We start from the raw sequence: 102,057 nt of genomic DNA on the forward strand, positions 1-102,057 counted from the left end.
CGGTTTAAAATGATGAAATTTGCAGGAGGAAACTTAGATACTCCTTTTGTGAGGAAAATCCAAACAACTTCAATCTGAGATGAAACGACAGAGGCCATCTCAATTCATTTTGAGACGGCCTCTTTTTATTTTGTCTGCATTTATGGGTTAGGGTTAAATTTTCAATCCATCTAAGATTTGTACGTAAACGGAGATGGCTTCTTCAATTTCGCTGACCAGCACATATTCATCGGCTGTATGTGAGCGGGAGGATTTTCCCGGGCCGATTTTGACGGAAGTGAAAGGCATTAGTGCTTGGTCGGACAGCGTAGGAGAGCCAAACGGTGTTTTCCCCAGTTCGATGGCGCGTTTCACGAAAGGATGGTCCACTGAAATGCTGGAAGAGTTGAGGCGGAAGGAGCGGGCCTTCACTTCACTTTGTACATGTTTGCAGATTTCGGCGAACAGTTCTTCGTTGGAGTAGCATTCGTTGCTGCGGATATCGACCACCATGGTGCACAAGTCTGGAATCACGTTGTGCTGCGTGCCGGCATTAATCTGCGTCACACTCATTTTGACCGGTCCTAACAGCGGAGATTCTTTGGGGAACTGGTATGAACGGAACCATTCAATGTCCGGCAGGATTTTGTAGATGGCATTTTCTCCTTCGTTTCGGGCGGCATGTCCGGATTTGCCCCGGGCAGTGACATCGAGCACCATCAGTCCCTTTTCGGCGATGGCCGGATGCATCTCCGTAGGTTCTCCCACTACTCCCAAGGCAATGGGAGGAAGCTGGTGAAGTACGCTTTCAATGCCGTTTTTCCCGGACACCTCTTCTTCACACGAAGCCAGGTAAATCAGGTTGTAACTTTGTGTGGTCATGCTGAGGTAGCGATATACCTGAAAGAGAGATACCAGGCTGGCTCCCGCATCGTTGCTTCCCAGTCCGTACAGTTTTCCGTTCTCGTTTTTGGGAGTGAACGGCTGTTTTCTCCATCCGTTTACGGGTTTGACCGTATCGATGTGTGAATTAAGCAGGATGGTAGGCTTCTGAATATCAAACATGGGACTGATGCACCAGATATTATTGCCGGAACGTCCCGTCATAATGCCGGTCTCTTCTATGTAATTTTGCAGAAAGTCGGCTGCTGCGTCTTCTTCTCGGCTGATAGAGGGAATTCCAATCAGTGAATGCAGCAGAGTCAGTGCTTCAGATGTGTAGTAACCTATATCTATCATAAATATAACCTGTTTTTTAGATTCCTTGCAAAGATACTCTTTTTTAGGAGAAAAAGTTTAGATTGACAACACATTCCAAATAAAATCTTATATTTGCAAAAGAAACAATAAAACAAAGAAATATAGATGGTTAATTCATATTTGTCCCGGCTTGTGCGGCGACAAGCAGAAAAATATGGGGATAAAGTAGCCTTAAAATACCGTGATTACACGACATCTACATGGGTTCCTGTCACGTGGAACAAATTTGCGAATTTAGTGGACCAGGTGGCCAAGGCCTTGGTAGCCGCTGGGGTTGAGGCACAAGAGAATATAGGGGTTTTCTCACAAAACAAGCCAGAATGTTTTTATGTGGATTTCGGGGCTTTCAGAGACCGGATTGTGACCGTTCCTTTGTATGCCACGAGTTCCGAGGCTCAGGTGCATTACATTGTGGAAGATGCGGCCATCCGCTTCTTGTTTGTGGGAGAGCAGTACCAGTATGATGTGGCTTATCGGGTACAGAGTCTGGGACGTTCCTTGAAACAGATCATTATTTTTGACCCGACCGTCAAACGTGCTTCGGGAGACTGCAACTCAATTTATTTTTCTGATTTTCTGAAATTAGAGGAGGATGAAAAATGGCTGAATGAGGTGGAGGCACGTACTTCTGCTTCTTCGCCGGACGATCTGGCCAATATTTTGTATACTTCGGGTACTACCGGTGATTCCAAAGGGGTGATGCTGCATCATTCCAATTATGAAGCGGCGTTCAAGGGGCATGATGCCCGCCTGAAGGAACTGGGGGAGAATGACGTGGTGATGAACTTTTTGCCGTTTACGCATATCTTTGAGCGGGGATGGGCTTTTTATTGTTTGTACAAGGGCTGTATGCTGTGCATCAACCTGAAACCGCAGGACATTCAGAAAACCATCAAGGAAATCCGCCCAACTGCCATGTGCAGTGTACCGCGCTTTTGGGAAAAGGTATTTGCCGGTGTGCATGAAAAAATCAATGAGGCCACAGGGTTGAAGAAAGCCCTCATGCTGGATGCGTTGCGGGTAGGAAAGGAGCATAATATCACCTACCTGATGAACGGAAAGACTCCTCCGGCCGTACTTCGCATGAAATATAAATTTTATGAGCGAACGATTTACAGCCTTTTGAAGAAAACCATCGGGTTGGAAAACGGCAACTTCTTTCCGACAGCTGGAGCTGCCATTCCGGAAAAGGTGGAGGAATTTGTGCATTCCGTAGGCATTGATATGGTGGCCGGCTACGGGTTGACGGAAAGTACAGCTACGGTTTCCTGTGAATGGAAGGGGGATTTCCGGATTGGAGGCGTCGGACGGGTGTTGCCGGGAGTGGAAGTCCGCATCGGTGAAAATAATGAAATCCAGCTTCGGGGAGGAACGATTACCAAAGGATATTACAAGAAAGAGGCAATTACCAAACAGGCCTTTACGGACGACGGATGGTTCCGTACGGGAGATGCCGGTTACATGAAGGACGGTTTCTTGTATCTGACTGACCGTATCAAGGATCTTTTCAAGACCTCCAATGGCAAATACATCGCTCCGCAAGCCATTGAAACCAAGCTGGTGGTAGACCGTTACATTGACCAGGTGACTATCATTGCTGACCGCCGCAAGTTTGTGTCGGCATTGATTGTACCGGAGTATGCACAGGTGGAGAAATTTGCCCGTGAACACCATATTACATTTACGAGTCGCAAGGATTTGCTGGAAAATCCGAAGATCATCGAATTGTTCCAGTTGCGTATTGATACGCTCCAGCAGGAGTTTGCCCATTACGAGCAGGTGAAGCGTTTCACGTTACTGCCTGAACCTTTCAGCATGGAACGAGGGGAACTGACGAACACCTTGAAACTGAAGCGTGCGGTAGTGGCCCGAAATTACAAGGATATCATTGACAAGATGTATGAAGAAAATGTAGGCTAACCGACTGACTTTTATATACAGGCACTCTTTCAGGGGTGCCTGTTTTTTATCTCTTTGGAGAAGATAGGATACGCCTCGGCATAGTCAAATTTAGAAAACTGCGTTTTCTATTTGCCTCTGCGCTCGGCTTTCACTATCTTTGCACCGAGAAAATATTAACAGACTAATTTATCGTATTTTATGATTACCATAGAGCAACTGAAAGACATAAAGGAACGTACGGAAGCCCTGCATCGTTATTTGGATATTGACGGAAAGAAGATACAGGTGGAAGAAGAGCAGCTTCGTACACAGGCACCCGGCTTTTGGGATGACCAGAAGGCTGCCGAAGCGCAGATGAAGAAAGTAAAATCCTTGCAGCAATGGATTTCCGGCTACCAGGAAGTGAAGACGCTGGCAGATGAATTGCAGTTGTCTTTCGATTTCTATAAAGATGAACTGGTGACGGAAGAAGAAGTGGATGAGGCGTATGCAAAGGCACTCGCTGCGGTGGAAGCATTGGAGTTGAAGAACATGCTTCGTTCGGAAGCTGACCAGATGGACTGCGTGCTGAAAATCAATTCAGGGGCCGGAGGAACTGAAAGTCAGGACTGGGCTTCCATGCTGATGCGTATGTATATGCGCTGGGCGGAAAGCAACGGCTATAAATTGTCTATCGCCAATCTTCAGGAAGGAGATGAGGCCGGTATCAAGACCGTGACCATGAATATTGAAGGAGCCTATGCCTATGGTTATCTGAAAGGAGAGAACGGTGTGCACCGTCTGGTGCGTGTATCACCTTATAACGCACAGGGAAAACGAATGACTTCGTTTGCGTCCGTGTTTGTGACTCCGTTGGTGGACGACTCCATTGAGGTGACGGTAGAACCGGCCCGCTTGTCATGGGATACGTTCCGAAGCGGTGGTGCAGGAGGACAGAACGTGAACAAGGTAGAATCAGGTGTCCGCTTGCGTTATCAGTATAAAGACCCTTATACCGGTGAGGAAGAAGAAATCTTGATTGAAAATACCGAAACCCGTGACCAGCCGAAGAACAAGGAAAATGCCATGCGTCAATTGCGTTCTATCTTGTACGACAAGGAGCTGAAGCACCGTATGGAAGAACAGGCCAAAGTAGAGGCTGGCAAGAAGAAAATTGAATGGGGGTCGCAGATTCGAAGCTACGTATTTGATGACCGTCGGGTGAAAGACCACCGTACCAATTACCAGACTTCCGATGTGAATGGAGTGATGGACGGTAAGATTGACGGGTTTATCAAAGCTTACCTGATGGAGTTTTCGGATAGCGAAAACTGATAAACTTTGCGGAAAATTATCGCTTTTGTTTGTCTTTTTGCAGATAAGTTGTAATTTTAGGGGTGTAAATCTAAAAATGAAAACTTATGGGACACAACAGAACTGTAAAGAGACAGAATTTCGAAAAGCGTGAAGAGGAAAAAGCCAATAGATTGTTCAGGATGATTTGTATTGTCTTGATTCTATTGGCTATTTTGATGATTGTAGGCTATACGTTAGCTTCCTGATAGTTCAATAATAGAGGTATGTCGCAAGAAATAGAACGTAAGTTTTTGGTGCGCGGGGATTCTTATAAGGCGATGGCTTATGGGAAAAAGCGCATCAAGCAAGGATATATCTGTAGCGAGAGGGGACGTACGGTGAGGGTCCGTATCCAGAATGGGGAAGGATACCTTACCATTAAAGGCCCTTCGGATGTTGCAGGAATGAGCCGGTATGAGTGGGAACATCCGCTTTCCTTGCAGGAGGCAGAGGAGCTGATGAAACTGTGCGAGCCGGGGATGATTGACAAGACGCGCTACCTGGTGCGTTGTGGAACGCACGTGTTTGAAGTGGACGAATTTTATGGAGACAACGAGGGACTGGTAGTGGCAGAAGTAGAGCTCGGCAGTGAAGACGAACCGTTCGACCGTCCTTCGTTCTTAGGGGAAGAAGTAACCGGGCAAATCAAATACTATAATTCATTTTTAAAGAAGTCGCCCTATTGTAAATGGTCTGAAAACCTTCCTGAAAACTGTCAGAACAAGGGGTAAAAACTATCAACTGAGAGTTTTTACCCGTTTGATTATCAGTTTTTGTGAAGGGCTATCTTTCTTTTTCTGCTAATATTACAGTGTCAAAACGAAAAGCAGACATTATTTCAATTACAAAGAAAAGAAAGACTAAAGAATTATGAAAACGGCAACTTTTGCTCAGAATCTGTTGAGTATGCAGACAGAACTACTTCGTTTCGCTTATAAATTGACGGCCGACCGTGAAGAAGCGAATGATCTTCTTCAAGAGACTTCTTTGAAGGCCTTGGACAATGAGGAAAAGTATGTGGCTGAAACGAATTTCAAGGGATGGATTTATACCATCATGCGCAATATATTCATTAATAATTATCGCAAGACTTTGCGCGACCAGACGTATGTGGACAACACCGACAATCAGTTCTTTCTGAATTTAGGGGTGGATATCGAAGATGATTCCATGCAAGGTTCGTACGACCTGAAGGAAATGCGTCGCATCGTCAATGCCTTGCCGAAGGAATATCGTGTGCCTTTTGCCATGTATGTGTCAGGATTCAAATATCGGGAAATTGCCGACAAGCTGAACCTTCCGTTGGGCACCGTGAAAAGCCGGATTTATTTCACCCGGCAAAGACTGCAGGAAGACCTGAAGGACTTCCGTTGATGAAATGTGAAACTCTCTATCTTTAAAAATAATATATTTTAGTGGACGTCGGTTGCTGTGATAGCACCCGACGTCTGTGCTTTTATGGAGCAGATTTAGGACTTCGGGTGAGGAAATCTTTTTTGGATGAAAGGACGGTAAATGAAATGTCCGGCCAAGGAGGCGAGCAATACTCCGACGCTGTTGGCGGCAAAGTCCATCCAGTCTCCACTGCGGTTGTCTGTGCAATAGGCTTGTAGGATTTCAATGACTCCGCTCATCAAGATGGGAAACAGGATACAGAGGATAATCAGATTCCATTTTTTGATAATTGAATGATGGATCAGGTATTCTATCCATAACACGGAACTGAGTCCGCCGTACATGCAGAGGTGGACGAGTTTGTCGAAGTTTGTGATTTCTTCCAACCGGGTCTGGGGAGGGGTGAAGAAGGATAAATACCAAATTACCAAAATTGTGAGAATGGAAAATGGATAATGTCTTAAATTTTGCATTTCGCTTAAAACTTTAAATTTTCGTGCAAAAATAAGATATTTTTTTATACATTTGTCACCTGTTTTGAGGTATAATTATAATAAAATGATTTATGCAGCACAAAAGTGAACGAGCGAATTTTGGAAGTAAGTTAGGAGCTATTCTGGCAGCTGCTGGCTCGGCAGTAGGTTTAGGTAACATTTGGCGTTTTCCGTATGAGACAGGAAACCATGGGGGAGCTGCATTTATATTGATTTATCTGGGATGTGTGATTGTGTTCGGACTTCCCATCATGATTGCAGAGTTTACCATCGGGCGTCGGGCGAAAGCCTGTACGGGAGGAGCGTTTGAGGTATTGGCTCCAGGTTCGCATTGGAAATGGGTAGGATATGCCGGAGTGTTGACCGGTTTTCTGATTTTAGGATATTATTCGGTGGTGGCCGGATGGACCCTGGAATATGTCTGGCAGGCCGTGACGTTCGGCTTGTCTGGTAAGACTTCCTCAGAATATGTGACGATGTTCCAGGACTTCTCGCAACAGCCTTTCCGTCCGCTTCTCTGGTTGTTCATCTTCATGTTTGCCACCCATTTTGTCATTGTCAAAGGAGTGAAGGAGGGGATTGAAAAGTCTTCGAAGATCATGATGCCTATCTTGTTTATTTTGGTCATTCTGTTGGCTGTCTGTTCGGTGACGTTGCCGGGAGCGGAGAAAGGAGTGAAATTCCTTTTGCATCCGGACTTTAGCAAGGTCACCCCGGATGTCTTTTTAGGGGCCATGGGACAAGCCTTTTTCTCCCTCAGTTTGGGAATGGGTTGCTTGTCGACATACGCTTCTTATTTCGGGAAGGATACTCGCTTGGGACATACGGCCTTGAGCGTGGGAGTAATCGATACTTGTGTGGCGGTACTGGCCGGATTGATTATTTTCCCTGCTGCTTTTTCCGTAGGTATCCAGCCGGATGCAGGGCCTTCCTTGATTTTCATTACCTTGCCAAACGTGTTTCAACAGGCTTTTGCCAATGTTCCGGCTTTGGCTTATATCTGTGCGATAGCCTTCTATGTATTGTTGGCTTTGGCTGCTTTGACCTCTACCATCTCCTTGCATGAGGTGGCAACGGCGTTCTTGCACGAGAGGTTCCATTTTACACGGGGACGTGCCGCTTGTATTGTCACAGGATGTTGTCTGCTTATCGGTATTGTTTCTTCACTGGCGTTGGGAGTATGGAGCAATGTCAAGATTGGGGGGATGAATATGTTCGATGCACTGGATTATCTTACCGCCAAGATTATGCTGCCGGTATGTGGAATGTTTGCCGCCATCTTTGTAGGCTGGGTACTGGACAAGAAGATTGTGAAGGGAGAAGTCACGAATTATGGCTCCTTGAAAGCCCCTTATTATCCTGTCTACTTGTTGGCATTGAGAATTGTGGCTCCACTGGGTATTTTAGGTATTTTTATGAATGAACTGGGCTTGTTGAACTGGTAAATGTGGAAAGATTTCTTCTATTATTCTCGGTCGGAACGGAGAGTCATTCTGTTGTTGTTGGGGTTGCTGGTAATCTTGTGTATCTTGTGGGGAGTATGCTGGATTATGCAGCCTTCTGAACAGGTTTATCAGGAAGATAGTGCGGAAATTGATTCTTTTTTGGCTTCCGTAAGGCAACGTAAAACAGACGATACCAAACGGAAGTATGCAAAAAACAGATTCAAAGAAGTTCCGCAAGCCATTCTTTTTGATTTTAACCCGAATACAGCCGATTCTTCCCAGCTACGGAAGCTGGGGCTCTCTGCTTTTGTGGTTCGCAATATCCTCCGTTACCGGGAAAAGGGAGGCCGATTTCGTACGCCTGAGTCCTTTGCTAAGATTTATGGGCTGGAGGAGCAACAGTATCTTTTGCTAAAACCTTATATCCGCATTCCGGAAGAGGAGGGCATCCACCGTATTTCACCGGTAGAAAAGGACCGTCAGCAGACTGAGACAGAAATAAAACGAATAGAAAAGTATCCGGAGGGAACGCTTGTGTCGTTGAATGAGGCGGATACCACTGAGCTGAAGCGTATACCGGGTATCGGGAGCGGAATTGCGAAATTGATTGTAGCGTACCGGAACCGACTGGGGGGATTTACTTGTGTGGAACAGCTTCAGGAAGTTCCCCATGTAGATTCGGATCTGAATAAATGGTTTGTGGTCAAGGGGGGACCGTTCCGGAAAATCAGAGTGAACAAAGATGGGCTGGACAAATTGCGCAATCATCCTTATATGGATTTTTATAAGGCTAAAGCCATTTTGGAATATCGCCGTAAACGAGGAAACATTAAAGGTCTTTCTCGGCTCTCTTTGTTTGAAGAGTTTTCCGAAAAAGACCTTCAGCGTTTGTCTCCTTATTTATCTTTCGAATAATTATTTACGAGTATAACCGGCTGCTTCCGCAATCTTTACCGGAATTTCGGTGTTGTCAATGCGGTTCTGGAACTTATCTGCTCCTGCACCGATGGCAAATACTGGTACGTAACCGGCAGAATGTCCTCCGCTGGTCCATCCGGTCAAGGCAATCTCATCGATAATCCGTTTGGCCTCTGCAGCAATCGGTTCATCTTGTGCATATTCGCTCTTTTCCATCTTCATTTCCTGGTTCTGAAGACTTTGTTCGTATACGGCTTTCAGACGAGCTTCTTGTTTTTCGCTCAGTTCCACTTTATCCCAGAAACCAAAGTTATCTTTCAAAGCCTGCTGTACAGCCTCCCAAGACACTTTATTATTAGTCTTTGCACGTAACTGGTTGATGATTTTGGTAAATCCGCTTTCGCTGACCTTCTGGTTCTTCAGTACCTGCAGGTTCAGTTTGTACGGACCTTTTCCTAAGACAAAACCTCCCGTTTCATGGTCGGCAGTGACCACAATCAGGGTCTCGTCCGGATGTTGGGAATAGAATTCATAAGCCACTTTGATGGCATTGTCAAAATCTATGACTTCATGGAAGACAGTGGCAGCATCGTTGCTGTGGCATGCCCAGTCAATTTTTCCTCCTTCTACCATCAGGAAAAATCCTTTTGACAGGTCTTTGGAAAGAAAATTGATAGCTGAGCGAGTAATTTCCTGCAGGGTCATATCTCCTTTTTTACGGTCGATGGCATAAGGAATGGAAGTCTGGTCTGCTTGTGAAGAGGCTTCCGACTGGAACAGAATCATTTTATCAGACTTCTTGCATTTCTTGAGATAGTCTTTATAGCCTCTGGCAATGGTGTAACCATATTGGGAGGCCATGTCATACAGACTCTCAGACTGTGGATTATTTTTGTCTTTAGGTTGTAGAAAATCTGAACCTGCATAGAAGTCGAATCCTGTATTGTACAAGTCTTTTCCTATGGTATAATAGCTCCCTCTTCCAGCTGCGTGTGCATAGAAAGCAGCAGGAGTGGCATGGTCTACACTCACACTGGTAGCGACTCCTACGCGGCAGCCATGGTCTTTGGCCCATGTGGCTACACTGTAGACGGGTGTCTGTTGGTCTTTTAACACTCCAATGGCTCCATTTTTCGTTTTATTTCCAGTAGCCAGTGCGGTTCCGGCTGCTGCCGAATCCGTCACTCCGTTTGTGGCAGAGAAAGTGGTGGCTACCGTAGTATAGGGAAATTGGGTAAACTGCAAAGGAGTAATTCCGATCTTCCCTTCTAACTCACCAAGGTACAGTTCCGTACCCTGTACTTGATTCACTCCCATTCCATCTCCGATGAAATAGAACACATACTTGGCCTGTTGTGCATGGATTTGACAGAAGGCCAGTAGGATGAACATGACGGCGATTGATAATTTCTTCATAAAGTTCTGTGTTGAATAATTTTTTGCGAAAATACGGAAAATTGTGACGATTGCCTCCCTTTCTATGAAAAAAATATGGAAAATAGGTAAACGTTTTGGGGAGATTTCATTCTTATTGTTGTAACTATATTAATTCTTATTATGAAAAAGACAAATTTAGTAGGGGCATGTCTGGTTTTGTCCTTGTTGGCTTCCTGTCAGCAGAATGAATCGTTGTCAAACATGAGTGAAGATGCAGTCCTTCGTTTAAGGGCTTCGGTGTATGCAGCAGGTGCAGAGGCTCGAACTGTGACAGACGAAATGGGAGGCACCGAATTCTCGGAACTGGATGCATTGGGATTCTTTATGCCGGAAGAAAATAATCCTGTGAAATGGACACTGACCAGTGGTCAATGGATTTCAGAATCTCCGTTGACCTGGAAAGATAAAGTGAACACTTTTCAGTTTTGTGCATATTATCCTTATTCAGAAGAGGCCACCACACGTACCAGCATACCGATGCCGGATTTAAGCAAGCAATCGGGTTCGCTTTCCGAAGTGGGGGATTTTGATTTCCTGGCCGCTCGTTGTCAGACAAGTTATCAGGAGACGGATAATGGTACGGTTTCTTTTACCGGTTCTTCTTCTTTCAAGCATGTGTATAGCCTTCTGGCCATCACCCTCAAGAAAGATTTACCCGAAGAAAATGTATTGCTGAGTCAGGCTACACTGGAAGGAAAGAACTTATTTGGACGTAGCACCTATCATTTTGGAGAACAGGCTGATGCCGATGGCATGACGTATGAGGAAGGCTCAGAGAAAGATGCGTTGGCATTTGATTATGAGGAGCCGGTGGAAGTAGCAGAGGAGTCTGGATATACAATGTATTTCTTGTGTAATCCATCAGATTTGGAGGAAAATTCGAAATTCTCTATAGTCTATCAGCGTGATGGAGTGTCTTATACAGCTTCCACTGAGAAATTGGGTAAGCAGTTTCAAGCCGGTAAGTTTTATCGGTTTACACTGAAACTGACAAAAGAAGTCTTGCAACTGGTAGGATGCGAAGTGACAGGTTGGATTTCAGAAGAACTTCCAGAACTAGCCATTGATGAAATTCCAGTAGAGTAAACTTTTCTTAAAGAGCTTATTTTGTATAAGGCCCTTTTTTATGAAATCACCTCTGTTGCAGCCTTTTGTAGCGGAGGTGAAATTTTATCTGCATGCAAAATTGCCTTACATCTCGGAAAAAACATGTAACTTTGCACTTTCAAATAAAGAATAATCAATTCTTAGTTCATTATAAGCAATGAAAGCACTGAAGGAACGCATCATGCGTGATGGGAAATGCTTTGAAGGAGGAATCCTCAAGGTGGATAATTTTATCAATCATCAGATGGACCCGATTCTGATGAAGTCAATGGCTGTGGAATTTGTACGGAGATTTGCCAGTACAAAGATTAACAAAGTGATGACCATTGAGGCGAGCGGAATTGCGCCGGCCATCATGGTGGGCTATTTGTTGGAACTTCCGGTTGTTTTTGCCAAGAAGAAAAAGCCAAGTACAATGGAAAATATGTTGACTACCACAGTCTATTCCTTTACGAAGGATCGTACGTACGATGTGTGTGTAAGTAAAGATTATTTGTGCCCGGGCGATAAGGTTTTGTTCGTGGATGACTTTTTGGCCAATGGGAATGCGGCAAAAGGAATTATTGATTTGGTACAGAAGGCCGGTGCCGAACTGGTCGGCATGGGATTTTTGATAGAAAAATCATTCCAGCATGGAGGAGATTATCTTCGTGCCCAGGGGATTCATGTGGAATCTTTGGCAATCATAGAGAGTTTGGATAATTGTCAAATTAAAATAAAGGAGTAACAGTAAAGCAAATCTTTGATGGAAAAAGAACAACAAGTAGCCCAGAGTGCCGGGCTTATTTACGGTTTGAATGACCGTCCCCCTTTGAAAGATACTATTTTTGCCGCGTTGCAACATTTGTTGGCCATTTTCGTGGCTATTATTACGCCTCCGTTGATTATTGCGGGAGCATTGAAGCTGGATTTGGAAACAACCGGTTTCTTAGTTTCTATGGCCCTTTTTGCTTCAGGTATTTCAACTTTCATCCAATGTCGTCGTGTGGGGCCTATCGGTTGCGGTTTGTTGTGTATTCAGGGAACGAGTTTCTCTTTTATCGGGCCGATTATTTCGGCTGGTTTGACCGGAGGATTAAGTGCAATCTTTGGTGCATGTATTGTTTCTTCATCGGTAGAAATGCTGATTAGTAGAGTGTTGAAGTACACGCGCCGTGTCATTACTCCCCTGGTGTCGGGTATTGTCGTGACCTTGATTGGCATGAGTCTGATTAAAGTGGGAATCTCTGCATGTGGAGGAGGAGCTGCCGCACAAGCCGACGGCTCATTCGGGGCTTTCCACCATATTGGATTGGCTGCGCTGGTACTGGTACTGATTATTTTCTTCAACCGTAGTTCCAACCGTTACTTGCGCATGAGTTCGATTGTGATAGGTTTGGTAGTCGGTTATGTATTGGCCTGGGCTTTGGGCATGGTCGACTTCTCAGCAGTGCAAAGTTATGGAGGATTCAATATCCCAATTCCTTTCCGCTATGGCATTTCATTTGATATCTCTGCCATCATCGGATTGGCGTTGGTGTATCTGATTACGGCCATTGAGGCATACGGAGACATTACAGCCAACTCTTTGATTTCGGGTGAGCCGGTAGAAGGAGAAACCTTTGTGAAGCGTGCTTCTGGAGGTATTCTGGCAGATGGATTCAACTCCATGCTGGCTGGTTTCTTCAATTCATTCCCCAATTCTATTTTTGCACAGAATAACGGTATGATTCAGTTGACGGGAGTCGCCAGCCGTTATGTAGGGTATTTCATTGCTGGTTTTTTGATTTTGTTGGGCTTGTTCCCGGCGGTAGGTCTGGTGTTCTCGCTGATGCCGGAGCCCGTGTTGGGAGGAGCTACTTTGCTGATGTTTGGTACAGTGGCTGCGGCCGGCATTCGTATCATCTCTTCACAGAAAATTGACCGTAAAGCTACGCTTGTAATGGCGTTGAGTTTTTCTTTTGGTCTGAGTGTGGAGCTGGTACCCGATATCTTGTGTCAGTTGCCCGATACACTCCGTAACATTTTCTCTTCAGGTATCACTACCGGTGGATTGACCGCTATCTTGGCCAATCTGTTGATTCAGATAAAGGAATAATTTTCTTCCGGCATAAAAAAAGCCTCGTTCCTATGCAGGAGCGGGGCTTTCTTTTTAGGAGCTCTTTATTTATTTGACTTCAATAACTTTACGAGCCTGAACTTTTTCTTCGTTTGTCTTTTTCGGCAAATCGATTGTCAATACACCGTCATTGACAGCAGCATTGATTTTCTCTTTCTCCACGTCATCAGGGATAATCATGGATTGTTCGAATTTGCTGTAAGAGAATTCACGACGCAAATACTTCTTGTCGTTTTCCTCTTTGTTTTCGTTCTTCTTCTCCATTGAAATGGTCAGCGTATTGTCATCAGCCAGTTGAACGTGAAAGTCGTCTTTCGTCATGCCGGGAGCTGCCAATTCAACTTTATACTCTTTTTCGCTTTCAATTACATTGATTGCAGGAGCTGTAGAGTTGGCTTTTACCATCCAGTCGTTATCAAAGAAATCATTAAAGATACTCGGTAACCAGTTCTGATTGTAATTTTTTCTAGTCGGCATCATAGTTGTAATCTCCTATATTAAGTTGTTTTATTATCAATTTTCTTTCCGGAGGGCTTCGGCTTTCGCTTCCGCAATCCGCCTAAGAGATTGCAAAACGTATGCCTTTTATGGAAGGTATGCCAAAAGGGACATTGATTTTAAATCCCGTTTAACTATCCTCCTCGTTTTTAAACTTAGGCAAACATTGGTGGCCTTCCTGTTTGCCACTTGTCGACAGATTGACATAAAATTATCTGCCAAACTTTCACTTTGTGGATTAGATGAACTCAAAATGACAGAAAAAAAGCCATTACGATTCCGCAATGGCTTTTTCTTTATTATAAATAGGTTAGGTTTATCGTGCCACAAACAAAGACTGGCTGTTAGCCTGGCGTGCAGAAATGATTCCCTGCAAGTCCGGAGTAACGGTCATCGGAGTACCATCTTTCTGTGTGAAAGTGATGGTGCCGTCTTCATTCATTGTAAACAATTCATATGTCTGTCCGTCGGCTGATACATTCCATGTGTTCTTTTCCTGGTTGTAAACCAAATTCAACGGAGTATTTTCTTCTCCCTTTTTGGTGATGGTATATCCGTCTTCGTTTGTACGTACAAGATATTCTCCATTTTCACCTTTCACTGTTTTTACGGTTCCCACATTCTCAGCCAGTGGATTGGAACCTGACCAGAATTCAATAGAGTTCAATACGATGATGTCGGCAAAATAGGCAACTTGGTATACAGGAATGATATGGAAGGCAAAAAATACAATTTCATTGACAAACTTGTTTCCGATATTGCTGTTCCAATCTTTTAAACTGTTCCACAATCCGAAGGAGCCGATACATGATGAACAGATGATGCTGGCGCCGAGAATCAGGCACGCAGCTGAAAGTTTTAATTTTCTCATATCTGCTTTAGTTTTGGGTTAATATTTAAGTGAGTATTGTCTTTTGTTATTACAATTTGTTACAAAGTTAGAAGTTATTTTCGATTGTGAAAGAGAAATGTAAAAAAATCGTATCTTTGCGTCGTTTTTTGTGAGAAATTAATGATTAAATAGAACAATAGCATGAAAGAAAAGATTCAGAAGAAGTTGAGCGATTCGAAGGCGGCACGCTGGACGGCCTTGTTCATCGTCTCGTTTACAATGATGTGTGGGTATTTCCTGACCGATGTGATGTCACCTTTGGAAAACTTGTTAACCACGAAAGGAAAAGTAGTTTATTTTACGGACGACACCTCTATGCCTGCCGATACCTTGGTAGCGAAGGTACGTTTGTTCTCCGCAGCCAATATGCTTTCTGAACCCGATTTGACGGTCGAGAAGTTAGGAGCAGGCGCTAAGATGCAGTATCAGGAACAGGTAAACGGGCAGCAGGTCACGGTGGAAAAGACCATTAGTTCAGTGGCACGTGGTGAAGGTTGGTCGAGCACGGAATATGGATTCTTTTCAGGTGCTTATGGTCTGATCAATGTCTTTCTGCTGATGTTGTTCTTTGGAGGAGTGATATTGGACAAGATGGGTATTCGTTTTACCGGTACCATGTCGTCCGGATTGATGCTGGTCGGTGCGTTGATAAAGTGGTATGCCCTTTCTACTAATTTTGGCGATGCCCAGCTGTTTGGCATGAACATGCAGGTGGCATTGGCTTCTGTAGGGTTTGCCATCTTTGGTATGGGAGCTGAGATTACCGGTATCACCGTGTCGAAAGTTATCGTCAAATGGTTTGCAGGTAAGGAGCTTGCATTGGCCATGGGACTTCAGGTAGCAATGGCCCGTATCGGTACGGCCCTCGCGTTGGGGGTCAGTCTGCCGGTGGCCCGTATGATGGGTAACGTGTCCTATCCTGTATTGTTCGGTGCCATTGTGTTGTGCACCGGATTTGTATCCTACCTGGTATATTGTATGATGGACCGCAAGGAAGATGCATCGGCCGAAGCTGTACGCATGGAGAGTGGCCAGGAGAAGGAAGAAGGATTCAAGATGTCCGATTTGAAGCAGATTTTCTGTAGCCGGGGATTTTGGTTGATTAACTTGCTTTGTTTGATGTTCTATGCGGGTGTGTTCCCCTTCCTGAAATTTGCCACAAAGCTGATGATTTATAAATACGATGTACCCGAATCGTTTGCCGGTCTGATTCCGGCCCTTTTGCCGTTTGGTACCATCCTGCTTACCCCGGTGTTCGGTTCCTTGTACGACCGTATCGGTCGTGGTGCGACCTTGATGATTATCGGTTCTTTTATGCTGACTGCCGTACATGTGCTTTTTGCCCTTCCGGTGATGAACTATTGGTGGTTTGCCGTAGTGGTAATGATTGTGCTGGGAATCGCCTTCTCTTTGGTACCGAGTGCCATGTGGCCTTCCGTACCTAAGATTATTCCGATGAAACAGTTGGGTTCTGCATATGCCATTATCTTCTATATCCAGAACATCGGACTGACTACGGTTCCTTGGTTGATTGGTTGGGTGATTGAGCATTTTGCTACGCTGCGCAACGAAGCGGGAGTGATTACGGGTTACGACTACACCGCCCCGATGGTGATTTTTGCTATTTTTGGTGTGTGTGCCATTGTGATTTCCATGTTGCTCCGTGCAGAGGATGCCAAGAAACATTATGGTTTGGAAGAGGCCAATATGAAGAAATAATTGTTTTCTAAAATAAAAAAAGGAGTTGAAGCCTTGTATGACTTAGGCTTTAACTCCTTTTTTGTTTTTAGACCAATTGGCTGGGGATGAAGTCCTTGCTTTTGCTTTCTTTTAATCTTTTGTGAGTCTATAAGTGTGTATTTGTTTGTCTTATAGATTTTTTCGTGTATCTTTGATACATGTTTTTGTACGAGGCTGTGAGAAACAGCTGTTATACAAGTTTACCTATGAATCCTACAAGAAAAAAATCACCAATTACCTGGGTGCCTACCGCATATTTTGCCATGGGCCTGCCTTTTGTCGTGCTGAATATGGTCACTGTGCTGATGTTCAAGGGACTGGAAGTCGATGATAAGCTGATTACCTTCTGGACCTCATTAATTCTTCTTCCCTGGACGTTGAAACCTTTATGGAGTCCTTTCCTGGAATTGTTCCGGACCAAGAAATTCTTTGTCATTGCGACGCAGCTGATTACGGGAGCCACTTTCGGATTGGTAGCCTTTTCATTGAACCTTCCGCATTTCTTCAGTATTTCCATTGCCTTGCTGGCTATTGTTGCCTTTAGCGGGGCTACCCACGATATTGCCTGCGACGGCGTGTACATGAGTGAACTGTCTAATGAAGAACAGGCCAAGTTTATCGGATGGCAGGGAGCATTCTATAACATTGCCAAGATTCTGGCGACGGGAGGATTGGTGTATCTGGCGGGTTATTTGATTGAAATGAATGCCGAGGCCGGCATGCTGAGTGCTACCAAGCGGGCCTGGATGATTATTTTGTTGATACTCTCAGTCACGATGCTGCTTTTGGGGCTTTATCATTACTTTGCCTTACCCTCCACACAGGCAAAGCGAAAAAAGGAAGAAGCTATGACCAGCCGGGAGGTATGGAGAGAGTTGGGAGAGGTGTTGCTTGATTTCTTCCGCAAGACCCATATTGTATATTATATCTGCTTTATCATTTTGTATCGTTTTGCCGAAGGGTTTGTGATGAAGATTGTACCTTTGTTTCTGAAAGCCGGCCGGGAGGTAGGAGGACTGGGACTGAATGAAAAGGAAATTGGATTGTATTATGGGACGTATGGAGCGGCGGCCTTTGTATTGGGCTCATTGCTGGCCGGATACTATATCGCCAGGCGTGGACTGAAGAATACGTTGTTCACGTTGTGTTGCATCTTTAACTTTCCGTTTGTGGTGTATGCCTTGTTTGCCTATCTGCAACCGGAAAGCGGCTGGATTATTTGTAGCGGCATCGTCTTTGAATATTTCGGATACGGTTTCGGCTTTGTCGGCCTTTCCTTGTTTATGATGCAGCAAGTGGCTCCCGGCAAGCACCAGATGGCACATTATGCCTTTGCTTCGGGTATCATGAACTTAGGGGTGATGATTCCCGGCATGCTGAGCGGTTGGGTATGTGAAAGTCTGGGAGAATGGTTCAACAAACCGGGAGGCTATGAGCCTTTCTTTATCTTTGTGTTGATAGCCACGATTCCGGCTTTTCTGATTACGTATTTCATCCCGTTCAAATATGATAACGACGGAAAGCTGATAAAAGGTGAACGAGAATATATCTAATCTAAATAAAAACAGACTGAATATGAATGACAAATTTGTAATGCCGTGGGAAGAACGCCCGGCAGATTGTAAGGAGGTGATGTGGCGGTATTCCAAGAATCCCGTCATCGGGCGGTATCAGATACCTACGTCGAACAGTATCTTCAATAGTGCGGTGGTACCCTTCAAGGATGGGTTTGCCGGCGTGTTCCGTTGTGACAACCGGGCCGTGCAGATGAATATCTTTGCAGGCCTCAGTAAGGACGGCATTCACTGGGAAATCAATCACGAACCGATCAAGTTCCAACCCGGAAACACCGATATGATTGAGTCGGAATACAAATATGATCCTCGTGTCACGTGGATTGAAGACCGTTACTGGATTACGTGGTGCAACGGTTATCACGGCCCTACCATCGGCATTGGCTATACCTTCGATTTCAAGGAATTTTATCAGTGTGAGAATGCCTTCCTGCCTTTCAACCGCAACGGAGTGCTTTTCCCGCAAAAAATCAACGGCAAATATGCCATGTTGAGCCGCCCGAGCGACAACGGGCATACTCCTTTCGGGGATATCTATATCAGCTTCAGTCCCGACATGAAATACTGGGGCGAGCACCGCTGTGTGATGAAAGTGACTCCTTTCCCGGAAAGTGCCTGGCAGTGTACGAAAATTGGAGCCGGTTCCGTACCGTTCCTGACAGAAGAAGGTTGGCTGATGTTCTATCATGGCGTCATCACCACCTGCAACGGTTTCCGCTACTCCATGGGAGCCGCGATTCTGGATAAGGACCACCCGGAGAAGGTGCTCTATCGTACCCGCGATTATCTGTTGGCTCCTGCAGCACCTTATGAACTGCAGGGCGATGTACCCAACGTAGTGTTCCCGTGTGCCGCCCTTCAGGATGGGGAAAGAGTGGCAGTGTATTACGGGGCAGCCGATACCGTGGTCGGAATGGCTTTCGGTTACATTTCCGAAATCATTGATTTCGTGAAACGTACTTCCATTGTATAAGAATGAAAACTTTATAGGACCGTTCCCATGGTTGAGGCTATGGGAGGGGCCTTTTTTACTTTAAGCCTATGAAAAAACTAATTGCATGTCTGAATTTTTTGTTCGTTGGGATGTGTCTGCATGCCCAGGAACCAGTAGATTATGTCGACCCGTTCATCGGGACCACCAATTTCGGTACGTGTAATCCGGGAGCCGTATGCCCGAACGGCCTGATGTCGGTCGTTCCGTTCAATGTGATGGGGTCGGCAGACAACAAGTATGACAAGGATGCCCGCTGGTGGTCTACGCCCTACGACTATACGAACAGCTATTTTACGGGACTGTCTCATGTCAACTTGAGTGGAGTGGGGTGTCCCGAATTGGGGTCTCTGCTGTTGATGCCTACCACCGGGGAACTGGATGTGGATTATCATCACTATGGCAGCAAGTATGAGAAGGAAACCGCTTCACCGGGATATTACAGCCTGCAACTGACGAAATATAACGTGAAAGTAGAGGCTACCTCTACCCTTCGGACCGGATTGACCCGTTTCACCTTCCCGAAAGGAAAGAGCCACATCCTGATGAACTTAGGAGAGGGACTGACCAATGAATCGGGAGCCTATTTGCGCCGGGTGAACGACCGGGAGATAGAAGGTATGAAATTGTTGGGTACCTTCTGTTATAATCCGCAGGCGGTATTCCCTATTTATTTCGTAATGCGAATCAACAAGGCTCCGCAACAAACAGGGTATTGGAAATTCCAGCGTAAGATGAACGGTATAGAGGCCGAATGGGACAAAGACAACGGGAAATACAAGTTGTACACACAATACGACCGTGATCTGGCCGGTGACGACATCGGTGCCTGGTTCACCTTCGACACGGAAGATAACGAACAGATAGAAGTGGCCGTGGGCGTTTCTTTTGTCAGCATGGAGAATGCCCGCCAGAACTTGGAGGTCGAGCAGCATGGAGCCGGTTTCGATGAAATTCATGCCAGTGCCCGCAAACAATGGAACGATGACCTGAGCCGCATCACCGTGGAAGGGGGTACGAAGGCACAGAAAACCGTGTTCTACACCGCCTTGTATCACACCTTGATTCATCCGAACATCTTACAGGATGTGAACGGAGAATATCCGGCAATGGAAACAGGTGAAACCAAGGTCACGAAAAACAACCGTTATACGGTGTATTCCTTGTGGGATACCTACCGCAACCTGCACCAGTTGATGACATTGGTGTATCCGGAACGTCAGATTGACATGGTGCGTACCATGATCGATATGTACAAGGAACATGGCTGGCTGCCCAAGTGGGAACTCTACGGACGGGAAACCCTTACCATGGAAGGCGATCCCAGTCTGCCGGTCATTGTGGACACGTGGATGAAAGGCTTGCGTGATTTTGACATGGAAACTGCTTACGAAGCCATGCGGAAGTCAGCCACCCTGCCCGGAAAGGATAATCTGATGCGTCCGGACAACGATGATTATATGAACAAGGGGTATGTGCCTTTAAGGGAGCAGTTTGACAACTCTGTATCGCATGCGCTGGAATATTACATTGCCGACTATGCCTTGTACACACTGGCCAAGAGCTTGGGAAAGAAAGCCGATGCCGACTTGTTCTACAACCGCTCCATGGGTTATAAGCATTATTATTGCAAGGAGTTCGGTACTTTCCGTCCTATCTTGCCGGATGGCACGTTCTATTCTCCGTTCGACCCGTTGCAAGGACAGAATTTTGAACCGAGCCCGGGCTTCCATGAAGGAAATTCCTGGAACTACACCTTCTATGTGCCGCACGATGTAAAAGGACTGGCCCGATTGATGGGCGGACAGAAAAAGTTTGTCGACAAGTTACAGATGGTGTTTGATAAAGGCTATTACGATCCGGCCAATGAACCGGACATTGCCTATCCTTACCTGTTCAGCTACTTCAAGGGCGAAGAATGGCGTACCCAGAAAACGGTGCGCGAACTGCTGGCCAAGTATTTCACTCCCAAGCCCGACGGCATTCCGGGGAATGACGATGCCGGCACGATGTCAGCTTGGGCCGTATTCAGTATGATGGGCCTTTATCCCGACTGTCCGGGCGTACCGGAATACACGCTGACCGATCCGACTTTCAATCGGGTTACCATCCGTTTGAATCCGGAGTTTTACGGAAAAGACCAGCTGGTTATTGAAAAGAAAGGCAACGGTTCAGCAGAAGGATATATCCAGAAGATTGAACTCGGTGGAAAGAAAACAGGCTATCGTATTCACCACAACGACCTGGTGAAAGCCGGTACCCTGACTTTCTATAAATAATGGAATCAATTTTCCTCGGTTTGTTTCCTCTTGATGGTATGACGCACCACGCCGATGCTGATTTCGTATAAGAGGACGATGGGGAAAGTGACAATCAGCATTGTAAACACGTCTGAGGTAGGAGTGATGATGGCCGCAATAATCATCGCGAGGACCCAGGCGTGTTTTCTGTATTTGGCCATGAAGTCGGCCGACAGAATACCGAGTTTGGCCAGCAGCCAGGTCAATACGGGTATTTCAAACGTGATGCCCATCATCAGGCTCAGCATGTTCAGCGTATCGATATAAGAGCTGAGCACGATGGTGTTCTCCACTTCCGGACTCACCTGATAGGTGGACAGGAAACGGAAGGTGAAAGGAAAAATCAGAAAATAGCTGAACAATACCCCTGCGAGAAACAACAGGTAACTCCAGAAAATCAGTCGCCGGGAATATTTCTTCTCGTTCTGGTAGAGGGCAGGGGATACGAAATGAAAAAGCTGGTAAAGGATGTAAGGAGAGGCCAGCAGGATGCCTGCATAAAACGAAACGCTCATGTGGGTGAGAAACTGCCCGGAGAGCTGGGTATTGATGAGTTTGACCGGAAGTGTCTGTGTTTCCAGACCGGGAATATGAAATACTTGCCCTACCCAGGCAAAGAAACGGTAGGTGCAGAAATCCCCCTCCTTGGGTGCCAGAATCACGCCAAATAGTTCGTCCTTGAAGCAGAAGGCCAGCAACATAAGTACCACTACCGCGCAGGCGATGTGGATAATCGTTTGACGGAGTGCGTCCAAGTGGTCCCAAAAGGTCAGTTCCGTTGGTTCGTTCGGCTTCACGGCAATTATTTTTCTTTGTGGTCAGTAGAAGAAACTTCTTCTTTCTTTTGGTCTGTATCTTTTAAGTTCTCTTCTACCCCGTTCATGCCATCCTTGAAACTCTTTACTCCTTTTCCGATACCTTTCATCAGTTCGGGAATTTTCTTTCCACCGAATAATATCAGGAGAATCAGGATAATAAACAGTAATTCCTGGGTACCGATACCCATCAACAATAAGGTCGTATTCATGTAGTTCTGTAAAATAATGGTTTGTCTGTTATTGATTTCTACGCAAAAATATGGATTGTTTTTTATCTGCGCAAATGTAAGTCTTTGGCATTTCCGTTTTTAAAGGAAAAAAGCAGTGCGCTTGAAAGAATTCTTTCGGTTGTCCTGAGGATAATTTCTTTTTGTCCCCTTATTTTCTCTGTACCACACTGCGGGATTTGTATTTCACAGTGTGAAATATGTATCCCACACTGTGGTTTTTGTATCCCACAGTGTGAAACAGAGAATTTGTCTTGAGGTTTGTAAGAAACTACAGGAGGATTTTGTTTTATATGGGCCTAAACGATTGGTTTGTCATTTTGATGCGTTTTAAACAGATTTAAGAATAAAAGTTTATGATTGTTAGGCTATGCGCATAAGAATGTATACCTTTAGGCCGTTTTTATTACTAAGGAACCTATCGAAAAGAGTATGAGAAAGACAAAACTATTTTTTGTGGGTGCAGTTGTCCTGATGTTGGGAGGGACGACGGTACATGCCCAGTCGTGGAGAAACGGCAGGGCCTATACGCTGGACAAGCAATATGCCAGCTATCCTTGTGTAAACTTATTGGACAGTACAAGTGTGACGGTGGAACCCACCGGACAAGGTTCGTTTGCTGTCTGCCGGGCCGTACGGGTACAAAACACCGCTGGAGCCCTGCAGCAACGGGTCTTGAAATATGACTACGACCCGCTGACGGCAGCGGCTACTTTCAAGCGGGTGACCATCTACCATGCCGACGGCACACAGACCTCGGTCGATGTAAGCAAGACCTGCGATTACGCTGCTCCGGCCAGAGCCATCTACTGGGGAGCCCGTCAGATTATGCTGGAAGTGGGTGCCCTGAAACCGGGCGACATCATTGACTATGAGATTGACAAGAAAGGATTCACCTATGCCTTGCTGGCCGACCAGCCGCAAGAGGGAGACGATTCCCGTTTCATTCCCCCGATGCGTGGACAGTTCTACGACATCGTACCTTTCTGGGCCACTGAGCCGACCTTGCGGAAAGTGTACCGCGTCAGCCTTCCGTCCGAGAAAGAAATTCAGTTCCAGTTCTATCAAGGCGATTGTGCTTCCTCCATGCGTTACGAAGACGGACGGAAAGTCTATACTTTCGCTAAGGATGAAATCATGCCGTTCGGCCGCGAACCGAACATGGTGGATTTCTATGACGCTGCACCGAAGCTGATGATGTCTACCACCGCCGACTGGAAAGAAAAATCGCGCTGGTTCTATGGCGTCAACGAAGACTACGGCAGCTTTACTCCCATTCCGGAAGCCCAAAAGAAAGTGGATGAGCTGATTCGCGGTAAAAAGACCGAGATGGAGAAAATCGCCGTGCTGACCCACTGGGTAGCCGACAACATCCGTTATGCCGGAATTACCATGGGAAAGGGCGAAGGTTTACCCTGCACAACCTGAAAATGGATTACACCGACCGCTGTGGCGTGTGTAAGGACATTGCCGGTACGCTGATTTCATTCCTGCGGATGGCGGGATTCGAAGCTTTCCCGGCCATGACCATGGCAGGCAGCCGTGTAGAGAGCATTCCTGCCGACCATTTCAACCACTGTGTGGCCGTAGTGAAACTCAGCAACGGCACCCTGATGCCCCTTGACCCGACTTGGGTACCTTTCTGCCGGGAATTGTGGAGCAGTGCCGAACAGCAGCAGAACTACCTGCCAGGCACGCCCGAGGGTACCGACCTGTGCCTGACTCCGGTTTCCGACCCGGAAAACCATTACGTACGCATCAAGGCTCAGAACACCCTCGACGAGAAGGGCACACTGAAAGGTTCCTTCACCATCGAAGCCGAAGGTCAGAGCGACAGCAACATCCGACGCATCTTCACTACCGGATTCCAGAGCGAATGGGCGCACTCCATGGAACGCCAGTTGCTGAACGTATCGCCGAAGGCCCAGCTCCTCAGCGTGGACTACGGACGCGAGCCGAAAGAGTATCAGAAAGCTCCCATCCGGATTACTTTCCACTATGCGATTCCGGAATATGCGATGAAAGGTGACCAAGGAGAATTGGTCTTCAAGCCGTTCGTGCTGAACAACCTCTATACGCAGGTACTTTCTTATCTGCGGATAGATACCAGCCTGGAGAAACGGGACTACGGCTTCAAGGACGGCTGCTCTCGTCTGGTAGAAATGGAAGAAAACCTGAAACTCCCTGCCGGATACAAATGGCAAGGAAAGGAAAAACAGGACCAGATGGACGGTACGGGTGCCGGATTCACCGGAAGCCTGAAACAAAACGGCAACCAGTTGCAGTTGAAAACTTCTTTGCGGTTGAAGAAGCGTGTCTATGAAGCTGCCGACTGGGATAGCTTCCGCAAGGCAGTCAACACCGCCAAAGGATATGGAGAATATATGGTAGTCAAAAAGTAACCCCTTATGCGAGGGCTTAACATGAAACGAAAAGCAATGAAAACATTATCAATTTACATAGGAATCATAGGGATGCTTTTGCTGGCTGTCCTGCCGGCCAAAGCCGCATCGGAAGCGGAGTTCCGCAAACTTTCGAAGACCTATACCCTGCGGGCCGACGGCAGCCAGGAAGTACGGGTGCAAAAGGAACTGACCCTGTTCACGCATGCCGCCATGAACAGCTTGTATGGAGAAACATTTATCGTATACGACCCGGACTTCCAGAAATTGGAAATCCACGAATCCTACACTCGTCAGAAAGACGGTACTGTCATCAAGACCCCGGCCAATGCTCTGGTAGAGGTACTTCCCTCTACAGCCGCCAATGCCCCGGCCTACAACCGCCTGAAAGAGATGGTCGTGGTACACACCGGACTGGAACTGGGGGCTACCATCGTGCTGGACTACTCCATCGTGAGCAAGGCAGGTTATCTGCCGGCCCTCGATGTCTGCTGCCCGGTCAAGGAGCTTTCCCCCATCAAGGAATATACCTTCCAATTGAACATGCCGGCCGATAAGACGATACACTACGAACTGCTGAACGCTTCCGCTCAGCCGGCAACGGCTCAGAAAGACGGCATGAAGTCCTTCACTTGGACCTTGAAAGATGTACAGCCCCGCCCGTACGCCTATCCTTCTGCAAGAGGCAGCATGGGACAAGTACAAATGGCAGCCAGTGGTATGATGCCCGTCTTCATCGCCTCTACTTGGGCAAACTACGATGAAGCTCTGAGAAGCTTAAAAGCCCAGTTCCAGGCTGGCGACCCTGCGGTGGTCAACGCCAAGCTGGCCGAACTGACTCAGGGCATCAAAGACAATCCGCAAGCTGTCCGCAATGCCATCGCCAGTTACATGACTGAAATGTACCGACTGGGACGTTGTGGCGTATCCTTGCAGGAAGCGGGCTACCGCTTACGTCCCGCTTCAGAAGTCATCCGTTCGGCTTACGGAACCCAGGCGGAACTGGTGAACTTGGACGTAGCCTTGCAGCAGGCTGCCGGACTGGAAGCTGAAGTGGCTGTATGTGCCTTGCATCCGTTGCAAGCCGCTGACCAAGGGTTGTCTACCATCGTATCGCTGGTTGCCCAGAGCAAGATGATGCCGGAGAAAGTGGCCCTGACCGGTACGGATGAGGCCGGTCTGCAATCCTTTATGACCGTAACCGACTTGGAGGGCAAGTCTTTGAAATTAGCAGACTATTTGGGAGCCAAGAAGTCGCAGCAAACTGACACTCTGAAAGTAGATGAGACCAAGATGCAGCAGCCTGCCGAAGGTTGGGGAATCGTCACCCTGTCTGACCCGACACCGGTCCGTACCCTTTATACATATGCTGCCAATACGACCATTCCTGAGAACATCCTTCTGCCAAACACCGTAGACTGCACACTGGAAACAGTGGTCTGCTTGCCGGAAGGAATGAAAATGGCTCCACGTGCCGACAAGGAGCTCAGCAACGCCTGCGGAAAAGTCGCATTCAGTTATCAGCCTACGAAAGAGGGCGTGAAAGTGACCCGCACGCTCAAGATTGACCGTCAGTTGCAGACTCCGTCCAACTACAAGGAACTATATGCTTTGCTTGCTGAATGGAAAGATGCCAACAACCATACCTTGGTAGTCAAGAAAGTATCAGAATAATCAGCATTTACTGAAATACATATTCTATCTGTATTTATAGTCAAAGAGGCTGTCACTTCAATTTGAAGTAACAGCCTCTTGTGTTTATTTTCTTTCGTTAGCTCTATCGGACAGCAATCCTCGTTTATAGTTTTGTCCTTCATATTTTTTATAATAATCCATCATTGCGGGTGCAAAAAAATGCTTCCGGCGGTTTTATGTAAGACTGTAGACCACCGGAAGCAGCAGAAATATAAATGGAGTATTATTTGAATTGGAGTCGGAGGGTTTTCACGACTTCTGCGCCTTTGTTCATCCCCTTGGCCTTGACTTGGACAACGGCCCGGCCTTTCTTGCCGTTAGAACGTATGACGGCCAATGCCCGGCCTTTCCACATGTGATGTGTCTGGTCGAAAGTGGGGTCTATGTCTTTGATGTCTGCATTGCCCAAGGCTTGCAAGGTGCCTGCTCCTTGAACGGATACTGACAGGAGATTGTCGGTTACGGGAACAACATGTCCGGCTTCATCGATTGCTTCTATTACCAAGAAGGAAAGGTCTTGTCCGTCGGCATGCAGTACCTCTCTGTCGGCTGTCAGACGAAGAGACACTGGAGCGCCCGCGGTGGATAAAGTGGTGGCTTCCATTACTTTCCCGTCACGGAGACCTTCTGCTTTCAGTACTCCCGCTTTATAAGGCAGAGAGAAGATCGCCTTCATTTCGTTGACGGACTTTTCTGCTATCAGTTGGTTGTCCAGATACAGACGGACTGTGGGGTAATGGGAGTAGACTTCTACTTCAATGGGTTTTCCTTCATGGCCAGGCCAGTTCCAACATTCAAATGTGGGCCAGGTAGACCAGGAGGTAGTCCGTATCTTGCCCTTGTATCCGTCGGGTTCTTTGACGGCAATGTATAGATGTTCCTCTCCATTTTCATTCCAGAGCATGGAACGGTAATGGCTGATAGGCTTGCGTAGCCCGGTCAGGTCGATGTCTCCGCAATAGGAAGCGTGCCATGGATAGAGCGGGCGATGGTAGTGTTCTCCAGGCAGGTCTCCATCGTAATACCAGCGTCCGATGCCGGATTCACCGATGTAATCTATGGCTGTCCACACAAAATCACCGATGACATATGAATGGTCTTTCACGGTTCTGAAATTCTTCCATGCATCGTTTGGGAAAGATTCGGTCTGCATCATTACTCGGGAAGGGGCACGCAGATGGTCACTTTCGGCCTTGTGTATCATATAGTTGTAACCCACAATGTCGTGAGCTTCTGCCAGCGGGTCGTAGATTTCCCAGTCACTGTCCCAAGCAGCGAGTGCGGAAGTGACCGGACGGGTAGGGTCCAGTTGCCGGCAAAGCGCCGCCAGTTTGCGGGCGGTAGTGACTGCCTCTATCTTTTTGCGCTCAATGACTTCATTTCCGATGCTCCAGCAGAAGATACTAGGATGGTTGCGGTCCCGAAGTATCATTGCTTTTAAGTCGCGTTCCCACCATTCATCAAACAAGGTGTGATAATCATAGGTATTCTTTTCTTCACGCCAGCCATCGAATGCTTCATCGATTACCAGCAATCCCACCTGATCGCAAGCATGGAGGAATGCTTCCGAAGGTACATTGTGGGAAGTACGTACGGCGTTGAATCCAGCTTGTTTCATCAGTTCTGCTTTCCGGAATTCTGCGCGGTCGTAGGCAGCCGTTCCTAATATGCCATTGTCGTGATGCAGGCATCCTCCGTTTAGCAAGATGGATTTTCCATTCAGAAGGAGGCCTTTTTCAGCTGAATAGGCTATAGTGCGGAAGCCGAAAGTTTCGTTTACACAATCCTGGGCCTTTCCTTGTTCGGTTACTGTGACTTGTGCAGTATACAGGTTCGGAGATTCGGGACTCCAGGCTTTGGCGTCCGGAACTTGGAAGCGTTGTTCGGCCGTGATGTGTGCTTGGGGCTGCAGGTCATAAGTACTTTTCTTGACCTGTCCGGCTATTTCCATGGTTACCTCTACCGTTTTGCGCTCTGCACTTTCATTGACGACCTCTGTCTTTACAATGGCTGTCTGCAAGTCGGGTGTCTGAATCTGGATTCCCCAGTCGGCTACATGGACCGGATTCTTTTCTATCCACCAGACGTTCCGGTAAATGCCCGATCCGGTGTACCATCGGCAGTTTTTCTGTTTTGAATTGTCGACACGTACCGCAACGGTATTCTTTCCGGTTTTCACATAAGGGGTGATATCGACAAAAAAAGAAGAATAGCCATAAGGATGCCCGCCTGCACGCTGTCCGTTGACGTATACATCCGAATTCATGTACACTCCTTCAAAATAAAGTTGCAGTTTCTTTCCATTGGCTTCTTTAGGTACATTGAACGTCTTTCGGTACCAGCCGATTCCGGTGGGCAGATAGCCGCCGTCGTTTCCTGCCGGGGCATCTTTGTCGAATTTTTGTTCGATGCTCCAGTCGTGTGGCAGTACCAACTTCTTCCACGAAGAATCATCAAAGGTTTCATTTTTGGCGATTAGGGTGTCGCCTAACCAGAATCTCCATCCCTCATTGAATAATTGTTTTCCGGATGATGCTGAAACTGACAGAACGATCATCCACATCATTCCTAAAATGAGCAGTTGTTTTCTCATAATATTTAGTTTTGTTTTTCATTTGTGACTGCAAAGATAAAAGAACTGTTGGAAAATGAGGGATTTTTTGTCGATTTGTAAAATAAATTGTGTGTAAAGTAAAAGAATGTGGTATAAATTGCTTCCCGGTGGAAATGTCAGGAAGATGTCAGTAAAGTTCTTCGGTTGGTATGGAAAGCGAAATGTAGTTTTGCAGTTGAAGTGAAAATGGATAGTATGGAGGTAAAAGTATATTATGTAGGGATGCGGCGGTTTTTAATTTTCTTTGTATTGGCTTTAATAGCAGGTTCCCTTTTTATCACGCAGAAGAAGGAGAAAGACGATACTCCTCTTCCCAAGAAATTGGAAAAGGTGATGCGTACTACGCGGATGAATACCTATCGGGATCCTTTTTATGGGTATGTGGTACATTATCCGTCCTTTTTCGAGCAAGTTTCCAATCCGCAGGTCAAGGAAAAAGGTTACTGCCAGTTCCGTTTCTGGAATGTGGAGCAGATTGTACAGACCGCGTTTGTGCTTCCCAATCTGGACAGCCTGACGGTGGCGCAGGGAATGGCCCGTTTTGCCCGGGAATTGCATGCCACTTATCAACGGGAGGAAGACGATGGTTTTATCCTTTCCGGACCGCTTCATTTGGAAGGCCAGGAAGTGGCAGGCCATCGTTTTTATGCCAAATACGTGCAGCGTCAGAAACTCTGGTTCGTGCAGATTCTCACTTATCCGGAGAATTGCACGCAGGCGGTGACGCGGCTCATCCGGGAAATTGACCGTTGGAAGGTATGGGAGAAAAAGGAAGAGAAGAAATTGCCTGAATCGTTTGGCAGTGAGCCGCAGACTACTTCACCGTATGAAGGTCCTTGCTTCCCTTGGATATTGATTACCAACTGATTCCGGAGAGGGATCTCGTGAATCCTTCTTCCGTCTCTTTGTGGGGGAATCCCCAATAATATACCCGAAACTCTTTGTTGTATCCCTTGAGGATGAGTCTTGAAACTACCCTACAGGGTAGTGGAAAAGTCTCGCGAGGTATGGAACTTTGCAGTAGAAATTAAAAAGCTACTATGCAATGAAGAAAATGAAAAGATTCTTGTACCTGCTTATAGGTGTTGTATTGCCTGTAAGTTTATCTGCACAAACCGTAAGTGGAAGATTGATGGATGAGAACAGCCAGCCGTTACCCTACGCCAACGTGGTGCTATTGTCGTTGCCGGATTCGGTGTTTGTGAGTGGAACTATCAGCGGTGAGGACGGCTCTTTCACCTTGGAGGCCACATCGAGAAACCAGATTCTGAAAATATCCTTTATCGGATAAAGGTAAGGAAATTTTTCTTTAAAAATTTTGAGCTGTCTTGTCTCTTCCCTAAAAGATGGGTATCTTTGACTCGTTTTTCATTTAACATTGACACTCATGCAGGATTTTGTTCATTTGCACGTTCATACGCAGTATTCTATCCTTGACGGACAGGCTTCTATTCCCCGGCTGGTAGACAAGGCGATAGCCAACGGTATGCGAGGGATCGCAGTGACCGACCACGGAGATATGTTCGGTATCAAGGAGTTCTTCAACTATGTCAACAAGAAGAACGGGGGGACGAATGGGGAGATTAAGGATTTGAAGAAGAAAATTGCCGCCCTCGAAAGCGGTAAGGAAGAATCGGAAAATCCTGAAGCGGAGATTGCGGCCTGCAAGGAACAGCTGGAGGCAGCGAAAAAGAAACTGTTCAAACCGATTTTCGGTTGTGAGATGTACGTGGCGCGCCGTCGGCTGGAGGACAAGGAAGGAAAGCCCGACCAGAGCGGATATCACCTGGTGGTGCTGGCCAAGAACCTGAAAGGTTATCATAACCTGATTAAGCTGGTGTCGAAGGCATGGACCAAGGGATTCTACATGCGTCCGCGTACAGACCGTGCGGAACTGGAAAAATACCACGAGGGCTTGATTGTGTGCTCAGCCTGTTTGGGAGGGGAGGTGCCCCGACGCATCACGGCCGGACAGTTTGAAGAGGCCGAAGAGGCAATCCGCTGGTACAAGAATCTGTTTGGGGATGATTATTACCTGGAGTTGCAGCGCCATAAGGCCACTGTGCCCCGTGCCAATCACGAGGTGTATCCTATGCAACAGGTGGTGAATGAAAAGCTGATTGAATATGCCAAGAAATACAATATCAAGCTGGTGTGTACGAACGACGTACACTTTGTGGACGAGGAAAATGCCGAAGCCCACGACCGGCTTATCTGTCTGAGTACCGGAAAAGATTTGGACGACCCGAACCGTATGCTTTATACCAAACAGGAATGGATGAAGACGCGGGAGGAGATGAACGAGATTTTTGCCGATGTGCCGGAAGCATTGAGCAATACGGTGGAGGTGTGCGACAAGGTGGAATTTTATTCCATTGACCATGCACCCATCATGCCGACCTTTGCCATTCCGGAGGAGTTTGGTACGGAAGAGGAATACCGCAAGAAGTTCACGGAGAAAGACTTGTTTGATGAGTTTACCCGCGACGAGAACGGCAATGTGGTGATGGATGAGGCTGCGGCCAAGGCAAAGATTGAACGTCTGGGAGGATATGAGAAGTTGTATCGTATCAAGCTGGAGGCAGATTATCTGGCAAAACTGGCCTACGACGGCGCGAAAAGACGTTATGGCGAAAACCTGTCGGAAGAGGTGCAGGAACGTATCAAGTTTGAGCTGCATATCATGAAGACCATGGGTTTCCCGGGATACTTCTTGATTGTGCAGGACTTCATCAATGCGGCGCGTAACCAACTGGATGTGTCGGTAGGGCCGGGACGTGGTTCGGCGGCCGGTTCGGCAGTGGCCTACTGTCTGGGTATCACACAGATTGACCCGATTCAGTATGACTTGCTGTTCGAACGTTTCTTGAATCCCGACCGTATCTCCTTGCCGGATATCGATGTGGACTTCGATGATGATGGTCGAGGCCGCGTGTTGAACTGGGTGACGGAAAAGTACGGACAGGAGAAGGTGGCTCACATCATTACGTATGGTACCATGGCCACGAAGCTGGCCATCAAGGATGTGGCTCGTGTGCAGAAGCTCCCGCTTTCTGAGTCCGACCGCTTGTGTAAACTGATTCCGGATAAGATTCCCGATAAGAAACTGAATTTGCCGAATGCCATTGCGTATGTGCCGGAGTTGCAGGAGGCAGAAGTGTCGCCGAATCCGATTTTGCGTGACACTATCAAGTATGCCAAGATGCTGGAAGGTAACGTGCGCAATACGGGCGTGCATGCCTGTGGTACGATTATCTGCCGTGATGATATTACCGACTGGGTACCGGTAAGTACAGCCGACGACAAGGAGACCGGCGAGAAGATGCTGGTAACCCAGTATGAAGGTTCGGTAATTGAAGATACCGGATTGATCAAGATGGACTTCCTGGGACTGAAGACGCTGTCCATCATCAAGGAAGCCATTGAGAATATCCGTCAGAGCAAGGGCATTGTATTGAATATTGACGAAGTGCCGATTGACGATCCGGCTACTTACCGCTTATACAGTGAAGGACGCACCATCGGTACGTTCCAGTTTGAATCGGCAGGTATGCAGAAGTACCTGCGCGAGCTTCAGCCGAGTACGTTCGAGGACTTGATTGCCATGAATGCCCTCTATCGCCCGGGACCGATGGATTACATTCCGGACTTTATCGACCGTAAGCATGGCCGGAAACCGATTGAGTATGATATTCCGGTGATGGAGAAATACCTGAAGGATACGTATGGCATTACGGTGTATCAGGAGCAGGTGATGTTGCTGTCGCGTTTGCTGGCCGACTTTACCCGAGGCGAATCGGATGCCTTGCGTAAGGCCATGGGTAAGAAACTGCGTGACAAGCTGGACCACATGAAGCCGAAATTCATTGAGGGTGGAAAGAAGAACGGCCACGACCCGAAGGTGCTTGAAAAGATTTGGGCCGACTGGGAAAAGTTTGCGTCGTATGCCTTCAACAAGTCGCATGCTACTTGTTATTCATGGGTGGCTTATCAGACGGCGTACCTGAAAGCGAACTATCCGTCGGAATACATGGCAGCCACGATGAGCCGGAACATTTCGAACATCACGGAAATCACAAAACTCATGGACGAATGTAAGTCGATGGGTATCAAAGTGCTGGGGCCGGATGTGAATGAAAGTAACCTGAAATTCTCTGTTAACTACCATGGAGATATCCGCTTCGGACTGGGAGCGATAAAAGGCGTGGGAGAGTCGGCTGTACAAAGCATCTTAGATGAACGCCGGAAAAACGGAGAATTCAAAAATATATTTGATTTCGTGCAGCGGGTCAATCTGTCGGCCTGCAACCGGAAGAACATTGAAAACCTGGCATTGGCCGGGGGCTTTGACAGTTTCTCGGGTATCAAGCGGGAAGATTTCTTTGTGAAAAATGCCAAGGATGAATCCTTCTCGGATGTATTGGTACGTTACGGTAACAAATATCAGCTGGACAAGGCTGCCGCTGCCAATTCCCTGTTCGGTGGAGAACATGAGGTAGAGGTGGCTACTCCGGAAATTGTGCCGGCATCGGCTTGGAGCGACTTGGAACGCCTGAACAAGGAGCGTGACTTAGTGGGTATCTACTTGTCGGCCCATCCGCTGGATGAGTTTGCCGTGATTCTGGAGAATGTGTGCAATGTGCACATGGCGGATTTGGCCGATCTGACTCCGTTGCAGAACCATGATTTGGTGATGGGAGGAATCGTGACGGGGGTACGCGAAGGGTATACCAAGACCGGAAAACCCTACGGCATCGCGAAAGTGGAGGACTATTCGGGTACGGCGGAATTTGCCTTCTTTGGCAATGAGTGGGTGGAAAAGAAGAATTTCTTCATGGAAGGTATGTTCCTGTTCATGAGAGGAAAGTGTCAGCCCAAGCAGTGGCGGCAGGAAGAATGGGAAGTGAAAGTCAATTCTATCGAGCTGCTGCCGGAGGTGAAGGAAAAGGTCATCGAAAAATTGACCGTGACAGCTCCTTTGTCGGCTATTGACGACCAAATGATTATGGAATTTTCGTCATTGGTGAAGGATTGTCCGGGAAATGCAGAGCTGCACTTCCTGGTGCGTGATGAGGACGGGCAGATGTATGTCAACCTGATGTCACGCACGATGAAGATTTCCGTACAGAAAAATCTGGTGAATTATTTAAAAAACCAGCCATTGTTGGACTATAAAATAAATTAGTATATATTTGCGTAGAACTTAAAACTATAAACGATTATGGCATTGAACATTAAAGACGACAATTTTGAAGCTATTGTAGCAGAAGGTAAACCTGTGGTGTTGGATTTTTGGGCTACATGGTGTGGACCTTGTAAACAAATCGCTCCATATATTGAAGAACTGGCAGAGGAATATAAGGATAAAGTAAATATCGGCAAGTGCGACGTAGACGACAATGCAGATCTTCCTGCACAGTTCGGTGTCCGCAACATTCCTACCGTGCTGTTCATTAAAGATGGAAAAGTGGTTGACAAGCAGGTGGGTGCTACTACCAAGGCTGCTTTGCAGGCAAAGGTAGAGGCTTTGTTGAAATAACTCAAAATCAAATAAGTTATGGGAATGGAAGACGACTTCTTGTTGGAAGACGAGGACGATGAAAAAACCATCGAGTTCATCAAGAACTATTTGCCTCAGGACATGAAAGAGGTTTTCTCGGACGATGACTTGTACTACATCTTGGATTTGATTGTGGATTACTATACCACGAGCGGTTGCCTGGATGCACAGCCGGACGACGAAGGGTATATCAACATCGACCAGGATGAGATTGTGAACTACATCGTCAAGGAGTCTACAAAGGATGGTATGGGACCGTTTGACCCGGATGCGATCTTCTTCGTTGTACAAGGCGAAATGGAGTATGGCAACCAGTTGGGACAGGTAGAGTAAAAATACATACCGAATTCCTGAAAGAATAAACTCCGGGGTCGCGAGATGCAGCCCCGGAGTTTGTTTTTATTCGCACAAGATGCGTAGGGTATTTTATTTGGTCTGACTGTATCCTTCTGCTTTCAGCAAATCGATGATACGTGGCTTGAATTCTCCTTGAATGAGAATTTCCCCGTCTTTTACGGAACCTCCCACGCCGCATTTCGTCTTGAGCTTTCTGCCAAGTTCCTTTAAATCCTCTTCCGAACCGATGAATCCGGATACGACAGTGACGGTTTTTCCACCTCGTCCTTTCTTTTCGATGCTGACTCTCAACTTTTGCTGTTTCGGATCAAGCGTCTCTGTTTCTTCCTCTTCTTCTACGTGATAGTTGAAATCGGGGTTCGTAGAATATACAATGTTCAGGCGGTCTTTCCAGTCATTCTTTTTCATGTGAATTTAATTTAATCCGTCTTCAAAGGTATGACATTTTTCAGGAATCGTGTCTAAGGTTTGCGAGAAATAGTTTAATTTTGCATTATTATTAAATAGAGCACAATCCGGATGGCTGTACGAAGTCGTAAAATTATGGACAAGATTCCTGAGCCTACTTTACGCAGACTCCCGTGGTATCTTTCGAATGCGAAGCTGATGAAAGAGAAAGGGGAAAAATATGTGTCGTCTACCCAAATTTCCAGACAAATCAATATTGATGCTTCGCAGATAGCGAAAGATCTTTCGTATGTGGATATATCCGGACGTACGCGAGTGGGGTATGAGGTGGACTTGCTGATTCAGGTGCTGGAAGATTTCCTTGGGTTTACGAACATGCACAAGGCTTATCTGTTCGGGGTTGGTAGTCTGGGAGGTGCCTTGCTGAGAGACTCCGGTCTGTCGCACTTCGGATTGAAGATTGTGGGCGCATTCGACATCAACCCGAATCTGGTGGGTACTACCATCGAAGGAATTCCCATTTATCATACCGATGAGTTTGAGCAGCGGATGGCAAAGGACGGGGTGAGAATCGGGGTACTGACTGTTCCTATCAACATTGCGCAGGACATTACGGACAAGATGGTGGCCGGAGGAATCAAGGCTGTATGGAATTTTACACCGTTCCGTATCCGTGTGCCGGAAACCATCGTGGTGCAGAACACTTCACTGTATGCGCATCTGGCCGTGATGTTCAATCGTTTGAATGAAATTATAAAGAAATAACTCCATGAAAATTATTGCTATAGGCATGAACTACAGCCTGCATTGTCATGAATTGCATGCAGGGGAGGCCTTGCCAAAAGAACCGGTGATTTTTATGAAACCGGACTCTGCCTTGCTGAAAGACAGCAAGCCTTTTTTTATCCCTGATTTTTGTGAACAGGTAGATTATGAAACGGAGATGGTGGTGCGCATCTGCCGCCTGGGAAAGAATATTTCCGAGCGTTTTGCTCATCGTTATTATGATGCAGTGACCGTGGGCATTGATTTCACAGCCCGCGATTTGCAGCGCAAGTTCCGTGCGGAAGGAAAACCCTGGGAATTGTGCAAAGGATTTGACAATTCGGCAGCCATCGGTGATTGGGTACCGGTGGAGAAAGTGGGCGACATTCAGCACGTGAATTTCCATCTGGATATCGACGGAAAGACGGTACAGCAAGGGAATACCGGTGATATGTTGTTCACCATAGACCAGATTATTGCTTACGTCAGCCGTTTCTGCACGTTGAAAATTGGGGATATGCTGTTTACGGGTACGCCGGTGGGAGTGGGTCCCGTACAGATAGGCAATCACCTGGAGGGATATTTGGAAAATGAAAAACTTCTTGATTTTTACATACGATGAAGATTAGAGTAGGCTTTGGATTCGATGTGCACCGTCTGGTGCCCGGACGTGAATTGTGGCTGGGTGGAATTCGTTTGGAACATGAACTGGGTTTGTTGGGACATTCTGATGCCGACGTGCTGATTCATGCCATCTGTGATGCGCTGCTGGGAGCAGCCACCCTGCGTGACATTGGCTATCATTTCCCTGACAATTCGGCGGAATTCAAGAATATTGACAGCAAGATTCTGCTGGCAAAAACCGTAGAACTGATTGCCGGAAAAGGCTATCGGGTGGGAAACATCGATGCAACGGTGTGTGCCGAACGTCCGAAACTGAAAAACCGCATTCCAGAAATGCAGGAAGTGTTGGCCAAGGTGATGGGCGTGGATGCAGATGATGTCTCCATCAAGGCAACGACGACCGAGAAACTGGGCTTTACCGGACGGGAAGAAGGAATTTCGGCCTATGCTACGGTGTTAATTGAAAAAGATTGAGAAGGAGGAGAAAGAATGAATCCGAAATATTCAGTAGTCATACCGGTATACAACCGGCCGGACGAGGTGGACGAACTGTTGCAGAGCCTGACGGGACAAACCTATAAGGATTTTGAGGTAGTAGTGGTGGAAGACGGTTCTGCCATCCCGTGTAAGCAGGTAGTGGAAAAATACGTCGGAAAGCTGGATGTGCATTATTTTGAGAAACTCAATTCAGGACCGGGACAAACCCGAAACTATGCGGCGGAACGAAGCCGAGGAGAGTATCTGCTGATTTTGGATTCCGACTGTATTCTGCCTGAAACGTATCTGGCGGCGGTAGAAGCCGAACTACAACGGGAGCCGGCGGATGCATTTGGAGGACCTGACCGTGCGCACGATTCGTTTACCGACGTGCAAAAAGCCATCAACTATGCCATGACTTCTTTCTTTACTACGGGAGGAATCCGCGGAGGAAAGAAGAAAATGGATAAGTTTTATCCCCGTAGCTTCAACATGGGAGTCCGTGCCGACGTGTACAAGGCGTTGGGTGGATTTTCAAAGATGCGTTTTGGGGAGGACATTGACTTCAGTATTCGTATCTTCAAGGGTGGATATCGTTGTCGTCTGTTTCCGGAAGCGTGGGTATGGCACAAGCGCCGTACGGACTTGAAGAAGTTTTTCAAGCAGGTGCATAACTCCGGTATTGCCCGCATCGACTTGTACAAGAAATATCCGGAATCGTTGAAAGTGGTACACTTGCTGCCGGCAGTGTTTACGGTAGGAGTGGTATTGGTCTTGCTGGCGGCCTTTATCTGTCCGTGGAGCTTGTTGCTGTTGGCATTGTTTGCGGTCATTATTTTTACAGATGCTTCTCTTCGCAATAAAAGTGTGAAAATTGGTGGACTGTCTGTCCTTGCGGCGTTTATACAGTTGACGGGTTACGGCTCCGGCTTTTTGCGGGCGTGGTGGAAACGCTGCGTGTGCGGAGGAAAGTCCTTCTCAGCTTTCGAGAAAACGTTCTATAAATAAGAATAGGCTTTTGGGCCTGGCCGGTGGTTCCGTCAGTTACTCTTTTAAAAAGGTACGTACACCATGAACGAGAAACTGAATATCAACCAGTGGGCGGAGGAAGACCGGCCTCGGGAAAAATTGATGCAGCATGGACCGGCAGCCTTAAGCAATGCCGAACTGCTGGCCATCCTGATTGGCTCCGGCAATGCAGAGGAAACTGCGGTGGGCTTGATGCGGAAAGTATTGGACGACTGCCATAACCGGCTGAGTGAGCTGGGAAAATATACTGTGGACGACCTTTGTCGTTACAAGGGAATCGGTCCGGCAAAAGCTGTCACGATTTTAGCAGCTTCTGAATTGGGCAAGCGTCGGCGGGAAGAGGAGCCTTCCGAGCGTAAACGAATTACCAGTTCGCAGGATGTGTATGCTTTCTTTCATCCGTTGATGTGCGATTTGCCGGTGGAAGAATGCTGGATATTGTTGCTGAACCAGGCTGCCAAGGTGATAGATGCCGTGAAAATCAGTCAGGGAGGGCTGGCTTCTACGCAGGTGGATGTCCGTTGTATCTTGCGGGAGGCTATTCTGAAACGGGCTACTTCTATGATTCTTTGTCACAACCATCCCTCGGGAAACACCCGTCCCAGTTCGGATGACGATCGTTTGACTCATGCGTTGTTGGAAGCAGGACGTACCATGAACATTCGTTTGTTGGATCATGTGGTGGTTTCAGACGGAGGGTACTATAGTTACGGAGATGAAGGACGCCTGTAAGTTCGTTTTTTTGCAAGGTAAGGATGAAAAAATGGAGATTTTTGCCTATGTTTGCAACGAAGAATAAAGATTGAATGATTATGGACAACGACACGAAGTTGAAAATTGAAGAAAAGATTATTGATATGCTGAAAACAGTGTACGACCCGGAAATTCCGGTAAACGTATACGATTTAGGCTTGATTTATAAGATAGACCTTCAGGACGACGGCGAGCTGACGGTGGATATGACGTTGACAGCTCCCAATTGTCCGGCAGCTGATTTTATCATGGAGGATGTGCGTCAGAAACTGGAATCGGTGGAAGGCGTGAAATCTGCACAGATTAATCTGGTCTTTGAACCGGAATGGGACAAGGACATGATGACGGAAGAGGCAAAACTGGAACTGGGATTCATGTAAATAAATGGGTATGGATACGATGAAAAATGTATATTTCCTTTCGGATGCCCACCTGGGCTCAAGAGCCATTGCACATGGGCGTACGCAGGAACGCCGACTGGTGAATTTCTTGGACAGCATCAAGCATCAGGCAGCAGCAGTGTATCTGTTAGGCGATATGTTCGACTTCTGGTATGAATTCAAACTGGTGGTTCCGAAAGGCTATACTCGCTTCTTGGGCAAACTTTCTGAACTGACGGACATGGGAGTGGAAGTGCATTTTTTTATCGGTAACCATGACATTTGGTGCGGAGACTATCTGGAAAAGGAATGTGGCGTGATTCTGCATCGGGAACCCTTGACGTGTGAGATTTACGGGAAAGAGTTTTTCTTAGGGCATGGTGATGGACTGGGGGACAACGACCGGAAATTCAAATTGCTGCGAACCATGTTCCACAGCAAGACTTTGCAACGCTTGTTTTCGGCCCTGCATCCGCGGTGGAGCGTGGAACTCGGATTGGAGTGGGCCAAGCATAGCCGTCTGAAAAGAGAAAACGGTCGTGAACCGGAATACATGGGTGAAGATGAAGAACCCTTGGTGTTATTCTCAAAGGAATACCTGAAAAGTCATCCTGATATCAATTATTTCATTTACGGACACCGTCATATCATGTTGGATTTGATGTTGAGCCGTACTTCGCGGATGATGATTCTGGGAGACTGGATTACGGAGTTCTCGTATGCAGTATTCGACGGGGAAAACATGTTCTTGGAGCAGTACGTGGAAGGAGAGACCTCGGTGGAATAATCGAGAGTATAAACTATAAAAATCAGGCGTTGATAAAAGCATGAATGGTGCTTTTATCAACGCCTGATTTTTAGTATAACGATATGGCGGAATTATCGGGCTACTTCACCACTTTCATGACGGGCCAGCAAGCCTTCTACTTCGGATACCTTAACCATATTGTAGTCGCCGGCAATGGTATTCTTCAATACGGAAGCGGCGGTAGAGAAGTCTACGCGTTTCTGGTTGTCTTCGAATGCATTCTGTGCATACAGCATAGCGCCACAGAAGGCATCGCCTACTCCTACACAATCGATGACGTTGTCGATGTCGAATACACGGCTGTATTTCATTTCACCGTTGGCGTAAAGCACGCCGGCAAATGTATGGTGCTCGGAGCTCATCACGTTACGCAGGGCGATGTAGATATACTTGCAGTTCGGAATCTGCTGGCTGATGCCTTGGCAGAACTTTTCATAAGCGGCTGTATCGTATTTCTCTCCGCTCTTGGTAGCCTTGAAACCTGGGGCCGGAATGCCAGTCACAAGGGCATATTCCCCTTCGCTTCCGAACATAATGTCGCTGCTGATCATTAACGGGCGCAATACTTCTTGAGCGGTCTTTCCATAATTCCACAGATTTTTGCGGTAGTTGATATCGTAAGAGATGGTCAGTCCCATTTCTTTGGCAATGTCGATGGCTTCCTTGCATACGTCAGCCAGTCCAGGAGTCAGTGCGGCATCAATGCCTGACCAGTGGAAAATGGCGGCGTCCTTGAAGATTTCCCGCCAGTTAATCATACCGGGTTTCAGTTCAGAGAAGGAGGAATGTTCGCGGTCATAGATGACGTTGGAGTTACGCATGGCTGCTGCTTTTTCCATATAATAGGTACCGAGACGGTGCCCGCCAAAAAGGATGTGCTTCGTACCGATGTTGTGTGAACGGAGTTCTGCAATACAAGTTTCTCCCAATGCGTTGTTCGGCAAGCGTGTGATGTATTCCACTTCTCCACCGAAGTTGGCGATGGAAATGGCTACATTGGCTTCGCTTCCTCCATAGTTGACAAGGAAGTCGTGGCTTTGTTGAATACGCAAGTTGTCAGGAGTGGTGAGACGGAGCATGATTTCTCCAAATGTTACAATCTTTTTGCTCATAGTGGGATGTTTTTGTTTTAACAGAACGGAGTAAAAAAGAAGAGGATACCTCTTGCAGGTTTCCTTTTCCTTGCCTTCGTTTCCGCGGCAAAGATAGTGAATTCCTGTCAGGGGGTATCCTCTTTTAACTCTTTTAGGATTCCTGCGACTTATTTGTTGTTCAGGATGTTCATGGTGTCGGTAGCAATCATCAGTTCTTCGTCGGTTGGGATGACTACGACTTTTACTTTTGAATTGTCGGTAGAGATGATGGCTTCTTTTCCACGTACTTTGTTTCTTTCCGGGTCGATTTCTACACCCAGGAAGCCCAGAGTCTTGCAGACACCAGCACGGGCAGTAGCCTGGTTTTCACCTACACCACCTGTGAACAGGATGACGTCAACACCTCCCATGGCAGCAGCATATGCACCGATATATTTAGTGATGCGGTAGAAGTACATATTTTCAGTCAGAATGGCGCGTTCTTCGCCTCTTGCTACGGCATCTTCCAGTTCACGCATGTCGCTTGATTTTTCAAACATACCCAGCACACCGCTCTTCTTGTTCAGCAGAGTAGACATTTCGTCTGGAGTCAGACCTTCTTTCTTCATGATGTAAGTGATGGCACCTCCGTCGATATCTCCACTACGTGTTCCCATCATCAAGCCTTCCAGCGGAGTCAATCCCATGCTGGTATCGATACATTTTCCGTCTTTTACAGCGGCGATGGAACCACCGTTACCGATGTGGCAAGTGATGATGCGGCTTCCTTCCTGCGGGATACCCAGGAATTCACATACACGTTTGGATACATAACGGTGAGAAGTTCCGTGGAAACCGTAGCGGCGGATACCATACTTTTCATAATAGCTGTAAGGAATGGCATATAGGTATGCATAGTCTGGCATAGTCTGGTGGAAAGCAGTATCGAATACTGCTACTTGTGGTACTTCCGGCAACAGTTTCTGTACAGCATAGATACCTTTCAGGTTGGCCGGGTTGTGAAGAGGACCCAGGTCGCAGCATTCTTCTACAGCTGCAATGACAGCATCATCAATTAGTACAGAAGCGCTGAATTTAGTTCCTCCGTGCAATACACGGTGACCTACAGCCTTGATTTCATGGAGATTCTTTACGGCTCCATATTCAGGATTAGTCAGGGTATCAAAGATGAACTGTACACCAGTAGTGTGTTCCGGAACGTCCTTTTCGAGGATTTTCTTTTCGCCGTTCGGCAAAGTCAGTTTCAGGAAAGAGCCTGGAAGACCGATTTTTTCAATACCTCCTTGAGCGAGGACTTCTTTTGTAGTCATTTCAAACAATTTGTACTTGATTGAAGAACTACCGCAGTTGAGTACTAATACTTTCATATAATTGGAATATATTTTTATGAATGATGAAAATCATAATGCCACTCTGTAAGAAAGGGAGTGGCATTATGTATAAGGATAAGATTCGGATGATTATTGAGCTTTAGCAGCGATGGCCTGGTTGGCTGTAATGGCAATCATCTTATATACGTCGTCTACACTGCATCCGCGTGACAAGTCGTTGACCGGACGAGCAATACCCTGCAGAATCGGTCCTACGGCAGTAGCATGTCCCAGACGTTCTACCAGTTTGTAAGAGATGTTTCCGACTTCCAGACACGGAACAACCAATACGTTGGCTTTTCCGGCAATTTCTGAACCCGGGGCTTTGCTGGCACCTACCTTCGGAACCAGTGCGGCATCAGCCTGCAGTTCACCGTCAATCTTCAGGGTCGGATCCATTTCTTTGGCAATCTTCAGAGCTTCTACTACTTTGTCTACTACTTCATGTTTAGCAGAACCTTTGGTTGAGAAGCTCAACATGGCTACACGCGGGTCGAGGCCTGCTACAGACTGAGCTGTACGAGCTGTACAGATGGCAATCTGTGCCAGCTGGTTGGCATCAGGAACCGGAGTTACGGCTACGTCACCCATTACCAGGATACCGTTGTCACCACATTCAGGAGCGTGTGTCAGCAACAGCATGGCACCTGAAACGCAAGTGATGCCCGGAGCGGTCTTGATAATCTGTAATGCCGGACGGAGTACATCGCCTGTGGTATTGCGGGCACCTGCCAACTGTCCGTCAGCGTCGCCAGATTTGATAATCAGACAGCCCAGATAAAGCGGATTCAAAACCAGTTTGCGGGCTTCTTCAATAGTCATGCCTTTTTTCTTACGAAGTTCGCAAAGCAGTTGTGCGTATTCTTCTTTCTTCGGATGGTTTTCCGGATCGATGATGGTAGCTTTGTGAATGTTACCTAAACCCCATTCCTTTGCCAGTCCCATGATTTCATCGGGATTACCCAACAGAATCAAGTCTGCTACACCATCTGTCAATACTTGATTGGCAGCCTTCAAAGTACGTTCTTCTGTTCCTTCCGGAAGCACGATGCGCTGTTTGTTTGCTTTAGCGCGTTCAACGATTTCACTGATTAAATCCATGATTTATATGTTAAATGGTAAATTCTTGTTGTGTGTGGTAATGAATTTCTCCTTTATTCGGTTGCAAAAATAGCTATTTTTGTAATATCAAGTTTGCAAAAGACGTTTTTTTTTGCTTTAAAGTATGCAAAAACCTTTACTCTTCTTATGGAGTAAAATAAAAACAGGTTTTTAGGTATATCGGCTTTCCTGATTATGTAAATTTGCGCCGGTTTTCAATAAATTAAATTTAAGGTAAAATGATTCGACAGTGTTCTATTCTTTTTGGATGTCTGGCATTGGGTGAACTGATTGTGTACTTGACAGGTGTGAAATTGCCTTCAAGTATTATCGGTATGCTGTTGCTGACTCTGTTCCTTCAGCTGGGTTGGATAAAGCTGGAGTGGGTGCAAGGCTTGACTAACTTCTTGGTTGCCAATCTTGGTTTCTTTTTCGTGCCGTCGGGGGTGGCATTGATGCTTTATTTCGACATCATTACAGCTCAGTTCTGGCCAATTGTGATTGCTACGTTGGTTAGTACGGTATTAGTGTTAGTAGTTACAGGTTGGGTTCATCAATTGGTTCGTAAGTATGGGTTTTTTCGAAAATAAATTCTTTCTGCTGGCCATCACGTTTGGCTTTTATTTTATTTCAAAGTTATTGCAGAAAAAGACAGGTTGGGTGTTGTTAAACCCCATTTTGGTAGCGATTGCCTTGTTGATTTGCTTCTTGGAGTGTACAGGTGTTTCTTATAAAACTTATTCGGAGGCAGGTAGTTTGGTGGAATTCTGGCTGAAACCGGCGGTGGTTGCCTTGGGAGTTCCTTTGTATTTGCAATTGCGTATGATTAAGAAACAGCTGATGCCGATTTTGGTCTCTCAGCTGGCAGGTTGCGTAGTGGGACTGGTGTCTGTCACCATTATTGCCAAGCTGATGGGGGCTTCGCCTGAAGTCATTATGTCGTTGGCTCCGAAATCTGTAACGACCCCGATTGCTATGGAAGTATCGAATGCGGTAGGAGGAATTCCTTCTCTGACGGCAGCCGTAGTGATTGTAGTGGGATTGTTTGGCGCAATCTGCGGATTTAAATTGTTGCAGGTAGGACGTGTGGCCAGTCCGATTGCACAAGGTTTGTCCATGGGTACGGCCAGCCATGCGGTAGGTACTTCACGTGCCATGGAAGTCAGTGGCAAGTACGGTGCATATGCCAGCTTGGGACTGACATTGAACGGAATCCTTACGGCCTTGCTTTCACCGACTATTCTGCATTTGTTGGGATTGTATTAAAGGTTGTTACGGGATGTCATATTGTCCAAACAGGGCATAAAGCCAGTAACCAGTGAATTGGTTTTTATAGGAGAATGCGCTATATTTGTCATTCAATCAAGGAACCAAATTTGTTATGATTACATTTAAACCTATTGAACTAGACGACAAAGACAGGGTTCAGAAATATACGTTACGCAGTTGGCGTCGTAATTGTGACCTGTCATTTTCTAATTTGTACAGTTGGCGCTTCTTGTATCGCACAGAGATTGCGGAGAAAGACGGCTTCTTGTTGTTTCGTTTTTATGCCGACAATCAATTAGCCTACATGATGCCGGTGGGAGAGGGTAACCTCCACTCCATACTGGAGGAACTGATGGAGGATGCGCGGAGTTTGGGAGCGCCTTTCCGTTTGTTGGGCGTATGCGTCGGAATGCGGGCAGAACTGGAATCGGCTTTCCCCTTTCAGTTTGATTTCGAAGCCGACCGTGACTATTTTGATTATGTGTATTTGCGGACAGATTTGGCTACCTTGCGTGGAAAGAAATTTCAGCCCAAACGGAATCATATCAATAAGTTCAAAGCGGCTTATCCGGATTACGAGTACAAGCTGCTGACTCCGGAACTGATTTCGGAATGTCTACAGTTGGAAACAGAATGGTGCAAGGCCAATGATTGCGCCGAAAACCAAGCTTTGCAAGATGAACGTCGTTCCATGACGGCAGCATTGGAGCACATGGAGCAACTGGACATCCAGGGAGGGGTGCTTTATGTCGGTGGCAAGATTGTGGCTTTCACCTTTGGAGCTCCTATCAACCAGGAAACCTTTGATACGTGTGTGGAAAAGGCTGATACGGATATTGAAGGAGCGTACGCCATGATTAACTATGAGTTTGCCAACCATATTCCTGAGCAGTATATTTATATCAATCGGGAAGAAGATTTAGGTTTGGAAGGACTTCGTAGGGCGAAACTGTCTTATCATCCGGAGATTCTTCTTGAAAAGTACGTGGCAGAATTGAAATGACAATAAAGGAACAAGTCAAAGTCCTTTGGAAACAGTGTTTCCATGATTCGGACGAATTCATTGATTTTTATTTTCAAAGGCGGTATACCGATGACCTGAACAGTTATGCGGAAGCAGACGGTCGGGTCATTGCCGCTTTACAGCGTATCCCGTATTCCTTGACGTATGAAGGGATGGAGATTCCGGTAGCTTATATTTCTGGGGCTTGTACCGATCCGGCTTATCGGAATAAAGGCGTGATGCGTCAGCTATTGGCGAAAGCCCATCGTCGGATGTTTCGGGAAGGGGTAATGTTTTCCACTTTGATTCCGGCAGAGGAATGGTTAAAGGGGTATTATGCCCGTTCCGGATATGCGAATTGCTTTTCACAGGGGAAAAAGTTATTAACAGACTCTTCTTTACCTGTTGATAACTTTTCAAAATTGTTGAGAATTGTTGAAATCGTCCCAGGAAGTACTCTGTGCAGTGATGCGTTCCTCTTTTTTAATCATTTTCAGTCTTCTCAGGAAGCCTATATACAGCATGACTGGGAGGATTTCCACATCATATTAACCGATTTGCGGTTGAGCGGCGGTTCGTTGTGGGGCGCCTTTCAGGGAGATATACTGAAAGGACTTTGTTTCTGTTTCCCGGATGGGGATACGTTGAAGGTTACCGAACTGATTAGTGCAGAGGAGCAAGTGGCATGGGCTTTGGTGAAGTTTCTGTTGTCACATTATCAGGTGGCTCAAGCTGAATGCTTGGGACAGGAGGGAGAAATCTTCTATGAGTTGGGTATGGCACGGATTATCCATGTAGAAGCGATGCTGCGTTTATTGGCGGGAACCTATCGCGGGAATCTTTATATAAAGGTAGAAGGAGATGAGGCTATTCCGGAGAATAACGGCTGGTACAATTTGGAAGGAGGACACTATTCCAGCGGAAAGCAGGAGGATAAAGCTTATCAAGTGGTTTCCATCGAGGAGCTGACCCGTCTGTTGTTTGAAGGGAAGTATCCCTATATGAACCTGATGTTGAATTAAAATTATTGGTTACTACTGTCGGAAGTCAGCATTCGTTCCAGTTCTTCGGCCGTCAGTTTCAGGTGGAATTGTCCGTGGTAGGCAATGGAGATGCCTCCGGTTTCTTCCGATACGATGATGGCCATGGCATCCGTTTCCTGTGAGACCCCCAAGGCAGCCCGATGACGTAACCCTAGTTCTTTGGGAATCTCCAGGTTGTGTGAAACCGGAAGAATACATCCGGCAGCTTTTATCCGTTTGTGGCTGATCACCATGGCTCCGTCGTGAAGCGGACTGTTCTTGAAGAAGATGTTTTCTATTAGCCGTTGGTTGATGTTCGCATCAATCACATCACCTGTACGTACGATATCGTCCAACGGAAAATCTTTCTCAATGACAATCAAGGCCCCTACTTTTCCTTTGCTCATGTTCAGGCAGGCCATGACGATGGGCATGATGTCTTCTCGGTCCGTTTCATTTTTCTTGTTGCCTTTCAAAAATCGGAACAGGCTGTTGCTGCGGTGTCTGGATCCGAGGCTGAGCAGGAAGTGACGTATCTCATCCTGAAACAGTACGATGAGGGCAATGACACCCACGCTGACCAGTTTGTCAAAGATGGAGCCTAATAATCGCATCTGGAGCACTTGTGACACAATTACCCAGATGATGATGAATACCAAAATGCCAATAAAGATATTGATAGACCCCGATGATTTCATCAGCTTGTAGGTCTTATACAGCAGGAAAGCTACCAGCAGGATATCGAGAATATCTTTGAAACTAAGTATGTAGATATTGAAAGGCATAGTCGTAAAGTGTTTGGAATAAGTAGGTTTTGGCGTTATCGGTCTTTCAGGGCATTGAAAATGCGAACGGTTTCTACGGCCGCTTTTACATCGTGTACCCTGAGTATTTTGGCTCCTTTCATCAAGGCAATGGCATGTACGGCTGTTGTACCGTTGAGTGCCTCTTCAGGAGTCTCATTCAATAGCTTGTAGATCATGGATTTTCGGGATACTCCTACTAAAACAGGCAGTTGGAAGAGCTGGAATTCTTCCAGTTTATCCAATATCTCGTAATTGTGTTTCAGGGTTTTCCCAAAGCCGAATCCCGGATCAAGTATCAGGTCTTTTACTCCTAATGTCCGAAGCTTTTCTATTTTCTCGGCAAAATAACGGATAACCTCTTTTACCGGATTGTCATAATGCGGATTGAGTTGCATGGTTTGCGGATTCCCCTGCATGTGCATCAGGATGTAAGGCACTTTCAGCTGGGCGATAGTGGGAAACATGTGGGCATCCAGGTCGCCTGCAGAAATGTCGTTGACCAGGGCAGCTCCATATTCTTCCACACACATCTTGGCTACATCCGCCCGAAAGGTATCAACGGAAACCAAAGCTTCGGGGCATTCCCGCTGTACAATTTCCAGTCCCTGCCGTAGCCGTCTCATCTCTTCTTCCGGTGATACGTCTTCCGCATCCGGTCGTGATGAGTAAGCTCCCATGTCGATGAAAGTTCCTCCTTCTTCCAGAATCTGGTGAACCCGGCAGATGATATCTTTTTCGGTTTGCTTGCGGCTGTCTACATAAAAAGAATCCGGAGTGAGATTGAGGATTCCCATCACCTTCGGTTGTGATAAATCCAGCAGTTCTCCTTTTACATTGATGTATTTTGCGAATGTTTCTTCCATGAATTTTCTGTCCGTTTCTACCTCGCAAAGGTACGTACAATAATTCAATTTGTTTCAGTTCTTTCTGGCGAATTTTCTTTTCAAGATGGATTTTTCGGCCTTTTTATCTCTTCTTTTTTCACTTTTGGGCAAAAAAATGAACCAAAAGTTTGCAGGTTACAAATTTAGTTGTACCTTTGCAACCGCAATTGAGAACGAGACTCTCGGGCGTTTAGCTCAGCTGGTTCAGAGCATCTGCCTTACAAGCAGAGGGTCGGCGGTTCGAATCCGTCAACGCCCACTCAACGAATTTCTCGTAAATCATTGCTTCTTCTTTTTGGGGCGTTTAGCTCAGCTGGTTCAGAGCATCTGCCTTACAAGCAGAGGGTCGGCGGTTCGAATCCGTCAACGCCCACCTCCCAAAAAGAAAAATTAATCGGGCGTTTAGCTCAGCTGGTTCAGAGCATCTGCCTTACAAGCAGAGGGTCGGCGGTTCGAATCCGTCAACGCCCACACCGAATTAATTGTCAACTTTCCCTTTATTGGGCGTTTAGCTCAGCTGGTTCAGAGCATCTGCCTTACAAGCAGAGGGTCGGCGGTTCGAATCCGTCAACGCCCACTTCAAGCTTCGCAGCACTGCGGAGCTTTCTTTTTTTAACTCCTCTTCCTATATGCAAACATTGATTTTAGCCGATAATCAGACTATCACCCGTTACGGTATGAAAGCTATTGCTTCTGAGTTGTTGCCGATATGTAAAAATGTGGAGGTGAGTGACTGGAGGCATTTGGCTGAAACACTGAAGGCGTTTCCGGAAGCTTGTGTGGTGTTGGATTATACGCTGTTTGATTGTACGGCAGAGCAACTGTTGGTGTTGCATGAGCGTTTTCCGAAAGCAAATTTTATTTTGTTCAGTGACCAGCTTGGGACAGCTTTTGTGCAGAGAATGTTGTGGGCTGGACCGATGTTTCATGTTTTGATGAAGGATGCGGCATGGGAAGAAATCAAGCAATGTTGGGAAAATGTGTGTAGTGGTCGTCAGTTCGTTTGTCGAAAAGCGTTGGATTTGTTGGATGGAGATGGGAAGAAAGAGGCGGATAGAATTCTTCCGCTGACGCAGACGGAAAAAGAGGTGCTGCGTGCCATGGCTTTGGGGAAGAGTACGAAGGAGATTGCCGCAGAGCGTTTTCTGAGTGCCTATACCGTGGCCACTCATCGGAAAAACATTTTTCGTAAGTTGCAGGTAAACAATGCGCACGAAGCGATTCGGTATGCGCTTCGTGCGGGCATTGTGAATCCAGTGGAATATTGTATCTGATGTCTGCTTCTTAAAGAGGATATTCTTCAAAAGCATACAGGGCGGTGGATAGATAGCGTTCGCCAGTATCCGGTAGCAATACCACGATATTTTTTCCGGCATATTCCGGTTGTGAGGCTACCTGTAGGGCTGCAAAGGTAGCTGCGCCTGCAGAAATTCCTGTCAGTAATCCTTCTTTTAGAGAAAGTTCACGGCCTGTGCGGATGGCGTCATCGTCAGCTACACGGATTACTCTGTCCACCACTTTTGGGTTATAGGTTTTGGGAATAAATCCGGCTCCGATACCTTGTATCTTGTGCATACCCGGTTTGTCGCCAGAGAGTACGGCCGACGAATCCGGTTCTACGGCGATGATTTCAATGTGCGGATTATGTTGCTTCAAGCCTTCACCTACTCCGCTGACAGTCCCTCCTGTACCTACTCCTGCAATGAATACATCGACTTTTCCATCGGTATCTTCCCAAATTTCTTGGGCGGTAGTTGCTATATGGGTACGAGGATTTGCTGGGTTCTCAAATTGTTGGAGGATGACGGCTCCGGGCGTATTGTCACGCAATTCATTGGCTTTCTCGATGGCTCCGCGCATGCCTTTGCTGCCTGGAGTCAGTACGAGTTTAGCTCCCATGGCCTTCAACAGGTTTTGCCGTTCCACACTCATGGTCTCGGGCATGGTCAGAATGGTTTTATAGCCTTTTACACCTGCTACCCAAGCCAGTCCGACGCCCGTGTTTCCGCTGGTCGGTTCAATGATGACAGCCCCTGGTTTCAGGATGCCTCTTTCTTCGGCATCTTCAATCATGGCCAGTGCGATACGGTCTTTTACGCTGCCTCCCGGGTTGAAATATTCCAGTTTGGCAATGATGCGTGCTTGTGCCTGATGTGCCTTTCCTAAACGGGAAAGTTCCAGTAGGGGGGTATGCCCAATCAGTTCTGTAAGTTGTTTCTTGATTCGTTCCATAGTTATTCTTTTTTTGTTTGGGGCAAAGATAGGGGGAACTTTAGGAAGTGGAAATACCCTTTTTAGGGTATATTGAGGCATAAAAAAGAGAAACCTTTTGGGTTTCTCTATTGGTTGCGGAGGCCTGACTCGAACAGACGACCTTTGGGTTATGAGCCCAACGAGCTACCAACTGCTCCACTCCGCGATATTCGCTTGTAGTTGCGGAGGCCTGACTCGAACAGACGACCTTTGGGTTATGAGCCCAACGAGCTACCAACTGCTCCACTCCGCGATGTTATTTCTTAATTGCGGTGCAAAGGTACGGACTTGTTTTTAGAAAAGCAAATATTTATGAAAGAAATATGAGGATTTTATATTAATTTAAAATAATCCTTCAGTAGGGAAGGGTAAATATGGGGAGAAATGGAGATAAGAAGGCTTTTCCAATGAATTTGAGACCTTATATTTGTGTAGTATCAAGAAAAACAGTACTTTTGCTCAGTTTTTTATGAGTTGTGCAATAACGAAAGATGACAGTATTAAAGACGAGAGCTAAACTGGTAGATGTGGCCCGGCAGCTTTTTGCGAAGAAGGGAGTGGAAGATACGACAATGAATGACATTGCCCAGGCTTCGAAAAAAGGACGGCGTACACTTTATACTTACTTTAAAAGTAAGGAACAAATCTACATGGCGGTAGTGGAGTCTGAACTGGAAATGCTTTCCGACCAGCTGGAAAAAGCGGCTGGAAAACCGGTGTCGCCGGATAAGAAGATCATGGAACTGATTATGACGCACTTGAATGCCATCAAGATGGTGGTGTATCGTAACGGTACGTTGAGGGCTGATTTCTTCCGGGATATCTGGCGAGTGGAAGCGATGCGCAAGGAATTTGACCGGAAAGAAGTGACTTTGTTTCGCCGTATCCTGCAGGAAGGTAAGGAACAAGGACTATTCGACATCGACAATGTGGAGATTACGGCCGACATCTTGCATTATTGCATAAAAGGTATTGAAGTGCCCTACATCCGCGGACAGATTGGTGAGGAACTGGATGATGAAACCGGATGGCGTTATGTGTCGAAAATTGTATTTGGCGCATTGGGGTGTAAAGAGAAAGAAAAATAATCATATCGTTTAATTAAAAAATAAAGAAAATGGGATTATTAACTGGAAAGACAGCCATTATTACTGGTGCTGCACGTGGTATCGGTAAAGCTATTGCATTGAAGTTTGCTGCGGAAGGAGCAAATATTGCGTTCACAGACTTGGTTATCGATGAAAACGGTCAGAATACAGAAAAAGAAATCGCTGCTTATGGCGTAAAAGTAAAAGGATATGCTTCTAATGCAGCCAGCTTTGAAGATACAGCAAAGGTTGTAGAACAGATTCACAATGATTTCGGTTCTATCGATATCCTGGTAAACAATGCAGGTATCACAAAAGACGGTCTGATGATGCGTATGAGCGAATCACAGTGGGATGCCGTGTTGACTGTGAACTTGAAGTCTGCATTCAACTTCATCCACGCTTGCACTCCGATCATGATGCGTCAGAAACACGGTAACATCATCAACATGGCTTCTGTAGTAGGTGTACACGGTAATGCTGGACAGTGCAACTATTCTGCTTCCAAGGCAGGTCTGATTGGTCTGGCTAAATCTATCGCACAGGAATTGGGTTCACGCGGTATCCGTGCCAATGCCATCGCTCCGGGCTTCATCATCACTGACATGACTGCGAAACTGTCTGACGAAGTGAAGGCTGAATGGAACAAACGTATTCCTTTGCGTCGTGGCGGTACACCGGAAGATGTAGCCAACATCGCCTTGTTCCTGGCTTCTGACATGTCTTCATACGTTTCAGGACAGGTTATCCAGGTTGACGGTGGTATGAACATGTAATACAAACCATAATAATATTATAAGGTGAAGAATAGGGAATAGGAGAAAGAGGCTTTCTTTCATTTCCTGTTCTTCATTTTTTGTATATGACAGTAGTTTACGAAGATAATCACATTATAGTAGTCAACAAGACTGCTTCTGAAATTGTACAGGGCGACAAGACGGGCGATGTGCCCTTGTCGGAAACTGTAAAGCAGTATTTGAAGGAGAAATACGCCAAGCCCGGCAATGTGTTTCTGGGGGTAACGCATCGTTTGGACCGGCCGGTCAGCGGACTGGTCGTATTTGCCAAGACGAGCAAGGCCTTGAGCCGTTTGAACGAGATGTTTCGCAATGGGGAGGTCAAGAAGACCTACTGGGCCATTGTAAAGCAGCCGCCTAAGGAAACCGAAGGAGAACTGGTGCACTATCTGGTCAGAAACGAGAAGCAGAACAAGTCGTATGCCTACGATAAGGAAGTCAAGAACTCCAAGAAAGCAGTACTTCATTATCGTCTGATAGGCCGTTCAGACAATTATTATCTGCTGGAAGTTGATTTGAAGACCGGACGTCATCATCAGATACGTTGCCAGCTGGCCAAGATGGGGTGCCCTATCAAAGGAGATTTGAAGTATGGTTTTCCGCGCTCCAATCCGGATGGCAGCATCTGTCTGCATTCCCGCAGGGTACGTTTTATCCATCCCGTATCCAAGGAACCCATTGATTTGATTGCTCCTCTTCCTGAAGGAAATTTGTGGAAAGGATTTGGCATGTTGTAAATTATAAAAAGATAAGAAGGAGACGCTTCACAGCGTCTCCTTCTTGTTAACACATAGGCATCTTCATTTTATCATGAGATTGTAAAATAATTGAGAATTCAATTAAATTGAGGTAAACAATCTCAGAACTTTATTCTATGGGGTTGGGTTTAGCCTAGTTTGTTTGGGTTGTTCATTGTTTTGTTTATCTATAATTTATAGGACAAAACTCGTGCCAAACGTTCAGAAGCCTTCTGGAGGGGGTCTGTGAGTGAAACGCTGTGGAATAAGTGTGGAACGTGTGGAAAAATTCCACACGTTTATTGTGGAATCTGATACAATTTCAGTTTGTTGTAGAGTGTTTTCCGGTCAATGCCCAGCAAGGCAGCGGCTTTGCTTTTGTTATTGCCGGTCTGTTGGAGGGCTTTTAATATCCGGTGTTTCTCGGTCTCTTCATCGTGGAGCATGAACGATTCTTCAGGTTTCACTCTGTCATCTTCAGTCAATTTTCTTTCGTGAATTTCCTCTCCCAAGTCCTTCGCCGTGATGAATTCTCCCTGAGCCAGTAAGGTAGCCCGTTTGACCACGTTTTTCAACTGGCGCAGATTACCAGGCCAAGAGTATTTTTGCAGAGCTTCACTGGCTTCTGCATCGAAGCCGATAAGGGAGCGGTCCAGTTCCCGATTCGCCTGGTCCAGGAAAAAGTTGGCAAACAGCAGAATGTCTTCCGGCCGGTCTTTCAAGGCTGGCATCTGTAAAGTAAATTCGTTGATGCGATGGTATAAATCTTCTCGGAAGTTTCCTTTAGCAATGGCTTCCTTCAGATTCTCGTTGGTAGCGCTGATCAGACGGACGTCCACTTCTATTTCTTTGGTAGAACCGATGCGGCGGATACGCCGTTCCTGTAGGGCACGCAGCAGTTGTACCTGTACCTCGTAGCTCAGGTTACCGATTTCATCCAAGAACAACGTGCCTCCGTTGGCTTCCTCAAAGGCACCGACCTTGTCACTTAGGGCTCCTGTAAACGAACCCTTTACGTGACCGAAGAATTCAGAAGCAGCCAAGTCCTTTGGAATGGAACCGCAATCGATGGCAATGAAAGGTTTGTCTGCCCGTTTGCTGAGTTGGTGGATGCGGTGAGCCACATACTCTTTGCCAGTTCCGCTGGCACCGTTGATGAGTACGGACATTTGGGTAGGCGCTACCAGGCTGACATAATTGTACAGCTTTCGTGCCTCTTCGCTCTCTCCTTCCAGAAAACTGTGCGTCGTCTGCGAAGCGTTTTTCTTCTTTTCCGTCGCTGCCTCTGTGGGTCCTGGCTGGATGGCCTCCTTGATTTTCTTCAGCAGTTCATCGGGCTGTATCGGTTTGGAGATATAGTCCGTGGCTCCTTCTTTCATGGCCCGTACGGCACTCTGTATCTCTGCATAGCTGGTCATGATGATAAAAGGCACCTCATTCTGCTGTTCCCGCAGCCAGGACAGCAGGCTCATTCCGTCCTTGTCCGGAAGACGCAAGTCGGAGAGAATCAGGTCAAAACTGCGCGTACCAAGTAGTTTGCGTGCTTTGGCCTGTGTGCTCGCAGTTTCCACTTCAAACCCTTTTTTCCCCAGCCATGTTTTTAGCATGGTAGAGAAGGTCAAATCATCTTCAACGATTAAAATAGACGGAATCATATTTTTTTATTTAATTGCTTTTACAAAGATAATCTTTTTTACGATACTCTTTCTATATCCTTCAAGATTTTGCATTTCAGGATTTTTTGTGTCTCTTCTACTACCCGAGTGGCAGCCTGCGCAGCTTCTGGAGAATAGGTATGTGTACCTCTCTGTTGTTCCAGCCATTGGAGGGAAGGAATAGCCTGCCGGGCTTCAATCATGAGGAAAGTAGGCAGCATCTTGTGGGCTACGGCACAGAGGGTGTCCATATCTTCCGCTTGCAGGGCCGTCTGTATCTTTTCTAGGTTCTTGCGGGTTTCCTGCGCAAACGTCCGGAGGATTTCTTGGGCTGCTTCCGGATCATCTTCCGAGAAGGCTGTCAGCGGAGTAAAATTGTAGGTATCTTCCGTGTTTTCTTCTTTGGGAGGTAGGGAAGGTCCTTTTCTGGTCGTATCCAGTTCATGCCAGGATAAGACTTCTTTCAAGACACTCTTCAAGTCCGACTGGTTGAAAGGTTTCTGCAGCATGCCGGCAAATCCTTTCTGTTGGAAATCATTCTTGTCCATGTCGCCCCGTGCGGTAATGGCAATGACCGGAATGGATTGTGCCTGCGGCAGAGGCAGGCTGCGGAGGTGTTTCAACAACTCAAATCCGTTCATGGCCGGCATTTGGATGTCGGTAAACAGAAGGTGGAAAGTCTGTGCTTGTAACTGTGCTACCAGCTCTTCGGGCTGTTCACAGCATACTGTTTCTATTTTCAGCCCTTTCACTTCTTCACTCACGTTGTGGAGCATGGCTTCCGTGAGGTGCATCTGTATCCGGTCATCGTCGATGATGAGTACCCGTAGCAAGGTTTCCGGAATGGACAGAGAAGTTTCTGGTATTTGTGATGCCTTTTTGGGAGAAATAGAGGGCAGGGGGATGGATACTTGGAACGTACTGCCTTCTCCCGGGGTACTTTCTACTGTAATTTTGCCCAACAGCAGTTCCACCAGTTTGCGGGTAATGGACAGACCGAGTCCGAAACCTTCCTGTCCCTGGGCACTGCGTAGACGGGTAAACTCTTTGAAAATCCGTTCCTGGTCTTTGGCTGTCATGCCGTATCCCGTGTCTGCCACACGAAATACAAACTGGTTGCCGTGGTAGGCTGCTTCCAGTGTGATTTTACCTGCTGCCGTGAATTTCAAGGCATTCGACAGCAGGTTCTCTACAATCTGTCGGATACGGAAGGGGTCACCTTCCAAGGTAAGTGATGCCGGAAGATGCTCCTCGAAAATAAGCTGCAGATTTTTTTTCTCCGCAAGTGGCAAAAAGCTGTTGTAAATGTCGGTCAGCAGTTCGTGGGGATTGAATGCCACAGGATGCAGGTCCATTTTGCCTGCTTCCAGCCGGTGGTAATCCAGCAGGGAAGTGACGAGGGCCAGCAGGTGCTGGGCCGAACTCTTCATGTTCGATAAGTAGAACTGCTGTCTCCGGTCGCGAACCAGCCGGATAAGAAGGTCGATGTAGCCGATGATGGAGCCTGCCGGAGCCTTGATGTCGTGGGTGATGGTCAGCATCAGTTTTTCGCGGGCTACCAGCAAGTTTTCGGCATAGAGCTTGGCCTTTTCCAGTTCCCTGCGGTAATGGTTGTTGCGGGTAATGTCACGGGCAATGACGATGGAGAATATCAATACCAGGACAAAGGCAGCAATGGCAATCTTGGCCATGGTCTCGGCTGCATTCTTCCGAATTTCTTCCTCCTGTGCCAGTTTGATTCGGGCCGCTTCCTGTTCGTCCTGCTCGATGTTTTCCAGCAACTGGTTGACACGCTGGCTGAGGCCGCTTCCAATTACACGGAGATTGTTGATCTGTGCGTTCAGCATTTCAGTTTCTTTTTGCCGGGTCTGGAACACCTTGTGCTGGATACCCGTAATCATGTGACTGATGGTGTCGACGGGGTTGTACACCTCATCGAGCGTATCGGTATATTCTTCCTGTATCACGTTGCTCACCTGAGTGGAATCTTCCTTGCCTGGGGCGAATACATCGGCCAGGCGTTTGAAGAATCCTTTCTTTTTGTGGTGGATGGTGTAGGAGTTGTGGTGCGTGATGACCTTTCTCCGGATATGGGGTGTGCTGAGCAGGGAATCCTGCTGGGCAATTAGGCTGTCCAGTTGTTCCTGGTAAATCTGGTCGGTCGGGGTATTCCGCATAGTTTCCAGTAAAGCATACATGTTCCATTGCTTGTTGTGCAGCAAGTCTCTCACCGTATCCAGACGAGCCTGTTGCATGGTATCGGTCAGGATGATTTCCAGCGTATCGATGGAAGCGTTCACCTCTTTCATGGCTTTCAGGTAATGATAATATTCGTCCAGGTTGCCGGTTCGCAAGGTCTGTCCGATGATTTCGGCATCATACAACTGGCTGATGATACGGTGCGTGATGTGACGGCGATGATCCAATTGTTCGTTCAGGTTGGAGGGAGTGGTGAGCAGGTTCATCTGCTGGATGGTGTAGGTGAAAGCCCCCAGCAGCAGTCCGATCAGCACGATGTAGCCGAATACGATTTTGGAAGAAGTGGAAAACATGGTTTAACAGCGTTGTTTGGTTTTATATCTGAACCGTAAGTAGTACATGATTCCGGCACTGGTGAGTCCGAAAGGAAAAGCCGCCCAGATTCCGGTGACGCCCCACTGGCAGACAAATCCGAAGAAATAACCTGCCGGCAGTGAAATCAGAAAATAGGCGATGAACGAGAACAGCATCATGGGACGCACGTCGGCAATCCCTCGCAAGGCATTGGCAAAATTGATTTGCAGGCCGTCGCCAAACTGGTAAATCAGGAAAGGAATGATGACTTGGGCCACCATAAGACTGACGGCCGCATCGTCTGTAAACCAGCCGCCAATGTGGTGACGGAGCAGGAATATCGGCGTAGCGGCCAGCACAATCATGACCAGAATGATATGGAACCCCGTACGGGCCGTGCGGCGTACATTTTCCAAGTCTTTCTGTCCGAAAAAGTAGCTGATGCGTACGGATACGGCAGCCCCCATGCCGTAGTACATCATGAAGCACACCTGCGATACCGCCATCATAATCTGATAGGATGCCAGTGCCGTACTGCCCAGCCAGCCCACCATGATGGCACTGAGGCTGAACGAAGCGGTTTCCATTCCCATCTGTCCGGCAATGGGCCACCCTAATTTGTTCAGTTGTCCGAAGTCGGACTTGTTGAGGTGTCCTTGCGTGAACCCTTTCTTGAATGCTTCGTAGCGGGATGTGCCGAAGAAGAGAATCAGGTAGACCACTACCATGAGGATGCGAGAGGTCAGGGTCGCAATGCCGGCCCCTAACAGCCCTAATTCTGGAAATCCGGCTTTCCCATAAATCAGCAGGTAGTTTCCCACGATGTTCAGTACGTTGCCCCCCAACAGAATCCACATGGAAATACGGGTGTCGGTAATGCCGTCGGTAAATTGTTTGAATCCGTTGAACCACAGCACAAAAGGTAAAGAAGAAAGCAGTACCAGATAATAGGGACGCATCACTGGAAGCAGTTCTTCCGGCTGTCCGAGGTGTTCCAGATTCCAGTAAAGTACAGCCATGACCAGGCAGACGATGACGGCCAGCAAGGTGTTGGCTGCCAGGCTGTTTTTCAGCACCTGTCCCACCGCCTCATGGCGTCGCTGTCCGAACAGGCTTCCCACGATGGGAGTCAGTCCGTAGCTGAATCCCGTGCTGAAAATGATGGCCAGGTTGAACATGTTGTTCACGAAACTGGCGGCCGCCAGTTCCTGCGTGCTGTGGTGCCCAATCATTAGGGTATCGGCAAAACCCAGTACGATGACGCCGATTTGTCCGATGACGATGGGAATACCCAGCCAAAGAAGTGCCCGGTAGTTCGATGATTTCATGAAATAGCCTTGTAATAAAGAATGCTGCAGTTTTCGGGTACGAAGCATTTGGCAGAAACCGCCTGAATCTGTGCGGCCGTGACGGCGCGGTATTTATCCACTTCGTCGTTGATGTCTTCGGCCTTGCCTGTCAGTTCAAAAAATGCCAGGTTGGTGGCCACGTTCAGGTAGTTGATGTTGTTGAAAATCTGTTCGCTTTCGTAACGGTTCTTTACTTTTTCCAGCTCTTGCGGACTGACGGGTACGGTCTTCATCTTGTCGAGTTCCTTCCAGATGGCCTCTTCGGCCTGTTCCAGCGATATGCCGGTAGCCGGCTTGCCGGTGATGTGCAATAACCCTTCGTCCAGGCTGCCCGAAATATACGCATCGATGGACATGAACAGCTTTTGTTCCTGTACCAGTGACTGTACGAAACGGGAAGAACGTCCATTCGACAGGATATCCGTAATCATATCGTACACATAATAATCCGGGTGCATGCGGTTGGACATGTGGAAAGCCATGTAGATGGCATCCACGGGTACTTTTCGTTCCACTGTTTTACGTCGGATGGCCGTCTGCGGCTTTTCTTTCGGCAACTGGCGGGGGGTAATCTTCCGGGCCGAAATCGGACCGAACCATTTCTCGGCCAGTCGGACCGTTTCTTCAAAGGAGATGTGGCCCGTGACGGCCAGGATGGCATTGTTGGGCGCATAAAACCGATAGAAGAAGTCCTTCACCTCTTCCAGCGTAGCCTGAGCAATGTGTGAAATCTCCTTGCCGATGGTCGGCCAGCGGTAAGGATGTGATTCGTAGGCCAGTTCGCGTATCAGGTGCGAAGCGTCGCCGTACGGCTGATTCAAGTTGCGTTGTTTGAATTCCTCGATGACCACTTGCCGTTGCACTTCCAGGCTTTTCGGGTTAAAATCGAGGCTGAGCATACGGTCGCTTTCCAGCCAGAAACCCGTTTCCACGTTTTGGAACGGCAGGGTGATATAATAATTCGTAATGTCGTTGTTGGTCCAGGCATTGTTTTCCCCGCCGGCATTCTGTACCGGTGTGTCATAGTCGGGGATATGAAGGGAGCCTCCGAACATCAGATGCTCGAACAGATGGGCGAATCCCGTGTGCGACGGGTCTTCATCGCGGGCTCCCACGTCGTACAGTAAGTCGAGGGCGACCATTTGGGTAGAGTCGTCCTCGTTGTGTACAATCCGCAGCCCGTTGTCCAGGGTATAACGGTTAACTTGAATCATGTGGTTCTTAGATTATTCAATCACAGTTGCTTTCAGGATACGTACGTCGGTTTCCGGACGGTCGGCACGGTTGGTCTTGACCGCCTGAATCTTGTCGATGACATCCATACCTTCAGTTACTTCGCCAAATACAGTGTAGGCACCGTCCAGGTGAGGAGCCCCTCCCACGGTGGTGTAGGCTGCAATCTGTTCACGACTGAACTTCAAAGCCGGTTCCTTGGCCACGATGGCACGTGCCTGCGCTTCCAGGCTGTCCTGCAGTTCCAGCAGTCCGTCGTTGTCGCCAGCTTTCCGCATCTTGTAGATTTCTTTCATGTGCTTGCGGGCCAGTTCGTTGAATACGTTTTCCAGACGGGCATCGTTCAACTGGTTTTCCATGCTGATCATCTGTGCTTCCGAGAATTTCCGTCCGGTGACAATGTAGAACTGGCAGCCGGAAGATTCCTTCTTCGGGTTCACGTCGTCTCCTAAACGGGCTGCAGCCAGTGCCCCTTTCTTGTGGAAGAATTTCGGGTTGAATTCGGCCGGAATCGTATAGCCTACGTCACCGTTGCCCAATGTGGTTGTATCGGTAGCCGTCTTGCTCTGCGGGTCACCTGCCTGAATCATGAAGTTCTTGATGACACGGTGGAAGAGTGTGCTGTCGTAAGTACCCTCCTTTACCAGCTTGATAAAGTTGTCGCGGTGTTTGGGCGTTTCGTTATACAGTTTGACCGTGATGTTGCCCATGGTCGTTTCCAAACGTACAAGTGTTTCGTTTCCAGTTTCCATATCGGTTGTCTTTTTTTGATTGCCCGTGCATGCCATCAGGCAGCAGGCCATCAGTGTGAGTAAAATAGATAATCTTTTCATGTCCCAAAAAAATGATGGTGCAAAGGTATAAAAAAACTCTTTATTTTTCTTCTGGAACAGCAGCTATATAGACTCGGTGTGTGCGTTGTCCTTTGGCCTGTATGCCGGAGTCAGGAGTGCGGCTCCAAGTTTGCAGTTCGCGGGCCGCCGTGGTATGGCTCAGTCCGGTCAGTTCCATATAGTCGGATACGGTCAGGTAAGGATGGTTTTGCAGGAAGTTTTGAGCTATTTTCAGCCGTTTTTCGCTGTTGTGTCGGGAGATTTTCAGTCGGGAAGTGCCATTTTCCCTTTCCAGGGTGCAGTGCTGGTTGGTTTTCTGTATCAGTTCCTTGTCGGCCCGGAAGTTGATGTTCCTCACTTGGATGCTGCGGGCGTTGCGTCGGGTGTCCCCCTCGGGGAGTTCAGCCTCTTTGCCCTTGGTCAGTCCCAATGAAGGTGTGAAGGTGCCTATCTGGTCAAGTTTGACGGAGTAGCCTCGGGCCATTTCGCGGGTCATGGCTTCGTGCAAGGCTATCAGCATGCCTTTGAGTTCGCCCGCACTGTAGCTGCTTTGTTTGGCAATTTCGTTGACTAGTTCTTCTGTACTGCATTGGCCTTTGATGATCATTCTCGGATAGAGGAGTGTTTCGTCCTCGTTGTGCAGGTCTTTCATTTCCTGCATGGTGTAAGTTGCTGCCATCGTAAGTAATAAATTTAAAGGTTTCAACAAATTCTTTCTTTTCCTTCGACAAATTCTCTGTTTCATTGTGCGGGATTTGTATTTCACAGTGTGAAATATGTATCCCACACTGTGGTTTTTGTATCCCACAGTGTGAAACAGAGAATTCTCTTTGGTGAAGATAGTTAAATTCAAGGGGAAAAGCAAGAATGAGGGCGGGGAAATTTGCGTTTACAGGTTCATCACTTCCTGCTCAAAGTTCTCCTTGTCTCCCTTAGCCCGGTTACGTATCTTGCTTCGGTAATTGTAGACCGTGGCCAGAGAGTAACCTAAGAAATGGGCAATCCGGTTGGCATCGGTTACTCCGAGGCGGATTAAGGCAAAGATGCGGAGTTCGGTGTTCAGTATCTCGCCTGGTTTGGGCTCAATCTTTCCTTCGTCGGTGAGCAAATTGTTGAAGTCGCGGATGAAGTGGGGAAACAGTTCCAGGAATGATTTATCAAATTCGTTGTAGAAATTCTTGCGTTCTTCGCGTAGGAATTGTTCCGAACGGATGGCCTTGAACAGTTCTTCTATGCGGGAAGCCATGGCCAGTTTCTCGAGGGAACGTCGGTATTGTTCCAGTTTGTCTAGATAGCTGACACACCGGTCGAGGTAACGTGCGATATACACCTCCTTGATTTTCCCGGTTTGTTGCAGTTGTTTGTTGACTGCCACGAGCTCTTTGTTCGTTTGTGACAAATCTTTTCGCATGGCGGAAAGTTTTTTCATTCCATGATATAAATAGAATGCCAGTACAATCAGTGATATGGCTAACAGACTGAGACTCAACATTAAAATCCGTTCCAGCCGTTTTTCTTGTGCTTTCTTGTCCGAATAAGCCTTGTCGATGATGGGATAGAATTCTGTCACCTCTAAAAAACGTAGGCGGGCATTGCAGGCCACTGCGTCTTGCATGGAACAGCTCACGTAAGTATAGGCTCTTTCCGGATTACCCTGATGATATACCAGCCGGGCGAGTCTCTGTAGGGCGGCATACTCTCGTACAGAGGAAGTCAGGTCGATAAGGGCGGTTTGTGCCAGATAGTAGACTTCCATGTCTATGTCTTTTTTGGCTTCATAGGCCAGTGAGAGGGTATAGAATGCATAGGCTTTTTCTTGCTGGCCTAAAGAGGACGTGAGCACCTTGTTTAAAAGGGGGATTGCTTTGTCGGGATGTCCCTCCAATATTAGTTTCTCGGCCAGAATAATTTGGTGGTTATTACCTTTTGGGATGATTTCAAGAAGAGAATCACGGTAAAGTGCGGTTTGACGCAGGTATTTCTCCTGAACAGTTTTGTCCACGGTGTTGTCGGCCATCCATCCATAACAGGCTCTGATGGTGAAATAATAGTATTCTCTGTTTGGAGAATTTAGCTGATGAGGATTGATGGCTTGTAATTCGGCTAAGGCCTCGTTGTACATACCCATTACTCCTCTTACTTCCGCATGGTTAATCATTATTTCAATGTCCCGGTCCGGATGCCTTTGCAAAGAATTGTAGTATTCCTTGCGTTTGATGTACAGGCTGGCAGAATCTGCCTGATAATGAAGATAGAGATTGAAGAGTTCTCCACAGAGTTTGTATTTTTCTTCATTGCTTGAGGCATAATGTAAACGTTGTTTGAGCTGTTCTATTGCTGCTTCCCGTTCGCTCCGGTATTTTTCTTTTTGGGAAATGACTTTGTCAAGTTGTACCAATATCCGCTCGTTGGAGGTTTGTGCGCAAACGGCGGTTTGCAAGACGCCTCCCAATACGAGAAGTAGAAGGTAAAATCGTATTTTCATAGTCTTAAGGTTAAATAGAACGTATTATCTCATTTATATTTTTATCACTGAAGTTTTTATTAGCATACAGTGAATCAGAATATTAGTTCCTGTATGCGTTTATATTTTGTTTCCAAAGATAAGAAATCTTTTTTCAGGAATCTATTTTTGCGATGAAAAACATTCAACCTCAATATCATGAAACATACATTGATTTTATGGGCTGTGTTCCTCTTCGTGTGGGGAACGGGGCAGGCTGCCCGGGCCATGGACGTAAAGAAGATTGCCCCCTCGTTCTGGTGGGCGGGAATGAAGCATTCTGAATTGCAGATTTTGTTGTATGGCGACGGCCTGGCTTCTTCCGATGTGACCGTGTCGGGAGAGGGAGTTTATTTGGAGGAAGTCGTGAAGCAGGAGAATCCGAATTACCTGTTGCTGTACGTAGATTTGTCGGAGGCGAAGGCGCAGACGTTCCATATCCAATTAAAGAATGGAAAGAAGGAACTTCAAATACCATACGAATTGAAGGCGCGTACACGAAGGGGAGAAGATGTGAAAGGATTTACTTCGGAGGATGTATTGTATCTGATTATGCCCGACCGCTTTTCCAACGGGAATCCGGAAAATGATGTGGTGAAAGATATGAGAGAAACGAAGCTGGACCGTACCGATTCGTTTGCCCGCCATGGAGGAGACCTTCAGGGTATTTCGAATCATTTGGATTATATCGCCGATTTGGGGGTGACGGCTATCTGGCTGAACCCGACGCAGGAAAATGACATGGAGGGTGGTTCTTATCATGGGTATGCCATTACGGATTATTATCAGATAGACCGACGCTTTGGCAGTAATGAGGATTTCCGTGACATGGTGGACAAGGCACACGAAAAAGGCTTGAAAGTGGTGATGGACATGATTTTCAACCATTGCGGCAGCGAGAACTACTTGTTTAAGGACAAGCCTTCGAAAGAGTGGTTTAATTTTCATTCCAATTATGTACAGACTTCGTTCAAGACAGCCAGTGTGATGGACATCCATGCCAGTGAGTATGAAAAGAAGATTGCTACCGACGGTTGGTTCACTTCCGTGATGCCCGATTTTAACCAGCGTAACCGTCATGTAGCACGCTACCTGATACAGAGCAGTATCTGGTGGATTGAATATGCCGGTATTAACGGCATCCGGCAGGATACACATCCCTACGCGGATTTTGATTTTATGAGTCAGTGGTGCAAAGAGGTGTTGGAGGAATATCCTTATTTCAATATTGTAGGAGAAACTTGGTTGAACAGCAATGTGCTGGTTGCTTATTGGCAGAAGGACAGTAAGTTGGCGGCTCCGTTGAACTCTAATTTACCTACGGTGATGGATTTCCCTTTGCAGGCACTCATGAACCAGGCTTTTGATGAAGAGACCGGTGAGTGGGGAGGTGGTCTCTATAAACTGTATGATTATCAGACACAGGATTTGGTGTATGCGAATCCGATGAACTTGTTGATCTTTTTGGACAATCATGACACTTCACGCTTTACCCGGACGGATGAGCTGGCGCAGAATCTGAAGCGTTATAAACAGGCTTTGGTCTTTTTACTGACTACCCGTGGGATTCCGCAGATTTATTACGGAACGGAAATCCTGATGACCGGTGATAAAGGAAAAGGAGACGGTGACTTGCGTAAGGATTTTCTGGGCGGATGGCCGGGCGATGTCCGCAACTGCTTTGAGGCCAGCGGACGGACATCCCTGGAGAATGAGGCATTCGAGTTTACGCGCAGGTTGTTGAACTGGCGAAAGGGAAACTCAGTTATCGGAAAAGGTACGCTGAAGCATTATTCCATTTGTCAGGGCGTGTATGTTTATCAGCGGGAATTTAACGGTAAATCAGTGGTGGTAATGATGAACGGAACCGATTCTCCGAAAGAACTCGACCTGACTCCTTACAGGGAAATTCTTCCGACAGACAAAGCCCGGGATGTGCTGACGGGAAAGCAGGTGAATTTAGGAGGAAAATTGGCGTTGGAAGGACGGGAAAACCTGGTGTTGGAGTTCTAATGCATTTCTATTTTTAAGCTTTGTCTTATCTGTTAAGTGACTTATTTATAAATGATTAAATATTTTGTGGGTTTCTATTTTTCTATTTACGAATATCAAAATTGAGGAGGAAGCTTAATTTTGCTTTCAGTAACTGAAAAACATAAACCTAATTAAATTAATACCGCGAAAAACGTATGAAAACAAGAAAAACTTTTGCCTTTGTAGCAATGTGTTGTTGTGCACTTTTGGCACACGCACAGAAACTGACTTCGCCGGATGGTAATCTGGTGATGGATTTCAGTTTGAACCAGAAAGGAGCTCCGGTGTATGAGCTTACCTTTAAGAACAAACAGGTCATCAAACCCAGTACTTTAGGGTTGGAATTGAAACGGGAAGACCCGGAAAAACGGATTGGCTTTGAATGGACGGAACGCAAGGATAAGGAGCGTGTGGATGAAAAGACCAACCTGATGACCGGTTTTAAAGTCAGAGAAACGCATACTTCTACTTTTGATGAGACTTGGCATCCGGTATGGGGAGAAGAGAGTGAAATCCGTAATCATTACAATGAGCTGGAAGTCACACTTGACCAGCCGGAAAATGACCGTTACATCGTGATTCGTTTTCGTTTGTTCAATGACGGACTGGGTTTCCGTTATGAGTTTCCACAACAGAAGAACCTGAATTATTTTGTTATCAAGGAAGAACATACGCAGTTTGCCATGACAGGCGACCATACTGCGTTCTGGATTCCGGGTGATTACGATACGCAGGAATATGATTATACCACTTCCCGTCTTTCTGAAATTCGTGGAAAGATGAAAGAGGCGGTCACTGAGAATTCTTCACAGTTTGTGTTCTCACCGACAGGAGTACAGACAGCTTTGATGATGAAAACGGACGACGGATTGTATATCAACTTGCATGAAGCGGCTTTGAAGGACTATTCTTGCATGAGTCTGAACTTGGACGACAAGAATTTGGTGTTTGAGTCTTGGTTGACTCCTGATGCCAAAGGGGATAAGGGCTATATGCAAACACCGTGTACTTCTCCTTGGCGTACGGTGATTGTGAGTGATGATGCGCGCAATATTCTGGCTTCACGTATCACTTTGAACTTGAATGAGCCTTGCAAGATTGCAGATACTTCCTGGATTCATCCGGTAAAATACATCGGTATCTGGTGGGACATGATTACCAATAAAGGAACTTGGGCTTATACGGATGATTTGTCGAGCGTGAAATTGGGTGAGACGGATTATTCCAAGACCAAACCCAACGGAAAGCATTCGGCTAATACCGCAAACGTAAAGCGTTACATCGATTTTGCAGCCAAACATGGTTTTGATGCCGTGTTGGTGGAAGGATGGAACCAGGGCTGGGAAGACTGGTTTGGCAAGAGCAAGGACTATGTGTTCGATTTCGTGACTCCTTATCCTGACTTTGACGTGGAAGAAGTGCATCGCTATGCGGCCAGCAAGGGAGTAGAGATGATCATGCATCATGAAACATCGGCGTCTGTACGTAACTACGAGCGTCACATGGACAAGGCTTATCAGTTTATGGTGGACAATGGATACCATGCGGTAAAGAGTGGCTATGTGGGCGACATCATTCCGCGCGGAGAACATCATTATGGACAGTGGATGGTGAATCACTATTTGTATGCAGTGAAGAAAGCGGCCGACTACAAGATTATGGTGAATGCGCATGAGGCCGTGCGTCCGACCGGATTGTGCCGTACTTATCCGAATCTGATTGGCAATGAATCGGCCCGTGGTACGGAATACGAGTCCTTTGGCGGAAACAATGTGAACCATACCACCATCCTGCCATTTACCCGTTTGTTAGGAGGACCGATGGATTATACGCCGGGTATTTTTGAACCGGATTGCAGCAAGGTGAATCCGAACAACAAATCGCATGCACGTACCACTCTGGCACGCCAGTTGGCACTTTATGTCACGATGTACAGTCCGCTGCAGATGGCAGCTGATATCCCTGAAAACTATGAGCGTTTTATGGATGCTTTCCAGTTTATTAAAGACGTAGCTGTCGACTGGGACGAAACCAAATACCTGGAAGCAGAACCGGGAGAATATGTCACCATTGCACGCCGTGCCAAAGGTACTACCGACTGGTATGTGGGATGTACGGCCGGATATAACGGTCATGAATCGAAGTTGTCTCTCGATTTCCTGCAGCCGGGCAAGAAATATGAAGCTACCATTTATGCTGATGCAAAGGATGCCAGCTGGGACAAAAATCCGCAGGCTTATACTATTACCAAGAAAAAAGTGACCAATAAGACCAAATTGAACCTGAAGGCTGCTGTGGGTGGAGGTTACGCCATTTCCATCAAGGAAGTGAAATAAGAAATAATAAGGGAAAGATTGTGGTTTTCAATAGGTATTGGAATTCCGAATTTAGGTAACACTTTAATTTAATAATATGGAAATAAAATTGAACAATGCGAGTAAATTCCTGTCTGTATGGATAGTCGGAATTTTACTTTCCGTACAGGCCTTTGCACAAGGTCTTACTGTGAAAGGAGTTGTAAAAGACAATGCCGGTATGGGAGTCATCGGAGCCAATGTGCTGGTGAAGGGAACCACTGTGGGTACGATTACTGATTTTGATGGTAATTTTACGTTGGAGGCTAAAAAGGGCGATGTGATTGTCATTTCTTTTATCGGTTACAAAACGCAGGAGCTTCCAGCTGCAGCTACCATGAATGTCACACTTCAAGATGATACGGAAATGTTGGATGATGTGGTGGTTATCGGTTATGGCTCGGTAAAGAAGAATGACGCTACTGGTTCAGTGACGGCCATCAAACCGGATGAATTGAGTAAGGGTATTACGACCAATGCGCAAGATATGTTGACCGGAAAGGTAGCTGGTGTGAGTGTGATTTCCAATGACGGTACTCCGGGTGGAGGTGCACAAATCCGTATTCGTGGAGGTTCTTCATTGAATGCCAGCAACGATCCGCTGATTGTGATTGACGGGCTGGCTATTGATAACAGCGGTGTCAAGGGTATGTCGAACGGGCTTTCCATGGTGAATCCGGAAGATATTGAGACGTTTACGGTGTTGAAAGATGCTTCGGCTACAGCCATTTATGGTTCCCGTGCTTCCAACGGTGTCATCATTATCACTACGAAGAAAGGAAAGAGCAGTCAGGCTCCGAGGGTCAGCTACAACGGTTCAGTTTCCGTATCCACCATTCAGAAGAAATACGATGTGTTGAATGGAGACGAATACCGGGCATACGCCCAGCAGATTTTTGGCGATGAGTTGCCGGCGTCGTTGGGTACGGCCAATACCGACTGGCAGGATGAGATTTTCCGTCCGGCCATCAGTACCGACCATCATGTGTCTATCAACGGAGGTCTGAAGAATCTTCCGTATCGTGTTTCATTGGGATACAGTTATAACAATGGTATCTTGAAAACGTCCAATTTCCAGCGTTTTACCGCATCGGTTAATCTGGCACCTTCTTTCTTCGATGACCATTTGAAGGTGAATGTAACGGCCAAATACATGAATGGAAAGAACCGGTATGCAGATGCTGGAACAGCCATTGGAGGTGCACTTTCCATGGATCCTACTCGTCCGGTATATGGCGGTGACAGTATGTATGACGTATTTGGAGGTTATTATCAGAATGCACAGTCTACTTCTGATTTTTCGGATCCGGAGTGGCGGTATACGGCGAATAAGAATACGCCGCAGAATCCGGTGGCAGCCTTGGAACAGAAAGATGACAGTGCCAACAGCAACGATTTCGTAGGGAATGTGGAAGTGGATTATAAATTTCATTTCTTGCCCGACCTGCATTTGCATGCCAGCTTGGGTGGTGAATATGCAGATGGTACACAGACTACCATTTATTCTCCCTATTCATTCTCTTACAACTATTATGGGAATACTTCGGCTGTAACTGAATACAAATACAATTTGTCGTATAACGTATATGCACAATATATCAAGACATTAGGCGCACATACCTTTGACATTATGGCCGGTGGGGAGGAACAGCATTTCCATCGGAACGGATTTACCATCGGGAATGGAGTGGATCCTTATACCGGAGACATTCATGATGCCGTGTTGAAGGAACAGACGGCGTATGCTACCCGTAATACATTGGTCTCTTATTTCGGACGTTTGAACTATACGTTGTTAGACCGTTACCTGTTCACCTTCACTATGCGCTGGGATGGTTCTTCCCGTTTTGCTGATGGAAACCGCTGGGGTACTTTCCCCTCTCTGGCTCTGGCTTGGAAGATGAAGGAGGAAAACTTCCTGAAAGATGTCAATTTCCTGTCTGACTTGAAACTCCGTCTGGGATGGGGTATCACCGGACAGCAGGATGTAAGTTCGGATTTTGCCTACATGCCGTTGTATGTGGTAAGTGACGATTATGCACAATATCCGTTTGGAGATACATATTATCATACCTCGCGTGCCAATGCCTTCAATACGAACTTGAAATGGGAGCAGACCACTACTTATAATGCCGGATTGGATTTCGGATTCCTCAACGGACGTATCAGTGGTAATGTGGACGGATATTATCGTGAAACAAACGACTTGCTGAACAGTGTGAAGATTCCGGTAGGCACGAACTTCAATGCACAAATGTTGCAGAATATCGGTTCTTTGAAGAATTACGGTGTGGAATTTGCCTTTAACGTAAAACCGGTGGTTACGAAAGACTTTATGTGGGACGTGACTTATAACTTTACCTGGAACCATAATGAGATTACCAAGCTGACCGGTGGAGATGATGCAGATTATTACGTAGAAACGGGTAACAGCATTTCCCGTGGTAACAATACGAAGGTGCAAGTCAACAAGGTGGGTTATGCAGCTAACTCTTTCTATGTGTACCAGCAGGTATATGATGAAAACGGTAATCCGATTGAGAATATGTTTGTCGACCGCAATGGAGATGGCATCATCAACAGCTCTGATAAGTATATCTACAAGAAACCGGCTGCTGATTTCATGATGGGACTTACTTCGAAGATGACTTATAAAGACTGGGATTTCAGTTTTTCTTTGCGCAGCAGCCTGAACAACTATGTGTATTACGACTTTTTGGCAGGAAAAGCGAATGTGAGCAGCTCGGGATTGTTCTCTAACACGGCGTATTCGAATACTACCCCGGAAGCCATCGCATTAGGCTTTACAGGAAAAGGAGATTATTACATGAGCGACTATTTTGTACAGAATGCTTCTTTCCTGCGTTGTGACAACATTACACTGGGATATTCGTTTAAGAATCTGTTCAAGACCTCAGCCTATAAGGGCATTGGTGGACGTGTGTATGCAACGGCTCAGAATCCGTTTATTATCACCAAGTACAAGGGACTGGATCCGGAGGTGCAGAGTGGTATTGACTCTAATCCTTATCCGCGTGCGTTTACGTTCCTGCTGGGAGTTAATTTGCAATTCTAATCTATGAAAACATTAATAAGACGTATGAAAACTAATTATTTGAAACATATATTTTCAGCGGCGATGATTGTGGCCGTTTCATTGGGAAATGTATCGTGCATTAATGATTTGGACATTAGTTCCATTGACCCGCAAAGTTCTTCCAGCTTTGATCAGGAGGGGGCTTTTGTCAAGCAGTATGCCTTGCTGGGTCTGACAGGACAGAAAGGTCTGGCAGGTACTCCCGACCTGGATGGACAGGATGAAGGGGAATCCGGATTCTATCGTACCATATTTAATTGTCAGGAACTGTCTACAGACGAATGTGTGTGGGTATGGCAGGACAACGTGGATATTCCTCAGTTTACCAGCATTGCGTGGAATTCTTCCAGTCAGCGTACCGAGTGGGTGTATGTGCGTTTGGGTTATGACATTACTCAAATGAACTTCTTCTTGGACCAGATTGCTGACAAAACGGATGAGGAATCCCTTCGTCAGCGTGCGGAAGTGCGTTTCTTGCGTGCCTTGCACTATTCTTATTTCCTGGACTTGTTTGGAAAGGCACCTTTCAAGGAGCATTTTGACAATGAATTACCGGTTGAAAAAACGGGGAAGGATTTGTTTGACTACATCCAGAATGAACTCAGCGAATGTGAGGCAGATATGTATGAGCCGGGTCAGGCTCCTTTCGGACGCGCAGACAAAGCAGCCAACTGGCTGTTGAGGGCCCGTGTCTACTTGAATGCGGAGGTGTACACCGGTACGGCAGATTATGAAAATGCCAAGACGTATGCGGATAAAGTGATCAATAGCGGATATTATGAGTTATGCGATGACTATAAACTGATGTTTATGGCCGATAATGACCAAAATGAAAAGGCCATGAAGGAAATCATTCTTCCCATTCGTCAGGATGGTATGAAGACCCGAAACTATGGGGGTTCTACCTATTTGGTATGTGGTACGCGTACGGGTGGAATGCCGCACATGGGTACTACAAACGGCTGGTCGTGTCTGATAGCCCGCAATGCGCTGGTGTATAAGTTCTTTGAGGAAGGATCTGTTCCAATGATTCCGGAAGATGTAGAAGTGCCCGGGCAGAGTGATTTTGCCAATGATGAGGCTATCGATGCTTGGGATGCACAATATGGCGTGCGGACGCAGGATATGATTCAAGCAGCAGGTGATGACCGTGCTATGTTCTATTCGGGTGCAGGTGGCGGACGCAGAACAATGGATCCGAAATCCATTACTGGTTTCCAGAGTGGGTTGTCTATTGTGAAATGGCAGAACATCCGTTCGGATGGAGCTTCTACCAGCCACACCGAATATCCGGATACGGATATCCCGTTGTTCCGGTTGGCAGAAGCTTATCTGACCCGTGCAGAAGCCAACTTTCGGCTGAATCAAAAGAGCCTGGCCTGGGAGGATATCAAGACTTTGCGTGCAAAACGTGGCTGTGTCAAGCAACCTGCCTTGAATGACATTACTGAGATGTATTTATTGGATGAATGGTCACGTGAATTCTATCTGGAAGGACGTCGTCGTAGTGACTTGGTACGTTTCGACTGCTTTACTACCGACAAGTATTTGTGGGATTGGAAAGGGGGCGTGAAAGAAGGCAAGTCGGTTAGTGACATTTACAATGTTTATCCGATTCCTGCCACAGACTTGAACAATAATACGAACATGCACCAGAATGAAGGTTATTAATCTATTAGAAGCAAGTAACATGAAAAAGATATTATTTCCCATTTTGTTGTTAGTCGGATGCGGACTTCCGTTACTGACGGCTTGTAATACAGACCGAGACGATAATCCGACATTACAGGAAGCAGAGACTTTTGTACTGGAAACTCCGGAGGACAATGTATATGATTTAGGAGAGGCTCAGGATACGATTGTATTGAATTGTGTGCAGCCTGCTTATGGCTTTACGGCGGCTACGACTTATAGTGTACAGGTTTCACTGAATGAATCTTTTGTGGATGCCACAGAAGAAGCTGAAGCTAATTACAAGACTTTGTCGACGACTTATACTTCCACTTCCATTGCATTGAAGTCTACAGAGCTGAATACGGCTGTAGTGGATTTGTGGAAGCAGGCGAACCCGGAAGCAGATGCGTATATTGGCACGGTAACTTCGGTGTATTTCCGGCTTACGGCAGTGATTACGGGTAGTGAACTGGGTAGTTCGGTATCGAATGTGGTTAAAGTCAGCCAAGTGAAACTGGGTGAAGTTGTTTCTACTTTGGAGCCGCCTGAGGCAATGTATTTAGTTGGTTCCAGCATCGGAACGGCTTGGGGAACGTGGCAACCGATGGTCAGTGTGAACGGGCTGTCCGGAGAGTTCTGGAGTATGGTTTATTTTGATGCAGGTGCCGAATTTAAATTCGGTAAGTTTGAACAAGACTGGAATGGTTATTCTAATATCCATCAGTTTGAAGATCATGCGGGAGCCGGGCTGTCAGATAATGGAGGTAATATTAAAGTCGACAAAGCTGGATGGTATATTGTTTATTTGGTAGCTGCCGTGAATGGAGAAGAGTATCAATATACTATGAGTTTCTACGAACCTAATGTGTATGTGTTTGGAAATACGGTGGGCGACTGGAACTACAATGAAGCCTATAAGTTTTCTGTTCCGGAAGATAAGAGTGGCAGCTTTGTCTCTCCGGCTTTGACGGCTGCGGGTGAAGTTCGTATGTGTATCAAGGCGAACACAGACTGGTGGCGGCTTGAATTTACCTTGAAAGATGGTGAAACCATCTTCTATCGCGAAAACAATGCGGTCAATAATGGATGGACTGATTTAGGAGCTGAATATTCTTTGACAGCCAATCCAGGTCAGAAAATATCGTTGAATTTTGCAGATGGAACAGGAACTCTTGATTAGATATTGAGGTTTTGATATATGGAAATGTCCCTCTTCACAGGTTGCTGCGGAGAGGGACATTTCTTTAAAAAACAGGTTATAATTTCTTCTACAGTTTGTATTATTCTCTAATCTCTTTCAGCTGGAAGTCCTTTCTCCGCAGGACGAAACTGTTACTCAGGTATTTCTCGCGGACAATCTTGTTTTCGGCTAGTTCTTCCGGCGTACCCTGGAACAGAATTTTTCCTTCAAACAGTAGGTAGGCACGGTCGGTGATACTCAGTGTTTCCTGTACGTTGTGGTCGGTAATCAGGATACCGATGTTCTTGTCTTTCAGTTTCCAGACGATGTGCTGGATGTCTTCCACCGCAATCGGGTCGACACCGGCAAAAGGTTCGTCGAGCATGATGAATTTCGGGTCAATGGCCAGACAGCGGGCAATTTCCGTACGACGGCGTTCTCCTCCGGAGAGCTGGTCGCCCAAGTTCTTGCGGACTTTCTGTAGTCGGAATTCAGCAATCAGGCTTTCCAGTTTCTCTTTCTGGTATTCGGGCGATTTGTTGGTCAGCTCCAGCACCGAAGCGATATTGTCTTCCACGCTCATCTTGCGGAACACGGAAGCTTCTTGGGCCAGATAACCGATACCGTTTTGAGCGCGTTTATATACAGGATAAGAAGTGATGTCTTTGTCGTTCAGGTAAATATGTCCTTCGTTGGGCACAATCAGTCCGGTTGTCATGTAGAAAGACGTGGTTTTTCCGGCTCCGTTCGGTCCCAGCAGTCCCACGATTTCGCCTTGTTTCACATTGATGGAAACATGACTTACCACCGTTCGCTTTCCGTATTTCTTTACCAGATTTTCGGTGCGGAGCACCATTCTCCCGTCGGAAGGCAATTCAAACTTTTCGGCTGTATTTTCTTGATTTTCTTGCGCTGCCATTGTCTTTTCGTTAGCTGTTCAGTCGTGCAAAAGTAGTAAAAATCTTGGCTTCTGTGGTCCTTAATTCGAAAATCCTCCTGTCTTTTATCATAATATAGCTAAAAAGCAGTACTTTTGTGCCAAATATGATTGTAACAATATGATAAAGCCTGTCACGAATCTGGGAAAGTACCTCATGTTGATGGGGCGTGTGTTTTCCCGCCCGGAGCGTATCCGGATGTATTTAAAGCAATATCGGAATGAAATGGTACAGCTGGGCATCAATTCCATCGGCATTGTGTTGCTGATCTCTTTTTTTATCGGTGCCGTGATTTGTATCCAGATCAAATTGAATATTGAAAGCCCTTGGATGCCGCGTTTCGTGGTGGGGTATACCACGCGTGAGATTTTGCTGTTGGAGTTTTCTTCCTCTATCATGTGTTTGATTCTGGCCGGTAAGGTAGGGTCGAATATAGCCTCGGAGATTGGTACGATGCGGGTAACGCAGCAGATTGATGCGCTTGAAATTATGGGAGTGAATTCCGCCTCCTATCTGATTCTTCCCAAGATCTTGGGGCTGATGACCATGATTCCATTCCTGGTGATTTTCAGTATTTTTGCGGGTATCATCGGCGCGTTTTGTACGGCCTGGTTTGCTGGGATTATGAACGCCACAGATTTGGAATACGGACTGCAGTATTGCTTTGTGGAGTGGTATATCTGGTGCAGCTTCATTAAATCTTTGTTCTTTGCCTTTATCATTGCCAGCGTGTCGGCTTATTTTGGCTATACGGTGGAAGGCGGCTCCATTGCAGTGGGAAAGGCCAGTACGGATTCGGTGGTATCAAGCAGCGTCTTGATTTTGTTTTCAGATTTAATACTTACACAATTATTGATGGGATGATACAGTTAAAATCTATATGCAAGTCGTTTGAAGGGCGTATGGTCCTTGAAAATATCGATTTTTCGTTTGATAGTGGAAAAACGAACTTGATTATTGGACAGAGTGGTTCCGGTAAGACGGTGCTGATGAAATGTATCGTTGGATTGCTTACTCCGGAATGTGGAGAAATCTTGTACGACGGGCGCAACCTGCTGGAGATGGGGAAAAAGGAAAAGAAAGCCTTGCGTCGGGAAATGGGAATGATTTTTCAGAGTGCCGCTTTGTTTGACTCGTTGTCGGTGCTGGAAAACGTGATGTTTCCGCTGGACATGTTTTCCAATGACACTTATCGTGACCGGGTGAAGCGTGCTCAGTTCTGTCTGGACCGTGTGAATTTGTTGGACGCCCAATCGAAATTTCCGGGAGAAATCAGTGGAGGTATGCAGAAACGTGTGGCCATTGCTCGCGCCATTGCTCTCCAACCTAAGTATTTGTTTTGTGATGAGCCGAACTCCGGTCTGGACCCCAAGACGTCACTGGTGATTGATGAATTGATTCACAGTATCACGACGGAATACAAAATCACGACCATCATCAATACACATGATATGAACTCAGTGATGGGAATCGGTGATAGCATCCTTTATATTTATCAGGGGCACAAAGAATGGGAAGGTACCAAGGATGAAGTGTTCAATGCTACGAATGAGCGGTTGAATAACTTTATATTTGCTTCGGATTTGTTGCAGAAAGTGAAAAAAGAAGAAAATAATAAGGCGCAGAAACTCTGATCAGGAGGCGTCGGAAAAATAATTGGAGAAAAGACGGTAGGAGGTGTGTGTGCTTTCTGCCGTTTTTCTTGACGGAGGCTTCGGAACAGCGTGAAGGCTGAAAGGGCTTTTTACAGACAAGTTGTTACGAGAGGAAGGGAGTTCCTGATTCGTAAAGGGAGATGTTTTTGGATTTTGTCAAGAATGGGGATTTCTGGCCCGTAAAGATTTTTTAGCTTGTCAGTTTGGTTATTGAAAGATTAAACATTATTTTTGCAACCACTTTTGATTTGTACGAGAAATAATTAATAATTAAATAAATAAGTCGGAAATGAATATTTCATTGCAAAATGTAGACAATGTAAGTGCTGTGCTTACTGTCCAGATTGAAAAAGCTGATTATCAGGAAAAAGTTGAAAAAGCACTGAAAACGCTTCGTCAGAGAGTAAATATGCCGGGATTCCGTAAGGGAATGGTTCCTATGGGATTGATCAAGAAACAGTATGGTACTTCTGTATTGTTGGAAGAAGTAGACAAACTGTTGCAGGAAAAGGTAGGCGAATATATCCGTGACAACAAAGTAAATATGTTGGGTACTCCGCTGCCGAAGGAAAACAACGCAAACTTCGAAACAGATGAGAACTTCGAATTCTCTTTCGATATTGCATTGGCTCCTGAGTTTAACGTTGAATTGTCTAACAATGATACAATTGACTACTATGACATCAACGTAACGGATGAAATGGTAGACCAGCAGGTAAAGATGTACACTCAGCGTACAGCTAAATACGATAAAGTAGAAGACTATCAGGACAACGACTTGTTGAAGGGTCTGTTGGCTGAACTGGATGAAAATGGCAATACAAAAGAAAACGGTCTGCAGGTAGAAGGCGCGGTAATGATGCCTACTTACATGAAGAACGACGAGCAGAAAGCTATTTTCAACGGTGCAAAGGTAAACACGGTATTGGTATTCAATCCGTCGGTTGCTTTTGACAACAACGAAGCTGAACTGGCTTCTTTGCTGAAGATCAAGAAAGAAGAAGTAGCTAACTACAAAGGCAACTTCAGCTTCCAGATTGAAGAAATCACTCGTATGATTCCGGGTGACCTGAACCAGGAATTGTTCGACCAGGTTCTGGGTGAAGGAAAAGCTCACAATGAAGAAGAATTCCGCGCTCAGATCAAGGACGTGATTGCAAAACAGTTTGAATCAGACAGCGATTACAAGTTCTTGCTGGATGTACGTACTTATTTGGCTAACAAGGTGGGCAAATTGCAGTTCGCTGATGAACTGATGAAGCGCATCATGTTGGAAAACAACAAGGATAAAGGTGAAGAATTCGTTTCTGAAAACTACGAAAAGAGCTTGGACGAATTGACTTGGCACCTGATTAAGGAAAAATTGGTAGCAGCTAACAACATCAAGGTTGAACAGGCTGATATCACTGAAATGGCAAAAGACGCTACTCGTGCTCAGTTCGCTCAGTACGGTATGATCAACGTTCCTGATGAATTGCTGGAAAACTATTCTAAGGAAATGTTGAAGAAACGTGAAAGCGTAGAAGCTCTGGTAAACCGTGTCATTGAATCAAAACTGGCTGAAATCCTGAAAGGTCAGGTAACATTGAATCATAAGGCTGTTTCTGCAGAAGAATTCAACAAAATGTTTCAATAAAACGATTTTGGTACTCGAATCTGATTGCTAAAATATTTTAAAAAAGGAGGCTTTTAACGGGACTTCTTCTGTAAGACAGAAGTGTTTTGTACTTTTGTTTCTTTGGAGGAAGGAGGTTAGAAGCCTCTTTTGTTATCATTTAATATTTGAATTATGATGGATGATTTTAGAAAATATGCTACCAAGCATCTCGGAATGAACAGTATGGTGCTTGATGATGTCATTAAGTCGCAGGCTGGATATTTGAATCCGTACATTCTGGAAGAACGTCAGCTCAACGTGACGCAGCTGGACGTATTTTCCCGTTTGATGATGGACCGTATTATTTTCCTCGGCACACAGATTGATGACTATACAGCCAATACGCTGCAGGCACAGCTGCTGTATCTGGACTCTGTAGACTCAGGAAAGGATATTTCCATTTACATTAACTCTCCGGGCGGATCGGTTTATGCCGGTTTGGGTATTTATGATACCATGCAGTTTATCAGCAGTGACGTGGCGACTATCTGTACCGGTATGGCAGCTTCTATGGCAGCTGTATTGCTGGTGGCAGGAAAAGAAGGAAAGCGTTCGGCTTTGACCCATTCACGGGTGATGATTCACCAGCCGATGGGAGGAGCTCAGGGACAGGCTTCGGATATCGAGATTACGGCCCGTGAGATTCAGAAGTTGAAGAAAGAGTTGTACACCATTATTGCGGACCACTCTCACACAGACTTCGACAAGGTGTGGGCAGATTCTGACCGTGATTACTGGATGACAGCTTCAGAGGCAAAGGAATATGGTATGATTGATGAAGTGCTTTCACGCAAACCTTCATTATAATAACGGAGATTTAATTCAAAACTAGATAGACTTTGGAAGATAAGAAAACTTCAAGGAATACCAAAAGACGATGCAGCTTTTGTGGTCGCACAGAAGACGAAGTGGGCTTTCTGATTACAGGGGTCAACGGATGTATTTGCGACAGTTGTGCGGAACAGGCGCACGAGATTGTAAAAGAAGCCATGCATCAGCAAGGAAAGGGAACGACGGATCTGAATCTGTCGGAATTGCCTAAGCCAAAGGACATCAAGGCGTTCTTGGATGAATATGTCATCGGACAAGATGATGCCAAACGCTATTTGTCTGTGGCGGTATACAATCATTATAAGCGTCTGCTCCAGCCGAAAGACAACAATGAGGTGGAGATTGAAAAATCGAACATCATCATGGTGGGAAGCACGGGTACTGGAAAAACTTTGCTGGCAAGAACTATCGCTAAATTGTTGCATGTACCGTTTACCATTGTGGATGCCACGGTGCTGACAGAAGCAGGATATGTGGGAGAGGATATTGAGAGTATCCTGACTCGTTTGCTTCAGGTGGCTGACTATAATGTGGAAGAAGCGGAAAGAGGCATTGTATTTATCGATGAAATTGATAAGATTGCCCGCAAGGGAGACAATCCTTCCATTACGCGTGATGTGAGTGGCGAAGGCGTACAGCAGGGCTTGCTGAAACTGCTGGAAGGTTCTGTGGTCAATGTACCCCCTCAGGGAGGGCGTAAGCATCCGGACCAGAAAATGATTCCGGTCAACACCAAAAATATCCTGTTTATCTGTGGAGGTGCCTTTGACGGTATTGAACGGAAAATCGCCCAGCGTTTGAATACCAATGTAGTGGGTTATAGTGCAGCAAAGGAAGCGGTGAAGATTGACCGTGCCAACCTGATGCAATACATTGCTCCTCAAGATTTGAAATCGTTCGGACTGATTCCGGAAATTATAGGCCGTCTGCCGGTGCTGACCTATTTGAACCCGCTAGACCGTACTGCCTTGCGCAATATTCTTACAGAACCTAAGAACTCCATTATTAAGCAATATGTCAAGCTGTTTGAAATGGATGGCGTAAAGCTGGAGTTTGAACCGGAAGTGTTTGAATACATTGTCGATAAGGCCATCGAGTATAAATTGGGAGCTCGTGGTTTGCGCTCTATCGTGGAAACCATCATGAACGATGTCATGTTTGAGATTCCATCGCAGCATGTAGACCGCTTTGTCGTGACATTAGATTATGCCAAACAACAGATGGGGAAGGCAAATATTTCTCGTTTGCAAATGGCATAAATAGAGAGTTTTTAGTGAGAAAATGAAAACTTCCGATGAAATATTCGCCGAAATATTTGTGTAATATGAAAAGTTGTTTATAACTTTGTTACATACGGAGACAATATTTTTACAATCAATAAACATCTAAATCCAAAGGACAATGGCGGAAAATATCAGTTTATCAGCAGCACTTAAAAAGTATTTTGGATTCGATACTTTTAAGGGGAACCAAGAGGCGATTATTCGGAACTTATTATCTGGAAAGGATACATTTGTTTTAATGCCTACGGGAGGGGGAAAATCATTATGTTATCAACTTCCTTCTTTGCTGATGGACGGAACTGCTATTGTGATTTCACCGTTGATTGCCTTGATGAAAAATCAAGTGGACGCCATGCGTAATTTTAGTGAAGAAGATGGAATTGCTCATTTCATTAATTCTTCACTGACCAAATCGGCTACCGATCAGGTGAAATCGGATATTTTGGCCGGAAAGACGAAATTGCTTTATGTGGCACCTGAATCTTTGACCAAAGAGGAGAATGTGGATTTTCTGAGACACGTGAAGATTTCGTTCTATGCGGTGGATGAAGCACATTGTATTTCGGAATGGGGACATGATTTCCGCCCGGAGTATCGTCGGATTCGTCCGATTATCAATGAAATCGGAAAAGCGCCTGTCATTGCACTGACGGCTACGGCTACTCCGAAAGTCAAAATGGATATCCAGAAAAATCTGGGTATGACGGATGCAGTAGAGTTCAAGTCTTCGTTCAACCGTCCGAACTTGTACTATGAGGTACGTGCCAAGACGGCAAATGTAGATAAGGACATTATCAAGTTTATCAAGCAGAACGAAGGAAAGTCGGGCATCATCTATTGCTTGAGCCGCAAGAAGGTGGAAGAACTGACGGAAATTCTGCTGGCCAACGGAATCAAGGCCCGTGCTTATCATGCAGGAATGGATTCTGCCACACGGAATGCCAATCAGGATGCGTTTCTGAAAGAAGATATTGATGTGATTGTAGCAACAATTGCTTTTGGTATGGGGATTGACAAGCCGGATGTACGTTTTGTGATTCATTACGATGTGCCGAAGAGTTTGGAAGGATATTACCAGGAAACCGGACGTGCCGGACGTGACGGAGGCGAAGGACAGTGCATCACTTTCTATTCGAGCAAGGACTTGCAGAAACTGGAGAAGTTCATGCAGGGAAAGCCGATTTCGGAGCAGGAAATAGGACGCCAGTTGTTGCAGGAAACAGCCGCCTATGCTGAATCTTCAGTGTGCAGAAGAAAAATATTGTTGCATTATTTTGGTGAAGAATATACGGAAGATAATTGTGGTAATTGTGATAACTGTTTAAATCCAAAGAAACAAGTGGAGGCTCAGGATTCATTGTGTGCAGTGATTGAAGCAATCATTGCTGTAAAAGAAAACTTTAAGCAAGATTATATAATTGATATTTTGTTGGGTAAGGAGACTTCTGAAGTGCTGGCTCATAAGCATGAAGATCTGGAAGTGTTCGGCTCGGGAATGGGGGAAGATGAACGATTGTGGAACGCAGTTATTCGTCAAGCACTTATCGCCGGTTACTTGACAAAGGATGTGGAAAACTATGGCTTGTTGAAAGTGACGCCCGAAGGGCATAAGTTCTTGAAAAAGCCGAAGTCATTCAAAATCGTAGAAGATGCGGATTTTGATGAGGAGGAAGTGGATGAAACTCCGATGCGGAGTGGCGCTTCATGCGCAGTCGACCCAGTATTGTATTCCATGCTGAAAGATTTGCGGAAGAAGATGTCGAAGAAGCTGGATGTTCCTCCATACGTAATCTTCCAGGATCCTTCTCTTGAAGCAATGGCCACGATTTATCCGGTAACTTTGGAAGAGTTGCAGAATATTCCGGGGGTAGGGGCTGGCAAGGCGAAACGTTACGGCCAGGAATTCTGTGAACTGATCAAGAAACATTGCGATGAGAACGAAATCGACCGTCCGGAAGATTTGAGAGTACGTACGGTAGCCAACAAATCGAAGTTGAAGGTTTCGATTATTCAGAGCATTGACCGTAAAGTGGCATTGGACGACATTGCGGTGGCAAAGGGAATTGAGTTCAGCGAACTGCTGGATGAGATTGAAGCCATTGTTTATTCAGGTACCAAGCTGAACATCGATTATTTCTTGGAGGAAATCATGGATGAAGACCACATGCAGGATATTTATGATTATTTCAAGGAGTCTACTACGGACAAGATTGATGATGCCATGGATGAATTGGGTGATGACTATACAGAAGATGAAATCCGGTTGGTACGTATCAAGTTTATTTCTGAGATGGCCAATTGATAAAGAAGATAAAGTATTTCTTTAGGATATTCTACAGCGGGTTGGTGTGTGTATACACTGACCCGCTGTTTTTTTTAAGTGATAAACTGGCTTTTTAAAAAGATGTTAACTATAGGTTTAAATCTGAATAAAATTCGTATATTTGCACGCAATAAAATCTAAAGCATAAAGCCCTATGTCATTTATTGCAGATAAAGTTGTAATGGACGGATTGACTTACGATGATGTATTGTTGATTCCGGCCTATTCTGAAGTATTACCTAAAACAGTCGAACTCACGACTAAGTTTTCACGCAACATTGAGTTGAAAATTCCGTTTGTAACTGCAGCCATGGATACGGTTACCGAAGCACAGATGGCCATTGCGATTGCTCGTGAAGGCGGTATCGGTGTAATCCATAAGAACATGTCCATTCAGGAACAGGCTCGTCAGGTAGCTATTGTAAAGCGTGCTGAGAATGGTATGATTTATGATCCTGTCACCATTAAGAGAGGTTCTGTAGTAAAGGACGCACTTGATTTGATGGCTGAATACAAGATTGGTGGTATCCCTGTAGTGGATGATGAGAATTACCTGGTAGGTATTGTTACCAACCGTGATTTGCGTTTTGAAAAAGATATGAACAAACGCATTGATGAGGTGATGACGAAAGAAAATATCGTGACCACTGAACCGGGTACGGATATGGAAACTGCTTCCAGAATTCTGCAGGAAAACAAGATTGAAAAACTGCCGGTAGTAGATAAAGCTGGAAAACTGGTAGGTCTGATTACGTATAAGGATATTACAAAAGCAAAAGACAAACCAATGGCTTGCAAGGACTCTAAAGGTCGTTTGCGTGTGGCTGCCGGTGTAGGAGTGACAAATGATACCTTCGACCGTATGGAAGCGTTGGTGAACGCTGGAGCAGATGCCATTGTGATTGATACGGCTCACGGACATTCCATGTATGTGATTGAAAAATTGAAAGAAGCGAAGAAACGCTTCCCGAATATTGATATTGTGGTAGGTAATGTCGCTACGGGTGAAGCAGCCAAAACGCTGGTAGAAGCAGGTGCGGATGCCGTGAAAGTAGGTATCGGTCCGGGTTCTATCTGTACGACTCGTGTGGTAGCCGGTGTAGGTGTTCCTCAGCTGACTGCAGTATATGATGTAGCAAAAGCTTTGGAAGGAACAGGCGTTCCTTTGATTGCAGATGGTGGTTTGCGTTATTCTGGAGATGTAGTCAAGGCATTGGCTGCCGGTGGTTACAGTGTGATGATTGGTTCTTTGGTAGCCGGTACGGAAGAATCTCCGGGTGACACTATTATCTTCAACGGACGTAAGTTTAAATCTTATCGTGGTATGGGCTCATTGGAAGCCATGGAAAATGGTTCAAAAGACCGTTACTTCCAGAGCGGTACAACTGATGTGAAGAAGCTGGTTCCGGAAGGTATTTCTGCTCGTGTACCTTATAAAGGTTCTTTGTATGAGGTAATTTATCAGCTGGTAGGTGGTTTGCGTGCCGGTATGGGTTACTGCGGTGCACACAATATCATGGAGTTGCATAATGCGAAGTTTACGCGTATTACCAATGCCGGAGTATTGGAAAGCCATCCGCACGATGTCTCTATTACGAGTGAAGCGCCGAACTACAGCCGTCCTCAGTAAATAAAGATTCTTTGAATTTATTCGCATATAATCATTCTGAACGTCAGTCAGGTCGTAATGACTTGCCTGACGGCTGGAATGATTTTTTTGTTTGATGAAGTTATAAATAAAGGTTAGTCATGCGTAGAATCCTGTTGTGGTGTGTGTATCTGCTGATGGGGGCTTGTCTGTCTGCTCACGCAGAAGAGCGGGAAGTTGTGTTCCGGATTGATGGAAAAGCCACCTCTGTGAAAGAATTTGAACATTATTATGCGCGGATACATGCCGTAAATGGTATCTCTGCCGAACATTTTTTGCCTCATTTTTTGTATTATAAACTGAAAGTGGCCGATGCCAGAAAGAAAGGATGGGATACGTTGCCCGATTTCCGGTTGCAATGCAATGTGTTGCAGGGCGAGTTAGGGAAGGCAAAGGGAGCGAAAAGCCTGCAGTCAGCTTCCATGAAGTGGGTGAAATTTCGTCAGATATCGATTTTGTTACCCCAGCATGTGTCGGCTGCTCAGGAGCGTCAGGCCCGGAAAAGTATGGATTCTGTGTATACCGCATTAAAGGGGGGAGCGGATTTTGAAGTAGTTGCGCGGAATTACCCCTTGGTGGAGGCTTCGCCTTATTCGGATGGAGAATGGATTCCGGAAGTATGTCTGGTAAAAGAATTTTCGGAACGGTTGGATACCTTGAAGAAGAATGCCTACTCGGCTCCGTTTTTTTCTCCATTGGGCATTCACGTGGTTCGTTTGTTGGATTGCAAGCAAGACGTATACCCCAACTCTGATGATACGATGGCGGAAGTAGTCGGTGATTCGGATGGAGAGGAGGAATGGGAACAGACATTGACCGATGGATTGTTGGCAGCTTACTGGGACAAACGTCATATCGGAGGACCTTCAGGAAGTGTCACCGACCAGGACTTGCAGAATTATTTTGAGGCGCATAAAAAAGATTATGCATGGGAACTTCCTCACTTCAAAGGGGGAGTGGTGCATTGCCTGAATAAGAAGGCCGCTTCTAAGTTGAAAAAGAAGTTGAAAAAATTGCCGTTGGGGGAATGGGCGAAGGAAGTTACGGCGGCTTCCCAAGAAAATCCAGGTCTGAAGGCAGAGGTGGTAACCGGCCTGTTTCAGATAGGAAGTAATCCTTATGTGGATAAGCTGGCATTCAAATGCGGACACTTTACGCCTCGTACTGACCTGCCTTATACATTTATCTTGGGAAAACGTCTGAAAAAAGGGCCTGAAGAGTTCCAAGATGTGCGGGAAGAAGTGCAACGTGATTATCGTTTGTCGATTGAAAAATCACAAATGGAAGCATTAAAGCAAAATTTCCAAATAGAAATAAACCAAGACATTTTAAAAACCGTTAATTGTAGCGGAAAAAAGTAATTAATGCCGTATCTTCGTCCTTTGTAATGTAACGGACCAAACAAATCAAATAGACAGAAAATGAATAAATTGATCATGACTGGTGTCTTGGCTCTTCTATTTGCCTTGACAGGAATAGTCCCCACTATGGCACAAGATAATGTGATTGATGAGGTAGTGTGGGTGGTCGGCGATGAAGCCATTCTGAAATCGGATGTAGAAAACGAACGTTTGAATGCCCAATATGAAGGCCGCCGTTTTGAGGGTGACCCTTATTGCGTGATACCGGAAGAACTGGCAGTACAGAAATTGTTCCTCCATCAGGCCGAAATAGATAGTATTGAAGTCAGTGACCAGGAAGTATTGCAGAAGGTAGAAGCCCAAATCGCTTGGCTGACAGAACAGATTGGTTCGAAAGAAAAAATGGAAGAATACTATAACAAGACTTCCACACAAATTCGGGAGATGTTGCGTGAGAATATTCGTGACGGATTGACCGTACAGGAAATGCAGAAGAAAATTGTGGGAGATATCAAACTGACTCCGGCAGAAGTGCGAAACTATTTCAGCCGTCTGCCGCAGGATAGTATTCCGTTTGTACCTACACAGGTGGAAGTACAGATTATTACGCGTGAACCTAAGATTAAGGAAGAAGAAATTGAACGGGTAAAGAAAGAACTGCGTGATTTTACAGATCGTATCAATAAGGGAGAGACGACTTTCTCTACCTTGGCCCGTATGTATTCTGAAGACCCGGGTTCTGCCCGTCGTGGAGGTGAATATGGCTTTACGGGACGTGGAGAGTTGACCCCGGAATTTGCCAATGTCGTGTTTAACCTGACAGACCCCAAGAAAATCTCAAAGGTTTTCCAGACTGAATATGGTTATCACATTGCCCAACTGATTGAAAAGCGTGGTGACCGTGTGAGTTATCGTCATATCCTGATTAAGCCACGTGTAGACGAAAAGGATATCGAGGCAGAACTGAACAAGTTGGACACGCTGGCCAATGATATCCGCAAGGGAAAAGTGACTTTTGATGAGGCAGCCACTTGGGTGTCTCAGGATAAAGATACCCGTAACAACCACGGTTTGCTGGCTAATCCTCAGACTTCTACTTCTCGTTTTGAAATGCAACAGCTGGCTGGACTGGTTTCACAAGAAGTGGCTAAGACCGTAGAAGGCATGCAGATTGGAGAGGTTTCTCAGCCGTTTACCATGATCAATGCTAAGGGAAAAGAGGTGTGTGCCATTGTGAAATTGAAAAACCGTATTGATGGCCACAAAGCTACTATTTCGGAAGACTATCAGCGTTTGAAGGATATTGTAACGGCTAACCGTAGTGAAGAGAAACTGCAGAAATGGATTGTAGAGAAACAGAAAAATACGTATGTACGAATCAATCCGTCTTGGCGTAAGTGTGATTTCAAATATCCGGGATGGATTAAACAGTGATGAGAATACCTGCACATGAAACAGGATACAGATAAAAAATCAGGCCGTGTAAGGATGCATCGTCTCCTGCCGGTTGTGGCATTTTGTTTGACCATACTGAGCCTTTCAGCTCAGGGAGGACTTTCTGTTCCTCAGCATCCGGTGAAGCAGGAAAAAAAACAAGCTCCGGCAAAGACTGCCCAGCAGAAAGGAGAATCCAAGCGTCCGGCAGCTAAAAGCAAGGTGTATTTGTTGCACTCCGATTTGCTGCGGAAAGATGCCCAGCATCCGGATGCCCAGATTGTGACCGGCAATGTGGAGTTCCGCCATGACAGTGTGTACATGTATTGTGACAGTGCATGCTATTATGATAAAATCAGCAGCTTTGAAGCTTTTGGTAATGTGAAGATGGTACAGGGAGATACCTTATTTCTCTATGGTGACCGTTTGTACTATGACGGATTGACCCAGATTGCGGAGATGCGTTGCAATGTACGGATGGAAAACCGTACGACTACCTTGCTGACAGACAGTTTGAATTATGACCGGGTATACAATTTAGGTTATTTCTTCGATGGAGGAACCATGATGGACGAACAGAACGTATTGACCTCTGAATGGGGAGAATACAGTCCGCAGACCAAGCAGTCCGTTTTCAATTACAATGTGAAGCTGGTCAATCCGCAGTTTACGCTGACCTCGGATACCTTGCGTTACAATACGGCTTCTAAGATTGCCGACATCGTGGGACCTTCGGATATCTGGAGCGATGCCAATCATATTTATTCAGAAAAAGGAATTTACAATACCGTAACCGGAAAGGCTGACTTGTATGATCGGTCTGTGCTGACCAATCAAGGCAAGCAATTGACAGGAGACACGCTTTTTTATGACCGCAATACCGGAGTCGGTGAAGCATTCAGTCGGATGGTGATGACAGATACAGTCAATCGGAATATGCTGACGGGTGAATATGGTTTCTACAATGAAAAGACAGGATATGCCTTTGCAACTGACAGTGCTGTAGCCATTGATTATTCACAGGGCGACAGCTTGTTTTTGCATGCGGATACATTGTTGATGGAAACCTTCCACATGGATACGGATTCCATGTACCGTGAAATGCGGGCCTTCCATAAGGTGCGTTTTTACCGTACAGATGTACAGGGAGTAGCCGATTCACTGGTCTTCTCTACGACAGACAGTTGTTTGACCATGTACCGTGATCCTATTATCTGGAACAAAAACCAGCAGCTTCTGGGTGAAGAGATAAAAGTGTATATGAACGATAGTACCATCGACTGGTCGCATATCATTGGTCAGGCGCTTTCGGTTGAAAAAATAGATTCCGTCTTGTACAATCAAGTGACCGGAAAGGAGATGAAATCTTACTTTGTGGGCGGAGACATGCGAAAGACTGAAGTGATAGGCTCCGTACGGGTGGTATATTATCCGATGGACTCCGACAGTACGCTGATTGGTATGAACGTGTCGGAGACCAGTAAGTTGGAAATCTATCTACAGGACAAGAAAATCGAACGGATGGTGATGAGTCCGAAATCGAACGGGGTATTGTATCCGATGACACAGATTCCGGCAGGGAAAGACCGGTTGGAGAACTTTGTCTGGTTCGATTATATCCGTCCGAAAGATAAGGCCGATATTTTCAACTGGCGCGGTAAACGAGTAGAAGACCAGTTGAAGAAGAGTGTACGCGGACCGGTAGTCTTGCCGAATGCTCGTTTGTTTGAAAATAAGAAGGAGGAATAAGATATGGGAATGTTTACAATGAGAAAGCCTCGCGGTTATCACCATGAATATATTTACGTGGATGAGCGCAAGGAAAAATTGCAGAAAATAGAAGATACTGCGAAACGTGAACTGGGAATGCTTCCCCCCAAGGAGTTTGATCCGGAAGACATTCGTGGAAAGTTCGTGGAAGGAACGACGTACCTGAAACGCCGCAAGGAAAGCGGACGTAAACCTCTGAGTTATGGAGCCATGTTTGTGGCGATTGTAGTGTTGCTTTATATTTTACATTATCTGATTACAGGAGAATTTACATTATGACCTCGGGAGATGTAATCCGTTTGTTGCCGGATTCGGTAGCCAACCAGATTGCAGCCGGTGAGGTGATACAACGTCCTGCGTCTGTCATTAAAGAGCTGGTGGAAAACGCTGTCGATGCCGGTGCCAAGAACATCGAGGTACTGGTGACCGATGCCGGGAAAACCTGCATACGGGTAATTGACGACGGGAAGGGCATGTCGGAAACGGATGCCCGAATGGCTTTTGAGCGTCATGCTACCTCTAAAATCCGGGAAGCGGCCGATTTGTTCGCCCTGCATACCATGGGGTTCCGGGGCGAGGCGCTGGCTTCCATTGCGGCTGTGGCACAGGTGGAGTTGAAAACCTGCTGCAAGGAGGACGGCTTGGGTACGTATATCCAGATTGCTGGTTCTCAGGTGGAGAAGCAGGAACCTGTGGCATGTCAGCGGGGCAGTGATTTCTCGGTGAAGAACCTGTTTTTTAACGTGCCTGCCCGCCGGAAGTTCCTGAAATCCAATCAGACAGAGCTGAGTAATATTGTGGCGGAATTTGAACGGATTGCGTTGGTGAATCCCGACATTTCGTTCGTATTGAGCCATAACGGTACGGAGATGCTGAATCTGCCGGCTATCCCATTGCGTCAGCGGATTATGGGCGTATTCGGGAAGAAACTGAATCAGGAACTTTTATCATTGGACATCAATACCACGATGGTAAAGATTCACGGATACATTGGTCGTCCGGAATCTGCCCGTAAGAAAGGGGCCCGTCAGTTTTTCTTTGTGAACGGACGGTATATGCGGCACCCTTATTTTCATAAGGCGGTGGCCAGTGCCTACGACAACCTGATTCCGGTAGGAGAGCAGGTTTCTTATTTCATTTATTTTGAGGTGGCTCCTTCGGATATCGATGTCAATATTCATCCCACCAAAACGGAAATCAAGTTTGAAAACGAACAGGCCGTATGGCAGATACTCTCTGCGGCGGTGAAGGAAACCTTAGGCCGTTTTAATGCGGTGCCTTCCATCGATTTCGATACGGAGGGTATGCCAGATATTCCAGCCTTTGAAAATTCTCCTTATAGTGTGGCTCCTCCGCCTACCAGCTTTGATCCTTCTTATAATCCGTTTAACACTTCGGCTGTGCCTCCTTCTGCTTATTCCTCTGCTTCCAGTGGACGGGTAGAAGCGTCTCCCTCTTTTGAGGAAGGACAGGAATGGAAACCTGTTTCGAGTGAACGGGAAACTACCGTACGTTCATCGATGAACCGGCGGGAATCGGTACCCGATTTTGGACGGAGCGGCAACTATACCCCTTCGTTTGGAGGACATAAAAACCGGGTAGAATGGGAGCCTTTGTTTGAAGGGCTGGAACGGTCGCACGAGGAGCCGTCGGATACGGTGGAAGAAGAACCGAAGCCATTAGAAACGGCGAACTGGCAAGAAGCATCGGCCGAGCCCATGCTGTCGACAGCCGAAGAGGAAAACAAAGAAAGAGTGCCGCTGGAGAATTCCATGCGTCATTATCAGTATAAAGCCAGTTTCATACTGACCTCAGTCAAGTCTGGGTTGATGATTATCAACCAGCAACGGGCTCATGTACGGATTCTTTTCGACCGCTATATGGCGCAGATAGAAAACCGGAAGAATGCGTCCCAGCGGATGCTTTTCCCGGATATGGTACATTTCTCGCCGTCTGAAGTTCCGGTACTTGAGGAATTTATGGACGACCTGAACGCGTTGGGTTTTGAACTCAGCAGTCTGGGAGGAGGAACCTATGCCATCAACGGGATTCCGGCAGGTATCGAAGGGCTGAATCCCGAAAAGCTGGTGACGGATATGGTACATACGGCCATCGAAAAGGGCTGCAAGGTGAAGGAGGAAGTGCAGAGCATGCTGGCCCTTTCCTTGGCAAAAGCCGCCGCTATCGTACCGGGGCAGATTTTGACCGATGAAGAAATGAACCGGCTGGTCGATGACTTGTTTGCCGTGTCTACTCCGAACTATACGCCCGACGGAAAGACCGTGCTGGCAGTATTGAAAGAAGAAGATTTGGAAAAGATGTTCAAGTAAGGTGTACGGTCAGGAAAGTAAAGAAGGCCGTTGTACATAGACATACAGACTGCATCGTAAAACAGAGTGTAGCCTGTGAAAGAGAAATCCCTCTATTTTTACTTGCTGTAGAGGCAAGGTCAAAAATAGAGGGATTTTTTGGTTTGTATAAGAGGGACAAAGAGCCTTTTGGGGGAAAGAATGAGATGAAAAAGGAAAATCTGAACAGCCCCTCCTCTTTTCTGAATAATCGCGTAAGTACCTGACAGACTATCTTTGCTTCAGATTAAGAAACGAAAAAACATGAAGCAATTAGTAGTCATTTTAACTTCCTTGTTCACGTGGTTACCTGCTTTTGCGCAGCGCACACTCACGTTGGAAGAATGCCTGCGGATAGGCATCGAGAACAATCTCTCGCTGGCTGGCAGTCGCAACGAACTGCGGAAAGCCCAACATCTGCTCAGCGAGAATCGGGCAAAGCTGTTGCCACAGATCAATGCAGTAGCTGGGTTCAACGACAATTTTAATCCTCCGGTATCGGTTACCGATGGTTCGGCGTACGGCAATCCCTACAACGTGACCAAGACGCTGCAATACAATGCGTCGGCAGGTTTGCAGTTGCAGATGCCGCTTTACAACCAGACGGTGTACACTGCCATTGATATTGCCCGCACGATGAACGAGCTGAACCGCCTGTCCTACGAAAAGGCCCGGGAGGACTTGATGCTGCAAATCAGTAAAATGTATTACTTGGGGCAGAACACGGTGGAACAGCTGGCCCTGATTCAGGAAAACCGGGCGCGGTTGCAGGAGTTGCGCGACATTACCCAGGCATTCTTCGACAACGGCATGGCCATGGAGGTGGATGTGAAGCGGGTCAACATTAATTTGGAGAACCTGCAGGTGCAGTATGATAATGCGAAGTCGATGCTGGTACAGCAACTGAATTTGTTGAAATACGTGATGGACTATCCGGCGGAAGAAGAAATCGCCTTGACACCGGTGAATCCAGAACAGGTGGAGTCGGTTTCGTTGACCGGGCTGCGCAGCGACTTGTATGAATTGCAGCTGCTGGAGTCGCAGGAGAAACTGGCCGGACAGCAGAAAGAGCTGATTCGCCAAGGCTATCTTCCTTCGCTGAGTCTGACCGGAAGCTGGATGTATTCGGCTTACACCGACAAAGCTCGTCATTGGTTTCATTCTGGCCCTTCCAACCATTGGTATCCGTCCAGCGGGCTGGGGCTGACTCTCCGTGTGCCGATTTTCGACGGACTGGACAAACGGGCACGTATCCGGAAGGCCCGGATTGATGAGGAGAACGCCCGGTTGAACTACGAGAATATGCGGAAGAACATGGAGACGCAGTATCTGAATGCCACGAACGACCTGATGAACAACCAGCGTAATTTCCAGAAGCAGAAAGACAATTACTTGCTGGCCGAAGAGGTCTATCAGGTGACGACCGACCGCTACCGGGAGGGTATCGCTTCCATGACGGAGGTGCTGCAGGACGAAATGCGCATGAGCGAGGCACAGAACAATTACCTCAGCGCACACTACAACTATCAGGTGGCTAACCTGACCTTGCTGAAACTGACCGGACAACTGGACCGCTTGTTTCAGACAAATACCACTCATTGATTCACTCTTAAACTATTTTGTATATGAAAACTTCCAATCATACGCTTCAGGAAAAAGCCTTGAAATTGAAAAAACAACGTCGTCGCCAGATTTTAGCCAGTATTCTAGGAATTGCCCTCCTTTTGTGGGGAGTGGTCGAAGTGGTCTGCATGTTTTTGGACTACAAGCATACGGAAACGAGCAACGACGCACAGGTGGAACAATATATCTCTCCGGTAAACCTGAGAGCATCGGGATACATCAAGAAAATCTATTTTACCGAACATCAGCAGGTGCATAAAGGAGATACGCTCCTGGTGTTGGACGACCGGGAATACCGGATTCGGGTGATGGAGGCAGAAGCCGCACTGAAAGATGCGATGGCGGGAGCTACCGTGATGGATGCCACCTTGCAGACCACGCAGACCACGGCTTCGGTCTATGAGGCTTCGATTGCTGAAATCGAGATTCGGTTGGCTAAGCTGGAGAAAGACCGTCAGCGCTATGAGAACCTGGTAAAGCGCAATGCGGCGACTCCGATTCAGCTGGAACAGATTGAAACGGAATACGAGGCTACCCGCAAGAAGCTGGAAGCTACCCGACGCCAGCAGCGGGCCGCGATGTCGGGTATCAAGGAGGTATCTAATCGGAAGGAGAGTACGGAGGCTGCCATACAGCGGGCAAAAGCAGCTTTGGAGATGGCCCGCCTGAACCTGTCGTATACCGTGGTGGTGGCTCCTTGTGACGGGAAACTGGGACGCCGGGCCTTGGAAGAAGGGCAGTACATCACTGCCGGACAATGTGTGACGTACATTCTTCCGGACAGTCAGAAATGGATTGTGGCCAATTACAAGGAAACGCAGGTAGAGAACCTGAGGTTGGGGCAGGAAGTACGGATTGCCGTCGATGCCCTCAGTGACCGGGAGTTTACCGGAAAGATTACGGCCATCTCCGGAGCCACTGGTTCCAAGTATTCGCTGGTACCTACCGACAACTCTGCCGGCAACTTTGTCAAAATTCAGCAGCGTATTCCGGTACGCATTGATTTCACGGATTTGTCCGAGGAAGATAATGCCCGGTTGGCTGCCGGTATGATGGTGGTCGTCAAGGCCAAATTGTGAGTGTCACGTTTTTAGGAATTGTTTTAAACGTAGAATTATGCCTTCTTGTCCTAAAAATTATCCGTTCTATAACTGGATGCCCAAACCGCTGGGCATCCTGATTCTGGTCCTGCTTTTTGTGCCGATTCTGACGGCTAGCGGGGTTTATACTGCCAACAGTGGGGAAATGCTCAGTGGACTGGGCATCCAGTCGGAACATATTCAGTTTGTCGGTTTTCTCACCTCTGTAGGAATGGCTGCCTTTTCGCCCTTCTTCTACGGGCTGGTGTGCCTCCGTCGGGAAAAGATGATGTGCATCGTCGGTTTTTCTTTGCTTTACCTGCTGAGTTACGTCTGCGCCAAGACTGACAGCATTTATGTGCTGGCGGTCTGTAGCGTGGTGATGGGATTTCTGCGGATGGTGCTGATGATGGTCAACCTGTTTACGCTGATCAAGTATGCGTTCGGGATGGAGGCTACTCGTAACATCACGCCCGGAAATGATCCTGTGGATGCAGAAGGATGGGACAAGCTGGACGGAGAGAAAAGCGTCAGCATGCCGACCATCTACCTGTTCTTTATGATCCTCGGACAGTTGGGCACCTCGCTGACTGCCTGGCTGGCATACGAATATGAATGGCAGTACGTCTATTATTTCATGATGGGGGCGTTGTTGCTCTCCATACTGGTGGTGTTTGTCACCATGCCTTACCACACCTATGCCTCGCGCCGTTTCCCCATCACTTTCCGGAAATTCGGGAGCGTGGTGATTTTCTGTCTGATGTGTGCTTCGGTGATTTACGTGCTGGTCTATGGCAAGGTGCTCGACTGGTACGATGACCCTTCTATCTGCTGGGCTACGGGGAGTGCCGTGTGCTTTACGGTTCTCTTTGTGTATATGGAAAAGAAACAGTATTCTCCGTATTTCCTGATGGACATCTTCAAGTTGCGTTCCATCCGGATAGGAATCCTGCTGTTCCTGTTGCTGATGATTTTCAATTCCAGCGCCTTGTTCGTGAACGTGTTTACCGGAGTTGGGATGAAAATCGACAACTGGCAGAATGCGGCATTGAACAACTGGAGCATGGCGGGATATTTCATCGGCTGTGTCATTGCCGTCATGCTGGGACGTAAGGGAGTACATTTGAAATACCTGTTCTCGTTGGGTTTCGTATTGATTGGACTTTCGGCACTGTTCATGTACTTTGAGGTGCAGACTGCTGGCTTGTATGAGCGGATGAAGTATCCGGTCATCATCCGGGCTACGGGAATGATGCTGCTGTATTCGCTGACGGCAGTGTATGCCAACCAGCGGATGCCCTATAAGTATCTTTCTACTTGGATTTGCATTATGCTTACCGTGCGGATGGCGCTGGGCCCCGGTATCGGTACGGCACTTTATACGAACGTGATGCAACACCGCCAGCAACATTATGTCACCTGTTTCGCACAAGACCGCGACCGGCTGAATCCGGAAGTGTCGGCTTCCTATGCGCAGACGGTACAGGGCATGCAGTATCAGGGTAAGAGCGGGCAGGAAGCCGAACAGATGGCGGCTATGTCGGCAAAGGGAACCGTGCAGGTGCAAGCCACGCTGTCGGCAGTCAAGGAGATGTCCGGCTGGACTTTCTACGGTTGTCTGGGCTGTGCAGTCTTTTTCCTGCTCATCCCCTGGAAGAAAAGGCGGCTGGACAAGATTCCCGCTTCTGTTTCTTGAAGATAGTCATGCGTCACGGAGAGGCCTTTCGTTTCTTAATCTATATTTTCAGCGGGGAATATCTATGGAAGTCTCTGCCGTGACGCTTTTTTTGTGTATCTTCGTACTGGTATAAAAATAACTTGAACCGGTATTATGGCTACACAAACAGAGCGCTTGATGCGCTTGAATCAGGCATTGGTGGAACGAAGGGATATTTGTTGTTCGGAAGGCGTGGTGGAAGCTTTTCCGGCTGTATTGCAGAAAACTTTCCGGATGGATTATCTGGGACTAGTGGTCTGTGAGCAAGGGAGTTTTCAGTTTACGCTGGACCGGAAACCTTTTACGGCGAAAGCCGGAGAAACAGTTTTCTTGTCCGAAGCTACGGAATTTTGTGCCGGGACGTATACAGACAACTTGCGTGTGGATATTTTGTTTTACCGGGTAGACCCTATTCGGGAACTGTTGGGCAGTTCCGTAGTAGCCATGCATCTTTATGCTACGCTGACTCCGGAGCCTTGTTATGTATGGACTACAGGGGAGGAAGAAGACATTGCCCGTTATATCACCCTGATCAGCCGTTACCGGCATGCCGCGGATAATCCTTTCGGCAGCCATGAACGGAAACTGTTGCTGCTGGCCCTGACCTATCGGCTCTGTGCCATTTACAGCCGGCGGTTGATGGAAGAGAACAAGGCTGCCGGACACAAGATTGATACCTTTATCCAGCTGATTCGGCTGGTGGAAAAATACTACAAGGAGGAGAGGGGAGTAGCCTTTTATGCTGACAAGCTGTGTCTGTCTCCCAAATATCTTTCGGCTTTGTCAAAATCTGTATGCGGATATACGGTACAGGAACTGGTGTTTCGGGCCATCATTCGCCGCAGCATGCTCTTGCTGAAAAATTCCCACAAAACGATTCAGGAAATCTCGGATGAGTTTCATTTCCCCAATGCTTCTGCTTTCGGGACTTTCTTCAAGAAAGAGACCGGACTTTCTCCTTTGCATTATCGGTGTGCGGAAGAGAATACATCGTTTGAAGAAAAATAGCGGAAATTTTCTTGTTGTTTTTCAGATAGTTAAGGCTGTTCCAAAAACGCACTTGCGTTTGAAGGAAAACGCTTTTACGTTTTACTTAAAACGTCCTTGCGTTTTGGGTGAAACGCCTTTGCGTTTGGATTGAAACGTCCTTGCGTTTTTAAGCGAACGTCAAAGCGTTTTTACTGTGGTTGTTTTTAGATAAAAAAACTGCCCCATCTTGAGGGATGAGGCAGTCTGAGTCTGGTGAATTTTTATCAATGCGTAATTACACCTCCGTCACTTGTCGGATTCTGTGTCAGGGTGCTTCCGCTCGGATAAGAGTTGATGGCTGTCTGTGGAATGTAATAAGTCACACGATAGTCAGTGGCTGGTACATCATTTATAGGGTGAGGTCCCGGATACTGTCGGGTCAGCGTGCCTCCATTACGGAACACATCGTAACTGCGTTCAGCCTGATAAGCCAGCTCCAGTTGGCGTTCTTTGTCAACCAGTTGGGCTGCGTTGGCTGCGAATGTAGTGGCATCGTAAGCGGCTTGGTCATTGATGGCCCGTGTACGTATGGTGTTGACATCCATTCTTGCTTGTTCCGGTTGGCCTAATTTTACGTAAGCTTCCGCACGGTTCAGGTACATCTCATCCAGGCGGGAGATAATGGGTGAATGTAGCTGTGATTCCAGGTTGTCTTCTCGAGAACACTTGGTAATGTAGAACATCGGATAGCCATTGTTGAGTGACATCTGATAATCAATGACACCTGTGTAGCTGCTTCCATTGTAGTTGATGGTGTAGTACTGTTCATCAGCTGTTCTGCCTATGGTGTAAGGAGTGATGGGATATCTGTCCTTCGGATTGCCGTTTTCGTCCACCGTATAACATTCAGTATAGGTATTGTTCACAGGAAGCTGTACATAGGTATATCCGGTACCTGTGGCATTGGGAGTGATGAAACGCAAGACCTCGGTATAGTTGCCGTTGTCGTCTGTGGAATATTGGGGCTCAATGAATTTGGCTCTCGCATCCACGATTCCGGCATCTCCCTTTCTCCAGTCGTTACGTTTGGTTTCGTTCAACAGGTCAAGATATTTGGCGCTGGCATACATTTCTCCCCATCCCATACCGCCGATGTTGGAGTACATACCGCCGATGGTATAATAATAATCCTCACCGGGGAAGTCGGCTGCCAAGCGTTTGATGACGAAAATATCTTCCGGATAGTTTTCGGGGGCTGTCCGTGGTGACTTCATATAGTCTTCACGCGATACCAGATGGAAGTTGGGAGATTGGATAACCAAATCGGCATAGTAGCGCGCGGAGTCCGCATATTCGGTATTGGGGTTCTCATAGGTGCCGCTCATATAGAGATATACACGTGACAGCATGGCTTGGGCCGCTTCTTTGGAAGCACAGTCTGCGTTCTGGAACGAGGTCGTAATCATCTGTTCTGCTGTACGCAAATCGTTGATGGCCTGCTGGTAGGTTGCTTTAACCGTAGAACGGTCGGGTAAAGACAGGTTGCTGATTGCGTCCTCATCTGGGGTTCCATTGACGATAGGAACTCCCAAGTTCTTGTCGGGTGCCTGGTAGTAAGGACGTCCGAAAGCCCGGCACAGGTAGAAATACATCATACCCCGCACATAGTAACATTCTCCCAATTTACTTCTGATGGTAGAATCGTCTGTCTGTTTGGCCATGTTGATGATGTTGGAAGCCTGTGCGATGGCTTTGTATCCATAGTCCCAGAAGTTCTGCAGACGATAGTTGTCGGGAGTACGTGAATAAGTGATGAATTCATAAAATGCATCGGTTGAGGCACCACGGATCATCATATTGTCGCCGGCATATTCTCCAAGACGATGCATCGGGTCTGACCAAGTTTTCAGCTGTGCATACATACCGTTTAACATGTTGTCGAAAAGTATCTCCTGGTTTTCTGCTACTTGCTCTGTGGCCATGTAGTTATTGGGAAATCGTTCTATGTCACAAGATGTAAGTATTCCTCCTGTGATGCCAAGGGATAAAAGTAGGGTTGAAGTTATCTTTTTCATAAATGTGTGCTGATTAGAAAGTTAAATTAATACCGAACATGAATTTACGTGTAGACGGATAAAGGTTGGCGCCGGCAGTGCCGATAGCTTTGTAGGTTCCGGTAGTTTCATCATAGTAAGCCGGTACTTCAGGGTCGATACCTGAGAATTTGGTTACTGTAAATACGTTTTCGGCTGTGAAATAGATACGCATGTTCTGAATATAATATTTAGACAAGTCTAAATTGTAGCCGATAGACAAAGAACGCAGTTTCAGGTAATTTCCATCTTCCAGATAACGGGTAGAGGCTTTGTTTGAATTGCTCTTGTTTCCATAAGATGCAACCGGGTGAGTTGCTATATCACCTTCTTTCTCCCAGCGTGACCATCCGTCAATCAATTTCATTTGGTTACGGTCTGTATAAGCACCGTCTGAATCATATTCCTGACGGGAATAGTTATAAATCTTACCTCCGAGCGAGAATCCGAATGAAGCGTTTAAATCAATATTTTTCCAAGTCAGAGTGGTATTGAATCCACCAAACAATTTAGGTGACGTAGCTTCTGTCATGACTTGTTTGGCTTCAGAATAGTTGCTGGTTGTTTCTCCGCTACCGTCGTTCTTGTACCACAGAGGAGCTCCATTTTTCGGGTCGACTCCAGCCCATTCACGCAGATAATAACGGTCGGTGCTGTAACCTACCTTCAATACTTTCTCTGCAGCTCCAGCAATGCTTGTATCATTACCGCCACCGCCGATAATCATCATATTTGGGTCATCTCCATATAGCTTTTCAAGTTTATTTTTATTGTAACCCATATTCAGGTCAAGGCTCCACAACCAGTCTTTTGTACGGATGATGTCGCCTCCAATAGTGAATTCCACACCTGAGTTACGCATTTCTCCTACATTTTGCCAACGACTGGTGATACCGGTCAGTCCGGAAACCGGAACCTGATATAAGATATTGGAAGTGTATTTGTTATAGTAATCAAATACGAAACGCAGGCGGTTGTTGAAGAAGTTGGCATCCACACCGACTCCGGCAGTGTAGGTCTGTTCCCAGGTCAGGTCCTTGTTTCCTACCTGGCTGATCAGAATGGCTGGAATACCGTTGTAGTTGGAAGATACGGAATACAAGCCATATTGCGGATATTTGGAATAAGGGGTATTACCTACCGAACCGTATGAAGCACGTAGTTTCAAAACGTCTACCCAGTCGGCCTTGAACCATTTTTCACGGTTGATGTTCCATCCGGCACTGATGGAGAAGAAGTTACCATATTTCTTGTCGTCACCGAAGTTGGAAGCGCCGTCTCGTCGGATGGAGGCTTCCGCCAGATAACGGTTGTCGTAAGCGTAGTTTACTTTTGCAAACACAGACTGTTTAGCCCATTCGGTCAGATTTCCTCCGACTTCTTCCGGAGTGGCTGTCGCATCCAGCACTTCAAATCCAGAAACAATACCGGTACCTTTGGCATTGATGACTTTGGCCGAGGTATCCATGAATTCGTAGGCCAGCAAGGCTTGTACGGAATGTTTTCCGAACATTTTGTTGAAAGTCAGGTATTGGTTGGTGTAGCGTTGGATGTTATTGGTTTGCTCTTCTTCCACACGTCCTTGTACACCAGAGGCACTGTCGGTACGCGGGTCTGTGTAAGTAGACTGGAAGTATCCGGTCCAGCGGTAGTTGTTGACTGAGGTGAAAGTCAGCCAATCGGTGATTTTGATATCAAAGTCAAAGTTTCCAGAGAATTCGTATGTCTTTTGTGTGGTATGGTTCCCATAAGAAAGGGCATTCAGGTAATTCAGGTCAGAGCTGTCCACCCATCCGCTGTAACGGTCGGGAACCAGGTTGCCATCTTCATCGTATGGGCTATCCCAAGGGAACATGGTATATTTGGCGGTGTAATCGTACTGGGCGTCGTTGGTATTCTTCATCGAACCTGATATGTTCGGTTTGATGGTCAACCAGGAGAAGGGTTTGTAATTGGAGCGGTAACGGAAACTGTATCGGTCATATTTATAACCTTTTACGGTTCCTTCTTCACTATAATATCCCAGGGAGAAGTAGGAACTCATTTTTTCGTTGCCTCCGGATAGGGAGAGGTTATAGTCTTGTGTGAAGCCAGCCTGTGAAGCCAAGTCTCCCCAGTCGAAGTTGGCGTTTCTCAACTCGGGGTTCCAGCGCGAGAACTTGATGTCTTCCTGATTGGGGAAGGATGCATAATAATCATAGAGTTCAGCTCCATTCATCACTTCCATCTTTCCGTTGGTCATGGTGCTGACACCCAGTTTGACGGAGGCATTGATTTTCATCTTTTCGCTCTTTCCCATTTTAGTGGTCACGATGATGACGCCGTTCGCACCTTGTGAACCGTAGATGGCAGTAGAGGCTGCATCCTTCAATATGGTCATGTTCTCAATATCCGAGGGGTTTAGTACACCAGGGTCTTCACCTACGATGACTCCATCGATTACCCACAGCGGGGAGGTACTTCCACTCAGCGTGGCACGACCACGGATTTGTACGGCTCCGTTGGAACCCGGCTGTCCTGAGCCCGGCGCTACATACACTCCGGAGACCTTACCGTTCAGCATGTTTTCCACAGTTGGTGTGGTGATATCTTTCAGTTTGTTTTCTTTCAATGTAGGCATGGCACCGGTCAGACTTTCCTTTTTCTGTACACCATAACCTACTACCACCACTTCATCCAAAGTTTCGGTATCTTCCTGCAGCTTGATGGTTTGTTCACCGGCTGTGGCTTTTATTTCTACAGTTTGGTATCCGATGAAAGAGATTTGAAGAAGTGAACCTACGGGAGCATTGATTTCATATTTTCCATCAATGTCTGTGATGGTTCCGTTGGTCGTCCCTTTTACCAGAATGTTCACTCCGATTACAGGATCGCCTGTTTTGGCATCAATGACTTGTCCTCTTAGTTTTTGGCTTTGTTGTTGAACCACCAGATTGGTACTGGTCTCGGGAGAAGTAGCGAAAGCAGGCAGAGAAGTGCTGATTAAAGCACTTGTCAGTAGGAAGCAGCTACTTTTTTTAAAACATGATTTCACTACTGTCCCGTAAAAGTGGATAAATAGTTCTTTGAAATTATTGAAATATAGTCAATTACACGGTCTTTTGAAATGAAACGGACTTGATTTTGCAACTTTGCAGTCTAATACAAATGGCTGCTA

General features: G+C 46.5%; 80 protein-coding genes, 6 tRNA genes and 2 pseudogenes. 61 read left to right on the forward strand and 27 right to left on the reverse strand.

Annotated elements, in window-relative coordinates:
- Positions 1 to 153 precede the first annotated feature (153 nt).
- Positions 154 to 1,218, reverse strand: a complete 1,065-nt coding sequence (locus tag H6A28_RS07240; protein WP_204479575.1) for a M20 family metallo-hydrolase — start codon at positions 1,216 to 1,218, stop codon at positions 154 to 156.
- A gap of 126 nt (positions 1,219 to 1,344) precedes the next feature.
- On the opposite strand from H6A28_RS07240, the gene H6A28_RS07245 reads away from it, so the two are divergent.
- The 5 genes from H6A28_RS07245 to H6A28_RS07265 all read left to right on the forward strand — a co-directional run bounded on the left by H6A28_RS07245 (position 1,345) and on the right by H6A28_RS07265 (position 5,850).
- Positions 1,345 to 3,159, forward strand: coding sequence for an AMP-dependent synthetase/ligase (locus tag H6A28_RS07245; protein WP_204479577.1), 1,815 nt, complete (start codon positions 1,345 to 1,347; stop codon positions 3,157 to 3,159).
- A 180-nt stretch (positions 3,160 to 3,339) separates the two neighbouring features.
- Positions 3,340 to 4,455 (forward strand): peptide chain release factor 2, encoded by a 1,116-nt coding sequence (gene prfB, locus H6A28_RS07250; protein WP_204473617.1) that lies wholly within the window; start codon positions 3,340 to 3,342, stop codon positions 4,453 to 4,455.
- Positions 4,456 to 4,541: 86 nt separating this feature from the next.
- Positions 4,542 to 4,682, forward strand: coding sequence for a hypothetical protein (locus tag H6A28_RS07255; protein ID WP_204473618.1), 141 nt, complete (start codon positions 4,542 to 4,544; stop codon positions 4,680 to 4,682).
- Between the two features lie 18 nt (positions 4,683 to 4,700).
- Positions 4,701 to 5,207 (forward strand): CYTH domain-containing protein, encoded by a 507-nt coding sequence (locus H6A28_RS07260; RefSeq protein WP_204479579.1) that lies wholly within the window; start codon positions 4,701 to 4,703, stop codon positions 5,205 to 5,207.
- Between the two features lie 139 nt (positions 5,208 to 5,346).
- Complete coding sequence (locus H6A28_RS07265; RefSeq protein ID WP_204473620.1) at positions 5,347 to 5,850, forward strand: RNA polymerase sigma factor; 504 nt, start codon at positions 5,347 to 5,349, stop codon at positions 5,848 to 5,850.
- 95 nt (positions 5,851 to 5,945) lie between these two features.
- Here the strand turns inward: H6A28_RS07265 and H6A28_RS07270 are convergent, their stop codons facing one another.
- The gene (locus tag H6A28_RS07270; RefSeq protein WP_204473621.1) at positions 5,946 to 6,344 is read right to left on the reverse strand and encodes a VanZ family protein; all 399 of its coding nucleotides are present in this window, start codon (positions 6,342 to 6,344) and stop codon (positions 5,946 to 5,948) included.
- Positions 6,345 to 6,436: 92 nt separating this feature from the next.
- Between H6A28_RS07270 and H6A28_RS07275 the strand changes: the two genes are divergently transcribed.
- Positions 6,437 to 7,810 carry a sodium-dependent transporter gene (locus tag H6A28_RS07275; protein ID WP_204479581.1) on the forward strand — a complete coding sequence of 458 codons (1,374 nt, stop codon included), beginning with the start codon at positions 6,437 to 6,439 and terminating at the stop codon, positions 7,808 to 7,810.
- A complete protein-coding gene (locus tag H6A28_RS07280) occupies positions 7,811 to 8,725 on the forward strand; it encodes a helix-hairpin-helix domain-containing protein (RefSeq protein ID WP_204479583.1) in 915 nt (304 codons plus the stop codon). It abuts the gene before it with no gap.
- Here H6A28_RS07280 and H6A28_RS07285 read toward each other — a convergent pair whose 3' ends face one another.
- Positions 8,726 to 10,144: an alkaline phosphatase gene (locus H6A28_RS07285; RefSeq protein WP_204479585.1), complete on the reverse strand. Its 1,419-nt coding sequence runs from the start codon at positions 10,142 to 10,144 to the stop codon at positions 8,726 to 8,728.
- 141 nt (positions 10,145 to 10,285) lie between these two features.
- Here H6A28_RS07285 and H6A28_RS07290 point away from each other — a divergent pair, with 141 nt between their 5' ends.
- From H6A28_RS07290 to H6A28_RS07300, 3 genes are all read left to right on the forward strand, one after another.
- Positions 10,286 to 11,251, forward strand: coding sequence for a fimbrillin family protein (locus H6A28_RS07290; RefSeq protein WP_204479586.1), 966 nt, complete (start codon positions 10,286 to 10,288; stop codon positions 11,249 to 11,251).
- 178 nt (positions 11,252 to 11,429) lie between these two features.
- A complete protein-coding gene (gene xpt / locus H6A28_RS07295; protein WP_204473630.1) occupies positions 11,430 to 11,999 on the forward strand; it encodes a xanthine phosphoribosyltransferase in 570 nt (189 codons plus the stop codon).
- Between the two features lie 18 nt (positions 12,000 to 12,017).
- Positions 12,018 to 13,349, forward strand: coding sequence for a nucleobase:cation symporter-2 family protein (locus H6A28_RS07300; protein WP_204473633.1), 1,332 nt, complete (start codon positions 12,018 to 12,020; stop codon positions 13,347 to 13,349).
- 69 nt (positions 13,350 to 13,418) lie between these two features.
- Here the strand turns inward: H6A28_RS07300 and H6A28_RS07305 are convergent, their stop codons facing one another.
- Together H6A28_RS07305 and H6A28_RS07310 are read right to left on the reverse strand one after the other, a co-directional pair.
- Complete coding sequence (locus tag H6A28_RS07305; protein ID WP_204473635.1) at positions 13,419 to 13,850, reverse strand: Hsp20/alpha crystallin family protein; 432 nt, start codon at positions 13,848 to 13,850, stop codon at positions 13,419 to 13,421.
- A gap of 334 nt (positions 13,851 to 14,184) precedes the next feature.
- Entirely contained in the window at positions 14,185 to 14,739 is a 555-nt protein-coding gene (locus tag H6A28_RS07310) for a DUF3332 domain-containing protein (RefSeq protein ID WP_204479588.1), read from the reverse strand.
- Positions 14,740 to 14,901: 162 nt separating this feature from the next.
- On the opposite strand from H6A28_RS07310, the gene H6A28_RS07315 reads away from it, so the two are divergent.
- The 4 genes from H6A28_RS07315 (at position 14,902) to H6A28_RS07330 (ending at position 21,344) form a co-directional block, all read left to right on the forward strand.
- Positions 14,902 to 16,479 (forward strand): MFS transporter, encoded by a 1,578-nt coding sequence (locus H6A28_RS07315; protein WP_204479590.1) that lies wholly within the window; start codon positions 14,902 to 14,904, stop codon positions 16,477 to 16,479.
- Positions 16,480 to 16,706: 227 nt separating this feature from the next.
- A complete protein-coding gene (locus tag H6A28_RS07320) occupies positions 16,707 to 18,053 on the forward strand; it encodes an MFS transporter (protein WP_204479592.1) in 1,347 nt (448 codons plus the stop codon).
- A 22-nt stretch (positions 18,054 to 18,075) separates the two neighbouring features.
- Positions 18,076 to 19,047 carry a glycoside hydrolase family 130 protein gene (locus H6A28_RS07325; protein ID WP_204479594.1) on the forward strand — a complete coding sequence of 324 codons (972 nt, stop codon included), beginning with the start codon at positions 18,076 to 18,078 and terminating at the stop codon, positions 19,045 to 19,047.
- A gap of 110 nt (positions 19,048 to 19,157) precedes the next feature.
- Entirely contained in the window at positions 19,158 to 21,344 is a 2,187-nt protein-coding gene (locus H6A28_RS07330) for a GH92 family glycosyl hydrolase (RefSeq protein ID WP_430641271.1), read from the forward strand.
- A gap of 5 nt (positions 21,345 to 21,349) precedes the next feature.
- On the opposite strand, the gene tatC is transcribed toward H6A28_RS07330, so the two are convergent.
- Positions 21,350 to 22,162 (reverse strand): twin-arginine translocase subunit TatC, encoded by an 813-nt coding sequence (gene tatC / locus H6A28_RS07335; RefSeq protein WP_345944450.1) that lies wholly within the window; start codon positions 22,160 to 22,162, stop codon positions 21,350 to 21,352.
- 5 nt (positions 22,163 to 22,167) lie between these two features.
- Positions 22,168 to 22,392 carry a Sec-independent protein translocase subunit TatA/TatB gene (locus H6A28_RS07340; protein ID WP_204473642.1) on the reverse strand — a complete coding sequence of 75 codons (225 nt, stop codon included), beginning with the start codon at positions 22,390 to 22,392 and terminating at the stop codon, positions 22,168 to 22,170.
- A gap of 492 nt (positions 22,393 to 22,884) precedes the next feature.
- Between H6A28_RS07340 and H6A28_RS07345 the strand changes: the two are divergent.
- Positions 22,885 to 24,812, forward strand: a pseudogene (locus H6A28_RS07345) (DUF3857 domain-containing protein).
- A gap of 36 nt (positions 24,813 to 24,848) precedes the next feature.
- On the forward strand, positions 24,849 to 26,486 hold the full coding sequence (locus tag H6A28_RS07350) for a DUF3857 domain-containing protein (RefSeq protein WP_204479600.1): 1,638 nt from the start codon (positions 24,849 to 24,851) through the stop codon (positions 26,484 to 26,486).
- A 244-nt stretch (positions 26,487 to 26,730) separates the two neighbouring features.
- Here H6A28_RS07350 and H6A28_RS07355 read toward each other — a convergent pair whose 3' ends face one another.
- A complete protein-coding gene (locus H6A28_RS07355) occupies positions 26,731 to 29,100 on the reverse strand; it encodes a sugar-binding domain-containing protein (RefSeq protein WP_204479601.1) in 2,370 nt (789 codons plus the stop codon).
- Between the two features lie 216 nt (positions 29,101 to 29,316).
- Here H6A28_RS07355 and H6A28_RS07360 point away from each other — a divergent pair, with 216 nt between their 5' ends.
- From H6A28_RS07360 to H6A28_RS07380, 5 genes and pseudogenes are all read left to right on the forward strand, one after another.
- Positions 29,317 to 29,988, forward strand: a complete 672-nt coding sequence (locus H6A28_RS07360; protein ID WP_204479603.1) for a hypothetical protein — start codon at positions 29,317 to 29,319, stop codon at positions 29,986 to 29,988.
- Between the two features lie 187 nt (positions 29,989 to 30,175).
- A pseudogene (locus H6A28_RS07365) lies at positions 30,176 to 30,409 on the forward strand (hypothetical protein); the annotation flags it as partial.
- A 99-nt stretch (positions 30,410 to 30,508) separates the two neighbouring features.
- On the forward strand, positions 30,509 to 34,306 hold the full coding sequence (gene dnaE, locus H6A28_RS07370) for a DNA polymerase III subunit alpha (protein ID WP_204479605.1): 3,798 nt from the start codon (positions 30,509 to 30,511) through the stop codon (positions 34,304 to 34,306).
- A gap of 36 nt (positions 34,307 to 34,342) precedes the next feature.
- Positions 34,343 to 34,660 carry a thioredoxin gene (trxA, locus tag H6A28_RS07375; RefSeq protein ID WP_177865766.1) on the forward strand — a complete coding sequence of 106 codons (318 nt, stop codon included), beginning with the start codon at positions 34,343 to 34,345 and terminating at the stop codon, positions 34,658 to 34,660.
- A gap of 18 nt (positions 34,661 to 34,678) precedes the next feature.
- Entirely contained in the window at positions 34,679 to 35,014 is a 336-nt protein-coding gene (locus H6A28_RS07380; RefSeq protein ID WP_022353363.1) for a hypothetical protein, read from the forward strand.
- A gap of 93 nt (positions 35,015 to 35,107) precedes the next feature.
- On the opposite strand, the gene H6A28_RS07385 is transcribed toward H6A28_RS07380, so the two are convergent.
- Positions 35,108 to 35,446, reverse strand: a complete 339-nt coding sequence (locus tag H6A28_RS07385; RefSeq protein WP_204479607.1) for a translation initiation factor — start codon at positions 35,444 to 35,446, stop codon at positions 35,108 to 35,110.
- A gap of 111 nt (positions 35,447 to 35,557) precedes the next feature.
- On the opposite strand from H6A28_RS07385, the gene H6A28_RS07390 reads away from it, so the two are divergent.
- From H6A28_RS07390 to H6A28_RS07420, 7 genes are all read left to right on the forward strand, one after another.
- A complete protein-coding gene (locus H6A28_RS07390) occupies positions 35,558 to 36,211 on the forward strand; it encodes a redox-sensing transcriptional repressor Rex (protein ID WP_204473655.1) in 654 nt (217 codons plus the stop codon).
- A gap of 4 nt (positions 36,212 to 36,215) precedes the next feature.
- Positions 36,216 to 36,833, forward strand: a complete 618-nt coding sequence (locus H6A28_RS07395; RefSeq protein WP_204473657.1) for a fumarylacetoacetate hydrolase family protein — start codon at positions 36,216 to 36,218, stop codon at positions 36,831 to 36,833.
- Entirely contained in the window at positions 36,830 to 37,309 is a 480-nt protein-coding gene (gene ispF, locus H6A28_RS07400) for a 2-C-methyl-D-erythritol 2,4-cyclodiphosphate synthase (RefSeq protein ID WP_204479609.1), read from the forward strand. The genes H6A28_RS07395 and ispF overlap by 4 nt, the downstream gene beginning before the upstream one ends.
- 15 nt (positions 37,310 to 37,324) lie before the next feature.
- Positions 37,325 to 38,320: a glycosyltransferase gene (locus H6A28_RS07405; protein ID WP_204479610.1), complete on the forward strand. Its 996-nt coding sequence runs from the start codon at positions 37,325 to 37,327 to the stop codon at positions 38,318 to 38,320.
- Positions 38,321 to 38,383: 63 nt separating this feature from the next.
- Positions 38,384 to 39,073, forward strand: a complete 690-nt coding sequence (radC, locus tag H6A28_RS07410) for a RadC family protein (protein ID WP_204473663.1) — start codon at positions 38,384 to 38,386, stop codon at positions 39,071 to 39,073.
- Positions 39,074 to 39,153: 80 nt separating this feature from the next.
- Complete coding sequence (locus H6A28_RS07415; protein WP_204473672.1) at positions 39,154 to 39,474, forward strand: metal-sulfur cluster assembly factor; 321 nt, start codon at positions 39,154 to 39,156, stop codon at positions 39,472 to 39,474.
- 19 nt (positions 39,475 to 39,493) lie between these two features.
- Positions 39,494 to 40,261 (forward strand): UDP-2,3-diacylglucosamine diphosphatase, encoded by a 768-nt coding sequence (locus H6A28_RS07420; RefSeq protein WP_204473788.1) that lies wholly within the window; start codon positions 39,494 to 39,496, stop codon positions 40,259 to 40,261.
- Positions 40,262 to 40,353: 92 nt separating this feature from the next.
- Here the strand turns inward: H6A28_RS07420 and H6A28_RS07425 are convergent, their stop codons facing one another.
- The 3 genes from H6A28_RS07425 to pta form a co-directional block, all read right to left on the reverse strand.
- Positions 40,354 to 41,394, reverse strand: coding sequence for a sugar kinase (locus H6A28_RS07425; RefSeq protein ID WP_204473674.1), 1,041 nt, complete (start codon positions 41,392 to 41,394; stop codon positions 40,354 to 40,356).
- A gap of 149 nt (positions 41,395 to 41,543) precedes the next feature.
- Entirely contained in the window at positions 41,544 to 42,743 is a 1,200-nt protein-coding gene (locus H6A28_RS07430; protein WP_204473676.1) for an acetate kinase, read from the reverse strand.
- Between the two features lie 93 nt (positions 42,744 to 42,836).
- Positions 42,837 to 43,847 (reverse strand): phosphate acetyltransferase, encoded by a 1,011-nt coding sequence (pta, locus tag H6A28_RS07435; protein ID WP_177865788.1) that lies wholly within the window; start codon positions 43,845 to 43,847, stop codon positions 42,837 to 42,839.
- A gap of 239 nt (positions 43,848 to 44,086) precedes the next feature.
- Here pta and H6A28_RS07440 point away from each other — a divergent pair, with 239 nt between their 5' ends.
- The 4 genes from H6A28_RS07440 to H6A28_RS07455 all read left to right on the forward strand — a co-directional run bounded on the left by H6A28_RS07440 (position 44,087) and on the right by H6A28_RS07455 (position 47,141).
- A complete protein-coding gene (locus H6A28_RS07440; protein WP_072543568.1) occupies positions 44,087 to 44,437 on the forward strand; it encodes a CidA/LrgA family protein in 351 nt (116 codons plus the stop codon).
- Positions 44,418 to 45,113: an LrgB family protein gene (locus tag H6A28_RS07445; protein WP_204473678.1), complete on the forward strand. Its 696-nt coding sequence runs from the start codon at positions 44,418 to 44,420 to the stop codon at positions 45,111 to 45,113. The genes H6A28_RS07440 and H6A28_RS07445 overlap by 20 nt, the downstream gene beginning before the upstream one ends.
- Before the next feature lie 115 nt (positions 45,114 to 45,228).
- Positions 45,229 to 46,119: a DUF2156 domain-containing protein gene (locus H6A28_RS07450; protein WP_204473679.1), complete on the forward strand. Its 891-nt coding sequence runs from the start codon at positions 45,229 to 45,231 to the stop codon at positions 46,117 to 46,119.
- On the forward strand, positions 46,116 to 47,141 hold the full coding sequence (locus tag H6A28_RS07455; RefSeq protein ID WP_204479612.1) for a GNAT family N-acetyltransferase: 1,026 nt from the start codon (positions 46,116 to 46,118) through the stop codon (positions 47,139 to 47,141). The genes H6A28_RS07450 and H6A28_RS07455 overlap by 4 nt, the downstream gene beginning before the upstream one ends.
- Before the next feature lie 2 nt (positions 47,142 to 47,143).
- On the opposite strand, the gene cdaA is transcribed toward H6A28_RS07455, so the two are convergent.
- Positions 47,144 to 47,926: a diadenylate cyclase CdaA gene (gene cdaA / locus H6A28_RS07460; protein ID WP_204479614.1), complete on the reverse strand. Its 783-nt coding sequence runs from the start codon at positions 47,924 to 47,926 to the stop codon at positions 47,144 to 47,146.
- Between the two features lie 35 nt (positions 47,927 to 47,961).
- Entirely contained in the window at positions 47,962 to 48,810 is an 849-nt protein-coding gene (gene folP / locus H6A28_RS07465; RefSeq protein ID WP_204479616.1) for a dihydropteroate synthase, read from the reverse strand.
- A gap of 205 nt (positions 48,811 to 49,015) precedes the next feature.
- Here folP and H6A28_RS07470 point away from each other — a divergent pair.
- From H6A28_RS07470 to H6A28_RS07490, 5 genes are all read left to right on the forward strand, one after another.
- Positions 49,016 to 49,090, forward strand: a tRNA-Val gene (locus H6A28_RS07470).
- Positions 49,091 to 49,129: 39 nt separating this feature from the next.
- Positions 49,130 to 49,204 (forward strand) — tRNA-Val (locus H6A28_RS07475).
- Between the two features lie 23 nt (positions 49,205 to 49,227).
- A tRNA-Val gene (locus H6A28_RS07480) sits at positions 49,228 to 49,302 on the forward strand.
- A 31-nt stretch (positions 49,303 to 49,333) separates the two neighbouring features.
- A tRNA-Val gene (locus tag H6A28_RS07485) sits at positions 49,334 to 49,408 on the forward strand.
- A 52-nt stretch (positions 49,409 to 49,460) separates the two neighbouring features.
- Complete coding sequence (locus H6A28_RS07490) at positions 49,461 to 50,105, forward strand: response regulator transcription factor (RefSeq protein WP_204473686.1); 645 nt, start codon at positions 49,461 to 49,463, stop codon at positions 50,103 to 50,105.
- Positions 50,106 to 50,115: 10 nt separating this feature from the next.
- On the opposite strand, the gene cysK is transcribed toward H6A28_RS07490, so the two are convergent.
- The 3 genes from cysK to H6A28_RS07505 all read right to left on the reverse strand — a co-directional run bounded on the left by cysK (position 50,116) and on the right by H6A28_RS07505 (position 51,337).
- Positions 50,116 to 51,063 carry a cysteine synthase A gene (gene cysK, locus H6A28_RS07495; RefSeq protein ID WP_204473688.1) on the reverse strand — a complete coding sequence of 316 codons (948 nt, stop codon included), beginning with the start codon at positions 51,061 to 51,063 and terminating at the stop codon, positions 50,116 to 50,118.
- Between the two features lie 111 nt (positions 51,064 to 51,174).
- Positions 51,175 to 51,250, reverse strand: a tRNA-Met gene (locus H6A28_RS07500).
- A gap of 14 nt (positions 51,251 to 51,264) precedes the next feature.
- Positions 51,265 to 51,337 (reverse strand) — tRNA-Met (locus H6A28_RS07505).
- A 238-nt stretch (positions 51,338 to 51,575) separates the two neighbouring features.
- Here H6A28_RS07505 and H6A28_RS07510 point away from each other — a divergent pair.
- The 3 genes from H6A28_RS07510 to H6A28_RS07520 all read left to right on the forward strand — a co-directional run bounded on the left by H6A28_RS07510 (position 51,576) and on the right by H6A28_RS07520 (position 53,706).
- Positions 51,576 to 52,172 carry a TetR/AcrR family transcriptional regulator gene (locus tag H6A28_RS07510; RefSeq protein ID WP_204473690.1) on the forward strand — a complete coding sequence of 199 codons (597 nt, stop codon included), beginning with the start codon at positions 51,576 to 51,578 and terminating at the stop codon, positions 52,170 to 52,172.
- Between the two features lie 29 nt (positions 52,173 to 52,201).
- Entirely contained in the window at positions 52,202 to 52,948 is a 747-nt protein-coding gene (gene fabG, locus H6A28_RS07515; protein WP_072543560.1) for a 3-oxoacyl-[acyl-carrier-protein] reductase, read from the forward strand.
- 86 nt (positions 52,949 to 53,034) lie between these two features.
- Positions 53,035 to 53,706 carry an RluA family pseudouridine synthase gene (locus H6A28_RS07520; protein WP_204473692.1) on the forward strand — a complete coding sequence of 224 codons (672 nt, stop codon included), beginning with the start codon at positions 53,035 to 53,037 and terminating at the stop codon, positions 53,704 to 53,706.
- Between the two features lie 299 nt (positions 53,707 to 54,005).
- On the opposite strand, the gene H6A28_RS07525 is transcribed toward H6A28_RS07520, so the two are convergent.
- The 7 genes from H6A28_RS07525 to H6A28_RS07555 form a co-directional block, all read right to left on the reverse strand.
- Entirely contained in the window at positions 54,006 to 55,361 is a 1,356-nt protein-coding gene (locus H6A28_RS07525; protein ID WP_204473693.1) for a sigma-54-dependent transcriptional regulator, read from the reverse strand.
- 38 nt (positions 55,362 to 55,399) lie between these two features.
- A complete protein-coding gene (locus H6A28_RS07530) occupies positions 55,400 to 57,913 on the reverse strand; it encodes a hybrid sensor histidine kinase/response regulator (RefSeq protein WP_204479617.1) in 2,514 nt (837 codons plus the stop codon).
- A gap of 3 nt (positions 57,914 to 57,916) precedes the next feature.
- Positions 57,917 to 59,242, reverse strand: coding sequence for an MATE family efflux transporter (locus tag H6A28_RS07535; RefSeq protein WP_204473697.1), 1,326 nt, complete (start codon positions 59,240 to 59,242; stop codon positions 57,917 to 57,919).
- A complete protein-coding gene (locus H6A28_RS07540) occupies positions 59,239 to 60,477 on the reverse strand; it encodes a M16 family metallopeptidase (protein WP_204473698.1) in 1,239 nt (412 codons plus the stop codon). The genes H6A28_RS07535 and H6A28_RS07540 overlap by 4 nt, the downstream gene beginning before the upstream one ends.
- Before the next feature lie 12 nt (positions 60,478 to 60,489).
- Positions 60,490 to 61,329 carry a peptidylprolyl isomerase gene (locus tag H6A28_RS07545; protein WP_204473700.1) on the reverse strand — a complete coding sequence of 280 codons (840 nt, stop codon included), beginning with the start codon at positions 61,327 to 61,329 and terminating at the stop codon, positions 60,490 to 60,492.
- 40 nt (positions 61,330 to 61,369) lie between these two features.
- On the reverse strand, positions 61,370 to 62,008 hold the full coding sequence (locus H6A28_RS07550) for an HU family DNA-binding protein (RefSeq protein WP_204479619.1): 639 nt from the start codon (positions 62,006 to 62,008) through the stop codon (positions 61,370 to 61,372).
- Positions 62,009 to 62,218: 210 nt separating this feature from the next.
- Positions 62,219 to 63,814 carry a DUF6377 domain-containing protein gene (locus H6A28_RS07555; protein ID WP_204473704.1) on the reverse strand — a complete coding sequence of 532 codons (1,596 nt, stop codon included), beginning with the start codon at positions 63,812 to 63,814 and terminating at the stop codon, positions 62,219 to 62,221.
- Between the two features lie 177 nt (positions 63,815 to 63,991).
- Here H6A28_RS07555 and H6A28_RS07560 point away from each other — a divergent pair, with 177 nt between their 5' ends.
- The 5 genes from H6A28_RS07560 to H6A28_RS07580 all read left to right on the forward strand — a co-directional run bounded on the left by H6A28_RS07560 (position 63,992) and on the right by H6A28_RS07580 (position 74,171).
- Entirely contained in the window at positions 63,992 to 65,845 is a 1,854-nt protein-coding gene (locus tag H6A28_RS07560; protein WP_204473706.1) for a glycoside hydrolase family 13 protein, read from the forward strand.
- Between the two features lie 176 nt (positions 65,846 to 66,021).
- Complete coding sequence (locus H6A28_RS07565) at positions 66,022 to 68,202, forward strand: glycoside hydrolase family 97 protein (RefSeq protein ID WP_204473708.1); 2,181 nt, start codon at positions 66,022 to 66,024, stop codon at positions 68,200 to 68,202.
- 76 nt (positions 68,203 to 68,278) lie between these two features.
- Positions 68,279 to 71,296, forward strand: a complete 3,018-nt coding sequence (locus H6A28_RS07570) for a SusC/RagA family TonB-linked outer membrane protein (protein WP_204479621.1) — start codon at positions 68,279 to 68,281, stop codon at positions 71,294 to 71,296.
- Positions 71,297 to 71,320: 24 nt separating this feature from the next.
- Positions 71,321 to 72,988: a starch-binding outer membrane lipoprotein SusD gene (gene susD, locus H6A28_RS07575; protein ID WP_204479622.1), complete on the forward strand. Its 1,668-nt coding sequence runs from the start codon at positions 71,321 to 71,323 to the stop codon at positions 72,986 to 72,988.
- 19 nt (positions 72,989 to 73,007) lie between these two features.
- Positions 73,008 to 74,171, forward strand: a complete 1,164-nt coding sequence (locus tag H6A28_RS07580) for a SusF/SusE family outer membrane protein (protein ID WP_204473714.1) — start codon at positions 73,008 to 73,010, stop codon at positions 74,169 to 74,171.
- Positions 74,172 to 74,271: 100 nt separating this feature from the next.
- Here the strand turns inward: H6A28_RS07580 and lptB are convergent, their stop codons facing one another.
- On the reverse strand, positions 74,272 to 75,090 hold the full coding sequence (gene lptB, locus H6A28_RS07585) for an LPS export ABC transporter ATP-binding protein (protein ID WP_204473716.1): 819 nt from the start codon (positions 75,088 to 75,090) through the stop codon (positions 74,272 to 74,274).
- A 139-nt stretch (positions 75,091 to 75,229) separates the two neighbouring features.
- Here lptB and H6A28_RS07590 point away from each other — a divergent pair, with 139 nt between their 5' ends.
- From H6A28_RS07590 to H6A28_RS07665, 16 genes are all read left to right on the forward strand, one after another.
- Complete coding sequence (locus tag H6A28_RS07590) at positions 75,230 to 75,973, forward strand: MlaE family ABC transporter permease (RefSeq protein WP_204473718.1); 744 nt, start codon at positions 75,230 to 75,232, stop codon at positions 75,971 to 75,973.
- Positions 75,970 to 76,743 (forward strand): ABC transporter ATP-binding protein, encoded by a 774-nt coding sequence (locus H6A28_RS07595; protein WP_204479628.1) that lies wholly within the window; start codon positions 75,970 to 75,972, stop codon positions 76,741 to 76,743. Before H6A28_RS07590 ends, H6A28_RS07595 begins: the two co-directional genes overlap by 4 nt.
- Before the next feature lie 310 nt (positions 76,744 to 77,053).
- Positions 77,054 to 78,400, forward strand: a complete 1,347-nt coding sequence (tig, locus tag H6A28_RS07600) for a trigger factor (protein WP_204473721.1) — start codon at positions 77,054 to 77,056, stop codon at positions 78,398 to 78,400.
- Between the two features lie 156 nt (positions 78,401 to 78,556).
- Positions 78,557 to 79,228, forward strand: a complete 672-nt coding sequence (gene clpP, locus H6A28_RS07605; RefSeq protein ID WP_022053439.1) for an ATP-dependent Clp endopeptidase proteolytic subunit ClpP — start codon at positions 78,557 to 78,559, stop codon at positions 79,226 to 79,228.
- Positions 79,229 to 79,260: 32 nt separating this feature from the next.
- Positions 79,261 to 80,511: an ATP-dependent Clp protease ATP-binding subunit ClpX gene (gene clpX / locus H6A28_RS07610; RefSeq protein WP_204473722.1), complete on the forward strand. Its 1,251-nt coding sequence runs from the start codon at positions 79,261 to 79,263 to the stop codon at positions 80,509 to 80,511.
- Positions 80,512 to 80,653: 142 nt separating this feature from the next.
- Complete coding sequence (gene recQ, locus H6A28_RS07615; RefSeq protein ID WP_204473723.1) at positions 80,654 to 82,837, forward strand: DNA helicase RecQ; 2,184 nt, start codon at positions 80,654 to 80,656, stop codon at positions 82,835 to 82,837.
- Positions 82,838 to 83,012: 175 nt separating this feature from the next.
- Positions 83,013 to 84,488, forward strand: a complete 1,476-nt coding sequence (guaB, locus tag H6A28_RS07620; protein WP_204473724.1) for an IMP dehydrogenase — start codon at positions 83,013 to 83,015, stop codon at positions 84,486 to 84,488.
- Between the two features lie 119 nt (positions 84,489 to 84,607).
- Entirely contained in the window at positions 84,608 to 85,867 is a 1,260-nt protein-coding gene (locus tag H6A28_RS07625) for a peptidylprolyl isomerase (protein ID WP_204479630.1), read from the forward strand.
- 75 nt (positions 85,868 to 85,942) lie between these two features.
- A complete protein-coding gene (locus H6A28_RS07630; RefSeq protein ID WP_204473790.1) occupies positions 85,943 to 87,301 on the forward strand; it encodes a peptidylprolyl isomerase in 1,359 nt (452 codons plus the stop codon).
- A 15-nt stretch (positions 87,302 to 87,316) separates the two neighbouring features.
- Complete coding sequence (locus tag H6A28_RS07635; protein WP_239465303.1) at positions 87,317 to 89,050, forward strand: OstA-like protein; 1,734 nt, start codon at positions 87,317 to 87,319, stop codon at positions 89,048 to 89,050.
- A gap of 3 nt (positions 89,051 to 89,053) precedes the next feature.
- Positions 89,054 to 89,350, forward strand: coding sequence for a hypothetical protein (locus H6A28_RS07640; RefSeq protein WP_204473726.1), 297 nt, complete (start codon positions 89,054 to 89,056; stop codon positions 89,348 to 89,350).
- Positions 89,347 to 91,401, forward strand: a complete 2,055-nt coding sequence (gene mutL / locus H6A28_RS07645; protein ID WP_204473727.1) for a DNA mismatch repair endonuclease MutL — start codon at positions 89,347 to 89,349, stop codon at positions 91,399 to 91,401. Before H6A28_RS07640 ends, mutL begins: the two co-directional genes overlap by 4 nt.
- A gap of 282 nt (positions 91,402 to 91,683) precedes the next feature.
- A complete protein-coding gene (locus H6A28_RS07650) occupies positions 91,684 to 93,021 on the forward strand; it encodes a TolC family protein (RefSeq protein ID WP_204479632.1) in 1,338 nt (445 codons plus the stop codon).
- A 23-nt stretch (positions 93,022 to 93,044) separates the two neighbouring features.
- The gene (locus H6A28_RS07655) at positions 93,045 to 94,121 is read left to right on the forward strand and encodes an HlyD family secretion protein (protein WP_204479633.1); all 1,077 of its coding nucleotides are present in this window, start codon (positions 93,045 to 93,047) and stop codon (positions 94,119 to 94,121) included.
- 37 nt (positions 94,122 to 94,158) lie between these two features.
- A complete protein-coding gene (locus tag H6A28_RS07660; RefSeq protein WP_204479635.1) occupies positions 94,159 to 95,817 on the forward strand; it encodes an MFS transporter in 1,659 nt (552 codons plus the stop codon).
- A 135-nt stretch (positions 95,818 to 95,952) separates the two neighbouring features.
- Complete coding sequence (locus H6A28_RS07665) at positions 95,953 to 96,846, forward strand: helix-turn-helix domain-containing protein (protein ID WP_204479637.1); 894 nt, start codon at positions 95,953 to 95,955, stop codon at positions 96,844 to 96,846.
- 245 nt (positions 96,847 to 97,091) lie between these two features.
- Here H6A28_RS07665 and H6A28_RS07670 read toward each other — a convergent pair whose 3' ends face one another.
- Positions 97,092 to 98,882 carry a RagB/SusD family nutrient uptake outer membrane protein gene (locus H6A28_RS07670; RefSeq protein ID WP_204479639.1) on the reverse strand — a complete coding sequence of 597 codons (1,791 nt, stop codon included), beginning with the start codon at positions 98,880 to 98,882 and terminating at the stop codon, positions 97,092 to 97,094.
- A gap of 13 nt (positions 98,883 to 98,895) precedes the next feature.
- Complete coding sequence (locus H6A28_RS07675) at positions 98,896 to 101,898, reverse strand: SusC/RagA family TonB-linked outer membrane protein (RefSeq protein ID WP_430641272.1); 3,003 nt, start codon at positions 101,896 to 101,898, stop codon at positions 98,896 to 98,898.
- Between the last annotated feature and the right edge of the window lie 159 nt (positions 101,899 to 102,057).

The organism is Bacteroides mediterraneensis, assembly GCF_016900355.1.
In the GTDB taxonomy this organism is placed as follows: domain Bacteria; phylum Bacteroidota; class Bacteroidia; order Bacteroidales; family Bacteroidaceae; genus Phocaeicola.

Bases quoted from the DNA above. Each gene is read 5' to 3' on its own strand.
- H6A28_RS07240 (WP_204479575.1), bottom strand. From the start codon at position 1,218: ATGATAGATATAGGTTACTACACATCTGAAGCACTGACTCTGCTGCAT.
- H6A28_RS07245 (WP_204479577.1), top strand. From the start codon at position 1,345: ATGGTTAATTCATATTTGTCCCGGCTTGTGCGGCGACAAGCAGAAAAA.
- prfB (WP_204473617.1), top strand. From the start codon at position 3,340: ATGATTACCATAGAGCAACTGAAAGACATAAAGGAACGTACGGAAGCC.
- H6A28_RS07255 (WP_204473618.1), top strand. From the start codon at position 4,542: ATGGGACACAACAGAACTGTAAAGAGACAGAATTTCGAAAAGCGTGAA.
- H6A28_RS07260 (WP_204479579.1), top strand. From the start codon at position 4,701: ATGTCGCAAGAAATAGAACGTAAGTTTTTGGTGCGCGGGGATTCTTAT.
- H6A28_RS07265 (WP_204473620.1), top strand. From the start codon at position 5,347: ATGAAAACGGCAACTTTTGCTCAGAATCTGTTGAGTATGCAGACAGAA.
- H6A28_RS07270 (WP_204473621.1), bottom strand. From the start codon at position 6,344: ATGCAAAATTTAAGACATTATCCATTTTCCATTCTCACAATTTTGGTA.
- H6A28_RS07275 (WP_204479581.1), top strand. From the start codon at position 6,437: ATGCAGCACAAAAGTGAACGAGCGAATTTTGGAAGTAAGTTAGGAGCT.
- H6A28_RS07280 (WP_204479583.1), top strand. From the start codon at position 7,811: ATGTGGAAAGATTTCTTCTATTATTCTCGGTCGGAACGGAGAGTCATT.
- H6A28_RS07285 (WP_204479585.1), bottom strand. From the start codon at position 10,144: ATGAAGAAATTATCAATCGCCGTCATGTTCATCCTACTGGCCTTCTGT.
- H6A28_RS07290 (WP_204479586.1), top strand. From the start codon at position 10,286: ATGAAAAAGACAAATTTAGTAGGGGCATGTCTGGTTTTGTCCTTGTTG.
- xpt (WP_204473630.1), top strand. From the start codon at position 11,430: ATGAAAGCACTGAAGGAACGCATCATGCGTGATGGGAAATGCTTTGAA.
- H6A28_RS07300 (WP_204473633.1), top strand. From the start codon at position 12,018: ATGGAAAAAGAACAACAAGTAGCCCAGAGTGCCGGGCTTATTTACGGT.
- H6A28_RS07305 (WP_204473635.1), bottom strand. From the start codon at position 13,850: ATGATGCCGACTAGAAAAAATTACAATCAGAACTGGTTACCGAGTATC.
- H6A28_RS07310 (WP_204479588.1), bottom strand. From the start codon at position 14,739: ATGAGAAAATTAAAACTTTCAGCTGCGTGCCTGATTCTCGGCGCCAGC.
- H6A28_RS07315 (WP_204479590.1), top strand. From the start codon at position 14,902: ATGAAAGAAAAGATTCAGAAGAAGTTGAGCGATTCGAAGGCGGCACGC.
- H6A28_RS07320 (WP_204479592.1), top strand. From the start codon at position 16,707: ATGAATCCTACAAGAAAAAAATCACCAATTACCTGGGTGCCTACCGCA.
- H6A28_RS07325 (WP_204479594.1), top strand. From the start codon at position 18,076: ATGAATGACAAATTTGTAATGCCGTGGGAAGAACGCCCGGCAGATTGT.
- H6A28_RS07330 (WP_430641271.1), top strand. From the start codon at position 19,158: ATGTGTCTGCATGCCCAGGAACCAGTAGATTATGTCGACCCGTTCATC.
- H6A28_RS07340 (WP_204473642.1), bottom strand. From the start codon at position 22,392: ATGAATACGACCTTATTGTTGATGGGTATCGGTACCCAGGAATTACTG.
- H6A28_RS07350 (WP_204479600.1), top strand. From the start codon at position 24,849: ATGAAAACATTATCAATTTACATAGGAATCATAGGGATGCTTTTGCTG.
- H6A28_RS07355 (WP_204479601.1), bottom strand. From the start codon at position 29,100: ATGAGAAAACAACTGCTCATTTTAGGAATGATGTGGATGATCGTTCTG.
- H6A28_RS07360 (WP_204479603.1), top strand. From the start codon at position 29,317: ATGGAGGTAAAAGTATATTATGTAGGGATGCGGCGGTTTTTAATTTTC.
- dnaE (WP_204479605.1), top strand. From the start codon at position 30,509: ATGCAGGATTTTGTTCATTTGCACGTTCATACGCAGTATTCTATCCTT.
- trxA (WP_177865766.1), top strand. From the start codon at position 34,343: ATGGCATTGAACATTAAAGACGACAATTTTGAAGCTATTGTAGCAGAA.
- H6A28_RS07380 (WP_022353363.1), top strand. From the start codon at position 34,679: ATGGGAATGGAAGACGACTTCTTGTTGGAAGACGAGGACGATGAAAAA.
- H6A28_RS07385 (WP_204479607.1), bottom strand. From the start codon at position 35,446: ATGAAAAAGAATGACTGGAAAGACCGCCTGAACATTGTATATTCTACG.
- H6A28_RS07390 (WP_204473655.1), top strand. From the start codon at position 35,558: ATGGCTGTACGAAGTCGTAAAATTATGGACAAGATTCCTGAGCCTACT.
- H6A28_RS07395 (WP_204473657.1), top strand. From the start codon at position 36,216: ATGAAAATTATTGCTATAGGCATGAACTACAGCCTGCATTGTCATGAA.
- ispF (WP_204479609.1), top strand. From the start codon at position 36,830: ATGAAGATTAGAGTAGGCTTTGGATTCGATGTGCACCGTCTGGTGCCC.
- H6A28_RS07405 (WP_204479610.1), top strand. From the start codon at position 37,325: ATGAATCCGAAATATTCAGTAGTCATACCGGTATACAACCGGCCGGAC.
- radC (WP_204473663.1), top strand. From the start codon at position 38,384: ATGAACGAGAAACTGAATATCAACCAGTGGGCGGAGGAAGACCGGCCT.
- H6A28_RS07415 (WP_204473672.1), top strand. From the start codon at position 39,154: ATGGACAACGACACGAAGTTGAAAATTGAAGAAAAGATTATTGATATG.
- H6A28_RS07420 (WP_204473788.1), top strand. From the start codon at position 39,494: ATGAAAAATGTATATTTCCTTTCGGATGCCCACCTGGGCTCAAGAGCC.
- H6A28_RS07425 (WP_204473674.1), bottom strand. From the start codon at position 41,394: ATGAGCAAAAAGATTGTAACATTTGGAGAAATCATGCTCCGTCTCACC.
- H6A28_RS07430 (WP_204473676.1), bottom strand. From the start codon at position 42,743: ATGAAAGTATTAGTACTCAACTGCGGTAGTTCTTCAATCAAGTACAAA.
- pta (WP_177865788.1), bottom strand. From the start codon at position 43,847: ATGGATTTAATCAGTGAAATCGTTGAACGCGCTAAAGCAAACAAACAG.
- H6A28_RS07440 (WP_072543568.1), top strand. From the start codon at position 44,087: ATGATTCGACAGTGTTCTATTCTTTTTGGATGTCTGGCATTGGGTGAA.
- H6A28_RS07445 (WP_204473678.1), top strand. From the start codon at position 44,418: ATGGGTTTTTTCGAAAATAAATTCTTTCTGCTGGCCATCACGTTTGGC.
- H6A28_RS07450 (WP_204473679.1), top strand. From the start codon at position 45,229: ATGATTACATTTAAACCTATTGAACTAGACGACAAAGACAGGGTTCAG.
- H6A28_RS07455 (WP_204479612.1), top strand. From the start codon at position 46,116: ATGACAATAAAGGAACAAGTCAAAGTCCTTTGGAAACAGTGTTTCCAT.
- cdaA (WP_204479614.1), bottom strand. From the start codon at position 47,926: ATGCCTTTCAATATCTACATACTTAGTTTCAAAGATATTCTCGATATC.
- folP (WP_204479616.1), bottom strand. From the start codon at position 48,810: ATGGAAGAAACATTCGCAAAATACATCAATGTAAAAGGAGAACTGCTG.
- H6A28_RS07490 (WP_204473686.1), top strand. From the start codon at position 49,461: ATGCAAACATTGATTTTAGCCGATAATCAGACTATCACCCGTTACGGT.
- cysK (WP_204473688.1), bottom strand. From the start codon at position 51,063: ATGGAACGAATCAAGAAACAACTTACAGAACTGATTGGGCATACCCCC.
- H6A28_RS07510 (WP_204473690.1), top strand. From the start codon at position 51,576: ATGACAGTATTAAAGACGAGAGCTAAACTGGTAGATGTGGCCCGGCAG.
- fabG (WP_072543560.1), top strand. From the start codon at position 52,202: ATGGGATTATTAACTGGAAAGACAGCCATTATTACTGGTGCTGCACGT.
- H6A28_RS07520 (WP_204473692.1), top strand. From the start codon at position 53,035: ATGACAGTAGTTTACGAAGATAATCACATTATAGTAGTCAACAAGACT.
- H6A28_RS07525 (WP_204473693.1), bottom strand. From the start codon at position 55,361: ATGATTCCGTCTATTTTAATCGTTGAAGATGATTTGACCTTCTCTACC.
- H6A28_RS07530 (WP_204479617.1), bottom strand. From the start codon at position 57,913: ATGTTTTCCACTTCTTCCAAAATCGTATTCGGCTACATCGTGCTGATC.
- H6A28_RS07535 (WP_204473697.1), bottom strand. From the start codon at position 59,242: ATGAAATCATCGAACTACCGGGCACTTCTTTGGCTGGGTATTCCCATC.
- H6A28_RS07540 (WP_204473698.1), bottom strand. From the start codon at position 60,477: ATGATTCAAGTTAACCGTTATACCCTGGACAACGGGCTGCGGATTGTA.
- H6A28_RS07545 (WP_204473700.1), bottom strand. From the start codon at position 61,329: ATGAAAAGATTATCTATTTTACTCACACTGATGGCCTGCTGCCTGATG.
- H6A28_RS07550 (WP_204479619.1), bottom strand. From the start codon at position 62,008: ATGGCAGCAACTTACACCATGCAGGAAATGAAAGACCTGCACAACGAG.
- H6A28_RS07555 (WP_204473704.1), bottom strand. From the start codon at position 63,814: ATGAAAATACGATTTTACCTTCTACTTCTCGTATTGGGAGGCGTCTTG.
- H6A28_RS07560 (WP_204473706.1), top strand. From the start codon at position 63,992: ATGAAACATACATTGATTTTATGGGCTGTGTTCCTCTTCGTGTGGGGA.
- H6A28_RS07565 (WP_204473708.1), top strand. From the start codon at position 66,022: ATGAAAACAAGAAAAACTTTTGCCTTTGTAGCAATGTGTTGTTGTGCA.
- H6A28_RS07570 (WP_204479621.1), top strand. From the start codon at position 68,279: ATGGAAATAAAATTGAACAATGCGAGTAAATTCCTGTCTGTATGGATA.
- susD (WP_204479622.1), top strand. From the start codon at position 71,321: ATGAAAACTAATTATTTGAAACATATATTTTCAGCGGCGATGATTGTG.
- H6A28_RS07580 (WP_204473714.1), top strand. From the start codon at position 73,008: ATGAAAAAGATATTATTTCCCATTTTGTTGTTAGTCGGATGCGGACTT.
- lptB (WP_204473716.1), bottom strand. From the start codon at position 75,090: ATGGCAGCGCAAGAAAATCAAGAAAATACAGCCGAAAAGTTTGAATTG.
- H6A28_RS07590 (WP_204473718.1), top strand. From the start codon at position 75,230: ATGATAAAGCCTGTCACGAATCTGGGAAAGTACCTCATGTTGATGGGG.
- H6A28_RS07595 (WP_204479628.1), top strand. From the start codon at position 75,970: ATGATACAGTTAAAATCTATATGCAAGTCGTTTGAAGGGCGTATGGTC.
- tig (WP_204473721.1), top strand. From the start codon at position 77,054: ATGAATATTTCATTGCAAAATGTAGACAATGTAAGTGCTGTGCTTACT.
- clpP (WP_022053439.1), top strand. From the start codon at position 78,557: ATGGATGATTTTAGAAAATATGCTACCAAGCATCTCGGAATGAACAGT.
- recQ (WP_204473723.1), top strand. From the start codon at position 80,654: ATGGCGGAAAATATCAGTTTATCAGCAGCACTTAAAAAGTATTTTGGA.
- guaB (WP_204473724.1), top strand. From the start codon at position 83,013: ATGTCATTTATTGCAGATAAAGTTGTAATGGACGGATTGACTTACGAT.
- H6A28_RS07625 (WP_204479630.1), top strand. From the start codon at position 84,608: ATGCGTAGAATCCTGTTGTGGTGTGTGTATCTGCTGATGGGGGCTTGT.
- H6A28_RS07630 (WP_204473790.1), top strand. From the start codon at position 85,943: ATGACTGGTGTCTTGGCTCTTCTATTTGCCTTGACAGGAATAGTCCCC.
- H6A28_RS07635 (WP_239465303.1), top strand. From the start codon at position 87,317: ATGAAACAGGATACAGATAAAAAATCAGGCCGTGTAAGGATGCATCGT.
- H6A28_RS07640 (WP_204473726.1), top strand. From the start codon at position 89,054: ATGGGAATGTTTACAATGAGAAAGCCTCGCGGTTATCACCATGAATAT.
- mutL (WP_204473727.1), top strand. From the start codon at position 89,347: ATGACCTCGGGAGATGTAATCCGTTTGTTGCCGGATTCGGTAGCCAAC.
- H6A28_RS07650 (WP_204479632.1), top strand. From the start codon at position 91,684: ATGAAGCAATTAGTAGTCATTTTAACTTCCTTGTTCACGTGGTTACCT.
- H6A28_RS07655 (WP_204479633.1), top strand. From the start codon at position 93,045: ATGAAAACTTCCAATCATACGCTTCAGGAAAAAGCCTTGAAATTGAAA.
- H6A28_RS07660 (WP_204479635.1), top strand. From the start codon at position 94,159: ATGCCTTCTTGTCCTAAAAATTATCCGTTCTATAACTGGATGCCCAAA.
- H6A28_RS07665 (WP_204479637.1), top strand. From the start codon at position 95,953: ATGGCTACACAAACAGAGCGCTTGATGCGCTTGAATCAGGCATTGGTG.
- H6A28_RS07670 (WP_204479639.1), bottom strand. From the start codon at position 98,882: ATGAAAAAGATAACTTCAACCCTACTTTTATCCCTTGGCATCACAGGA.